Raw genomic sequence first — 110,942 nt, 5'->3', positions numbered from 1 at the left:
TGCGGGCCTGCGGATTTCCGTCGATCACCCAGCTTGGCTCGATGGGTCCGGGCTGCATCTCCAGCGCATTTGCTGAATCCGCGATGAAGGAAGGCGTCCGCGGCCGCTTGAATTCATCCGTATTGTAACGAACAGCCACGGCCGAAACCATGGTCGCAAGAAGATGCCAGCTCATTGTTCCCCCGAAGCTGCCTAGGTTCGAAGAACTGTTAGCTGCAATCGGTAAGCGTAATGTTCTCTCTATTTGGAGAATTTTACCGATCGTCAAAAATGACAGCCAGTCCCCGTCAGAAGGCATCTGGAAAATGGCGCGGCCATCGGCGCGGCACAACCACGATGACATCGTAGCGCTGGGAGAGCGTCGCAAGGTTTCCATGCCTGGCTAGCCAAAGATCGCTTGCGGCCCGTATGCGCCGCTGGCTGTCAAAGCCGACGGCATCGATGCCTGCCTGTTCGCTGCGGCGCGCCTTGACCTCGACGAAAGCCAGGACATTGCCCTTGCGCGCGACGATATCCACTTCGCCAAGCCTGGTGCGGTGGCGGATGGCCAGAATCCGATAGCCCTTCAGCAGTAGATAGAGAGCGGCCACATATTCCGACAGATGGCCACGCCGTTCCGCTTTCCTGCGGCTGGCAGATCGACCCTCGGCGGCGGACCTATGCCTCCTGCCCATCGGACCCTTTCAGGCCAAGCAGCCGCTGGTAGAGATCCTTGCGGGAAAGGCCAGTCAGCCGCGCAGCTTCCGCCGCGGCCTTTGCGGTCGGCATGGTCGCGGCAAGCTCCCGCAGCAGCACATCCACCTCCACTGCGCCGGGGACATCGTCCAGATCCGGCGGCGCAAGCAGCAGAACCACCTCGCCCTTCACCACGCGGTCGTCGCCGTAATACTCCGCCAGTTCCTCCAGCGTGCCGCGGCGGAACTCCTCGAACGTCTTGGTAAGCTCCCGGGCAACGCAGGCCTGCCGGCCTCCCCCCAGCACCGCCACCGCAGAGGCAAGCGATGCGCCGATACGGTGCGGCGATTCGAAGAAGATCAGGGTCGCGGGGACTTTGGAAAGTTCGGCCAGGCGGTCACGCCGTCCCTTTTCCTTGACGGGCAGGAAGCCAGCAAACAGGAACGTGTCCGACGGCAGGCCCGAGCCGACCAGGCCAGCAAGCGGAGCAGAAGCGCCGGGAATGGGCACGACGCGATGCCCCGCCTCGATCGCCATCTGCCCCAGCCGGTAGCCGGGATCGGAAACGAGCGGCGTTCCGGCATCCGAGACGAGCGCAACGGAGCGCCCCTCGTCCAGCGCCGCAATCAGCTTGGGTCCCGCCTCGTTCGCATTGTGCTCGTGGTAGGCATAGGGCCGGTTGACGATGCCGTAGCGGTCGAGCAGAACGCGGGTGACGCGGGTGTCCTCACAGGCCAGCACGTCCGCGCCGCCCAGGGTTTCGAGCGCCCGCAGCGTGATGTCCTGAAGATTGCCGATCGGGGTCGCGACGAGATAGAGCGCGGGCTCGATGGGGCGCGCCGGCACGAAAACATTGGCGAGGCGATAACCGCGCGGGCTCTTCGGTTCTTCTGTCATGCTCCCTTATGGTCGAGGCGATGCCATTGAGCAAGCAAAGCGCATCCGCCATTTCCATGATTGCCCCTGCCGGCAGTGGATTGCGTGGTGCAGGCCCTGTTCGCCTCTTGCTTTTGCACGGCGAATTCTGCCATTTTGCCCGTCCATGTCATTTGGCTTGTCTCAAGCCACAGAATATCAGGCAACCGGCCCGCCCGGTCTGCCAGGGTCGAAAGCGATAGCGTCCAATGCGTATTACTCTTGAGCGGTCCAACCTCCTGAAGTCGCTGAACCACGTCCATCGCGTGGTAGAGCGGCGCAACACGATCCCGATCCTGTCCAACGTGCTCCTGCGCGCATCGGGCAATAATCTCGATCTGAAGGCGACCGACCTGGACCTCGAAATCACCGAGGGCCTGCCGGCCATGGTGGAGCAGGCGGGCGCTACAACGGTGCCGGCACATCTGCTTTACGAAATCGTTCGCAAACTGCCCGACGGTTCGGAAGTGCTGCTCGCTACCAATCCCGACGGCGGCTCGATGACGGTGCAGTCCGGCCGCTCCAAGTTCTCGTTGCAATGCCTGCCGGAAGCCGACTTTCCGGATCTCACCGCCGGCAGCTTCAGCCACACCTTCAAGCTGAAGGCGACCGATCTGAAGATGCTGATCGATCGCACCCAGTTTGCGATCTCCACCGAGGAAACCCGCTATTACCTCAACGGCATCTTCTTCCACACGATCGAGGCGGACGGCGACCTGAAGCTGCGGGCAGTGGCGACGGACGGCCATCGCCTGGCGCGTGCCGATGTCAAAGCCCCTTCCGGTTCGGAGGGCATGCCGGGCATCATCGTACCACGCAAGACAGTCGGCGAGTTGCAGAAGCTGGTGGACGACGCGGAAGCCGTGGTGACGGTGGAGCTGTCCGACGCAAAGATCCGCCTGTCGATCGGCGGCATCGTCATGACCTCCAAGCTGATCGACGGCACCTTCCCGGATTACCAGCGCGTGATCCCGACCGGCAACGACAAGGAAATGCGCGTCGATTGCCAGAGCTTCACCAAGGCGGTCGATCGCGTCTCCACCATTTCCTCCGAGCGTGGCCGGGCCGTGAAGCTGTCTCTTTCCGAAGGCCAGCTGACGCTGACGGTCAACAACCCGGATTCCGGCAGCGCCACCGAAGAGGTTGCCGTCGGCTACGACCATGATCCGATGGAGATCGGCTTCAACGCCAAGTATCTTCTCGACATCACGGCACAGCTTTCGGGCGAGGACGCCGTCTTCATGCTGGCCGATGCGGGCTCGCCGACGCTGGTGCGAGACACGGCCAATGAGGGTGCGCTTTACGTCCTCATGCCGATGCGCGTATAGCCGACTCCAAAGGCGGCCACCGGCCGCCTTTCATGACCGGCGTCCTGTGTAGGATACGAGATGAGCTTCGGCCTCTACATCACCCACCCGCAGGTGCAGATCGATCCGCAGGTGCCTGTTCCGCAATGGGGCCTTTCGGCCATGGGTCGCTCAAAGGCAGAACTGGCGGCGCAATCGCCTTGGGCGAAAAGGCTCGGACGAATCGTTTCCAGCGACGAAACGAAGGCGATCGAGACGGCAGATATTCTGGCTGCCGCGTCTGGCATTCCAGTCGAAGTCGCCGAGCACATGCACGAGAACGACCGGTCCGCGACCGGCTTCCTGCCGCCGCTCGCCTTCGAGGAAGCAGCCGATTGGTTCTTTGCCCACCCGACCGAGAGCTATCAAGGTTGGGAGCGGGCCGTGGACGCTCAGTCGCGCATCGTAGCGTCAGTCTTCAAGGTTCTCGCCGATCACGATGCCGCTCTGCCGATCGCCTTCGTGGGACATGGCGGCGTCGGCACACTCCTGAAGTGCCACCTGCTCGGCCGCTCAATTTCCAGAACGGAAGACCAGCCGGGTGGCGGCGGCAATCTCTTCTGCTTCTCGCTTGCGGATCATGGCGTCTCATGCGACTGGACGCCCATCGAACACTGGAAGGGAGTTTAAGCCGATGACACCGCGTGACCGCCTGATCGTTGGCCTCGATCTTCCGACCGTGGCCGAGGCTGAAGCCATGATCGCAACGCTCGGCGACACCGTTTCCTTCTACAAGATCGGCTATCAGCTTGCCTTTGCCGGCGGGCTTGAGCTTGCAAGAGACCTGGTGCGCGACGGTGTCGATATCTTTCTCGACATGAAGCTGCTCGACATCGACAACACGGTCGCCAATGGCGTGGAGAACATCGCCAAGATGGGCGTGTCCATGCTGACGCTGCATGCCTATCCCAAGGCGATGCGGGCCGCCGTCACTGCGGCCAAGGGCTCCGACCTCTGCCTTCTGGCCGTCACTGTGCTGACCTCCATGGACGAGACCGACCTCACCGAGGCTGGCTATGAATACGATCCGCATACGCTCGTCCTGCGCCGTGCCGAACAGGCGCACCTCGCCGGCATGGGCGGCATCGTCTGTTCGGCCGAAGAAGCCGCTGCGGTGCGCAAGATCGTCGGCCCCGACATGGCCGTCGTGACGCCAGGCATTCGCCCGGCCGGAGCGGACGCCGGCGACCAGAAGAGGGTGATGACGCCGGCCGACGCCATCCGCGCGGGCGCCAGCCACCTCGTCGTCGCGCGACCGATCGTCAAGGCGCCCGATCCGAAAGCGGCGGCCGAAGCGATTCTCGCTGAAATGCAGGCCGCGCTCTAGAAATTATCCCGGACAGTATTGTGCTCGTCACTGTCGAGGATGAGGTGGTCTGTCGCGCCCACCATGCGATTGCCTGTGACGGTATTGTACTGTGCAAAATCATAGGGACTGAGGCTGCTGCCGAGCGGAATGCCCGAGCGGAACAGACAATAGAACCGCGAGCCCTGGCGGCTGCCCAGCCAGATTGCCGGACGCGCTGCCCAAAAGGCGGAATAGTGGAAGACATTGTCCGCGATCACATTGCGCTGGGGCGACTGGTGACGGATCGTGCCGCCCTCGCCGCAATTGCGATAGAGGAAAATACCGCCGGTCAGCGGGTTGTCGAAGCGGTTGCCCTCTATGCGGTTGTCGGCCGAACCATCGACTGCAATCAGCTCGCGCCTGGTGGCGTGGATATCGAAAACGTTCCCGATGATGCGGTTGCGCGCCGACTCCGCGTCCAGATAGATGACAGTCGATACGGTGCGGCCCGTAAAACGGGAGTTCTCGACAGTCATGCCCGTGACGCCGGGAGCCGCATAGAGCGGAATGTCGGCCTCCCCTTCGAAGGTTATGTTGGACAAGGTTACGTTGCGTGGTGCCGCAGCCTGAGCGCGGGCGGTATGCCCTTCGCTGAGGGAGGAGAGCCGCACCTTTTCCGCCTCTCCGTTGCGACCCAGGCCGCGGATGTTGAGATCGCCCTTGATCGTGCAATTCCGGATGCCCACTCCGACCGGCACATCCCAGCTCCCATCGGGCCTTTCGACGGAACGGATCAAGACGGTCGGAGCGTTGCGCGACGGTTTCGCCAGCACTGCGCCGCGGCAATCGACCACTGTGTCGGACGCGGCACTACCGGACAGAACAATCGATGCTGTAATCGTCTCGCCGGGATCAAGGGCTAGGTCGCAGGCTATCTCGACCTGCGACGCTCCGGGTGAAGATTGCTGGCGCAGTTGCTGGTAGATCTGCGGGTGACATGGCGCCGCATCCGCCAGCCGCGCGTCGAAGAGAGCAACGAGCAGCATCGAAGCGACGACGGCTACATATGGCCTCATATTGACTTGCCTCCGGATTTATCTGAAGTCCACGTCATTCAAACTGCCTTGAGGAGAAGACGTCATGGCCAAGGGATACTGGATCGCACGCGTCGATATTCGTGATCCTGAACGCTACAAGGATTACGTGGCTGCTGCAAAACCCGCCTTCGAGAAATATGGCGCCAATTTTCTGGCGCGCGGCGGGGCATTCACCGAACTCGAGGGCAAGGCGCGCAGCCGCAATGTGGTGATCGAGTTCCCCTCGGTACAGGCTGCCGTCGATTGCTACAACTCGCCCGAATACCAGATCGCTGCCGCAATCCGACAGGAAGTGGCGGATGCGGAGATGGTCGTGGTCGAAGGCGCCTGATAACAAAACCGGAAACGATGCGGCAGTGGAACCCTTCCACCCGCCACACGATTCGGGTAAACACGACAACACTCTTCCCATGAACCTTCGGGGCCTGCCATGACCGTCAACAACCTTCCGCCTCTCGTCACCGTGTTCGGGGGATCGGGCTTCGTGGGACGGCATGTCGTGCGCACGCTGCTGCGTCACGGCTACCGCGTCCGGGTAGCCGTCCGCCGTCCTGATCTGGCCGGATTTCTGCAGACGACCGCCTATATCGGCCAGATCTCGCTGATACAGGCCAATCTGCGCTACCGGAAGTCGATCGAGCATGCCGTTCAGGGCGCTTCGCATGTGATCAACTGCGTCGGTATTCTCTTCGAGTCCGGCCGCAATACCTATGATGCCGTGCAGGATTTCGGCGCTCGCGCAGTAGCCGAAGCGGCCCGTGCCGCCGGCGCCAGGCTTACCCATATTTCGGCGATAGGCGCAGACGTCGATTCTGCATCCAGCTATGCCCGTTCCAAGGGCCGTGCAGAGGCCGCGATTCTTTCGGTCATGCCGGACGCGGTCATCCTGCGCCCGTCGGTGATTTTCGGGCCGGAGGACAGCTTCTTCAACAAGTTCGCCGATATGGCGCGCACCTTCCCCGCCCTGCCGCTGATCGGCGGCGGCAAGACGCGGCTGCAGCCCGTTTACGTCGAAGACGTCGCGGCGGTGGTCGGCCGTTCGGTAGACGGCACGCTTCCTCCAGGCCAGATTTATGAACTCGGCGGCAGCGAAATCATGACCCTGCGTGACTGCATGGAAACCGTGCTGCGTGTGACCAATCGCGAACGTCCGCTGGTTTCACTGCCGTTCGGCATCGCCTCCATGATCGGCAGCATCGCGTCGCTGGTGCCGTTGATCCAGCCGCCGATCACGGCGGATCAGGTGGAACTGCTGAAGCGCGACAATGTCGTGTCGGACGCGGCGATCAAGGAAGGCCGCACACTGCCGGGCCTCGGCATCACGCCGACATTGCCGGCATCGGTGCTCGCTTCCTACCTGGTTCGCTACCGGCCACAGGGCCAGTTCACCAACAGCGGCAAGGCAGCCTGATCTGCTCAACCTGAGGTTTCTTCGGCGCGTCAGCTCTTCGAAAGGCTGGCGCGTTTTGCGTTTTGGGAACAGGCCCTGTGGCTCTGTGGCACAAAGGACGCAGTTGTTGATAGCCTTGCGTTAACCGGCAGTTTAGCAAAAAGCTTTATTGAATTCACCAAGCGCGGCCCATAAACCAATGCGCGAAACCGAACTTCGGCTGTGACACAGACATCCCTATTTGAAAGGCCAGTTTTCATGGGCAAGCCTATCGCCCTTTTCTTTGCGTGCGCGGCGCTGGTGATCCTTGCGGGCTCCTTTATGGCGCCTAGAACGGATGCCGCAGGCAAGCTCGATTGCGCTCCGGCTTACGGCGTCGATCCCTGCAGCACGGCCTCGATCAGGAACTGATCAACAAAAAAAAGGCGGCTCCCGGGCCGCCTTTTTCATGTCCTTGACCAGCTACAGCATGTCGCACAGAGCGCAGCTTAAAGACCGCGACCCGTTTTAGCTATTTGGCAAGCGCCGGGCGCATCTCGGTTGCCACTGGCGCTGCGTTCGCATCCTCGCCCTGCTGTGGGAGATAGCCCGACGCAACGAGCCCCAACAGCACGACGCCGATAATGATACGGTAGACGGCGAAGGCCGTGAAGCGGTTGCTCTGGATGTAGGACAGGAGCCATTTCACGGCGACAAAGGCCACGACCGTCGAGACGGCGAAGGCGATCCCCAGAGACACCCAATTCTCGTTGGCGGCGCTGCCGTCCTTGATGGTCTTCATCAGCTCGTAGCCGCTTGCCGCATACATGGTCGGGATGCCGACCAGGAAGGCGAATTCGGTTGCCGCCACGCGGCTGCCCGTACCGGCCAGCATGGCGATGAAGATCGTGGTGCCCGAACGCGACAGGCCGGGAAAAACGCCCGCCACGACCTGCGCGATGCCGACAAGGATCGCCACATACCAGGTGATGGACGTATAGGGCGGTCGCTTGGCCGCTGCCCATTCGGCAAAGATCATCCAGATGCCGCCGATGATGAGAGCCCAGGCGACCGGGGCCGCGCTTTCCGGCAGCTGGAAGCCCAGTTTCTTGACGATCAGCCCGAGCACGGCCGTGATGAGGAAGGCGACGATCAGTTTTGCGGCATAGCGGCGGTTCTTCGGATCGCGCCAGCCGAGCACCAGGCTCAGCAGACGGTTCCAGTAGATGATCGTGACGGCAAGGATCGCGCCGGCCTGAATCACGATGTTGAACATGTCCGAGCGTCGCCCCAGCCATTGTTCGGCAATGATGAGGTGACCCGTACTGGAAATGGGCAGGAATTCGGTTACTCCCTCGATGATACCCAGAAGGACCGCATTCACATATTCCATACATACTCTCCGATCTGCAACGGCGCAGAAAATGGGTTGAACAAAGCAGCAGTGCCGGCTTAATCCGCGTTCAAGGCAAGAAAACGGTTCAAAACCGGCAAAGGGTCATGAAAAATCCATGATTGGCGGGGGCTTAGGCGAGACTCCAGATCTTGATTTGCGATTGAAGCGATACTGCAATCCTATATCTTTCTTAAATCCCGGTTGGTAGGGAGTTCGATGCAGGTTCCATATCGCACAGACGCCAGCAGGCGGACCGAAACATAATGCCCACACTTTATCATCATCCCATGTCTTCCGCGTCACGCTTCGTCCGCCTCATCCTGGCGGAATACGGTTTCCACAGCGAACTTGTGGAAGAGCAGCCCTGGGAGAAGCGCCGCGAGTTCCTCACGCTCAACCCGGCTGCGACCCTGCCCGTCTATGTGGACGACAATATGCGCGTCCTGTGCGGGCCTGCGGTCCTGATGGAATTTCTGGACGAGACGCATGGGGTGCTGAAGCGCGACCGCCGGTTGCTGGCCGAGGACCCATGGCAGCGTGCGGAGATCCGCCGCCTGTGCGAATGGTTCCTTCAGAAGATGGAGCAGGACGTGACCCGGCCGCTGACGCGGGAGCGGGTCTACAAGCTGCAGATGACAACGGCACAGGGCGGCGGCGCTCCAGACTCGAAAGTCCTGCGCACGTCGCGCGCCAATATCCGCCAGCATATGAAATATCTGACATGGCTTGCGGGATCGCGTCCCTGGCTTGCTGGCGACCGGCTCAGCTATGCGGATCTTGCCGCAGCGGCTTCCGTGTCCGTGCTCGACTATATGGGCGAGATCGACTGGTCTGAAACGCCTGTCGCCAAGGACTGGTATCAGCGGCTCAAATCCCGCCCCTCTTTCCGGCCGCTGCTTTCCGAGCGCATTCGCGGCCTTACTCCGGTGTCCCATTATGCGGATCTCGACTTCTGACGCGGCACCTCGCGATGAAGACAAGACGCTTCGCCGGCGGCAGAAGCTGACGGCCTTCATCCGCGAAGAAGCAGCCGCCCAAGGGTTCGACCTCTGCCGGATTACCGGGCCACAGAGCATTCCCCAGGCGCCGGAACGGCTTGCGACCTTTCTGCAGGACGGCCATCACGGCACCATGGCTTGGATGGCGGAGACTCAAGCGCGCCGCAGCGCTCCAATGGCGCTCTGGGCGGACGTCCGCTCGATCGTCATGTTCGGCCTCAACTATGGGCCGGACGAGGACCCTCGCCCTATCCTGGACAAGCCGGACAAGGCGGCCATCTCGGTCTATGCCCGCAACCGCGACTATCACGACGTCATCAAGGGCAGGCTGAAGGAAATCGCCACCCGTTTTGCGGCGCGCGCCGGTGAGGACGTCAAGGTTTTCGTCGATACGGCGCCGGTGATGGAGAAGCCGCTGGCGGAAGCGGCGGGCCTCGGCTGGCAGGGCAAGCACACCAATCTCGTCAGCCGCACCCATGGGTCCTGGCTGTTTCTCGGCAGCCTTTTCACCACCGCGGACCTCATCGAAGACGGCCGCGAGGCCGATCATTGCGGCTCCTGCCGTGCCTGTCTGGACGCCTGTCCGACCGCGGCCTTCCCGGCACCCTACCGGCTGGATGCGCGCCGCTGCATCTCCTACCTGACCATCGAGCACAAGGGCGCGATCGACCCGGCGATCCGCCCGCTGATCGGCAACCGGATCTATGGCTGCGACGATTGTCTGGCGGCCTGTCCGTGGAACAAGTTTGCCGCCAGCGCGTCCGAGATGAAGCTCAAGGCGCGTGAGGATCTTCTGGAGCCTTCCATCGACCTCCTGCTGACGCTGGACGACGCTGCTTTTCGCAGCTTTTTCAGCGGCTCGCCCGTCAAGCGCATCGGCCGAGACAGGTTTGTCCGCAACGTCCTCATCGCTGCCGGCAATTCCGGCGAGGCGCGGCTGATCGCGCCGTGCCTTCATCTGGCCGGCGATGCTTCGCCGGTGGTGCGCGGCATGGCGGTCTGGGCCTTGAATCGGCTGATGCTGCCCGAAGAATTCAAGCGCTTTGCCGAAACTCGGCCAGCGGAAGACGATGCGGACGTGCAGGAAGAATGGCGAATGGCAGGGGCGGCATGATGAATGTGATGATTTTCGGGTGCGGCTATTCCGGCAGCGCCATTGCCAAAGCCTTCCAGGCTGAGGGTGCCCATGTTTCCGGCACGGTCAGGTCGCCGCAAAAGGCGCTCGACCTCGTTGCCCAGGACATCAAAGCCTTCATCTTCGATGGCAGCCCCTTCAGCGAAGAGCTGCTAGCGGAATTGCTGGAGGTGACCCATCTCGTCCAGTCCATTCCTCCGGGCCGCGATGGCGATCCCCTATTGCCGCTCCTGTCCGGCTGCCTGCCTGCGCTCTGCCCCAAGCTCGAATGGATCGGCTATCTTTCCACTGTCGGCGTCTATGGCGACCACGGTGGCGATTGGGTGACGGAGGAGACGCCCGGCAGCCCCATCCAGGGCCGGTCCATCGAAAGGGTGGACACGGAGCAGGCCTGGGAGGCGGAAGGCAAGACGGCAGATGTGCCGGTCGCGGTTCTGCGCCTGTCCGGCATATACGGGCCGGGACGCAATGCCTTCGTCAACCTCGCGCAGGGTAAGGCAAGGCGCATCATCAAGAAGGATCAGGTTTTCAACCGCATCCGCGTGGAAGACATTGGCGGCGCCACTCTCTTTCTCGGCGGCCAAGCGATCGGCGGGATCTATAATATCACCGATGACGAGCCGGCACCGCCCCAGGATGTCATCGCAGAAGCAGCCCGCCTGATGGGGGTCGCGCCGCCCCCCGAACAGGACTTCGAGACCGCCGACATGACGCCCATGGCTCGCTCTTTTTACGGGGCCAACAAACGCGTCTCGAACGAAAAAATCAAGGCGGCCGGCTTCCGGTTGCGGTTTCCTGACTACCGGATGTCGATCGCACAGCTGTGGTCGGAAGAGTGCTGGAGAGGATAATTTTCCCACCCGTAAAAGTCGGAATTTCCGTCCTAGTGCCACTTCACGGTAATTATTTCTTAATTCATAGGGCATGGAATCACAAAATCTGCCTGAATGAGGCAAGTTGAATCGATTTTGCGAAAATTTTTTTTCCCCACTTTTTGTGATCGGCGGCACCTTGGTTGCAACACAGAAAACGATTCCGCTTTCTGACTGATTCTTAAGGATTTCTTCCGCCGTCACTTAGCTGGCTTCACAAAAACATCGACAGCTTTGTAATCACAAATGTTACAGACTGTAACGTTCCGTGAACGGAAGTCTCACTTTTTCGCCGTTTTTCGCCCCGCTTAACCGCCTCGCACCACGGTGCAGGGACAAAACGAACGGGGACGAACCGACTTGCCAACAATTCGACGCTCGACTTTCGCCGCGGCCTCACTTGCTGTTTTCGCGCTTATCGCATCCACCCAGGCACAGGCTGCCGGCTGCGGACATGCCTCCTGGTATGCTGCCGGCTCCAAGACGGCATCCGGAGAGCGGATGAACCCATCCAACCTGACGGCCGCTCACCGCAGCCTGCCTTTCGGCACCAAGGTGCTCGTTACCAACAAACGCAACGGCCGAAGCGTCGTGGTCCGGATCAACGACCGGGGGCCGTTCATCCGCGGCCGTGTGATCGATGTTTCCAAGGCTGCCGCCCAGAATATCGGCATGGTTTCCAGCGGCACCGCCCAGGTCTGTTTTCAGGTGGTCGATGCAGGAAGCCAGAAGGTCGCCGGCAAGGGCTTGAAAAATATCGACGGCTGACGCGCGCCGTCTGCCTCTTGCCCTAACGCTCGATCGCGGTTACGACCCGCTCATGCGGGTTCAACCGGGACGGAGAACAAGATGCGACTGGGCGGACGTATAGCCGGAGCGATCGACGTACTGGCGGATATCGATGCCAGGAAGCGCCCGGTTGCCGATGCCCTGAAGGATTGGGGGCTCGCTCACCGTTTTGCCGGATCCGGCGACCGCGCCGCGATCGGCAACATCGTTTACGACGCGCTTCGCATGCGCCTCAGCCATGCCTGGGTCATGGACGACGAGAGCCCAACTGCTCTGGCTTACGCCGTCTTGATCCGCCAATGGGGATTTTCCCCCGAAACGCTCTCGGCGGATTTCGCAGACGACCGTTTTGCGCCGCCTCCTCTTACAGAGACGCAGCTGGCCGCTCTTTCCCACCGCGACATTTCAGACGCAGCGCTGCACGTGCAGGGCGACATCCCGGAATGGCTACAGCCGTCCTTCGAAGCCAATTTCGGCGAGGACTGGCTTGCCGAAGCCAAGGCGCTTTCCACGCGCCCGACGCTCGACCTTCGCGCCAATACCCTGAAAGCCAACCGGGAAAAAGTTGTCAGGGCGCTTGAGCGCGCGGGAGCGAAAGCTTCCAGCCTTGCCCGCAATGGCATCCGGATTGCAGCGGGCGAAGGCGCTTCCAGACTTCCAAACGTCACTGCCGAGATTTCGTTCCAGAAAGGCTGGTTCGAAGTGCAGGACGAAGGTTCGCAGATCGTTGCAGACCTGGTCGATCCCGGCGAACAGGATCAGGTGCTGGACTATTGCGCCGGCGGCGGCGGCAAGACGCTGGCCATGGCGGCAGCCATGCACAACAAGGGTCAGATCCACGCGTTCGACGCCGACCGCAAGCGGCTCGCGCCCATTATCGAACGCCTGCGCCGCGCCGGCACCCGCAATGTGCAGGTGCATGACGATGCGCGGCAACTCGAACCGATGAGAAGCAAGCTCGATGTTGTGCTTGTGGATGCCCCCTGCACAGGCACTGGCACATGGCGGCGCCGGCCCGACACGAAATGGCGGCTGACGCAGAAGAACCTCGATGAGCGCCTGGCCCAGCAGCAGGAGGCGCTTGGCGAAGCGGCAGCCTTCGTGAAGCCGGGCGGTACGCTGGTTTATGTCACCTGCTCCATCCTGCCGGAAGAAAACGACCGGCAGGCACAGCGTTTCTGTGCCGAGCATCCGGAATTCTCGGTCGCTTCGGTGGCCGGCCGCTGGGAGACGTTGTTCGGCAAGACCGTGGCTCAGCCGCGGATCAGCGAGGCCGGAACCGTAACTTTGACCCCTGCCAGCACTGACACGGACGGCTTTTTCTTCTGCCGCATGCAACGCCAGGTTTGAACTCATTTGACGAAGGCCAAGACCGTCCCAGCACTTTGAAATCATTCTAAACTAGATAATTTGACACCAGTTTATATTTGCGCAATGACCGTCTCCAACGATCGGCGTCAAGCCGTCGCGATAGGAGAGGGATGATGATCGGGAAATCGATTTCGAGCGCCGTGCTGGCGCTTTGGGCCGCTTCGGCGGTTCTGGTGGTCACGCCGGCGCAAGCCGCCACCACATCGGCAGCTGTGCTGAAGCATTACGCGGAACTGGCCCATGCGAAATATGAAGATGCGCTGAGGACCGCGCAAGCGCTGGACAAGGCCATCGATGCCTTGCTTGCCAAGCCCAGCGACGAGACGCTGAAAGCGGCCCGAGCCGCCTGGATCGCGGCACGCGTTCCCTACCAGCAGACGGAAGTCTACCGGTTCGGCAATCCCATCGTGGACGATTGGGAAGGCAAGGTGAACGCCTGGCCGCTCGACGAAGGCCTGATCGACTATGTCGATGCCTCCTACGGCACCGAAAGCGACGAGAACTCGCTTTACACGGCCAATGTCATTGCCAATCCGAAGATCAAGATCAGCGGCAAGACGCTCGATACGACCAAGATCACGCCGAAAGTGCTGCGCAGCCTCAACGAGGCCGGCGAGATCGAGGCGAATGTCGCGACCGGCTACCACGCTATCGAATTCCTGCTCTGGGGCCAGGATTTGCATGGCACCGGACCGGGCGCCGGAGAACGGCCTTACACCGACTATGACAAGGCCAATTGCACGCATGGCAATTGCGACCGCCGCGCCGCCTATCTGAAGACGGCGACGGACCTTCTGGTTTCCGACCTGAAGGACATGGTCAAGGCCTGGGCGCCGAACGGCAAGGCCTCTCAGCATGTGGAAGCCGATGGCAAGAAGGGCCTGACCGCCATTCTCACCGGCATGGGCTCGCTTTCCTATGGGGAACTGGCCGGCGAACGCATGAAGCTCGGCCTGCTGCTGCACGATCCGGAAGAAGAGCATGATTGCTTCTCCGACAATACCTATGCCTCGCATCTCAACGACGCGATCGGCATCAAGTCCGCCTATACGGGCGAGTACACGCGGGTCGATGGCACGAAGCTGACCGGTCCTTCGCTTTCCGAACTGGTTGTCGCCAAAGATCCGGCACTCGACACGGAGATGAAGGGCAAGCTCGATACGACGCTCCTCGCCATGAACGCCATGGCCGATCGCGCCCAGAAGGTCGAAGCCTATGACCAGATGATCGGCGACGGCAACGCGGAAGGCAATGCCGTGGTGCAGAAGGCGATCGACGGGCTGATCGACCAGTCGAAGACGATCGAGCGCGTCATCACCTCGCTCGATCTCGGCGCGGTCAAGCTCGAAGGCTCCGACAGCCTCGACAACCCTGACGCCGTTTTCAAATAAGCAAATCGAAGGCGGGCCGCAGGCAGGATGAAATTGCCGGCGGCCCGGTGACCCCATGAGAACGCACCGCTCTTTCCTGATGCTTTTGCCGGTCTTGTCCGGCGCGCTGGTGCTTGCGCCGCTGATCGCCAGCGGCGGCGATCCCCTGTTTCCAACGATGCGCACGGACCTCGACGCCAAAGACCAGAAGCGCGTGGCGACGGTTACCCGGCCGACGACGGATTTCGGCAAGGCGGAGCAGTTCGAAACCATGGCCGGCGGCGCTGCGACCAGTCGCGCCGATGTCAACGGCGACGCCTTCTCCCACTTTTCGGCCAACATCACCTTTGCCGAGGAAGAAACCTTCAAGCTCGGCAATGCGCTCTTCACCAAGCTCTGGGTTTCGGCACCCTCCTCCACGCAGGCATCGGATGGGCTCGGACCCCTGTTCAATGCGCGCGCCTGTCAAAGCTGTCACCTGAAAGACGGTCGTGGCCACCCTCCGGAAGGATCGGCGGACGCAACCTCCATCTTCCTGCGGCTGGGCCGCCCGGCACGCACCGAAGCCGAACGCAAGCAGATAGCCGACTACGAGAAGCTGAATTTTCCCGACGCGGTCTATGGCGAGCAGTTGCAGGATCTCGCAGTCCCTGGCCTGAAGGCCGAGGGGCGCATGCAGATCTCCTATCAGGAGACCCCGGTGACGCTTGCCGGCGGCGAAGTCGTGCATTTGCGCAAGCCAAGCTATTCCGTTTCCGACCTGGGCTATGGGCCGCTGGAAGGCGACGTGACGATATCGCCTCGCGTATCGCCGCCGATGATCGGCATGGGCCTTATTCAGGCCATCCACGACTCCGACATCCTGGCCAAGGCTGACCCCGACGACAAGGATGGCGATGGTATTTCCGGCAAGCCGGCGCTGGTGCGCGACCACAAGACCGGCGAGCTGAAAATCGGCCGCTTCGGCTTCAAGGCGCAGAATGCCAGCGTCCGCGACCAAAGCTCCTTGGCCTTTGCAGGCGACATGGGCATTTCCACGCCGGACAACCCTTTCGACCATGGCGATTGCACGAAGGCGGAGACCGACTGCCTTGCCATGCCGACCGGTGTGCAGGCACGCCTCGGACCCGTGGAGGCACCAGATCCGGTTCTCGGGCTGGTGACCTTCTATTCAGAAAACCTGGCCGTACCTGCCCGGCGCAATATTTCCGACAAGACCGTGCTGAAGGGCAAGGAACTCTTCTATCAGTCCGGCTGCACGGCCTGTCATACGCCCAAATTCGTAACCCGCCGCGACGCCGGCAATCCAGCGCAGGCCTTCCAACTGATCTGGCCCTATTCCGATTTCCTGCTGCATGACATGGGCGATGGTCTCGCCGACGGGCAGCAGGTGGGCGTGGCCGACGGCAACGAATGGCGCACGCAACCGCTGTGGGGCGCCGGTCTGACGCAGACCGTCAACGGGCATACCTTCTTCCTGCATGACGGGCGCGCCCGCAACCTGACCGAGGCGATCCTCTGGCATGGTGGAGAGGCACAAAAGGCACGTGATGCTTTCGCTGCGCTACCAAAAGACGATCGGGCCGCCGTCCTCAAATTCCTGGAGTCACTCTGATGCGAAAGCTGATCGCAGCCGGCATGCTGGCAGTCCTGCCGCTTACCGTTTCCTTGGCCGTTTCCTTGGTCACATCCTCGTCCGCGCAGGCGCAGGAGGCGGACGCCGCGCCTTCCGTGAAGCTGCCGGAAGCCGAGGTGACGAAGGTCATGACCGCTGCCGTCAACGGCTTCATCCGCCCGGGCTATGACGCCTTCCAAAAGTCCGCCGAAACCATGACGGGCGCCATGAAGACCCTCTGCGAAGCGCCCTCCAAGACAAGCTACGAGGCGGCCAGATCCGCGTTCCGCGACGTAGGAGTGAGCTGGGCGCGGATCGAGATCGTGCGGGTCGGTCCCGTCATCGAGCAGAACCGCTTCGAGCGCATCCTTTTTTACCCGGACCGCAAGAGCACAGGCTTGAAACAGGTCCAGGCGGCTCTGACCAAAGGAGACGAAAGCGTCACCGACCCGGTGGCGCTCGGCACCAAGAGCGTTGCCATGCAGGGGCTCGGCGCGCTCGAATACGTGCTTGCCGGAAACGGCGCAGAAGAGCTCCTGAAGACGCCCCAGAGCTTCCGCTGCCGCTATGGCGCGGCGATTGCCGGCAATATCGGCAATGTGGCCAGGCAGGTCTCGGAGATCTGGGATGCGCCGGACGGCATCGCCAAGACATGGGAGCAGCCGGGACCGGACAATCCGGCTTTCCGGACTGGCGGCGAAGCGATCACGGCGCTGCTCGGCATTCTCGTGCATGGCACCGAGGCGGTCCGAGATCAGAGGATCGAGACCTTCTACAAGGGCTCCGACAAGGTGAAATTCCCCAAGCAGGCGCTGTTCTGGCGTTCCGAAAACACCTGGGCCAGCATCAAGGGCAATCTCGAGGGCCTGTCAGCGCTGCTGGAGACCTCGAACATGGCGGAACTGCTTGCGGACAAGGATCGCCCGGTCGTCGTCCAGACGCAGAAACAGCTTCAGTCCCTGATCGCGCTGACCGGCACCATCACTCCGGATCTGGAGAAGGCCGTGGCGGACAAGGCGGAACAGAAGAAGCTCGATACCATGCTTGCAGGCACGAAGGACGTGATCGGCAAGCTGAACGACGGCTATGGCGGCGCGATCGGGCTCAGCTCCGGCTTCTCCTTCGCGGACGGCGACTGAGGCAGCGGCCATGTGGCGCGGAGACACGATCGACCGACGCGGCTTCCTGAAGGCGGCGGGCATCGGCTTTGCAGCCGCGCTCTCTCCCGGCGCCTTGATGGCGCTGGAGCGGGCCGACGCGGTCTATGCCTCCGGCTTTCGCGCGCCTGACGGTTCCTTTGGCATTGCGACCGTGACGGAGCGCGGCGAGATCGTCGATCGCATATCCCTTCCCGCCCGCGCCCATGGCATGGCCTGGAGCCCGGCAACGGGCCGTGCCGTCGCCTTTGCCCGCCGGCCCGGCACGTTCGCCATGATCTTCGATCCGTCGCGGCAGGCAGAACCTGTCGTCATCACCTCGCCGGAAGGCCGGCACTTCTACGGCCACGGGCATTTTTCGCCGGATGGCGGGCTGCTTTATGCCAGCGAGAATGATTTCGACGGCAATCGCGGCATGATCGGCATCTACGACGCCCGCGACCGGTTCCGCCGCATCGGAGAGTTCGACGCCCACGGCATCGGCACCCATGACATGACCGTGTCCGAAGACGGCAGCCTGCTGGTGATCGCCAATGGCGGAATCGAGACCCATCCGGACTTCGGCCGCACCAAGCTCAACCTCGACCGCATGGAGCCGTCGCTGGTGCTGCTCGACGCCAGAACCGGCGCGCTCGTCCAGAGGCACAGCCTGCCTCCCTCACTCAGCCCGCTTTCCACCCGCCATCTCGACATTGCCGATGGTGGGCGCATCTGGTTCGCCTGCCAGTGGGAAGGCGCCCGCAATGTGCTGCCGCCGCTTGCCGGATGGCTTTCCAAGGGTGAGGATATTGCATTTGCTTCCCTGCCAGAGGAAACGACCGTCCGGCTCGGCAATTATGTGGGTGCAATTGCCGTCAACCGCCGCGAAGGCATTGTCGGCCTCACCTCCCCCGTCACAGGCGCCGCCGTGACGCTCGATGCCAGGACCGGGCAGATGCTCAAGGAGGACACGGTGCACGAGGCGGCGGGCGTCGCTCCGGCCGCCCATGGCATCGCCGTTTCCTCCTATGACGGACGCTTCAACCAAACCCGCAGCCCTGTTGCCTGGGATCAGCACATCGTCCGTATCGGCTGATCTGGGCAATCCTCCACCCCTGCCCTATCTGGTTTCGCCATGAACCGTCGTATCCTCACTCATCTGGTCTTCATCGTCGGCGTCGTCGCCCTCGGCTCGCTGATCGGCATCTTCAACATCCCCGGCGAGTGGTATCAGTCGCTACAGAAGCCGCCCTTCAACCCGCCGAACTGGATCTTCGGCCCGGTCTGGACGGCGCTCTATGTGCTGATCGGCATGGCCGGCGCCCGCACCTGGATCACCGCCCGGACCTCTGCGCGGATGACGATCTGGTTCGTGCAGATGGTGCTGAACTTCCTCTGGTCGCCGGCTTTCTTCGGTTTCGAAAAGCCGGCGCTCGGCCTTGTCGTCATCGTGCCTCTGCTGATCGCCATCCTCGCCTTCATCCGTGCAAGCTGGCCCTTCGACCGCATTGCCGCCTGGCTATTCGTGCCCTACGCATTGTGGGTCGCCTTCGCCACGCTACTCAACACCTCCATCGTCGTCCTGAACTAGGGACGGCTCCGGCGCTTGCGGCATTGCCCTCGGCATGCCAGTTTCGGAGCGGCGAAAGGAAACGGCATGGACATGACAGATACAGGGGATTTTCGCGGGCGAATCCGCCAGAGCTTCACGCGCCAGGGCGCCATGGAGATGCTGGGGGCGGAACTCGCGCAGGTCGAGCAGGCCATGGTCGAGATCGAGATGCCCTTCGACCCCAAGCTCACCCAGCAGCATGGCTTCCTGCATGCCGGCGTCATCTCCGCTGCGCTGGAAACCACCTGCACCTACGCCGCCTATACGACGATCGCACCGGAGGAATCGGTGCTGACCATCGAGTTCAAGGTGAACCTGATGTCGCCCGGCCGCGGGGAACGCTTTCTGTTTCGCGGCGAGATCACCAAGCCCGGCTCCACCATCATCGTGGCGGACGGCCGCGGCTACGCGATCGGCGACGGACCGGCCAAGCTGATCGCCTCGATGACGAGCACGATGATGATCATTCGCGGACGGCAGGACGTGGTCGGATGAATTTCGAACTCAAGCGTCTTGGCGGCAAGGCCGTTCTGTTCGTGATGGCCGTGGATGCGGAATACGGCTCGGCGCTGCGCGCCAGCATCGTGCCGCTGATGACCGGCGTCGGCCCCGTGGAGGCCGCGGTGGTGCTGAGCCATACGCTGACCAAGCTGCAGATGGAGGGAGCGCGGCCGGATCTCGTCGTCTCGCTCGGCTCGGCCGGCTCCCGCGTTCTGGAACAGGCTGCCGTTTATCAGGTTTCCTCCGTCGCCTATCGCGATATGGACGCCTCGCCGCTCGGCTTCGAGAAGGGCCGCACGCCCTTTCTCGACCATCCCGCCATTATCGAGCTGCCGCACCGCATCCCCGGCCTTCCGGAAGCCTCGCTTTCCACCGGCGGCAATATCGTCTCCGGCTCCGCCTACGAATTCGTCGCGGCCGATATGGTGGACATGGAAACCTTCGCGGTGCTGCGCTGCTGCCAGCTTTTCGGCCTGCCGCTGATCGGGCTGCGCGGCATTTCCGATGGCGGGCAAGAGCTCCAGCATGTGGGCGACTGGACGGAATATCTGCATGTCATCGACGTGAAGCTGGCGCAGGCGATCGAGACGCTGGCCGGGGCGCTGGAATCCGGTGAAATCGCCTTCTGACGCAGTTGCACAAAAGGCCGGCTTTCTTTAAAGGCTCGTCATGACCCAGATAGCTCATCCCGACAGCATTCTCATCATCGATTTCGGCAGCCAGGTGACGCAGCTGATTGCGCGCCGCATTCGCGAAGCCGGCGTCTACTGCGAAATCCATCCCTTCCAGAATGCTGCGGCGGCCTTTACGAAGCTGCAGCCCAAGGGCGTGATCTTTTCCGGCGGCCCCGCTTCGGTAACAGCCGACGGCAGTCCCCGCGCGCCCCAGGCCGTGATGGAATCGGGCGTTCCGATCCTTGGCATCTGCTATGGCCAGCAGACGCTCTGCACGCAGCTCGGCGGCGTGGTGGAAGGCGGGCATGCGGCGGAATTCGGACGCGCCGATCTCGAAGTGAAGAAGGCAAGCCCGCTGTTCGATGGCTTCTGGGAGGTGGGCGGCCGCTATCCCGTCTGGATGAGCCATGGCGACCGGGTGACGCAACTGCCCGAAGGCTTCGAAGTGATCGCCACGTCGGAAAACGCGCCGTTTGCGATCGCTGCCGACGAGAGCCGCCACTACTACACGACGATGTTCCACCCGGAAGTGGTGCATACCCCCGATGGGGCAAAACTGCTTTCCAACTTCGTGCACAAGATCGTCGGCCTGAAGTCGGACTGGAACATGGAGGCCTATCGCGCCGAGATGATCCGCAAGATCAAGGAACAGGTGGGCTCGGAGCGGGTGATCTGCGGGCTTTCCGGCGGTGTCGATTCTTCCGTTGCGGCCGTGTTGATCCACGAAGCCATCGGCGACCAGCTGACCTGCATCTATGTCGATCATGGTCTGATGCGGCAGGGCGAGAGCGAGCAGGTGGTCGGCATGTTCCGTGACGCCTACAACATTCCGCTCGTGCATGTAGACGCCTCCGACCTGTTCCTGACCGAGCTTGCCGGCGTTTCCGACCCGGAGATCAAGCGCAAGACGATCGGCCGCCTGTTCATCGAGGTGTTCGAGACGGAAGCCGCACGGATCGCCGAGGACGGCAAGGGAGCGCCGAAATTCCTGGCGCAAGGCACGCTTTACCCTGATGTCATCGAAAGCGTCTCCTTCTCTGGCGGCCCCTCGGTTACCATCAAGAGCCACCACAATGTCGGCGGGCTGCCCGAGCGCATGAACATGAAGCTCGTCGAGCCGCTGCGCGAACTCTTCAAGGACGAGGTACGGGCACTCGGCCGTGAACTCGGCCTGCCGGAAAGCTTCATCGGCCGCCACCCCTTCCCGGGCCCCGGCCTTGCCATCCGCTGCCCCGGCGCCGTGACGCGCGAGAAGCTCGACATCCTGCGCAAGGCGGATACGATTTACCTGGAGGAGATCCGCAAGGCCGGCCTCTACGACACGATCTGGCAGGCTTTCGCCGTGCTGCTGCCGGTGCAGACCGTCGGCGTCATGGGCGACTACCGCACCTATGATTTCGTTTGCGCACTGCGCGCCGTCACCTCCGTGGACGGCATGACGGCGGACTTCTACCCTTACGACATGAACTTCCTAGGCCGCACGGCAACCCGTATCATCAACGAGGTCCGCGGCATCAACCGTGTCGTCTACGACGTGACGAGCAAACCACCCGGCACGATCGAGTGGGAATGATTCAGGCCCATCCGAACCCCGCCGAATTTACGCTGCGGTACGACGTAAGCTACTGAAAACAAATAAACCATGTCGATAGCGATCAGCAGCTATCGGTGGGTAGAGTTTAGCGCTGGCGGTCCGTCTGACGGACCTCGGCATATTGCTTAGTCGCATTTTGAAAGTACCGTCAGGCTCAATGAGGCTCGTGACGGTACTTTTTTCGTATAACCCATTGAACTCAATGGTGAATATCTGCTCTCTGAGCCCCGGACATCTCGCTTGCCCGGGCTCGAGAAGCAGCGCGAGAAGCCTCGCCTAAGGAAGCCAAGAGTTTCGCCGAGCGTTGCATGCAAGAGGCGAAGATGGCCGACAGCACTAGGGCCATTCGGCGTTCCATTTCGAGCAAGAATTGTTGCCTGTCTGGCGCAATCGTCTCCTGACCAAGTTCACTCCAGACGATCTTGAGCCCGTTGTGGCCGTATCGTTGAACGCGGCGCTCCGTTTGCCACGTTAACTGGATGATCTATTCCGGTCGACGCGCCGTCATGATGACAAAATGGGGGCCGTTTTTCGGCCCGCTCAGCCGCCATTTCAAAAAAATTTGTTTGCCAGCCAAAAGCTTGCCATCGTTTTAGCTTGTCGCTCCACCTATGATGACTAGGATTTGTGCATATAAATCAATCGATGAATTATACGGCAAACCCTATTACTCCATTGGCCGGCAAAGAAATCTATATTCCATCAAAATATTTTCGATTGGACAGCGGACGGCCGGGACGCTGGACTGCGGGAACAGACCGAAGACGCACTTTCCCTCCAACATTCCGAGGTAGCTGTGACACCTTCCGATTGCCTGAACCCCACCAGACGCAGTGTACTGATCAGCCTCGGCGCAGGCGTCGTCGCACTCACCTTGCCGCAGGGCGCGCTGGCGCAGACGCCCGCCTCCATCCTCAAATTCGGCCTTTCCACCTTCCCACCCACTCTCAAGCCGTTCGACAACACCGGCGGTGCTGCCAATACCGTCAAGCTGATGCTGTATCGCGGATTGATGGGTTACGACGCGGGCGGCAAGCTGGTCACGGAACTCGCCGAAAGCGTCACATGGAACGATCCGACCACCGCTGTCTTCAAATTGCGTCAGAACGCCGTTTTCCATGACGGCAGCCCGGTCACGGCCGCCGACGTGGCTTATTCGCTGAACGAGATCACCAAGGACAGCTCGACGGCCTACCTCAAGAGCGACATGAAGATCATTGCGGCTGTTGAGGTTGTGGACGACAAGACCGTACAGATCAAATTGAAGGCACCGTGCGCCGTTTTCCTCGACCTGTTGGCCAGCTATTGCTGCCCCGTGATTTCAAAGAAGAGTACCGATAGCGCCATCATCGGCGCCGGGCCTTTCACGCTGAAGGGCAGTGAAAAGAACGTCTATATCGAAGTCGCCCGCTTCAAGGACTTCTACATGGCGGATCAACCGAAGGTCGACGGGATCCGCTTCATCGCCTATGCCGACGAAAACCTGCGCTATGCGGCGCTCGAAGCAGGCGATGTCGATCTGATCGAATATCTTCCCTGGACCCAGTTCGACACCGTCGAAGCCTCCAAGACACTGAAGATGAAGACCACGCTGGGACCATTTATGTTCCTGCTGTTCAACGTCACCACCGGCCCCTTTGCCAATCCCAAGGTTCGCCAGGCGGTTGGTTATGCGATCGAACGGCAGGACGTCGTCGATGCCGCCTTTGCCGGACGTGGCAAGCCGCTTTATGGATTTCCAAACCCGGGAGGCTCGCAGTTCGACCTCGCTGACCCGGCGCATGAATGGAAATATGACGTCGAGAAAGCCAAGGCATTGCTCGCTGAGGCCGGTTATGCCAACGGCTTCGAATGCCGCCTGCTGGCCACGGCGACCTACGGCATGCACCAGGACACGGCATCCGTGGTGCAGGCCTATCTCGGCGCCATTGGCATCAATGCGACATTGGATCTTCCTGATTGGGGAACGCGCGTCAACGCCGGCAAGGATGGCAAGTACGATCTTGCCGTCCATGGCACCTCGGGCAATTACAACGACCCTGACGCACTCTGGTCGCTGCTCTATTCCGGCAATCCATCCTACCTGCAATCCTTCGGCTTCAAAAGCGCCCGAATCGACGGACTTCTGGAGCAGGGTCGCAACGAAGTGGACCAGGCCAAGCGCAAGGCGATCTATCAGCAACTGGCCGTCGCCTATTACGAGGAAGTGCCGCAGGTTCCCCTCAACTGGCGCATCCAAGCCTACGCGATGAAGCAGTCGGTCGAAGGATTCGAGCAGCTGCCCGGCTTCCTCAGCGGTTCATCCGCCTACGCGCTCGACGAGACGAAATTCGCATAAGGAGCGCTGCATGCTGGCCTTCATCTCTCGTCGCATGGCAGCCGCCGCTGCCATGCTGCTGGTTATCGGCACTATCATCTTTTCGCTTCTGATCATCATACCGGGAGACCCTGCCGAGCTGCTGCTATCGACAGGCGGTGGCTCGGCCTCGCCTGAAGCCATTGCCAACCTGCGTTCCAACATGGGTCTCGACCAGCCTGTTCTGGTCCAGTATGTCAGCTTCCTTTACAACACCGCACGGCTGGATTTCGGCACCTCGATCGTCGACAACGGCTCTATTTCCTCGGTCATCGCCCTGCGCCTGCCGCGAACGCTGGAAATCATCGTCGCCGGCACGATCCTGGCGCTGTTGCTGGCAATACCGGCGGGAACAGCCGCTGGATTGCGAGCGGGCGGGAAATTCGACATCGCAACGTCCGCCATCAATGCGCTGCTGACCTCCGTGCCGGGCTTCGTTCTCGGAACGCTGTTCATCTACTTCTTCGCGCAGGTCCTGGGCTGGCTGCCGGCCGGCGGGTATGTCGCACTGGCGACAAATCCTGCCCAGCATTTGCAGATGCTGATCCTGCCGTCGCTCACTGTTGGCCTGCACCTGGCAACGATCGTGTTTCGCATGACGCGCGCCAGCGTTCTGGAAATGCGTGGTCACGACTGGGTGCGCACGGCCGTCGCCAAGGGCCTTCGTCGCAAAAACGTGGTCCGCCGTCACATCCTCTACAATGCGCTCGGCCCGATCATTACCGTGGTCGGCCTGCAACTGGGCATCCTTCTCGGATCCACCGTCCTCGTCGAATTCGTCTACAACTGGCCAGGCCTCAGCGGCCTGCTGGTCTCGGCAGTCGAACAGCGTGATTACCCGACCGTTCGCGCCGTCATCCTGACCGTCGCGGCCATCTTCATCGGTATCAATCTGGTGATCGATATCCTGTCCTCGCTGCTAGATCCGAGGATCCGCCTGCAATGATGTCAGTCCGCAGTTTCCCCAAACGCATGATCGTGCCGAGCCTGCTTCTGGCTGCATTGATCATCATTCCGTTCGTCGCCCCACTGATCACTGCAGAAGACCCGGTCAAGATCGCCGTCCGTTATCGTCTGGCAGCACCCGACCTGGCCCACTGGCTAGGTCGTGACGAATTTGGTCGCGACCGGTTGGCGCGGGTGCTCTACGGCGGGCAGGTCTCGTTGACGGTCGCCTTCGCGGCGACCACCATCGCCTGTATCATCGGCACGTTTTTCGGCCTGATCGGCGCCTATTTTCGCGGCCCGTCGGAATTTGTCACAAGCCGACTGTCCGACATCGTCCTCTGTTTTCCGCCCATTCTGCTCGCCTTGCTGGTCGTCACCCTGTTCGGACCGGGTGCGGGCACTCTGGTCGCGGTGCTGTCGGTCCTCTATTTCCCGACCTTTGCGCGCATCACCTTTTCCGAAGCGCTGCGCGTCACTTCCCTCGATTTCGTCGAGGCATCGCGTGCGCTTGGCACGCCGTCGCACCGCATCGTGCTCGGAACCATCCTGCCAAACATCGCCGGCCCCCTGTCTGTGCAATATTCTCTGACGGCGGCGGCAGCCATCACCATCGAAAGCGGCCTGTCTTTCCTCGGCCTCGGCGTGGTGCCGCCCGCACCCTCCTGGGGACAGATGATCCGCGGTGCGCGCCAGTTCATGAACCAGGATCCTCTCGGCATCATGATCCCTTGCGCCGCACTGGTTCTGACCATCTATGCGATCAACTTCTTCTGCGACCGCCTGCGCGACACGCTGGACCCGAAGGGGGCTTCCAGCAGCAGCATGGATGAGGTTTCCAAGCCGCTGGCGCTGGCCGATGCACCAGCCATCCGCGACCCGAACGTGGTTGCCGTGATCAGTAACCTACGGCTTGAGACCGCGCGTTTCGGAACGCCCGCAGCCGTTGTCGAAGACGTCTCGCTGACCCTGCGCGCCAACCAGTGCACGGCATTGGTCGGCGAAAGCGGCTCAGGCAAATCGCTGTCGTCATTGGCGCTGATGGGGCTGCTTCCCGGCGCCATCCGGCAGGCTTCCGGCACGCTGCAACTGCGTCGCAAATCCGGTGAGGTTGTCGACCTGGGCTTTCTGGATGCCCGGACGCTGGAGGATATTCGCGGCAATGATATTGCCATGATCTTCCAGGAGCCAATGACATCGCTCAATCCGATCCACAAGATCAGCGACCAGATGATCGAGGCCATCCTCGCGCACAGGCCGATGTCGAAGGCCGACGCGCGCGCCCATGCCATCCAGCTCTTGAAACGCGTCGGTATGAACGATGCCGAACAGCGGATCGACAGCTACCCGGACCAGATGTCGGGCGGCATGCGCCAGCGCGTCATGATCGGCATGGCGCTTACCTGCGAGCCGCGTTTGCTGATCGCCGACGAGCCGACGACGGCGCTCGACGTCACCATTCAGGCAGAGATCATCGAACTGCTGCAAAGCCTGCGGCAGGACCAGGGAAGCGGCCTCAGCCTGCTGTTCATCAGCCACAATCTCGGCGTCGTCGCCGATATCGCGGACCGAGTCGCGGTGATGTATTCGGGCCAGATCGTCGAGGAAGGTCCAGCCGACCAGATCCTGCGCGATCCGCACCACCCTTACACGCGTGCGCTGATCGAAAGCATGCCCTCTTCGCATGAAGAATTGCACTCCACCGGAGGCGACCGGCTTCCAGCGATTTCCGGCACGCCACCCCTGCCTTCCGCCCGACCCTCCGGCTGCACGTTCCGTGATCGCTGTCCGATCGCACTGCCGGCCTGCGCCGAAATCCGGCCGGCACTCTATCCGAGCGCCGATGGCGAGCGCGCCGTCCGCTGCCTGCGGGCGCCGGAAGCGCCGGCCGGCCTGATGAACCACCAGACGGAGGCCGCATGACAGCCGCACCCCTTCTCGACGTCCGCAATCTCAAGAAGAGTTATTCAATCGGACGAAGCGGCCTTTTCTCCAAGCGCTCTTTGAAAGTGCTGCACGATGTCAGCTTCAGCGTGGCGCCGGGCGAAGTGCTTGGGCTCGTCGGCGAAAGCGGCTCGGGAAAAAGCACGATCGGCCGCGCCATCCTGCGCCTGATCGACTCCCAGAGCGACGTGATGCGCTTCGACGGGCAGGATCTGAATACCATCTCGCCCGTGCGGATGCGCAGCCTGCGCAAGGAAATGCAGATCATCTTCCAGGACCCCTATGCAAGCCTTGACCCTCGCAAGACCATCCGCGCGGTGCTTTCGGAAGCGCTGGATGCCCATGACCTGCACAAGGGTGCCGCCCGCCAGCCGCGCCTGATTGAACTCATCAAGCTGGTCGGGCTCGATCCGAGCTTCCTCGACCGGCGGCCCCACGAGTTTTCCGGCGGACAGCGGCAACGCATCGGCATTGCCCGCGCGCTTGCCGTCGAACCGAGCTTCATCGTCTGCGACGAGGCGGTGTCGGCGCTGGACGTCTCCATCCAGGCGCAGGTCCTGAACCTGCTCGCCGACCTGCGCGCCAAGACGGGCGTCTCGCTGCTGTTCATCAGCCATGACCTTTCGGTCGTGCGCTACATTTCCAATCGGGTGATGGTGCTCTATCTTGGCCGGGTGATGGAGGTCGGCCCCGCCGACAAGGTGCATTTTTCGCCCAAACATCCCTATACGGCAGCGCTGGTTTCGGCCGAGCCGAGCCTGCGCCGCGAAAGCCGCCGTATCCGGCTGACCGGCGACATCCCCTCGCCGCTCGCACTGCCCTCCGGCTGCATTTTCCGCAGCCGCTGTCCCTATGCCCAACCCGCCTGTGCCGAAACCGTCCCGCCGCTGCAAACGGTTGGCGATCAGCATCAGTCGGCCTGCCTTAGAACCGACATCCTGTAAGGAAATCAACATGCTGACTGAAAAGATCAAGATCGCCGAACTGACCAGCGAAGAGGCCCGCCAGTTCCTCAACGAAGACGCTGTCATCCTCCTGCCAATGGGCTCGCTGGAGGACCAGGGCACCCACGCGCCGATGGGCGATTACCTGGCCGCCGAAGCCGTGGCGCTCGATATAGCCCGTGCCGCCCGCGCCGAAGGTGTACCGACCTTCATCGCACCGGTCATCCCGTTTGGCGGCGCCGACTATTTCGGCTCTTCGCATGGTGGTATCGCACTCAGCCAGTCGACTTTCGTCGCCGTGTTGGACGACATGTTCGCATGCCTTGCCCGTCATGGGCTGACCAAGGTTCTGGTGATCAACGGCCATGGCGGCAATGTCGGCGCCATCAATGAAGTCTCGCTGAAATGGCGCCAGACCAATGGCATGTTCGTGGCCTCGATGTATCTGTGGCAGATCAGCTATGAGCTGCTGAAGGACATCCTCGGACCCGAAGCTGCCGCCAAGTCTTCCGGCCATGGCGGCGATCCGCTGACTTCCGTCGGCCTGCACTATTACCCGGAAATTCTGCGCATGGATCTGGCAAAGGCACCACCCAAGGGCCAGAAGGCCATGGGTGTCGACGTCGCCGGTTTCGCAGCTTTGAAATATGCCGGAGCCCGCCTGCAAGCGCCGATCGAAGCAATGGAAAGCGCGCCCCATGGAGTATGGGGTGGCGACCCGATCCATTGCTCGGCGGAAACCGGTGCAGCACTGACCGAACGTCTGGTGCAGATCGGTGCGGGCTTTATCCGCGATCACGTCTCGAAGCGCTTTGCGGCCTGATCGATTGCAGCCAGGAATGCGGCATCCGCCGATACCGCATTCTTGATCATTGTCGGTGACGATGCTGCGGCGGAGGTCGATTGAAAGGCCAGAAACTCAGGTCGCGCGAAAGCTCACATAACGCGGATGGGCCGCCGCCCATTCTTCCGCGGCCTGCCGGGCAAGCTTGAATATTTCTTCGGTCTGGGCCTTGCGCGCCCTGTTCTGGTGAACGCAGCGGATATCGAGTGGGGCCAGTTGGACCGTCGTCGGAATCTCGACCAGCATTCCAGTCGCGATTTCCGGCTCCAACGACACCAGAGGCATGGCCGAGGCGCCGTAACCGGCCTTGACCATCTCGCAGATAGTGGCAAGCGAATTGCCGGTGTGACGGGAATTGGGACGCCGCTTGGTTTCCTCTATCAGGTCCGCCACCGGTCCAAAGAGAGGTGAAGTATGGGGGTATAGAACAAGCGGCAGCTCGCGCAGATCGTCAGGCGTCAGCGGCCGGGTGATTTCACCAACGACATCCGGACGCGCCACCCAACCGACGTGGTAGAGGACGGAAAAACTATCCTCGATCTGCGGAAGTCCCGCTTCGCCCGTGACGAAAGCCATGTCGAGCGCCCCGGATTTGACCATCGGCCGCAAATCGAGATTGGCGCCGGAATAGAAATCGACAAGCGGAGGATCAGGCAGGTTTGCAACCTTGTGTCTGAGGGTGATCGCCCAGGTCTGGGTAACCATCGACACTACGCCGATCGTATAACGCCTTTTTTGTTTCGACTTGAGCCGGCTGGTCAGCGTCTCGCTGAGATTGAGAAACGTCTCGGCATATTCGGCGACTTCATAACCCTGTTCCGTCAGCGTGAAGTCTGGCTGGGCACGGTCGACGAGTGGAATGCCCAGACTGTCTTCCAAACCGGAAATTCGCGCTGAGACAGCCGGTTGCGTCAGACCGATATGATCGGCAACTCGCTGATAGCTCTTGAGACGGGTGAGCCAGTAAAAGGCTTCCAGCTGTTTGAAATTCATGATCGGAGCCTAGAGGAAAGGCATCAAAAATCCACATAAAAATTTTCTATGAAAGACACAGGAATTTTTGCTTTGACCTGCGCTTGCGTACTGCTGTGAATGGACCCACACCATATGCATGAGCCAATGAGGAAGCTCCATGAACATTGTCGTTTCCCTGCCCGCCGCAGACAAGACCGAGTGGTGGTGCCAGATGCTGCGTGATCTGATGCCGGACTGGAACGTCTACCCGATCGACAAGGTGCCGGATCCCGACGCGGTGACCTATTCCGTGCTCTGGCGGCCGGCGACGGGGGCCATGAAGCCATTCCGGAACCTGAAGGCCATCGTGTCTCTGGGTGCAGGCATCGACCATGTGCTGGCAGACGAGCAACTGCCGCTGCACGTGCCGATCATCCGCACGGTCGGCACCGACCTGACGCAGCGGATGAAGGAATACGTGGCTCTTCACGTTTTGCGCCATCATCGCGAGCTGCCCGCCATCCAGGCGAACCAGGCCCGCCAGCTTTGGGAACAGATCGTCGTTCCGCCCGCCACCCAGCGCCGCGTCGGCGTGATGGGACTGGGCAATCTCGGCGCCGCGGCCGCGGAACTCCTGAAACAGATCGGTTTCGAGGTGCGCGGCTGGTCACGGTCCGCCAAGGATCTGCCGGGTATACAATGCTATTCCGGCGCCGAGGGTTTTGGTGCTTTCCTGGAAGGCACGGAGATCCTTGTCTGCCTGCTGCCCTTGACGGAGAGCACACGCGGGATACTCAATGCCGATACGTTCAACCGTCTGAAACGCGGTGCCAGCATCGTCAATGCGGCCCGTGGTCCGCATCTCGTCGATAGCGATCTCGTCGAGGCCCTGAATTCCGGACAGATCAGCAGCGCGACCCTCGACGTCTTCCATGTCGAACCCCTGCCGGCATCGCATCCGTTCTGGCTCAACCCTAAGATTACTATCACTCCGCATGTCGCCTCGCTGATCGATGCGCCGACCGGGAGCAAGATCGTGGCGAAGAACATCCGGACCTTCCAGGAGACTGGAACCGTCACCGATCTCGCGGACGCCAAGCGCGGTTACTAACCTCATAGATTTCGTTTTGGAAATTTACACGGAATCCTCCGTTCGCCTCGTGCGTACGGAGGATTTTTTTCGAAAATGACCATTTTTCAGGCACTTAGTCCTCTGAAGCGACTAAAAAATGGCCTGATACTGGCCAAAATTTTTCTGATGTCGAAGTTAAGAAAATTCGATTGGACATTGGCGGCCCCAGATCGTTGCATCGCGTGGCAGTGGATCGTTTGAAACGCCACACCCTTCGACGCGACGGACAGCCCGGGTGAAGAAGGCTCCGGCCAATCCACGCTTCATCGTGCCGCTGCCATCCTGGCAGCCACCTCGACAACCGGGCCGCTTCACCTAACAGGAGAATGTGTTGATGATTACTCGACTGCTTCCCGCCATCATCTTCGCCGCGCTGCTCTCCACAACCGCGCAGGCCCAATCCGCCGATGTGTCGGGCGAAATCACACTCACCGCTTATTCCGGAATTTTTCAAGACAAGTACAACGATGCGGTGATCAAGCCTTTTCTGGCAAAATATCCCAATGTGAAGGTGAACTACTTCGCCTCCAACGCCTCCTCGGCCATGCTTGGCAACCTGCGCTCACAGGCCGGCGACCCGCAGACGGACGTGGTGATCTTCGACGTTTCGACCTCGCTGATCGGCGACAAGGAAGGCCTTCTTGCACCGCTGACCGCCGCAGACGTTCCGAACCTTGCCGATCTCGTACCGCAGGCGATCGTCAAGGAAGGTTACGGCCCTGCGGTCACCTTCGACAATCTCGTGGTGATCTACAATACCGAAGCGTTTCCGACACCTCCAACCTCGCTCGAAGTGCTCTGGGACAAGGCCTATGCCGGCAAGATGGCCGTGACTTCGATGCCTTCCATTCTCGGTTCGGGCCTGATGGTGATGACCTCGGCCATGCTGGGCGAGGATTATACCAAGTCGGTCAAGCAGTCCGCCGCAAAACTGGCTGAAATGGCACCCGGCGTGCAGACATTCGATCCCAAGCCTGACGCCTATACGCTGGTCATCAACGGCACCGACGTGCTGGGCACCGGCTGGAACGCCCGCGGCCAATATTATGCCGATGAATCCAAGGGCAAGCTTGGCGTCATGCTTCCCAAGGAAGGCACGATCCTGCAGATCAACACGATCAATCTCGTGCAGGGCTCCAAGAACCCGGTCGCCGCCAAGGCCTTCATCGACTATGCGCTATCGCCCGAGGCACAGGCCGCTTTCACGGAAGCAATGTTCTACGCACCCGTGAATTCCAAGGCCAAGGTCAGCGACAAGGCGATGGCCCTCACCGTTGCTGGCCAACTCGACAAGACGCTGCCGCTCGACTGGGGCTGGGCTGCCACGAAGTCGGATGAATGGAACCAGATCTGGAAACGCCAGATCATCTCGGCCGGCAAATGAACCAGCAGGACGGATCCATGACTCTCGCCTCATCGCCCGCCCATATCACGATCGACAAGCTGACCTTCGACTACGGCGGTGAACGCCCGGCCGTCGACTCCTTGTCCTTCGATATCGCCGAGGGCGAATTCATCGGGCTGCTGGGTCCGTCCGGCTGCGGAAAATCCACTACGCTGCGGATGTTTGCGGGGCTTCTCGCCCCGACATCCGGGCAGATCATCATCGGCGGCGAGAACATCGTCTCGCGTCCGCCGTGGGAACGCAATCTAGGCCTGGTGTTCCAGTCCTATGCACTGTTCCCACATATGACGGTGGCCCAGAACGTCGCCTTCGGCTTGCGGCTGCGCAAGGTCGGCAAGGACGAAAGCGCCGCACGGGTGGCCGAAGCCCTGCGTGCCGTGCGGCTTGAAGGTTTCGGCAACCGTCGTCCCGCCGAGCTATCGGGCGGACAGCAGCAACGTGTTGCCATTGCACGCGCCATCGTCATCGAGCCGGAAATCCTTTTGCTCGACGAACCCCTCTCGAACCTAGATGCGCGCCTGCGCGATGAGATGCGTTTCGAGATTCGCGACATCCAGTCCCGCACCGGCATCACGACTTTGTTCGTGACGCATGACCAGCAGGAAGCGTTGACCATGTGCGACCGGATCGCGGTGATGAACGGCGGCCGGCTCGAGCAGATCGGAACGCCGGTCGAGGTTTACGACAAGGCGGCAACGCCCTTCGTGGCCGGTTTCATCGGTCGCGCCAACAGCGTTTCGGCGACGCTCAGTCTTGGCGCGGGTGCACCGCGGCTTGAGCATGAAGGTCAGGCACTCCCTGCACCAAGCGCCGGGGAACTGCCAATGGGTGCCGCCGAGGGTGCAAAAATGTCCGCAATGGTTCGGCCACACGCCATCCAGCTTTCCAGGCCGGATGCCAGTGGATTGACGGCACGCGTCATCCGCAGCGTCTTCGTCGGGAGCGTGATCGAGGTCGAACTGGAACTGGCCGGCGGCCAGAAGCTGGTGGCCGAACTCCGGCCTGGCAGCGACGAAGCACAACTGGCACAACCGGGCGCCGAGGTAGCACTCAGCTGGCGTTCCACCGATATGCGGATCTTTGCGGCATGAACCGCTTCACGGTTCCCGGCACCAGCACGAGAATGACACCCTGGCTGCTTCTTGCTCCGGTACTGATCGTGCTGACGATCTCTTTCATCGGCCCGATCCTGTGGCTGTTCCGCATGTCGCTGAACATTTCGGACTACGGCGCCATCACCAAGGCGATCAGTCTGAAGACCTATCTCGGCATCCTTCAGGACAGCTATTACCTGGACCTGCTGCGCCGAACCCTGCAGCTGTCGATCACCTGTTCCGTCGTGGCACTGCTGCTCGCCTATCCGATGGCGCTGGCACTGTCGCGGATGACGTCGCGGTGGCGCACGCCACTGACCGTTCTCGCCGCATCGCCGCTGCTGATCTCGGCCGTGGTGCGATCTTTCGGCTGGCTCGTCACTCTCGGAGACGCCGGCCCGGTTAACCACCTTCTGCGGGTCATCGGGCTGATCAGCGAACCGCTGCGCATGGTCAACAACTATTCGGGGGTGATCATCGGTCTGTCGGAAAGCATAATGCCCTACATGTTCCTCACCATCGCGGCCGGGCTCGGCAAGCTCGACAGGCGGCTCGACGATGCGGCCATGTCGCTCGGAGCACCGCCGCAGAAGGTGTTCTGGCACGTCACCCTGCCACTCAGCCTGCCGGCGATCCTTGCGGGGCTGACGATCGGCTTCGTGCTGTGCGTCTCCTCCTTCATCACGCCATCCCTGCTGGGCGGAGGCCGGGTATTCCTGCTGGCGACCGAAGTCTACGACCTTGCGCTGGTCTCGCTCGACTGGCCGACGGCGGCCGCACTGTCCTTTCTCATGCTGGCGTTTTTTGTCCTCGCCATGGGGCTGACCGGCCTAGCGCTTCGACTGCTGACCCGGAGGGCATAAGGCATGACAAAGTTCCTTTCCTTCATCTCGCGCGCCTATGTCACGCTGGTCTTCTGCATCGTGTTCATGCCGATGGCGATCATCCTGGTGATCTCCTTCAGCGCTGACAGCTACCTGTCCTTTCCACCCTCGGGCTGGAGCCTGAAATGGTACGGAACGGTGCTTGGCAATACCAGCTTCATGCAGGGTTTCCGCAACAGCGCCATTATCGCGGTGATCGTCGCGGCGCTCAGCCTCGCCCTCGGCCTGCCGGCCGCCTATGCGCTGGTGCGGCTGGATTTTCCGGGCCGCGCGCTGATCCGCAGCCTGGTCATCGCGCCGCTGGTCCTGCCCGCCATGATGCTCGGTCTGGGCATCCTGATGGTGTTCACGCCGGCCGGCCTGGTTGCCACCTATCCCGGCCTGGTGCTGGCGCATCTGGTGATGACGCTGCCCTTCAGCATCCGCATCCTTCAGACCACGCTCAGCAATCTCGGCACGGATGTCGACGAGGCGGCCATGACGCTCGGTGCGAGGCCATTGCAGGTGTTCATGCAGATCACCCTGCCGCGGCTGACACCCGGGGTGATCGCCTCCAGCGCCATCGCGCTCATCCTGTCGTTCGACGAGATCGTGCTGTCGCTGTTCATTGTCGGACCGCGGCTGCAGACTTTGCCGGTCGCCCTCTACCGCTATGTCGACGAGCGCACCGATCCGATGGTGGCCGTGCTCGCCGTTCTGATGATCGCGCTTTCGCTTGCAATCGTCCTCGTCGTCGAGCGCAGCGTCGGTTTCGCCAAGGCCTTTGACCGCTAACTTTCACTTCACAGATTGGATCCGAACATGGCTTACAAAATCAATCCGATGCCGGCACAGATCGCCAAGCAGGATCTCGACCTTCTGGCGCAGGTCGAAACCGCCACGCTCGGTCACTGGCGGCATTTCGGTTTCCTGCACAGGCAGATCCAGCCGCTGATCCCGGGCCGCCGCGTCGTCGGCACTGCCGTCACCATCGCCATTCCCGGCCCGGATTCCACCCTGCTGCACCATCTCCTCAGCCTCATCCGACCGGGCGACTTCGTCATCGTCGACCGACTGCATGACGACCGTTATGCCTGCTGGGGCGGCGGCGTGACGGTCGGTGCCAAGGCAGCCGGTGCCGTCGGCGCCGTAGTCGACGGCCCCTGCACTGACCTTGAGGAAATCGTCCAGTCGGATTTCCCGATGTGGTGCCGCGGCATCTCGCCGATCACCACCCGCATCTACGATCTCGGCGGTGCGATCAACGTGCCGGTCTCGGTCGGCAATACCGTGGTTATGCCGGGCGATGCCGTGCTGGCCGATGAAAGCGGTGTCGTCGTTCTGCCGCCGGAAGAGGTGGCATCCGAGGCACAGAAGGCTATCGACATCCAGCTCCGCGGCAAGGCGCGCGAGGCAAGCGTTCGCGAAACCGGCATCAAGCTCGGCGATCTGTCGGGTGCGACGGCCAAAGTTCTGGCAAATCTCGTCTGATCCATGCTTTCTAGCCGGAGTATATGCTCCGGCTAGTCTTTAGCGACTGCCATACCTATCGAATTGAGAACCGACATGACCGCTTCCCGCCTGCCCTTCATCTGCGAAAAGTCCCCGGCCCGCGGTGGTGGCGGCATGGTGGTCACCAATCATCCGCTGGGCTCGGCAGCGGGTTTCGAGATACTGGCGGCAGGCGGCAATGCGGTGGATGCCGCGGTCGCATCGCTTCTGGCGCTGACAGTGGTCGAACCGATGATGGTCGGCATTGCCGGCGGCGGCCTGTCGCATATCCGAATGGCCGATGGAGCGCATGTGGTGATCGACGCGTTGTCTTTGGCGGCAGCCACCATGCACCCGGAAATCTACGAGCCGGTTTCGGACGAGCCGGCGCGCTACATGGACGCCAAGGGGCGGCGCAACATCATCGGCGCGTCCTCTGTCGCGGTTCCCGGCAACCTCGCCGGCTGGTGCGACATGCAGGCGCGTTACGGCAAGCTGCCCTTCGCCGATGTCGTCGAACCGGCGATCCGCCTGGCTACGCGCGGTTTCGCAGTCACCCATTACCTTTCCGGCGCGATTGGCGAGGCGGCCGGCGAACTGTCGCAGGATGCGGAAATCGCCAAAATTCTCATGCCGGGCGGGGCGGCGCCGGCACCCGGCGAGCGCCTTGTCATGGGCGACTATGCCGAGAGCCTGCGGCTGATCCAGCGCGAAGGCGCCTCGGCCCTGCATGGCGGTGCCCTCGGTGCGGCGCTGGCGGCGCGAATGTCGACAGGCGACGATAATGCCGGCTGGGTTACCGAGGACGACCTGCGCGCCTATCGCCCGATCGAGCGCAAGCCGATCATCGGCAGCTATCGCGGCTTCGACATTGCCGGACCGCCGCCACCAGCCTCTTCCGGCGTGCATATCACCCAGATGCTGAACATGCTGGAAGCCTATGACGTGGCCGGCATGGGTTTCGGCAGCCCTCAATCCCTGCATCTTCTCGTCGAAGTGATCCGCATCGCCTTTGCCGACCGGCGCGCTCATTCAGGTGATCCGGCTTTTGTCGACGTGCCGGTCGAGCGGCTCACCTCGAAGGCCTATGCCGCAGAATGCCGCGCCCAGATCCGTCAGGCGGCGAAACTGCCGGCACCCCATGCGCCGGGTTATGAAAGCCACGACACCACCCATATCACCGTCGCCGACCGCGACGGCAACATCGTCAGCGCCACGCATACGATCAACGGGCTGTTTGGGGCGCGGTTGGCGGTGCCGGGCACCGGCATCATTCCCAACAACTACATGAGCAATTTCGATCCGCATCCCGGCAACGCGTTGTCGGTGGTTCCGGGCAAGCGCGTGCCGACTTCGATGGCGCCGATGATCCTCATGAAGGACGGCGCGCTGGTGTTTGCGCTCGGCCTTCCGGGCGGCCTCAGGATCTTCCCCTCGGCCATGCAGGCGATCGTCAACTTGATTGACCACAAGATGAGCCTGCAGGAGGCGGTGGAAGCACCACGGATCTGGACGCAGGGCCAGGAGGTGGAAATCGAGCAGGCCTATGCGCCACAACAGGGAAAACTCGAGGAACTCGGGTACGAGGTGCGGGTTATGCCGCATATCGGCGGGGGTATGAACGCCATCGCCTTCGGCGACACAATGACGGGCGCTGCCTGCTGGCGCGCCGACGGCACCGTGGCTGCATTCGGCGGCGGCTTGGCGCGCCCCGGCGTACGATTCTGGCCGGACAAGGCGCCGGCCCAGCCGGCCCGGAGCTGATGGCGCTGGCGCACTCAGTGGCCAAGCCGGTGTCCTGGGGGATGGAAGCCCGGGCGCCGACACAAATGCAACCATATCCATCGATATCGACCGACACGCCTTCGAGACATTTTTCTGCGCGTGACATCCGGAAGAGGTGACCCATGACACAACGCTACATGCTGCTCACAGGTGCGAGCCGCGGCATTGGACATGCAACGGTAAAACTGTTTCTGGAGCGGGGCTGGCGGGTCCTGACCGTCTCGCGGCAGCCTTTTTCGGAAGAGTGCCGTTGGCCTTCGGCGCGTGAAAGTCATATCCAGGCGGATCTCGCCGACCTGACGCAAATCGACAAGCTGGTGGCAGACGTTCGCGAGCGCCTTGACGGCGCCGCGCTGCATGCGCTGGTCAACAATGCCGGCATTTCGCCGAAAGGTCCAGGTGGCGCCCGCCTCGGTGTCATCGGCTCCGATGCGCTGATATGGACGACCGTGCTCAACGTCAATCTCGTCTCGATCGCCCTGCTCGCGCGCGCCTTGCTGCCTGAACTGGAAGCCGCCAAGGGGTCGATTGTCAACGTCACGTCAATTGCCGGATCGAGGGTGCATCCGTTCGCCGGCGTTGCCTATGCCGCCTCCAAGGCAGGCCTCGCAGCCCTGACGCGCGAAATTGCCCATGAATTCGGCTCGCACGGCGTTCGTGCCAATGCCATCGCCCCGGGCGAAATCGCCACCTCGATCCTGTCTCCGGGCACCGACCTTCTGGTGGAGGCAACCGTGCCGATGAAGAGACTTGGCACGCCGCGGGAAGTCGCCGAAACCGTCCACTTCCTGTGCAGCGAGACATCCGCCTACATCAACGGCGCCGAAATACACATCAATGGTGGCCAACACGTCTGACCGCGTCCACAGATTTCCTGCAGGACCCCACTGCGGCGCGATGCGCATCGGGCCGATACGGTCCCGGTTACGCAAACGGGTCGCGATCCCCAAAAGCTAGCCAGCATCGGCTGCATGCCAACCTCTGGCCCTGTCTACCGCCCTGGAAAACCGCGTCAGCCGCGATCGCCGATCACACGGGGCAGGCGTGATGGTTTCCGAAGGCTGCGGCGTACGCAATGTTTCGCCCAGCGCAAAGGCCGCCAGTTGCGCCGTACCATAGGCTGTCAGTTCATCGATACCCGGAATGACAACCGTGCAACCCGTCGTGTCGGCGAGGAACTGGCACAGATAACGTGAGCGGCTGACGCCGCCATCCACCGAGATCCGTGTGACCGGCGCATCAGACGCCATGGCCGCCACGATTTCGCTAGCACGCAAGGCAATACCTTCGATCAGCGCCTGCTGCATGTCCTGGCGCGTTGTTGCCCCTGTCATGCCGATGAAAAGCCCGGCGGCGCTGTCATCCCAATGCGGGCTGCCGAGCCCAGCCAGCGCCGGCACGAAAGTCAAGCCGCGGTCGATAGCCGGTCCAGCCTCGAATGTGTTGAGTTCGGCCGGGTCATTTAGCAACCCGATCCGCTGCGCCCAGTCGACGGCCGCGCCGGCTGCGTGGACACCGCCGTCGGTAGCATAACTCGTCTCGCCGCCAATCGACCAGGCGACGGTAGGCAACAGGCCGTTTTGACCCCCCAGTCGAGGGTACGAGCCGGTGAGCGACAGCGCAAAGGCACCGGTGCCGAAGGTAATCTTGGTATCGCCGGCTACGCGGCAGCCATGGCCGTAAAGGGCAGCCTGTTGGTCCACCACCGACGCCGTCAGCGGCGTGCCTTTGATGGCACCGAAATCGCCGACGGTCGGCAGAATCGGCGGCAGGCACTCGATCGGAACGCCAAAAATTTGGCAGAGCCTGCTGTCCCACTGGCCGGTTGCGATATTCATCAGGGCCGTGCGCGAGGCGGTGGTGATGTCGGTTGCCGCGCGTCCGGTAAGCCGCTGCAGGAAAAACGCATCCGTGGTGCCGAGCATCAGTCTGCCGGCACGCCGCGCATCCTTGACGTCGTCATTGTTCTCCAAGAGCCAGGCCAGTTTTGCGGCGGAAAAATAGGGGCTGAGCGGAAGGCCGGACAGCGCCATGATCTCGGCTTGCACAGGGGAAAGAGCGGCGACCTGCGCCGCCGTCCGGCGGTCCTGCCAGACGATGACGGGCGAGAGCGGTCTTCCATCGATCGCATCCCAGGCAAGGCAGCTTTCACCCTGATTGGACAGACCGATCGCCGTGACTTCGCCAGCCGCAGAAAGCGCTGCACGAAGATTGGCGAGCAGTTCCTCGGGATCATGTTCGACCCGGTCCGTGCCGAAAAAATGCTGCTTATGCGTGGCGGAAAAAACGATGCTGGCCGTACCGTCTGCTGCGACCTTGAGGGCGCGCGTTGATGTGGTACCCTGATCGAGGGCGAGATAAATGCTCATGGTCGCGGCTCCAGTCGCAGTTGAAGATCGCTGCTATCGACGGCAAGGTCCAGCCCCGCAAGGGGAAAGCGGATCGGCTTCTTTGGCGCGCTATTGATGTTTTGGGTGCGCAGGACCGTGCCGCTGCCGTCCGAGAGGATCAATCGGCCGCGCGCGGCCCCGAGGGCACGTAGGTTCAGAGTCGGCGCAGTGCCCTTACCTTCTGGCGTCAGGCGCTGCGGAACCACATATTTCAGTCCTGCGCCGGCGATGATGCGACGGCCGGGAGTCTTATCGGGTTCGGCATCTTTCGCGTTCGCAAGTCCGGCGGCAATCACGCGGGCCACCCGACGCCCCTCGTCCCAGCAATGGCCGGCCGTCTCGATCGGGTGAACCATGTTGCCGGCGGCAAAAATGTTGGGGTCGGAGCTGCGGCCATGCTGGTCGATCACCGGGCCTCCGGTTCCAAGGTCGAGCGCAAGGGCGCTCGCCTCCACTAGCGCCGCCTCCGGGATGAAGCGGCCGGAAAAGATCACCCCATCACAAGCCAGCGCCGTTTCCGTGCCGCCAGCCAGGCGCAAACGCACGGATGTCACCCGCGGGCTGCCTTCGATGGCGAGCACCTGCGCATCGGTCATGACGGGCACGCCGAGCATTCGCGGCAGCGCGAAAAACGCCGGGCGGGCCTGTACCTCCTGCTCCGTCTCCACCATCGCGACGGGCCGAATGCCATGGCTGCGGCAGGTGAGGATCGCTGACAACGACACCAGTTCGCTGCCCACGATGACCGGGTGGCGAAACGGAACACGCCCCTCCTGGTAGACGAAAGCCTGCAGCGCCGCGGTATTCATCACGCCAAGCGGACGTACGCCCGGCACCAGCAACTGCGCGCGGGTCGTCTCGCGGGCGCCCGTGGCGATCAGGATGCGGGCTGCCCGGATGGTCTGGATGCCGGCGGGGGTGGCGACCGTCAGCAGGCCGTCAGGGCCTGCATGCACGACCGCATGTTTCGTCAAGATTGTCACGCCGGTCGCCGCGGCCGCAGCTACCAGGCGACGGGCATAGGTCGGTCCGGTCAAGATGCGGCCGAACTCGCGCATGCCGAAAGGAGGATGGCCGCAATGGCGGGGAATGCCACCGGCCTCCGCACCACGCTCGCAGAGTGCGACTTTTTCCACGCCACGACGTTTCAGTTCGATGGCGGCAGAGAGCCCGGCAGGGCCGCCGCCCACGATGGCGACGTCATAGGTTTCCGCGATCATCTATCGACCTCCGGTGCGATCGGTACGGACAGCCGTCCCTCCGTCAGGCTCGCAAGACGGGCCAGACAGTTGAATCCCTGACACCGCCCCATGGCGCAGCGCGTGCGCCGACGCAGCCCGCCAAAATCTCCGGGCGGCAAGGGGCTGCCAAGCGCCGCCTCTATCTCCCGGCCGGTCACCATTTCGCAATGACAGACGATGCCGTCATGCCCGGGCGTCTGCCAGTCACGCGGCAGGTGCTCGGCCAGATTGGGGAGCGTAAAGGTTTGCGGCGCTACGGTCGGTTTGCCGCTGGCAGCCTGGCTTTGTGCCCACAGCCCATGAACATGACGCGCAATACCTAACGCGGCAGTCAGGCCGGTGGAGCGTATGCCGCCGGCGCAGAAATAGCCTTTTTCCGGAAGGCTGTGGACGCGATAGTGTTTTTCCTCGGAGGCTGGTCGCAGGCCCGCATAGACGGCAGTCACCTGGGCTTGCGCCAGTGCCGGCACAAGCTCCACGGCCTTGGCGAACAGCATGTCGAGTTCCGGCCGGGTGACGTCCGGGCGCTCGCGCTCTTCCTGTTCCTCCGCCGTCGGTCCGACCAGCAGGTTGCCGAAGATCGTTCGAGTCAGCACCACACCCTTGGTGCGGGCCGTCGGCACCGGCAGCAGTATCGTTCGTAGATGCTTGGCGGCGGCCTTGTCGAACACGATGAACTGCCCCTTTCGCGGACGAATCTCGAACTGCGCCTCGCCGAGCAAGATCCGTTCGACGGTGTCGCCGTGAATACCGGAGCAGTTGACGACGCTGCGGGCGGTCACCGTGCCGGCGGGCAGCTCCAGGTGCCACAGGCGGCCATCGAGACGGGCCGACAGCAGCCCGGCATTGAACCGGAACTGGGCGCCTAATGCCTTGGCCTGCGTCGCATAGGCGAGTGGGGCCGACCAGGGATCGATGATGACCTCCCGCGGCACCAGCAACGCGGCCCGCACATGTGCCCCCAATGCCGGCTCGCGGGCCAGCACTTCGGCGCGGCTGAGAAGCCGGGCATCGGCAACGCCGTTCAAGAGCGCCTGGTCCAGCAGTTCGGGAAGCCGGCCCTCCTCGCTGTCGTCCCATGCGGCAACCATCGCACCGGTGTCGAGGATCGGCAGGTTGAAATCCTTGCGGATCTGCATGTACTCGTCGTAACCCGCTTGCACGCATTGCAGCTCGACGCTGCCGGGCGGCGCATCGAAACCGGTATGCAGGATGGCGCTGTTGGCTTTCGAAGCGCCGGACAGGATGTCGGGTGCCCGCTCGATAACGACGACGCTTGCCCCTTCCAGCGAAAAGCGGCGCGCCATAGCGCAGCCGACGATGCCTGCACCGATAATGACTGCATCCACAGGATCGCCGAAAGCCGTCAAAAGCGTACTCCGTTGCTGGCGAGCAACCGCCATATCCGACGGCGAAATGAACAGGTCTCCCTACGCTTACCGTTCCAGAGATCTTTTGACGAGCCGAAATTGTACGTTCAGGCATTTTAATGACTGAATGCGTCGTTTTACAGCCTGAACAATCATGCTAATGAAGAGCGATGCGGCTCGATTTCGAGGCCGGTGCGGCAGGCGCTGCATCGTGACGGTCAACCGCACGACGAATGGCATGCGGTCCATGGCCGCCAATTTTCTGCGCTGAGGTAACGAACGTGACGTCTCCAGCCCCCCTGCGATTGGCGGACTACAGCGCATTTGTGAAAACCCTGAAATCGAAGGGTTTCCGTGGCGAGACGACTATCGCCGCATCGGACCGCGTCGTGCTGGCAACCGACAACTCCATCTACCAGCTTCTGCCGGATGCCGTGGCCTGGCCGATGGACGAGGACGATCTCGTGCTGATCGCACGGCTGCTCGACGAGCCGCGTTTCCACGGCATTGTCCTGCGCCCACGCGGCGGCGGCACGGGCACCAACGGCCAGTCGCTCGGCAACGGCCTGGTGGTCGATTGCTCGCGCCACATGACCGGGATCATCGAGATCAACGCTGAACAAGGCTGGGTGCGGGTCCAGACCGGTGTGATCAAGGATCAGCTGAACGCGGCGCTGAAGCCGCTCGGCCTGTTCTTTGCCCCGGAACTATCGACGTCGTCACGCGCGACACTCGGCGGCATGATCTCCACCGATGCCTGCGGACAGGGTTCCTGCGTCTATGGCAAGACCTCCAACCACGTCCTCAACCTGCGTGTGGTGCTGGTCGGCGGCGAGATCCTCGAAACCCGCCGAGCGCCGCTCGACCGGACGATCAAGGGCCGTGCCGGCGAGGTTCTCGCCTGTCTCGACGACATCTCGGCCAGCCAGGCGGATTTGATCGCGGCGCGTTTTCCAAAGCTCAACCGATCGCTGACAGGGTACGACCTCGCCCATATCCGTGACGGCGACACAATCGATCCGGCGGCCGTGCTGTGCGGTTCGGAAGGCACGCTCGGGCTGATTGCCGAGGCGAGATTAAATGTCCTGCAAATCCCCAAGGCTGCGGCACTGATCCTGATCTTCTACCCCGATTTCCAGTCGGCGCTGCGGGATGCGCGCGAAGTAGCCGTACTCGGCGCCACGTCGGTCGAAACCATCGATAGCCGCGTGCTCGGCCTGGCACGCGAGGAGCCAACCTTTTCCGCTGTCGCACATCTCTTCCCGCAGGCCGGTGCACAAGGCGTCAACATCGTCGAATTTACCGACAACGATCCGGCGACGCTCGCGGCACGGGTCACGACGCTGGTGGCACAGCTCGCAAGCCTGCCCGCGCGGTTGGCGATGACGGTTGCCGATGGTCACGAGGTCGAACTGGTCTGGGGGCTGCGCAAGACGGCCGTCGGGCTGCTCGGACGCGCCATCGGCGACAAACGGCCGATCCCGTTTGTCGAGGACTGCGCCGTTCCGCCCGAAAACCTCGAGCCGTTCATTGCCGGTTTTCGGGCAATCCTCGATCGCGAGGGACTGGCTTACGGCATGTTCGGTCATGTCGATGCCGGCGTCCTGCATGTGCGGCCGGCCATCGACCTTACCGATCCCGCCCAAGAACCACTCATCCGCCGCATTACCGAAGCGGTAGAAGCACTGGCACGCAGCCATGACGGCCTTCTCTGGGGCGAGCATGGCAAGGGCGTCCGCTCGGAATTCGTGCCAGAGGTTTTTGGGCCGCTCTACCCGTCGCTGCAGCGGATCAAGGCCACCTTCGATCCGCGTAACCAGATGAACCCCGGCAAGATCGCCACGCCCGACAACGGCCCGCTGTGGAAGATCGACGAGGTGCCCCTCCGCGGCCAGAGCGACCGCACCGTCCTCACCGCCCTGCGCACTGAATACGCCTCCGCATTCGGCTGCAACGGCAATGGCGCCTGCTTCAACCGTACGCTCGACGACGTCATGTGTCCTTCCTACAAGGTCACCGGCGATCGGCGCCACTCGCCGAAAGGGCGCGTCGGGCTAGTGCGCGAATGGCTGCGGCAGGGAGGGCCGGACGGTCGCGCCGATCCGCAGTTCGAGATCGAAGTCAAGCAGGCGATCGACGGCTGTCTCAGTTGCGGCGCCTGCACCAGCCAATGTCCGGTGCGTGTCGATGTGCCCTCGATCCGGTCGCTGTTTCTCGACAGCTTTTATCGCCGCCATCGCCGGCCCCTGCGTGACGCCGCACTCACCCACATGGAAGGCTTGCTGCCGCTTGCCGCAAAATTCCGATGGGGTTTCAACCTGATGACCAACGGCCCCGGCGCCGCCTTGATGGCCGCCATCGGCCTGACGGCGCTGCCGAGCATGCCGAAACAGTCCCGCGGCCTTCGATGGCTGAGACAAGCCGATATCGCCCGGCTCGACCCGAAGGTCGATGTAGTTTTGGTGCCCGACGCGTTTACCCAGTTTTTCGAGCCGCAGGTCGTCGCGGATCTCGACGTCGTACTGGCCCGGCTGCAGAAAAAACTCTGGCTGGCACCCTACAGGCCGTCCGGCAAAGCCCGCAAGGTTCTCGGGCGACTGGCGGGATTTTCGCGCCAGGCGGAAATACAGAAAGACAGCCTCAAGGCGATAGCCGCGACCGGCGTGCCGTTGATGGGGCTCGAACCGCCGGTGACGCTCTCCTATCGCACCGACTATCCGGACGACATGCCGGCAGTGGCGCTGCCGCAGCAGATGCTCGCGCCCCTGATTGCCGCACTGCCGGCCCGGACGTCGGAGATGGCAGTGCGGCTTTTGCCTCATTGCAGCGAACGGGTTCTGGGTGCCGGGGCGACTGTCGAGTGGCGCACGATTTTCGATCGGCTCGGCATCAGGCTTGACATACCGGCCACTGGCTGCTGCGGCATGGCGGGGATGTGGGGACATGAGTCCACCAATCGCGCCAAGTCCGACGAAATCTTCGGACACAGCTGGAAGGCTGCGACGGCCCCCGGTGCCGACGCCATTCTCGCCACGGGTTTTTCCTGTCGATGTCAGACCAAACATATGACCGGCACCGAGTTGCAGCACCCGGTCTCGCTGCTGCGGCAGTTGCTGGAAGCACCTGTGGCGATGAAGGGATAAGGATGAAACCGGCAGCTAGGCGCAACGAGATTCTCCGGCTTCTCGAAGAGACCGGCGAGGTGATGGTCGAGGACCTGGCCAAGCGTTTTGGTGCGTCGCGCGAGACAGTCAGGCGTGATCTCTCGGATCTGGATGCCGGCGGCCGCATTCGCAAGTTCCACGGCGGCGCGCGAGCCATGAAGCTCAACGATACATCGCTTTACGAAAACGAATTCGACACCCGCATGAAAGAGCGAAGGGCGGAGAAGACCGCCATCGCGCGCGCAGCCGCGACCCTGTTTCCCGAGGGCTCGGTGCTGTTCATCGACACCGGCTCGACGACGATCGCCTTTGCACACGCACTCGCCAAGAAGCGCAACATGACCGTGATCACCAACTCTCCTCAGATCGCCCATATCCTGGCGCAGGCGGAGATGCGCCATCATGTCTATCTGGTCGGCGGCGAAGTTGCGGCCGAGGGACGCGAAACGCTGGGCGCGATGGCCACCGCCCAGATCGCGCAATTCAAGGCCGAGCATGTAGTCCTGACAGTCGGCACGATCACTGCGACCGCGATCATGGACTATGATCTGCGAGAAACAGAGATGGCCCGCGCGATGATTGCCCAGGCCCGGAGCATCACGGTGCTGGCGGACCACACCAAGCTGGGTCGTCCGGCCGTTTTTCAGGTGGCGGAGCTGAGCAAGGTCACACGCTTGGTCGTTGATCGCCTGCCGGACCCGGAGATGGCAGCGGCCCTTGACGCAGCCGGTGTCCATATCGTCGTGGCAGATCCCGATCCTTTGTAAAGGGTGCATCAGCCCGATCGGCCAGGCGCCGAAGCGCCCGGCCGACACGTCATCAGTTCTTCACGGTATCTTCGAGGAAGAAACGACCAAGCGGGTTTTGGTAGAAATTCTCGACGTTCTTGCGGGCGACGTTGATATACGGGCTGTAATAAAGATCGATCCAGTGGACATCGTCCTTGGCCAGTTTCTGGATCTCGACATACAGCGCTTCACGCTTCTTCGGATCGAGTTCCAGGCGGGCGGCAGCCACCAGGTCCTTCACCTTGTCGTTCTTGTAGCGGGTCATGTAGTTCATGTTGGTGTCGTGGCCGAGCACGAAGGTCGTTTTCTGGTCGGGGTCGAGGATGTCATTCGTCCAGTACATGACCGAAATGTCATAGCTGCCATCGATCAACATGTTCCAGCTCTGGCTCGGATCGACCTTCTGCAGATTGACGATGACGCCTGCCTTGGCAAGCTGCTGCTGCAACAGGACGGCGATCTGCTCATCCACTTCGTTGCCGGCATTGACCACGTAATTCAGCGACAGGTTCGATGCACCAGCATCCGCCAGCATAGCTTTCGCCTTTGCCGGATCGTAAGGGTACTGATAGTTGGCGTCATAATGATAGAGCGAGCCCTTCGGAATGTAGGAATTCGCCACCGTGCCGATACCGAAGGTCACGGTATCGACGATCGCCTTCTTGTCGAGCGCCATGTCGAGCGCCTGGCGGACTTCCTTCTTGGCAAGTGCGCCGTGCTCGTGGTTGATCAGCAGATGGTCTTCGCGGGTCGAGGTATCTGTCAGGACCGTGAGATTGGCATCCTTCTTCAATTCCTCGACGCGGGAGAAAGGCACGAAGATGGCGGTATCCAACTGTCCTGCCTGCACATTCAGCATGCGGGTATTGTCGTCAGGCACCGAGATCCACTCGACGCCATCGAGCTTCACCCGGTCCGCCTGCCAGAAATTGGGGTTCTTTTCCAGAATGACGCGATCGCCGCGGCGCCATTCCTTAACGATGAAGGCGCCCGACGATGCCGTCGGCAGTTCGGCGAAAGCATCTTCGCCGGCTTCGACTGCCTTTTTCGACAAGACCGAGACGTTCGGCAGCGCCAGCGTCGACAGGAACGGTGCCGACGGCGTCTTCAGCTTGACGGTGAGCGTCTTCGGATCGGTCGCCTCGGCAGTCTCGACGATCTTGTAGCTGTCGCTCCACAGCGAACCTTTGTTATCGCGGATGCGCAAAAGGCTGAAGGCAGCGTCTTCGGCGGTGATCGGCGAGCCATCCGAAAATTTGGCGTCGCGGATCTTGAACGTATAGGTCAGCCCGTCGCCCGAGATTGTCCAGCTTTCGGCAAGGCCCGGCTCCAGCTTGGTGCCGGTCTTGTCGACGCGGATGAGGACGTCGAAGACATTCGAGAATACCCAGTTGTCGACATTCTGTGCCGACTTGATCGGGTCGAACGTGGTTGAATCCTCGCGACGGCCGATGGTCAGAACACCGGCGGCTTCGGCGAAGCTGGCACTGAGGCTGAGGGCTGCGGCAAACGCCGCAAACCCGATCGATTTCCACTTCCTGTTCATGATGTCGTTCCCTTCTTTGTTATGGCATGCTCTTGATGGATGGAATGCTCTGAGGCACGCGCCGGGCATCGCTGAACAGCGACTTGTCCGGATTGATATCCGGGATCGCCGCGACAAGTGACGCCGTATAAGAATGGCTGGGCCGCGAAAAAACCTGTTCGGACGGCCCGTCCTCAACCACCTCGCCGCGATACATGACGATGGTGCGGGCACAGAGATTGCGGACGATCGCCAGATCATGGGCGATGAATAGCAGCGTCAGGTTCATGCGCGCCGCCAGCTCGCGGAAAAGATCGATGATCTGCGCCTGAATGGTGACGTCGAGTGCGGCGACACATTCGTCGGCGATAATCAGCTTCGGATCAACGGCAAGCGCCCGGGCAATGCCGGCTCGCTGGCACTGACCGCCGCTCATCGAGCGCGGCTTGCGGCTCGCAAATTCACGATCCAGCCCGACGAGATCGAGCAGTTCATCAATCCGCTGCGGAATATCCGCCTTGGCGATCTTCCCCTGCACCAGCAAAACCTCGCCAATCGTCTGCCCGATGGTCATTCGCGGGTTCAGCGCATTGAACGGATCCTGAAAAACCATTGCCGCCTCGCGCCTGAGCTTCTTAAGGCTCGCCTGTCTCTGCAAAGCAAGGTCGGCACCTTCAAAGCTGATATGGCCGGACGTTAGCGGCGTGAGGCCAAGCACGGCGCGGGCAAGCGTGCTCTTTCCACTGCCGGATTCCCCGACAATCCCGACCGTCTCGCCCGGCATGATCTGCAGGCTGATGCCGGATACGGCAGAGACTGTCTTGACCGCACTCCCTCTGAACAGACTTCCGCCGACCCGGAAGCGCACATGCAGGTCGTCGATCTCCAGGATCGGCTTTACCGGCGCAGCGGCGACGGCAACCTCCGCCACGGGTTCAGCGTCCGGCATCGATGGATGGCTGTGAATGAGCTTGATCGTGTAGGGGTCGCGCGGGCGGGACAGGATCTGCCGCTTCGGCCCCTCTTCCAGCAGCTTGCCGCCGCGCATGATCGCGATGCGGTCGCAGGTCTGCGCCACGATGCCGAGATCGTGGGTGATCAGGATGATCGACAGGCCACGCCTGTCGCGAAGCTCCATCAGCAATTGCAGGATCTGCGCCTGGATCGTGACGTCGAGCGCAGTCGTCGGCTCATCGGCAATCAGGATCTTCGGATTGCAGGAAAGTGCCACGGCAATCATCGCACGTTGGCGCATACCGCCGGAAAATTCGTGCGGATAGCTTTGATACTGGCAGATCGGATCGGGAAAGCCGACCTGCGACAGGATCTCGGTTGCAGCCCGACGCGCCGACTTGCCATCGAGACCCTGATGATAGCGGATGCCCTCGGCAATCTGGTCACCGATCCGCATGACAGGATCGAGATGGCTCGACGGGTTCTGGAAGATCATGCCGATCTCGCCGCCGCGAATGTTGAGCATTTCGGCATCGCTGATAGCAGTCAGGTCTTGCCCTTCGAGAAGCACAGAGCCGGCCTCGATCTTCAGCCGCGAAGACGGCAGCAGCCGCACGAGCGATCGGCAGAACAGGCTCTTGCCGGAACCGCTTTCGCCGACCAGGCCGAGGATTTCACCCTTGGCGAGATCCAGCGAGACGGCATCGAGCAGGATGCGCGTTTCATCGTCGAGATGAGCTTTGACCGTCAGGTCGCGGACAGAAAGAATGGCAGCGCTCATTCATGCACTCCCAGCAGTTCGCCGAGCGCATCGCCCAGGATGCTGAAGCCGAAGGCGAGGCAGACGATGGAGAGGCCGGGAAACAAGGTGATCCACCAGGCTGTGGTGATGAAGCTCTGGCCTTCCGCGACCATCACGCCCCATTCGGCGACAGGCGGCTGGACGCCGAGACCGAGATAACTCACAGCCGCGCCGGAAAGCAGGACCAGAACCGCATCCGACATCGAAAAGACGATCGAGCCGGCAATGGCATTGGGAAGTAGATGGCGGAACATGATCCGCATCCGGCCAAAGCCAAGGCTGACGGCGGCAACCGCATAGTCGTTGTTCTTCAACACCAGGATCTGCGCCCGGATCAACCGCGCATAGGAGACCCAGCCGACCAGCGCCATGGCGATGTAGAAGCTGGAAAGTCCCGGCCCAAGAATGGTGATGATCGACAGCATCAGCACCAGGAAGGGAAAGGCGAGGATGATGTCGACGATCCGCATGAACACCGCATCGACGATGCCGCCGAAAAAGCCCGCAACGGTGCCGACGATCGTGCCGATGACGAATGGAAAAACGACGCCGATGAATGCGATTTGGAGGTCGATGCGTGCGCCCCAGATGATGCGGGAGAGAATATCGCGACCGAAATTATCGGTGCCGAAAGGATGCGGGAGAGACGGCGCCTGCAGCCGCGCGCTGCCATCCTGCAGGATCGGATCGTAGGGTGCAATCAATGGCGCGAAGACCGCCATCAGAATGAAGAACAGCAAGATCGACGCGCCCGCGACGAGCATCGTCCGCTTGCCGAGAAATGTCCTCCAGCCGGCATGGGAAAGCGAAACGGCACGGGCGCTCACAGCTTCACCCTAGGATCGGCTGCAACGGTGGCGATATCGGCAAGGAAGTTGACCAGCACCGTTGCGCAGGCAAACACCATGGCAACGCCCTGCACCACCATGTAATCTCGCGAAAATATCGCCCGCACCAGCAATTGCCCCATGCCGGGCAGTGCAAACACGCTTTCGACGACCACCGTGCCGCCGATAAGCCAGCCGGTATTGACGGCCAGAAGATTGATCGTCGGAACCAGGGAATTGGGCAGAACATGACGCCAGAAGACGATCCGTTCCGGCATGCCGCGGGCGCGTGCCGCCGTTGCCACATCCGATTTCAGGCCCTCGATCATCGCCGCACGCAGGCTGCGCGTCAGCACCGTCGACAATGACAATGCGATGGTGAGGCTCGGCAGGATCAGATGGGAGAGCTTGTCGCCGAACGTGGCGCCATAACCGGAAACCGGCAGGAGATCGAGTTTGACGCTGAAAAGGATGATCAGCATCAGGCCGAGCCAGAAAGGCGGAAAACCGATGCCGAAGGTGGAGATGATTCGGACCGCGTGATCCGGCCCCCTGCCCGCATTGCGCGCAGCAATCGACGCCATCGGCACCGCGATTGCGATCGACAGCAGGACGCTGCAGACAACAAGCGCGAGCGTCGGCTCGATACGCGTTGCGATCAGCTTCAGCACGTCGATCTTGTAGAGGATCGATTTGCCCATCTCGCCATTGGCGAGGTTCCGGAGGAAATAGAGATATTGCAGCCAGATCGGTTCATCGAGACCGAATTGCGCACGGATATTGGCGATCGCCGTCGGCGTGGCGCGCGTGCCGAGCAGGACGCGCGCTGGGTCACCGGGGATCAGCCGTACCAGAATGAAAGTGATGATGCTGATCCCGAAAATGACCGGCAAGAACTGCAGCGGCCTCAAGAAAACGAACCTATAGCGATGCATGGCACCTCCGTCGTCTGATGCAATCGTTCATCGGTCTATGCATCAGTTCGACCCGTTGCGTGCCAGGAAATCGACAAGTGCCGGATAATAGTCCGCCGGGTTTTCGTAGAAGGGCATATGGCTCGCATTGGCGAACACCTTGATCTCGGCATTCGGGATGGCGAGCTTCATTTTCAGCGCGCAGGCCGGAGTCAGCTCATCATATTCGCCGCAGGTGATCAGCGTCGGCACCGTCATGCGCGGCAGATCCGCGATCCGGTTCCAGTCCTTTAGGTTGCCGATATAAAGGAATTCGTTCGGGCCCTGCATCGTGCCGTAGGGTCCCATATTCCAGTCGCCGAGAGACCGGTTGATCGGGGCCGGCCATTCCTGCAGGCGGCAGACATGGCGATAGTTGAGGATGGTGACGGCGGCGAGATATTCCGGATGGTCGTAAGTGCCCTGCGCCTCATGTTTCTGCATCATCGCAACCGTTTCCGGCCCGAGCGCCGCACGCAGCCGTTCCAGCTCCAAAATCAGATGCGGCATGTCGGCGACGGTATCCTCGAGGATCAGCGTCTGCAGATTTTCCGGATAGGTTAGCGCGTAGTCGATCGCCAGCCAGCCGCCCCATGAATGGCCGAGCATATGCACCTTCCCGAGCCCGAGAGCCTTGCGCACCGTTTCGGTTTCCTCGACATAGCGGCCGATCGTCCAGAGCGACGGATCGGTTGGGCGATCCGAAGCGCCGGTGCCGAGTTGATCAAAGGCGACGACTCGGTAACCCTTGTCGATCAGGCAGGAATGGGCTTCGCGCAGATAGTCACATGGCAGGCCCGGCCCGCCATTGAGGCAGAACACGGTCTCGGTGCCGGTGCCAAAGCTGTAGGCCACCACCTTATGGCCATCGACTTCAATCTCATGCCGAGCATCTGGCTTGATTTCACGCCACATTTGGCCATCCCGAGGAAATATCACTTGCTCAATATTTGAGCACAGCCGATTTTTACCGCAAACGCTATTGGGCGCCAGCTATAAGAAGTGATAGGATCGGCGCTTGTCCGGCACCGGAGCCAGCGATGATTGACGAAATCGGCACGATCAGAAGCCAGTTTACAGCGCATCAAACGCTGGACGGCCGTATCGACCAGATCTTCGAGGCGATGAAGGCGATCGGCTTCGAAGCACTGATCTACGACTACACGCCGGTGCCCTACGATCTCGACGGCGCGATCATGATCCCGTCGCTGCTGAAACTGCGCAACATATCCGACGACATGCACGATTACTGGTTCGATCGCGGTTATTTCCGCATCGACCCCGTGCAGCAGGTTGCCTTGCGCACCTCGGCGCCGTTCTTCTGGAATTACGATGCGGATGCCGACACGCTGATCCGCCGCTTCATGACCGAGGACACGGCACCCGTCGCCCGATATCTCAGCGAAAGAGACATGTCGACCGGCGTCACGGTTCCGGTCCATATGCCCCGCGGCGACTATGCAACCGTGACCGGCGTGCGCTTCGGCGGCAATCGCGAGTTCGAGCGCCATGCCCTGCGCTACATCGCCGATTTCAACCTTTTGGCCCACGTCTTCCACGAGGCGGCCTATTCACTGTTCGACGACCAGATGTTTCGCTCCGGAACGACTCGACTGACGGAGCGCGAGCGCGAATGTCTGCGTTATTCCGCAGAAGGCCTGTCCGCCAAGGAAATCTCCCGCATCATCAATCGGTCCGTGCCGACGGTGGTCATGCATCTCAATGCGGCGGCGAAGAAGCTCGGCGCCAAAAACCGCACCCAGGCCGTTGTCCGCGCCGCCCACTACCGCCTGCTCGAAGACTGGCCATCCTATAACTTGTGATAGCTGCCACGCTGCTTTCGGCCACGTTATGCTTTTCCATCGACCGCCACGAGATGGAGACGCATGTGCCTGCAATCGCTGTGAAAGAAGCTTTCATGCCCTTTCGCGAATACCGGACCTGGTATCGCGTTACAGGCTCACTCGACAGCGGCAAGCTGCCGCTGATCGTGGCGCATGGCGGCCCCGGTTGTACTCATGACTACGTCGATAGCTTCAAGGGCATCACAGAAATCGACGGCCGCCCGGTCATTCACTATGACCAGCTCGGCAACGGCAATTCGACCCGGCTGCCGGAAAAGGGCCCCGATTTCTGGACCCCTGCCCTGTTTCTCGAGGAACTCGATGCGTTGCTGAACCATCTCGGAATTCAGGATCATTACGCGTTTCTGGGACAATCCTGGGGCGGCATGCTGGGAGCCGAGCATGCGGTGCTACAACCGAGAGGACTGAAGGCGCTTGTTATCGCCAACTCGCCGGCCAACATGCATACCTGGGTTTCCGAAGCCAATCGACTTCGCCAGGAACTGCCGCAGGAAGTGCAGGACACGCTCCTGAAACACGAACAGGCCGGCACGATCACCGATCCCGAATACATCACCGCCTCGCGCGTGTTTTATGATCGCCATGTCTGCCGCGTCACGCCCTGGCCGTCGGAAGTCGCCCGTACCTTTGCCATCATGGACGAGGACAACACCGTTTACCGTAACATGAACGGCCCGACCGAATTCCATGTTATCGGCACGATGAAGGGCTGGACGATCGAGGATCGACTGCATCTCATCGACGCGCCAACCTTGCTGATTTCCGGAAGATACGACGAGGCGACACCGCTTGTGGTCAAGCCCTATGTCGACAGGGTTAAGCGCTGCGAATGGGTGTTGTTCGAGAACTCGAGCCACATGCCGCATGTCGAGGAGAAGGCTCTTTGCCTTGGAAAGGTGTCCGAGTTCCTGTCGCGACATGCTTGACATGCGAAAGCGCGGATCAAAATGCCAAGGTCAAAGGTTCCTATTTCCATCTCGATCGCTATGCCGACGATTTCGCTGAACAGCGCTTCACGCGGTGCCAGAAGGTCGTCGAGTCCAACCGACTGCCGCGTCATGCCGACGAAGCCGCGCTTAAGCTCACCCTCGATGTCTTTGCGGTAAGCCGCGACGCCTTCGGCCTTCGAATATTGGGTCGCGCGCTTCTTGAAGACGTAGCGCGCGACCCGTTCTTGGAACGATCACACGGTCGGGGATCGATTACTGCTCCTTCTTGAACAGATCCTGAAAAATCAGCGGACCCCAAGTGCGACCGCGTGCGTGCACCAGTGCGCCGCCCTCGCTGAGCTTTCCCAGTTTGACGGGTGCGAACCCGAGTTGTTTGGCCAAGGCTGCCACGGGAGCGACCGCGTCCTCGTCGTCACCGGACAGAAAGACGACCCTGTGGCCGCCCTCGACGACCGGATCGGTAGCCAGGGTGGTCGCAATCAGGTGATTGAAACCTTTCACGAGTTTGGCGCCCGTGAACGCCTTCGCGACGAAGGCGGAAGACGGGAGGCCGTCCAGCTCTTCAGGGGAAACTCCAAACGTGTTCGTCGCGTCGATGACCGTCTTGCCTTCCCAGCTCGGCAGGGCCTTCGCAACCTCGCCATGCTCCCCGAACGGGACTGCCAGGATGATTGTGTCGGCCTCGAGTGCATCCCGCAGCGACTTGGCGACAACCGTCGACCCAATCGCCCGAGCCTGCGGCACCAACGCCTCGGCAGGCCGGCGGCTCGCAACCGCCACCTCGATGTTTTTACGGGCAAAGGCGTGGGCGAGGGCCTGGCCTATCTTGCCGAATCCTATAATCGCGTAGCTCACAATACTTCTCCAATTCTTGTTGAAATTGATTGCCCGACCTCCGGCAGCGCCGGGTTAGCCCGTTTCGCCACATGGCGACCTTCGCGAGATCTTCGAGCCGCTGGAGCGCCTCTCCGCGCGCAGCACGTCAGAGTTGTGCAAGGCCGCCGTCGACGGCGACCTCGCTGGCGGTCATGAAGCTGCTGTCATCAGACGCGAGAAAGGCAGCCACTGCTCCGATCTCCGCCGGATCGGCCATGCGCTGGAGCGGTGTCATCGAGGCGAAGACCTTCTGGCCCTCCTCGCCGAGCGCTTCCTTCGCAAGTTCGGTCGCCGTCGCTCCAGGCGACAGGACATTCACGCGGATGCCCGTACCCTTCAGGTCCTCCGCCCAGGTCCGCGCGAGGTTGCGCACGGCTGCCTTGCTGGCGCTATAAGCGGTCATCCCCGGAGCACCCGTGGTGCCGGCGCTCGATCCGGTCAGGATGATCGAGCCGCCCTTGCCCATCAGCGGAAGCGCCTTCTGGACCGTGAAGATCGTACCCTTGACATTGGTGTCGAAGGTTTCGTCGATGTGCTCGGCGGTGATCTTGCCGAGCGCGAGCTGGCTTCCGGCCCCGGCATTGGCGAAGACGACATCGAGCGTACCGCGCTCGGCCTTGACGGTCTCGTAGAGGCGGTCAAGATCGGCCTCATCCGAGACAGAGCCCTTCACCCCGCGGGCGTTCGGCCCAAGCTCGGCCAAAGCCGCATCGAGCGCATCCTGTCGCCGTCCGAAGATGAAAACGAAAGCCCCCTCCTCGATGAAGCGCTTTGCCGCAGCGAGGCCGATGCCCGTCGCGCCGCCGGTGATCACGGCGGTCTTCCCACTCAGTCTGGTCATGTCCACGCATCCTTTTCTTGGTGAACCTGAAGATGGGTCCGCCGGAGCCAGACGTTGAGTGCGGAAGCGCGCACATCGGTGGTGCAAAATCGATCCGGTTGGATGACGGACTTCAATCGTGACGATCGGTGTTCGCCGTTCGGAATTGGCCATGCTCGTCGAGAACCTATGATGACGGGCCGTTCTGCTATAGGATGTGTTAGAAACGGACTCTGGCAGGCACACCCCGCGGTGCCGGATTGCACCATGATAGACTGGGATGACATTCGTTACTTCCTCGCCGTGGCCCGCGGAGGTTCGGTGCGGGCTGCCGCCGGGCGCCTTGCTGTGAACCACTCGACGGTGCTCAGACGTATCGCCCAGCTTGAGGAACGTCTCGGGGCGCAGATGTTCGAAAAGCTGCCTTCGGGGTACCGCTTGACGGCTGCGGGCGAAGAGGTGCTCGAGCTCGCGAACCAGATGGAAGCATCGTCACACCAATTGGAGACGCGCGTCTTCGGGCGTGACCAGAGCGTGCGGGGGCTTCTGCGGGTAACGTTGGCACCGCCGCTCGCAACACACCTGCTCATGCCGGACTTCGCAGATTTCGCGCGTCTTCATCCGGACATCGAGATCGAAATCGTATCATCCGGCGAACTGGCAAATCTCACCAACCGAGAGGCCGACGTGGCGATCCGCGTCGTTTACGACCGCAAAACCCTGCCGCTCAATCTTCACGGCCTGAAGGGATCGGACGTGTTCGGCGGCGTCTACATGTCCCGCGATCGACTGGCCGCATGGCGTGCAGGCGCGCCTGATCCCATCCGGTGGATCGTCATAAGCATTCACGGAATTCCGGATTGGGCCAGCGAGGGTGAGGTTCGCACCGCTGGGGTTCCGTTCAGGACCACGGATACCGAGGCGCAGATCGTTGCTGTACGGCAAGGGATCGGGATGACGACACTGCCGTGCTTCGTCGGAGATGCCGACCCCCTGCTGGTGAGGGTGCCGGGCACCGACCTGCACATGTACGGAACGCTCTGGCTTCTTACGCAAGGGGAGACGCGCAAGACGAAGCGCGTGCGGCTCTTCACGGAATTCCTATCCCACAGGCTCACTGCCTACGCTCCGCTTCTCACGGGGCTTTCCACATCGCGCGACTGACGCCAGGCAGATCGTCGGCGACTACGCCCGCCGCAATCCGAGCCGAACAAGAACAGTCGAGTGGAAAATGCGCTGCCTTGAAGGTGGAGCTGGGATAGTTTATCTTACCTCCGTCTTACCGCTGAGGCTGCTCCATGGCTGATACTCTCACAACGAAGATCTCCACCAAGGGGCAGGTCATCCTTCCCAAGGCGGTGCGCCAGCGCCGCGACTGGAATACCGGGACAAAATTGATCGTTGAGGAAACGCCGGAAGGCGTGCTTTTGAAGAAGGCGCCAATCTTTCCGCAAACAAAACCAAGCGATGTGTTTGGAATGCTGAAAGACAAATATAAGGGCGAACCTAAAACGATCGAAGAGATGGATGCCGCACTTCTTGAAGCGGTAGCCGAAGATTTCAAGCGAAGTGTCGATCCCAATTCATGATTGCGATCGATACCAACCTCATCATACGTTACCTCACCGGGGATGATACCCAGCAATCTCGACGCGCTCGTGAGCTTATCAATGGAGAGACAGTTTTCGTTCCGATAACCGTCACGTTGGAAGTGGAATGGGTGCTTCGAAGCATCTACCGCATGGGGCGAGTAGATTGTGTTGAAGCCATTCGCGGTTTTTCCGGTCTGCCGACAGTCGTTGTCGATGAAGCGGCTATCGTTGCCGAAGCGCTTGACCTCTTTGCTCAGGGCATGGATTTTGCCGACGCGCTGCATCTGCTGAAAGCGCGGCATTGCGAAAAATTCGTCACATTCGATCGTAAATTCATAAAGGCGGCTCAGGCTGCCGGTCACCATTCCGTACAGGACGCATAATCAATGCTTCGCAGACTCTATGACTGGACCATGGCGCTCAGCGCCCGCAAATCCGCGGAAGTGTGGCTGGCGGTCATTGCCTTCGTCGAAAGCTCCGTCTTCCTGGTGCCGGCCGACGTGCTTTTCCTGCCCATGTCACTCGCCAAGCCGGAACGCGCCTGGCGCTACGCGCTGATCGCCACGATATTCTCGGTGTTGGGCGGGATTGCCGGATGGTGGATCGGCTATTTCGCCTTCGATGCGATCGCAGCTCCGATCCTTGAGTTTTACGGCAAGCTTGACACGTTCAACCAGTTGAAGTCCGGCATCACGTTCGAAACCATCGTGCTGATGCTTGTCACGTCAGGCTTTGCGCATCTGCCGCCAATCAAGGTCGTGACAATCCTGTCCGGGGCCGTACATGTCGATATCTGGCTTTTCATATTGTCGGCGGCGATCACTCGCGGCGCCCGCTTCTTCCTGCTCGCCTGGCTTTTGCGCCGCTACGGGGAAGGTATTCGCCACTTCATCGAGAAGCGCCTCGGACAGATCGCCATGGCCGCCGCTGCCGTATTGATCGTCGCTTACATCGCCTACAAATATCTGGTGCATTGAACATTTCAGAAGCCGAAGCTCTGCTGGGCCGCCTGCGGCTCAGGCCGCGTAAGGCGAACGCCTTCAAGCTCCAGCATCCTTGCCTTCGATATTGCGCCGCCCGGAGCGGAGAAACCGCCGATCTTGCCGCCCGCAGCCAGAACGCGGTGGCAGGGAATGATCAGGGCCACGGGATTTCTGGCCATGGCCTGGCCGACGTCCCGTGCAGCCTCTGGCCCACGGCCTACCGCTTTGGCGAGAGCGCCATAAGTTGCCGTCTCGCCCCAGGCGAGCCGTCGGGCGGCTGCGTAAATCTGCCGGAAGAGTTCGTCCTGGGCGCCGAGATCGAGCCTGACGTGCGTGAAGTCGGTCGATTCGCCGGCAAAATAGCGTCTGACGTCTGCAACGACGCGCAGGATGTCGTCAGACGGGGCAGTTGAGATTGCTTCCGGCGAAAGCCGCTTCAAGAGCAGCCGTTCCGTCGATTCCTCACTCTGCGTCGGAAGTTGAAACCGGGAAATGCCCGCGTCATTCCACGCGAGACCGCAAAAGCCTCCAGCGGTATGGAAGACGGTATAGCGATGCGATGTCATCCCAACCTCCCGACGTCATCGTTCGAGGGGGACAGCATCTGCCGCTTTCAGCGGCGTTTCAACCCGTTTCCTGCGCTTTGCGTAACAGAGGCGCATCATCTGCCAAAAGAACTGAAGGCTTGGGAATTAGCCGATGCGTTCGAAAGCCTGGGCGTCGATGCCGAGGGTATTGAGGTCGCGGGACTGAGGGCGGCGGCCACCTTCCACTGCGGCGGAAGCGGCAATAGCGGCGCCGAAAATTGCGAAAGCCCGGCTGATGCGGTTACCACGGCTATGTTTCTGGACAGACATGATGAGCTCCTTTTCTATTCGCTAAAATATGTGGCCGAAATCCTCATTGTGCAATGCACAAGGAGGCACAGGAGGCATGCGCCCGGGACATGCGCTGATTGACTGTTGTCAATGCCTTGCCACGCCCAGCCTGTAGTTGATATCGAATCCCATCCACGGGGACGGTTGGTACATGAGCATCACGATCTACGGCATCAAGAACTGCGATACGATGAAGAAGGCCCGCAGCTGGCTGGACGACAAAGGCATTGCCTATGCCTTCCACGACTACAAGGCTTCCGGCATCGATCGTGCCCATGTGGAGACATGGGTGGAAAAAGCCGGCTGGGAGACCGTGCTCAACCGCGCCGGCACGACGTTCAAGAAGCTGGACGACGCTGACAAAGCTGATCTGACGACCGAGAAGGCGATCACGCTGATGGTTGCTCAGCCGTCCATGATCAAGCGGCCCGTGCTGGAAGCGTACGGAAAGCTGCTCGTCGGCTTCAAGCCCGAGATCTATCAGGCGCAACTGGGCTGAGGACGCACAGCAATGTCCAAGACCACGCGTGCAACGCAGGCGCTGCAGAAGGCCGGCGTTGCCTTCACCACCGTCGCTTACGACTATGACCCGAATGCGGACCGGATCGGCATGGCTGCGGCCGAGGCGATCGGCGAGGAGCCGCGTCGCGTTCTGAAGACGTTGATGGCCGAGGTGGACGGCAAGCCTGTCTGCGTGGTGGTACCGTCAGATCGCGAAGTCTCCATGAAGAAGCTTGCCGCCGCCTTCGGCGGTAAATCTGCCAATATGATGAAGCCGGCCGATGCCGAGCGCGCCACGGGCTATCATGTCGGCGGCATCAGCCCTTTCGGCCAGAAGAAGCAGGTTCCGACCGCGATCGAAGTGACCGCTCTGCAAGAGCCATATATCTTCATCAATGGCGGCCAGCGCGGCCTGCAGGTAAAGCTCGCGCCGAGTGATGCTCGCGACATTCTCAAGGCCGTGGCCGCCTCGCTCGTGGCGTGAAACTCCCTCCTGCCAGCGCTTCAATTTCGCCCCAAAGCAGCCTAAACTCCCTTCATCACCACAAACGAGTTGCAGAAAACGCTATGACCATCGTGCCGAACATCCAGACCGCCATCGATCCGCACAAGCTCGAAAAACTGGCTGAGACAGCCGTCAAGGTCGGGCTTCGGCTCGAGCAGGGGCAGGATCTGGTGATCACGGCGCCGCTGGCCGCCATCCCGCTCGTCAGGCTCATCACCAAACACGCATACATGGCCGGCGCCGGCCTGGTCTCCACCTTCTATTCCGATGAAGAGACGACGCTTGCGCGCTACCGGTATGCGCCGGATGCCAGCTTCGACAAGGCGTCCGGCTGGCTCTACGAGGGCATGGCCAAGGCATATGACAATGGCGCCGCCCGGCTTGCCATTGCCGGCGACAATCCGATGATGCTGGCCGAGCAGGACCCGGCCAAGGTGGCGCGGGCCAACAAGGCCAATTCCATTGCCTACAAGCCGGCGCTGGAGAAGATCGCCAATTTCGACACCAACTGGAACATCACCTCCTACCCCAATCCGGCCTGGGCGAAGCAGGTCTTTCCGGATCTCCCCGAAGAGGTTGCGGTGGGCAAGCTTGCCGATGCCATCTTCGCCGCCTCCCGCGTCGATGTGGCCGACCCGATTGCAGCCTGGGCCGAGCACAACGCCAACCTCAACAAGCGGTCCACCTGGCTCAACGGCCAGCGCTTTGCTTCGCTCCATTTTACAGGACCGGGCACTGATCTCACGATCGGGCTGGCGGACGAGCATGAATGGCATGGCGGCGCTTCGACCGCCAAGAACGGCATTACCTGCAACCCCAACATCCCGACGGAAGAAGTCTTCACCACGCCGCATGCGCTGCGGGTGGATGGCTATGTCTCCAGCACCAAGCCGCTCTCGCACCAGGGTACGCTGATCGACAATATCCAGGTGAAGTTCGAAGGCGGCCACATCGTGGAGGCCAAGGCTTCAAGGGGCGAAGAAGTCCTGAACAAGGTGCTGGATACGGACGAAGGCGCTCGCCGCCTCGGCGAAGTGGCGCTGGTGCCGCATTCGTCGCCGATCTCGGCAAGCGGCATCCTGTTCTACAACACCCTGTTCGATGAAAATGCCTCCTGCCACATCGCACTCGGCCAGTGCTATTCGAAATGCTTCCTGAACGGCGCTTCGCTTAGCCAGGATGACATCAAGGCCAAGGGCGGCAATTCCAGCCTCATCCATATCGACTGGATGATCGGCTCGGACAAGGTGGATATCGACGGCATCAGGCCCGACGGTTCCCGCGTGCCGGTCATGCGAAAGGGCGAGTGGGCCTAACCATCAGAAGAGCGTGCCCTGTTTCGGCGTCTCGCTGGCCGGCTCCGGTTTTGCCAGCCGTTTCTTGGCCTGAGGAATCACAGTGGGTGCATCCACCAGGTCCCCGCCCTCCCCCGTCACGGCAGCGATGCGGCCATCGGCAAATTCCACCGAGATCGCCAGCCCTTCGCGGATGCCCGCGGCGCGCGTCAGCGGGTGATCGTCTTCCCCGCGCACTACGGCAAAGCCGCGCTTCAGCACATTCTTGTAGGACAGCGACTGCAGCACCCGATCCTGCGCCGTGATGGCGGAACGGCTGCGGTTTAGCGTATGCGAGATTGCGGTGTCGGCATGCCGGCTCAAGGATCGCAGGTGCTGACGCTCCCGCTGCAGATGGCCGACCAGCCGCGCCGGCAGTGCGGCGAGCGATGCGCCCGCCCGCCCAAGCCGGTTGTGCTCCTTCAGCATCTGCCGTTCCAGGCAGCGTTCGCTGCGGTTGATCCGTTCTGCCAGCAGTTGACGCTGCTGGGCCAACCGGTTCACCAGCAATTCCAGCCGGAGGCCGGAGGCGGCGCGCTCGAAGCTCCGGCGCTTCACCACCGTCGTGCGCTCAAGGCCACGTCCCAGGCCGGCAGCGGCCTCGTCAAAGCGGCGGCGCGGCAGGGCCAGAAGTTGATCGAGCGACGGCAGGGCTCGAACGAGCGAGCGCACCACATGGCGCCGATGATCCATCTGGCGGCTGGAAGAGCCGCGCAGGCGCGCCGTGAGGCTTGCCATCTGCGCATCCAGATCCGCCTTGACCGGCACGGCCATTTCGGCTGCTCCGGTCGGCGTCGGCGCGCGCATATCGGCTGCGTGGTCGATCAGCGTCCAGTCGGTTTCATGGCCGACCGCCGAGATGAGCGGGATGCTGCTTTCCGCAGCCGCTCTCACTACGGCCTCGTCGTTGAAGCTCCAGAGATCTTCAAGGCTGCCACCCCCGCGCGCGACGATCAGCACGTCCGGTCGCTTGAAGGGACCTTCGCCCCTAAAGGCATTGAAGCCGCGGATTGCGGCCGCCACCTCGTCGCCCGATCCTTCTCCCTGCACCTTGACCGGCCAGACGAGGACATGGACCGGGAAGCGGTCAGAGATGCGGTGCAGGATGTCGCGGATGACCGCGCCCGTCGGCGAGGTGACGACGCCGATCACATGCGGCAGGAAAGGCAGCGGACGCTTGCGGTCCTGGTCGAACAGCCCTTCGGCACCCAGCCGGCGGCGGCGCTCCTCCAGCAGAGCCATCAGCGCGCCGGCCCCGGCCGGTTCCAGGTTCTCGATGACGATCTGGTATTTCGACGAGCCGGGGAAGGTGGTGATCTTGCCCGTGGCGATCACTTCCATGCCCTCTTCCGGGCGGAATTTGATCCGCGGGAACGTGCCCTTCCAGATGACGGCATCGATGCGGGCGCGGTCGTCCTTCAGGCTGAAATAGGCGTGACCGGAGGAATGCTGACCGCGATAGCCGGAAATTTCGCCGCGCACGCGCACGTGGTCGAAGGCGGTCTCCACCGTCCGCTTGATGGAGCCCGACAGTTCGGACACCGAAAACTCGGCAATATTGGTCGAAGCACTGTCTGCGAGCAAACTGGTCATGATGGCGTTGTAGAGCATTCGGCGTGGAATTTCACCCTCGCACCCTGCATGAGGATGGGGACAATTCTCGGAGCGGCATGGCTTTTGCCCCGCGACCCCAAAGTCAGATGCAGCCGGAGATCTCTCGCTTCAAGCGGGCGAAGCCATTGATGGCTTTGGCTTCTTTTCCCTTTCCGCCTGCCAGACAGCGCCGAAGTCTGGCGCCTTGTCCCGCATCTGGGCGCGTATCAGGGCATGACGAATTTCCCCGCTTCGCGCCGATGCGCGAAGATGGCCTTGCCGAACAAGGGAGAACCGAACATGTCCGATCGTTTTGCCAATACCCAGTCCTCGCTCTCCAGCCCCGCCTCCTCCGGGTTCGCCGTGACACCGAGCGACGCCGACAGCCTCTCCGAAACCAGCCGGGCTCTCTATGTGGGAATTGCTGGAAACCTTTCTGTCCGCATGTTGTCAGGCGAAGTCCTGAGCCTTGCCAATGTCCCGGCCGGCTGCCTGCTACCCCTCCGCGTCACCGCCGTGCTTGCCACCGGCACGACGGCAGGGGCGATTGCGGCTCTTGTTTGAGGCCTACGAGAAAGGCACTTGCCCACGCAAATTGGGTCCTATCTGGCAAATTGAAGCTCGGATCAACACCATTGCTTCACTATGGCACAAGGTCGCGGCGGAACGGCCTTGAGGCGGCCGAAACGGGCAAAGATTTGTTAGCACCTGATCGGTAGCCTCGGCTCAACGAAAAAAGGAAGACGGAGTATCTGAGTGCTATTCCTCACCGCGAGCTTACTGGGCCTTGCTGCCGGCTTGACGCGGTCGGCTTTCTCCGTTGCCATGGTCGCGGCTCTGCTCGTGGCCAGCTTTGCGCTTGCAACGTTCCTGTCCACCGGACCTACGGCCTATTTCAAGCTTCTGACGGCGGTCCTCGGCTATAATTGCGGTCTGGTGGGCCTGGTCACGACCCTTGCCTTCACGCGGAGCAAAAGCGAAGCCTGAACGGCGCCTTCTCTCACCGGCCCTCCGGCAACACCGTGAATATGCGGAAGCCATCCACCTCGCTGCCGACCGGCGTCAGATAGTCCGGAACTTTCCCTCGGCCTAAGCTGGCGTACAGCCCGTCCTTCTTCATGCTCATCATGGTCTGCGTTTGCGGATCGCTCTTGCAATAGGCGAGGATCGTGACGCCGGCACCGCGCAGAAACGCTTTTGCATCGGCCGGCGTGGCAAGCCCGATATGCAGTTCCGTCAGCATGCCGCCCTGGTTGCGGTGGTAAGGACCCGACAAGGCGCGGTGCGGCGTGAACCGCAATATTTCGGCGCCACTGTTGGAAGGCGCCGCAACGACACCTTTAGGCAAAGAGTTCAATCGCGCCAAAGCGTCCGCTCCGCCGCATTCCCCCTCTTCGGCCGCAGCCGGCGCCGAAATCGCGTTCAGCGCCAAAGCGCCAAAGCCCTGGCTGATCAATATGCCTGCGACGCCCCAGACCGCCGGCACGGACAAGAGCACAGTCGCCGCATAGGCAAAGCCGATCTCGACATTCCTCGGCGCGCGATGGGCGGCCCGGCGCAGATCGGAGATCAGTAGCGACAGCGGCAGAATGCTGAGCAGGTTGGCGAAGAAGGCACCGCGCACCTGCAACAGGGATACGGCCCAGACCGCTGCAATCAGCACCAGAAGCAGGAGATGCAGTTCGCGGTCGTGCCCCTGGACGATGCGGAAGATGCAGACTGCCTGGGCGAAAAGCCCGACCGCATAGAAGACACCGGCGATGCTTGGCTCGAACTGGATCTCCGCGACAAGGGAGCGCGCTTCGGATACCCCGTTCAGCCAAAGCTTCACCAGCAAGGGGTCGAGATTGCCGAGAGGATCGCCAAGGCATTGGGGGGCGATGACCTTGGCCGCGAGAAGCAGCACCCCGCCCATGAGGACCAAAAGCCCGAACCGCACCGGCCGGCCAGCATGACGGGAAAGGCTCGCCGCAAGAGACAATCCAGCGCCGCCCAGTGCCGTCAAGGAATAGAAGCCGAGCGAAAGGTTGTCGCAGGTCACTACCGCATAGGCATGGGGCGGCACGGTCGCGAGGAAGGCTGCCGTTACCGTGAGCGTGAGCGACAAGCCGAAAGCTTGCGCGGCGGCGATAAAGCTGCGGCCATGCCAAGCCCATTGCACGGCGACGCAGGCGCAGGCGACAGCTACAAAGGGCATGGTTTCGGCCCCGATCGCGACGGCCATGGCGGCGGCAAACCCTGCGAGCGCATAGCTGCGTGGCTTTGCATCACGGTCGACCAGCATGGCGGTGACCCACATGGTCAAAGCCAGCTGGACGTTGTGATGGTCGATGGATCCGGGACGGAACTTGCTGCAGGTGAAGACGAAGATCGCGCCGAGGCCAAGCGCGATGTGCATGGTTTCCACGCCGCCGATACGACGCCCTGCAAGGCCGAGCGCCCATAGGAGGGGGCCGATCAGGAGCAACGGCCAAACGGTTGCAGCAGCGCCTTCGGCCGCGCCGGTCGAAAGGAAGAGGGAGAAGAATTTGATCAGCGCCGCAATCGGCAGATCGATGAAGCGCGACCAGTGCATCAGCGTGCCGCCTTCGAGCCCGAGGCGATACTGTGCGAGGTCGAACCAGCCTTGCCCGGCCAGCAGATCCCGCACCTCCACGAGCCGCATGGAATCGTCATTGTCCGGACCGATCAGATCCCTAGCACCCGGCACGGCGAGGATGACGTAGAGAAGAGAGGTGACGAGCCAGTAGAGACAGACGGCGGGCAACAGCCGCGACAGCAGGGGCGCACGCTCCCGGCCGATCGCCGCCTCGAAACTTCCGTCTGCCGTACTTTCAGTCATCGACCAGTTTTTCACGTTACCGCAGGTGCCCGGAAACCTAGCCTTAACCTCCCCAAGAAATAGTAAAGCGGACGGCGCAGAACTTCCCGCGCCGGATTTTCGATGTACCGAGTGAAAATCATGACCACCGCGTCCATGGGCTCCGCCGCGATCGCGGTGCTGCTTCCCTGTTATAACGAAGCATCCACGATCGAATCCGTGGTGCGTGGCTTTCGCGAGGTGCTGCCGCAGGCGCGCATCTATGTCTACGACAACAATTCCACCGACGGCACGGCGCTCAAGGCCATGCTGGCGGGCGCCGAAGTGTTTCGGGAGCGGCGCCAGGGCAAGGGTCATGTGGTGCGGCGCATGTTCGCCGATATCGAGGCCGACATCTATGTCATGGCGGATGGAGACGGCACCTATTCGCCCAAAGATGCAGACGAACTGATCCGCACGCTGATGACCGAGCGATCCGACATGGTGATCGGCACCCGCCGCGGAGTGCATGCGGATGCGGGCCGCCAGGGTCATGCCGCCGGCAACCGCGTCTTCAACCTTTTGTACAGAACGATCTTCGGTCGCGACTTTACCGACATATTTTCCGGCTACCGCGCCTTTTCACGCCGCTTCGTCAAGAGCTTCCCCGCCGTATCGGGCGGCTTCGAGATCGAAACGGAAATGTCGGTCCACGCATCGCGGCTGACGCTGCCGGTGAGCGAGATCGAACTCGACTATGGTCGCCGGCCGGAAGGCTCTCATTCCAAGCTGTCCACCTATAGGGACGGGCTGAAAATCCTCTGGATGTTCGCCATGCTGATGAAGGAGACCCGGCCCTTCGCCTTTTTCGGCCTGATCAGCAGCGGTTTCATGATGGCGAGCCTGGCCTTCATGGCGCCGGTTCTGGTTGCCTATTTCGAGACGGGACTGGTGGAGCGCATGCCGACCTGGGTCTTCTCCCTGGTGTTGATGCTGATGTCCTTCCTGGTCTTTACCGCCGGCCTCATCCTCGATTCCGTATCGCGGGCCCGTAGCGAGCAGTTGCGCATCCATTATATGAGCATGCCGGCCCGCGGTGCTGGCCTCGGCGACGATCCAGTAGCAGTCGCGGGGGCGGAGCGCGAAAAAACGCCTCGGGCCAAAGCCAAAGGCGCTGCATGAAACGGCTGTTCTGGTTTCTGGCGGCAGGAAGCGGCGGCTTCCTGATCGATGCCGGGCTTACCCATTTTCTGGTCACGCTTGCCGGGTTCAGTCCGTTCGCGTCCCGCATCCCCGCCATCATGGCGGCGATGAGCTTTACGTGGCTCGTCAACCGCAACCGGACCTTCGACAAATCCCCCCATTCGCTGGCAGTCGAAGGCTTCCGCTACTGGGCGGTTGGCATCACCTCGGCGCTTCTCAATTACGCGATTTATGCCGCGCTCATGTACCGCGCACCTTTCCTGCAGCCGATCGTCGCCGTCATGGCCGGCTCGGCTGGCGCCACGCTCTACAGTTTCTTCGGCTATTCCCGCTTCGTGTTCGGGCGGTAGGCTGCCTACACTTTTTCCCAGCCTTCATGGCCGCTCGCGCGGTAGATCGCATCGATGAACTTCTGGTTCAGGAGCGAGCTTTCGAGCGTCACGATCTCGGCCGTCTCGCCTGCAGCGGCACTGGCAAAGGCTTCGGCCTGGAGGCGGTACTGGCGGCTGTCGGGGAAACGGAAGATCTGCGAGACCGTGTGCTTCTGGTTGGCGAGTTCCACTTCCTCCGCGCCCCAGCGGTCGGCATTGAAGGGCGACTTCACTTCGATAAAGCCTTCCGTGCCATGGAAGACCATGAGCTGCCGTCCGGCGAGCTGGGTCGCGACATAGAAGGTGAGATCGAAGGAGCCGAAATCCGCCTTGACGCTCGCATAGATGTCGGTTCCGAATTCCGGATCTCGCTCTACCGTCGATTGGACACGCCGCGGCTCCTGGCCGGTGGCGAAGCGCGTGGCGATGGTCGGATAGACGCCGATATCCGGCAAGGCGCCACCACCGAGTTCCGGGATGTTGCGCATATTGGACGGATCGCGGTTGAAATAGGTGAACACACCCTGCACATGCTTGAGCTGGCCGATCGCCCCTTCCTGCAGCAGCTCGCGCACCTTCAGCCAGACGGGCGCATAGGTGACCATATAGGCTTCCGCGACGAGGACCTTGTTGCGGTCGCGAGCGGCAATCAGCGCCTCGATATCCTCTGCCTTGAGCGCCAGCGGCTTTTCCACGAGCACGTGCTTGCCCGCCTCCGCAGCCTTGATGGACCATTCCACATGCTGGCTTGTCGGCAGCGGAATATAGACCGCGTCGATCGCGTCCGATTGCAGCATGTCGTCATAGGAACCGAAGGCTTCCGCAATGCCGAAACGCTCAGCCACACCTTGCGCGCGGGCAAGATCGCGGCTGGCGATACCGGTAACGACGCAGTTCTCCGCGTCCTGAATGGCCGGTATGACGGCATCCCGCGCGATCTTGGCGGTCGACAGAATTCCGAAGCGCAACATGACAGTATCCTCCATAAGCTCAGGCGGCGCACCTTATTGAGCCTGCCGGAGCGGCGCAACCACGGGCCCGAACCCCTGCTTGAAAAAGTGACCGCCTACGCAAGATAAGCACTAGCCGAAGCCAGATGCTCGGCTAATCTAGGGACCTCTTCCCCAGCCATCGGCTCATCTTAAAAAACTCGGAGACCATCATGGAGCTGCGCGCACTCGGCCGGACCGGCCTTTCCATTTCGCCCGTCGTCTTCGGCGGCAACGTGTTCGGCTGGACGGCGGACGAGAAGACGTCCTTCGATCTGCTCGATCGCTTCTTCGACGCGGGCTTCAACACGATCGACACTGCCGATGCCTATAATCGCTGGGTTCCGGGGCATGTCGGCGGAGAGTCGGAAACGATCATCGGCAAGTGGATGAAGGAACGCCGCCTTCCCCGCGACAAGGCTGTCATCGTCACCAAGGTCGGCTCCGACATGGGCCAGGGCAAGAAGGATCTGTCGGCGAAGTGGATCCTCGAAGAAGCGGACAATTCCCTGCGCCGCCTGCGGACGGACCATATCGATCTCTACCTCGCCCATTGGCCGGACCCGACGGTGACGCATGAAGAAACACTCGGCGCCTTCGCCAAGCTGAAGGAGCAGGGCAAGGTGCGGGCGATCGGCTGCTCCAATTTCGATGCCAAGATGCTGAGCGACTCCCTCGACGTGTCCGCCAAGAACGACTTCCCCCGGTACGACGTTCTGCAGCCGCCCTATAACCTCTATGACCGAAGCGAATTCGAGGGCGAGCTTGCCGATCTCTGCATCCGCGAGGAGATCGGCGTCATCAATTACTATGGCCTCGCTTCGGGCTTCCTGACCGGCAAATATCGCGACAAGGCGGATACGGAAGGAAAGGCGCGCGGTGCCAAGGCGCTCGGCTATCTGAACGACAAGGGCCTGCGCATTCTCGCCGCACTCGACGAGGTGGCCGTGGAAACCGATGCAGAGCCGGCCGCCATCGCACTGGCCTGGGCCGGCCAGCGCCCCGGCGTCACCGCGCCCATCGCCAGCGCGACCAGCGCCACCCAGCTGGAGGCCATCATCGCCGCCGGCAATCTCAAGCTTTCCGACGGGCAGATGCAGCTTCTAACCGAGGCTGGCGCCTGATTTCTTGGGCGGCGGGCCAAACATCCCCCGACGCCACTTCATTCGACAGGAGAATTTCCATGAAAATGCGCAAATTGGGCCAAGAGCTATCCGTCTCCGCCATCGGCCTCGGCTGCATGGGCATGAGCCATGCCTATGGCGGGCAAGACGAGCAGGACTCCATCAAGACCCTGCACAGAGCCGTGGAGATCGGCGTCAACTTTTTCGACACGGCGGAGGTCTATGGGCCTTTTGTCAACGAGGAACTGGTGGGCAAGGCCTTGAAGCCGCACCGGAACAAAGTGGTGATCGCCACCAAGTTCGGCTTCAGGATCGATCCGACCAAGAGCCAGACCGGCGCTATGTCCGGCCTCGATAGCCGGCCGGAGCACGTGCGCGAGGTTGCGGAAGCTTCGCTGAAGCGGCTCGGCGTCGAGGTGATCGATCTTCTATACCAGCATCGGGTCGATCCGGAGGTTCCGATCGAGGAGACGGTCGGCGCCATGGCCGAACTGGTGAAGGAAGGCAAGGTCCGCGCCCTTGGCCTTTCGGAAGCCGGAGCCGATATCATTCGCCGTGCCCATGCGGTTCATCCGATCTCAGCATTGCAGAGCGAATATTCGCTTTGGACACGGGACCCGGAAGGCGAAATCCTGGACACCTGCCGGGAACTCGGAATCGGCTTCGTCCCCTTCAGCCCGCTCGGCCGTGGTTTCCTCACCGGCAAGATCACCAGCACGGAAGAGTTTGCCGAGAACGACATGCGGCGCAACCTGCCGCGCTTCGAAGCCGACAACATGGCGGCCAATAGGGCGCTGGTCCGTCTGGTGGAAGAAATGGCCTCCGACAAAGGCGTCACGGCGGCGCAGTTGGCGCTCGCCTGGGTTCTCGCCAAGGGCGATTTCATCGTGCCCATTCCGGGTGCCCGCAGGATTACCCATCTGGAGCAGAATGCCGCAGCGGCCGATGTCACGCTGACGTCTGACGAGGTCAGCAAGCTGGACGAACTGCTCGCCCCCGACAAGGTCGCCGGCGCCCGCTATTCGGCCCAGGCTATGGCCTGGACACCGAAACGATAGCGCCAGGGCAACAAATGCCGACCATCCTTGTTCTATCTCCGAAAGGAGCCAGACCATGAGCAAGGACGACAAGATTACGGACGGTCTGAACGACCGTCCGCGCAACGAGACCATCGGCCAATCCGGTCCGGGCATTCCCGACGACAGCAGCGAGCCCATCGTCGTCGATGACGAGGCCGTCGAGCGCGCGCGACAGAGCCTGATGAAGCTCGACCAGCGCAAAGCCAAACAGCCGAAGATCGACTGACTATTTTGGCCAGATCCGCCTCTGGATATCGTTCCCGGCCATATCGACGGGAACGATCTTGGTGCAAGAACGTTTCAAGAACAAATTCCAAGGAGGCCATGATGGTTGACCAGCACAATCCAAAAACCGATCCCGATCCGGCATCCAATACCGAGAAGGACCCCGACGATTGGGTAACCGGCGACGAGCCGATGACCGGCGCGCAGGGCTCCTACCTCAAGACGCTCAGCGAGCAGGCGCATGAGCCGGAGGCCTTTGCCGAGGATCTCTCTAAGGCGGAGGCCTCAAAGCGGATCGACGCACTGCGGTCGAAGCTGAAGATGTAGCCGTCGCGGCTCCCCTATCGGGTCATAGAGGGAAATCCCGGGTACAGGTCAGCATGATCAGCCATGTGGTTGTCCATGCCGGGCCTGGTCAACGTGCCGCGCGGCTCCGCAAAGCTGGTGATCAGTCGCATCGGCTTTTCATGCCATTGCACATTTACCGCCCATAGCTTGGGAAAGAACTGCAGCGAGGCGTAAGGAAGGTGGTCGTGGATCCACCAGGCCAGTCTTTGCCAGTCGCCGGGCGCCTGGAACCGATCCCACACGCAGGGAATGACAATGCAGGCGGTGGCGCCCATCCGCCCATCGGCGTCGTGCATATCCCAGATATGGCCCGCCGCGCTGCCCTGGTTGGAGCTGCAGTTGAGTTTGTTGCGGTTGCCAAAATCGTTAACCTCCCGCGAACGGTAGGCCGAGCGGATATGCAGCCTCCCAAAACTCGCCTGCAACGGCTCCAGCAGCTCCTCGCAAAGATGTGTTCCGACTTCTATCGCGAGATCGGGGTCCTCCGGACTATTGGAGAGGCCATAAAAGCTTGCGATCTCCGAATGCAGGAAATCCCGGAAGAAGAAATTCGGCGACAGGCGCACTCGGCCGAGTTCTTCCAGCCCTTTCATCGATCCCGGCTTGCGCATGGTGATCCCGCCCCCCGTCACGGCCGACTTGAAGCCAAGAATAGCCCGCCCCATGGGGAGCAGGCTATTCTTCATGCGCTATTCCGACCACCCGATTTCAGGCGCGTAGCACGCCGCCGGTCGCTTTTTCGACATTGGCGACGATCTTGCCGGTCAGCGCCTCGAAGTCCTCGTCCGTCAGCGTCTTGTCCACCGGCTGGATCAGCACTTCGATGGCGACGGACTTCCGGGCTTCGCCAAGCGACGCGCCTTCGAAGACGTCGAAGACGTTGACGCCCGAGATCAGCTTGCGGTCGGCGCTGGAGGCCGCCTTGACGATGGCGCCGGCTTCCACATCGCTTGCGACAACAAAGGCAAAGTCGCGCTTCACCGTCTGGAAGGGCGACAGATCCAGCGGCGGCTTGGTGCGGGTCGCCTTCTTCTTCGGCTCGGGCATGGCATCGAGATAGACTTCGAAGCCGCAGAGCGCACCGGAAACGTCGAGCGCGGCCAGCGTTTTCGGGTGGAACTCGCCGAAGTAGCCGAGCACGACCTTCGGTCCCATCTTGATCGTGCCGGAGCGGCCCGGATGATACCAGCCAGGCGCACCCTTCTCGATCTGCACATTGGCCATGGGCAAGCCGCAGGCTTCGAGCACCGCCAGCGCATCCGCTTTGGCATCGAAGACGTCGACCGGCTTGCCGCCGCCCTTGGCGTTGTTGGACCAGAGGCGGCCCATGCCGTTGATGGAGGCCGTGCCACGGCGGATGCCGCCGGCCACGCGCCGCTGGCCCTCCGGCCTGTCGTTCTCATAGGTGCCCGAGACCTCGAAGATCGCCACGTCGCCGAAACCCTTGTCGGCATTGCGCTGTGCTGCCGACAGGAGGCCCGGCAGCAGCGAGGGTCGCATATCCGACATGTCGGTGGCGATCGGGTTGGCAAGCTTCAACGCCGCGCTGCCGCCGCCGAAGAGTTTTGCCTGGTCTTCGGCGATGAAGGACCAGGTGACCGCCTCCAGCATGCCACGCGAGGCAAGCGCGCGCTTGGCTATGCGGGTGCGGATCTGGAGCGTGGTCAGGATCTTGGCGTTGACACTGGAGAGCTTCTCGATCGGCTCCGGCTTGATCTGATCGACACCATGGATGCGCATGACATCTTCCACCAGATCCGCCTTGCCATCGACATCCGGCCGCCATGACGGAACGGTGACGGAAACGGTATCGCCGGAACCCTCGACGTGGAAGCCGAGCCTGGTGAGGATCTGCCGGCTTTCGTCCGTCGAGACGTCGAGACCCGTCAGCCGCTTTACTTCTGTGAAGGGGAAATCGATCACCTTCGGCTGGCGGCTTTTGTGACCGACGACCCTTGCCTCGGCGGGAGTTCCGCCACAAAGTTCGAGCACGAGTTCCGTCGTCCGGTCGAGGCCGGGGATCATGTAGTCTGGATCGACGCCGCGCTCGAAACGATAGCGGGCATCCGTGATGATGCCGAGCCCCCGGCCGGATTTGGCGATATTGATCGGGTCCCAGAGCGCCGATTCGATCAGCACATCCGTGGTGTTCTCATCGCAGCCGGAATGCTCGCCGCCCATGATGCCGCCGATCGACTCGACGCCAATGTCGTCGGCAATGACGACATTGGTTGGGTTGAGCCTGTATTCCCGCTGGTCGAGCGCCAGCACCGTCTCGCCGTCCAGCGCGCGGCGCACGGTAAGATCGCCCTTGACCTTGGCCGCGTCGAAGACGTGCATGGGGCGACCCTGGTCGAAGGTCATGTAGTTGGTGATATCGACCAGCGCGTTGATCGGGCGAAGACCGATCGCCTTCAGCCGCGCCTGCATCCAGGCGGGGCTCGGACCGTTTCCGACGCCGCGCACGAGACGAAGCGCAAAGCCGGGGCAAAGCTTTTCGTCGTCCAGATCGATCTTGAGATCGACCGAAGTCTCGCCCTGCGTGACGAAGGCGGGCTTGGCGCGCGGCTTCAGCGTGCCCAAACCGGCGGCGGCGAGGTCTCGGGCAATGCCGTGGATCGACGTGCAATCGGGACGGTTCGGCGTGAGGTTGATATCGATGACCGGATCGTCCAGCCCGGCATAGGTTGAAAACGGCGTTCCCACCGGCGCATCCTCCGGCAGGTCGATGATGCCGTCGTGATTGTCGGAGATGTCGAGCTCCTTTTCGGAGCACATCATGCCATGGCTTTCGACACCACGGATGTTGCCGACGGACAGCGTCACGTCGATACCGGGAACATATGTCCCCGGCCGGGCCAGCGCGCCGATCAGGCCGGCGCGGGCATTGGGTGCGCCGCAGACAACCTGCACCGGCTTGCCGTCACCGGTATCCACCATCAGCACCTTCAGCCGGTCAGCCTGCGGATGCTGTTCGGCCGTCAGGACCTTGGCGATGACGAAGGGCTTGTAGGCCGCCTTGTCATCGACATGCTCGACTTCGAGGCCGATCGCCGTCAGCCGCTCACAGATCTCGCCAAGCGTCGCGTCGGTCTCGAGGTGATCCTTGAGCCAGGAAAGCGTGAACTTCATTGATTTTCTCCTGAAGGTCTCGGCGCGGTCATCGTTTCCATCCGTGGCAGACCATCATCGACATGAAAGAAGGGAAGCTGCTCACGTACATAGCCGTGCACGCGCGGCGGGTAGTTTTCCGGCGCATCCATGGCACCGAGCATAAAGAATATCCGGTCGGACAACCGCTTGTCGGTATAGGCAATCGGCGCGCCGCAGGTGCCGCAGAAGCTGCGTTCGACTGGGACGGTTCCATAGGTCGCGCCAGTTTCTCCGTCGAAACGGACATCCGCGGCGTAGAAGCCGACAAAGGCCGCAACCGGCGCGCCGCTCGCCCGACGGCAATCCGAGCAATGGCAATAGCTGGCGTAGATCGGCTCGGCGTTGGCGGTGAAGCGGATGGCGCCGCAACGGCAGCCGCCGGTATGGATGATCATGTCACTCTCTTTTCAAAGAACGCAGTCGTACAAGTTGCCACCTTCAGGTGTCTTTGCCATGCGGCTTTTGCCCGTCTGCCTTCACATACTCTGTCAGCACCGCGTTGATGCGGCTCTGCCAACCTGGCCCGGTCCGGCGGAAATGCGAGACCACTTCGGCATCCAGGCGCAATCCGATCCGCTCCTTGACGGCGGCTTTCTGCGGACCGCGCTCACCCCGGGCCTTCTCGAACGCCTTAGCGATGTCGGGAAAGATGTCGCCCATCGGTTTAAAGTGCTTCAAGTCTTCCGCCGTTATTTCACGGACTTCTCCTTCCTCGTCAGTGAGAGGCTGGAGATGATCCGGAAGCTTCGGAAAAGCTTTTCTGTTCTCTGTCATTGGCCTTCCTCAGAGAAATGATCCGCATTCTGCCTTCCCGTGGCGTCCAGCACAGAACATGCAAGCGTGCGTTAATGAAGCCATAGGACAAGAAACGGGACTCGCCGTAAGGCGTGCGATTGTCTTCGATGGTCAATGCCGTATCCGTTTCCATCAACACGGCATCTGCGAAATCAATCCCTCGCTCGCGCAGGTTCTTTTGCCGCTTCTCCTCGTCCCATTCCAGATCCATACCTACCACACATATTTAATTGTGGCCACAATAAATCAACTACTCAAGCCGCCGAACAGGGTCGGCATGTCGAGCGGGCGGAAGCCGTAATGGTTCATCCAGCGGACATCGGCGTTGAAGAAATCGCGCAGGTCCGGCATGCCGTATTTCAGCATGGCGATGCGGTCCAGCCCCATGCCCCAGGCAAAGCCCTGGAATTCGTCCGGATCGAGCCCGCCGGACCGCAGCACGTTCGGATGCACCATGCCGCAGCCGAGGATTTCCATCCAGTCCGTGCCTTCGCCGAACTTCACGATCGGGCCGGAGCGATCGCACTGGATATCCACCTCGAAGCTCGGTTCGGTGAATGGGAAGAAAGACGGGCGAAAGCGCATGGTGACGCTGTCAACCTCGAAGAAGGCCTTGCAGAACTCCTCAAGAATCCAGCGCATATTGCCCACATGGCTCTTGCGGTCCACGACCAGGCCTTCGACCTGGTGGAACATGGGCGAATGGGTGGCGTCCGAATCCTGCCGGTAGGTCTTGCCCGGAATGATGATGCGGATCGGCGGGCTCGATGCTTCCATGGTGCGGATCTGCACCGGCGAGGTATGGGTGCGCAGCACCTTGCGCTCGCCGTTTTCGTCCGGCTGGAAGAAAAACGTATCGTGCATTTCGCGGGCGGGATGGCCTTCCGGAAAATTCAGCGCGGTGAAATTGTAATAGTCTGTCTCGATGTCCGGACCTTCGGCAATGGCAAAACCCATATCGCCGAAAATGGCGGTGATTTCATCGACGATCTGGCTGATCGGATGAATCCGGCCGCGCTCGGCGGGAGAGGAGCGCACCGGCAGCGAGATATCCACGGTCTCGGCCTTCAGCCGCGCCTCGATGGCGGCATCCTTCAGCACCGTCTTGCGGGTGTTGATCGCGTCCGTGATCTCGGTCTTGAGGGCGTTGATCGCAGCACCTCGGGTCTGGCGCTCTTCCGCCGACATGGAACCAAGCGTCTTCAGCAGCTCGGAGACGGAGCCCTTCTTGCCGAGCGCCGAAACGCGCACGGCCTCGATGGCGGCTTCGTCGTCGGCACCGGCAATTTCCGCCAGAAGCGAAGTTCTCAGATTTTCCAGATCGGACATGGTTGCTTCCGTGTGATGGTGGGAGAGAGATCGGCAAAGAAAAACCCGCGCCAGGCGAGACCAGCGCGGGTTTCCCAAAATCAATGCACAAAGCTTGGGAAGCGCTGGTAGCGCATGTCCATGTGAGCTCTAGCCCACATGAAAGGAACATGCGCCATCTCAGTTGGCTGAGCCAGCTTTGTGCGTTCCTGTTCGGAACGCACGCGGCTCAGCGAACCGCGCTTTCAAACTCGTTGGTGGTACCGGCGTCCTTGAGGTATTCAAGGGCCGTCTTGGCAGCGGCAACCAGCGCGCCGAAGGCTTCCGGCTCATGGATGGCCATGTCGGACAGAACCTTGCGGTCCACTTCGATTCCGGCCTTGTTGAGGCCGTCGATGAAGCGGCCATAGGTCAGGCCAGATTCGCGAACGGCAGCGTTGATACGCTGGATCCACAGAGCGCGGAAATTGCGCTTCTTGACGCGGCGGTCGCGGGTGGCGAACTGCCTGGAGCGATCGACGGCAGCCTTCGCTGCGCGGATCGTATTCTTGCGGCGGCCGTAGAAGCCCTTGGCTGCCTTCAAAGTCTTGGTGTGCTTGGCGCGGGAAGTTACGCCACGTTTTACGCGTGCCATGTCATGATCTCCTTAAACTGATCCAATTCGGCGAGGGTCTCAGAGACCGTTCGGCAGGTAGCTCTTGATAACCTTCTTGCCATCGGGTTCGGCAAGGATCATCGTTCCGCGTGCATCGCGGATGAACTTGTTGGACCGCTTGATCATGCCGTGGCGCTTGCCTGCAGCAGCTGCAACGACTTTACCCGTTGCAGTGATCTTGAACCGCTTCTTAGCGGCAGATTTCGTCTTCATCTTGGGCATTTTGCTACTCCGTATTTGTATCGAACCGGGCAGACGAAGCCCAATTCAAGCATTTAGAACGGCCACGGCATGCCCTGCCGGACCGTTCGGACGCGCGCTTATAACCGCAGCCGGTCGAAAGCGCAATGGGGAAAGACTGCATGACAGGAGGCCGGCGAAAAGCCGGCAAGGCCGCTTGGAACGCAGCGAATGCGGCGCTTATTTCGGCGCCAGCACCATCATCATCTGGCGGCCTTCGAGCTTGGGCTCGGCTTCCACCTTGGCGATTTCCTGGGTGTCGTCCTTCACCTGCAGAAGCAATTTCATGCCAAGTTCCTGGTGAGCCATTTCACGGCCACGGAACTTCAAGGTCACCTTGACCTTGTCGCCTTCGTCAAAGAAGCGGTTCATCGCCTTCATCTTCACCTCATAGTCATGGGTGTCGATGTTCGGGCGCATCTTGATTTCTTTGATTTCGACGATCTTCTGCTTCTTGCGGGCTTCGGCAGCCTTCTTCTGGTTTGCATATTTCAGCTTGCCAAGGTCGAGGATCTTGCACACCGGCGGTTCGGTGTTCGGCGAGATCTCAACGAGATCGAGGCCGGCATCCTCGGCCATCTTGAGGGCTTCCTCGGTCGGAACAATACCAAGGTTCAGGCCCTCGGCATCAATAAGCTGGACCTTCGGAATGCGGATTTCCCGGTTGGAGCGCGGCCCGTCCTTTACAGGGGCATCGGTTTTGAATGGTCTGCGGATGGTCGTATTCTCCTTGATAATTTCGGACCACAGGCATCAACGTCTCCCCGCCCAGCCTGCGGGCGAAAGCAATGTCGTGATCGCTTGGCGGAAGTCAATAGCATGCCGCGACGAATAAATCACCTGCTGTCGGCATTCCGCGAATCTGTTTTATAGGCGCGACCGTTTCAAGGAAACCACCATGAATAATGCCGTACCTGCCATAGTCGAACACCGCGTCACCGTCGGCGAGGGAACCGCCGCCCGCGAGATCGCCATTCTCCATCGTCCGGCAAAGCGAAAGGATGCGACCGCGCTGGTCTGGCTCGGCGGCTACCGCTCCGACATGACGGGAACCAAGGCGGTGACGCTCGATGCGCTTGCGGCCGAACTCGATCTCGCCGCCATCCGCTTCGACTATTCCGGCCACGGCGCTTCCGGTGGCGCCTTTCGTGACGGCACGATCTCGCGCTGGCTGGAAGAAACGATGGCGGTGCTCCAGCACATCAAGCCGAAACGGGTCGTGCTGGTCGGCTCCTCCATGGGCGGCTGGATCGCGCTTCGGCTGGTCCAGGAACTCGCCAAGCGAAAGAGGTCGCCTAAAATGGAGGCGATGATCCTGATTGCCCCTGCTCCGGACTTCACGTCCGAGCTGATCGAACCAAACCTCAGCGAGGCAGAGCTTCGATCGCTGGCCGAGAACGGTTATTTCGAAGAGCCCTCCGCCTACAGCGCCGAACCTTATATCTACACCCGGGCGCTGATCGAGGACGGTCGCCGCAACCGGGTCATGACCGGCATTATCGAGACCGGCTGCCCCGTCCACATCATCCAGGGAATGGCCGATCCGGATGTACCTTATGGCCATGCGTTGAAACTGATGGAATTCCTGCCTGCGGACGACGTGGTGCTGACCTTGATCCGCGACGGCGATCACCGGCTTTCCCGGCCTCAGGACCTCGAAAAGCTGGAAGCCATTGTGAAGGCATCAATTATCAATGACTAAAATTTGGGCTGATACTGAAATGCCGCAGTCTTAACCATATTCTGAAATGACCTCTCCTTAACAAATCCTGAACAATTGACTAACGACCCCTCTGCACCTTAACCTTTCGTTAGGACTTGAAGGGACGGGTCGAATGAAAATAGCCTTGCAGGCACGGCGTATTGCCGTGATCCTATTGAGTACCCTTGTACCTGTGAGTGCGGCTATGCCCGCACCGCGGCCCATAGCCGCTTCGATGGTAACAGGCTCGGTCACCTCGCAGCCCATCGGCCATTACGATTTCTGTCAGCGCTACGCCGCCGAATGCAATATCAAGAGCCGTTCTGCGCCGGCCCCAAGAGTGACCGACAGGGGCTGGGAGATCGTTCGCGACATCAACCGAGCCGTAAACGCCCGCTACATTCCCCGCACCGACCAGGAAATCTACGGCAAGGAAGAATTCTGGGAGTACCCGACGGTTTTCGCCGATTGCGAGGACTTCGCGTTGGAGAAGCGCAAGGAACTGATTGCCGCCGGCTTTGCCTATTCGGACCTGCTGATGACCGTCGTGCGCAAATCGGACGGCGAAGGCCATGCGGTCCTGACCCTGCGGACGGCAGATGGCGACTTCGTTCTCGACAACCTGACGGACGACGTGTTCGCCTGGTACCAGACGCCCTATACCTTCCTGAAGCGTCAGGCGACCTTCAACACCGGACGCTGGGTCACCATCGAAAACGGCCGCGACCTTCTGGTAGGCGCGCTGCGTTAAGAGATTTCAGCCTGATGATCTTTCTAGCCCGCCCCTGCTTGCAGAGGCGGGCTCTTGTTTTAGGCAAGGGCAGATCGTGCCTTGGCAACCGTTCCTACGCATTGCCGATGAGGATGCCGGCCGCCAGCACAAGACAGCCGCCGACGACGACCTGGAAGACCGCCCGCATGAAGGGCGTCTCCATGAAGCGGTTCTGGATGAAGGCGATGGCCCACAGCTCGAAGAAGACGACGACGGCGGCAACAGCCGTCGCGGTCCAGAAATGCGGGATCAAGTAGGGCAGCGCGTGGCCGAGGCCTCCGAGCGTCGTCATGATACCGCAGGCAAGGCCGCGTTTGATGGGGGAGCCGCGGCCGGAGATCTTGCCGTCGTCGTGAGCCGCTTCCGTGAAGCCCATGGAGATGCCGGCGCCGACCGAGGCGGACAGGCCGATCAGGAAGGTCGACCAGGTGTTCTGGGTGGCGAAGGCCGCCGCGAAGATCGGCGCAAGGGTCGAGACCGAACCGTCCATCAGCCCGGCCAGACCCGGCTGCACATAGGTGAGGACGAATTGCCGGCGGGCAGCCTTGTCTTCTTCCGCCTCCACCTCTTCCGGCACATGCTTTTCGGTCAGCATGCGGGCGATGTCTTCGTGTCCTTCCTCCGCCAACGCCAAATCGCCCAGAAGCTGGCGCGTCTGCGCATCCGGCACGCGCTTGGCAGCCTCGCGATAGAACCGCGCCGCCTGCTCCTCCATGGCCTGTGTTTCCGCACGCACCGTATCCAGCGACAGGTTGCCGCGCAGCCAATCCGGCTTGCGCTCGTAGAATCCGCGCACATGCTCGCGCCGGATCAGCGGAATACGCTCCCCGAAGCGCGACCGGAACATGGCGATCAGCGTATTCTTGTGCGTCTGTTCGACTTCCGCCATGTCCTCGAAGACTTTGGCCGAGGCCGGATATTGCGCCCGCAAGCCATCGGCATAGGCAAGGTAGATCCGGGCATCCTCTTCCTCGGCGCCGATCGCCAGCGCCAGGATTTCTGCCTCGCTGAGGCTGTCGAATGACCTTTTCGAATTGGGCAGCAATCGGCCGAGCATAGAATCTTCCTTATTAGAATTATTCTAAACTATCCTATCTTTGGAAGAGATCAAGCCCATTGCAGTGCAGGCCAAAGCGAGGGCATTCAAGACGTGTCGCGCAATGTTTTGCCTCGCGCGCGGCGCTTGGGCGCAACAAACCGAATTTTTCTCTTGCCGGGCTAGAAACCAAAGTCCTAAGAGCGCTTCACCACGCAGATTATCGAGGAGGCATAACCGCATGGATCGCAGACAATTCTTCCGCAAGGCAAGCACCGCCAGCCTTGGCGCAGCCGCTGCAACCGCATTGGCGGCGCCGGCCATCGCGCAGGAAAGCCCGAAGATTACCTGGCGGATGACGTCTTCCTTCACGAAGAACACCGATATCCTCTTCAGCGGCTGCACGGATATCGCCACCAGCGTCGCCGAAGCGACCGACGGCAATTTCACCATCCACACCTTCGCAGCAGGCGAAGTGGTGCCAGGCCTGCAGGCGGCGGACGCCGTGGCCAACGGCACGGTCGAGATGGCCCATACCTGCTCCTACTATTATATCGGCAAGGATCCGACGTTCGCGCTCGGCACGGCCATCCCCTTCGGCCTCAATGCCCGCCAGACCAATTCCTGGTTCTCGGTCGGCGGCGGCAACGAGCTGCTCAACGAATTCCTCACCGGCTACAATCTCTACGCATTGCCGGCCGGCAATACCGGCGCCCAGATGGGCGGCTGGTATCGCAAGGAAATCAACACCGTCGACGATCTGAAGGGCCTGAAGATGCGCATTGCCGGCCTCGCCGGCCAGGTCATGCAGAAGCTCGGCGTCACGCCGCAGCAGATCCCCGGCGGCGACGTCTATGCGGCACTCGAAAAGGGCACGATCGATGCGACCGAGTTCGTCGGTCCATATGACGACCAGAAGCTCGGCTTCGTGAAGGTCGCCAAATACTACTACTACCCTGCCTGGTGGGAAGGTGGCCCGGCTGTGCATGCCTTCTTCAACCTGGAGAAGTTCAAGGGGCTGCCGAAGAGCTATCAGCGCATCCTCAAGGATGCCTGCGCCAATGCCAATGCCAACATGCTGGCCCGCTATGACGCCAGCAATGCCAAGGCGCTTCGCCAGCTCGTCGCGGAAGGCGCTGTTCTGAAGGCCTTCAACCAGCAGATCCTCGAGGCCAGCTATAAGGCGGCGCAGGAGACCTATGCGGATCTCTCCGCCAAGAACCCGGCCTTCAAGAAGATCTATGACAGCCAGCAGGCTTTCAAGAAGGACGCCTATCTCTGGGCGCAGATCGCCGACTACACCTACGACACTTTTATGATGATCCAGCAGCGCAACGGCACGCTGTGATTTTCAAAGGCGGGCCTGGAGCAATCCAGGCCCGCCCTGGCACTCAGGGCGCCGCCACATTCTTGTCCCAGACACTTGCCTCAACTGGCCGAATAGGGCCGCAAACCCCTCTCCAGCCGCGGGTCGAGACCGATTGCAGAAAATTAAAATGCCGTTTGTTGATTGCTAATCCTGGATTTGCGCTTATATTGGAGCAATCGAAGATTGGTTGCGACCTTTGTCCACGAGCGGACGGCTCTGTCAGATTTCCTCTCAAATATCGATTTACTGGGCAAGTCATCGCCCAATCAACGAGCGCTTGAAAGGAATTCATCATGAGCACAGGCACCGTAAAGTGGTTCAACGCAACCAAGGGCTTCGGCTTTATCCAGCCTGACGACGGCGATACGGACGTTTTCGTTCACGTTTCGGCTGTAGAACGCGCTGGTATGAGTTCGCTGCAGGAAGGCCAGAAGATCTCCTACGAGATCGTTCGCGACCGCAAGTCCGGCAAGAGCTCGGCAGACAACCTCCGCGCCGTATAATCGCGTCATTCGCTTCCGCTGACCACGGATGTACTGGCAGCTGAGGCTTGAATGATGGGAAGAGGGGCGAGCGAGAGCTCGGCCTTTTTTGTTTGGACGCGGCCAGCCGGTCGAGCTAAGGATAGAGCAATGAGCCTCACTATATATGCAGTCGGCGACGCGCTCGTGTTGAGAGCCGGCTTGACGCGAACTGCCGTTGGCATCCGCACTTGCCGGGTGGTTGGTGTGCTGCCGAATGCCGATCGCGGCGAGCAGCAGTATCGGGTTCGATTCGGCAACGAGAATTTCGAGCGGCGCATCGTCGGAAGTGATATCGACCGCACGGAAACGGCGGCGAACGAACAAACGGCCGTAATCGAGTTGGAAAACGAGGGCGGGCCCTGGCTCAAGCCCATGCGCATCGGCAAATAATTATTCGAGAAAGCGGGGCTTCCCGCATGGAAAGGAAATAGCTTGCAGGTTCTGGTTAGAGATAACAACGTCGATCAGGCACTTCGGGTGCTCAAGAAGAAGATGCAGCGCGAAGGCCTCTTCCGCGAGATGAAGGCGCGCAGCGCCTATGAGAAGCCTTCGGAAAAGCGCGCCCGCGAAAAGGCCGAAGCCATTCGCCGCTCGCGCAAGCTGGCCCGAAAGAAGGCTCAGCGCGAAGGCCTGCTGCCCATGCCCAAGAAGGCCCCGATCGTAGCCCGCGCCAGATAAGTCAGGCCACAGGCCCGGATCCAAGACGGAGGAAGCCATGACTGCCACCAAGGACGAATTCTTCAATCCTGCCAAGCTTTCTGCCCGCGACAAGGCAGCCGTGACCGATCATACGGCGCGCTCCATTATCGCAGCGGAAACCAATGAGCGGGAAAAGAAGACCGAGAAATTGAGGCTGCTCCGCGAGGAGCGGGAGGCGGAGGCTAAACCTGCCGCTCCGCGCACGAAGGGCAAAAAAGCCTCCAGCTGATCATTGACACTAGGCCCGGTTCGTCCGGGCCTTTTGCTTTTCCGGAGATATCTCCGAAAGGTCTTGGGTCAGGACCTGGCCGGTTGCAGCCTCGGGATTTGGCGGCGACTGTCCAAGCCGCCCTGCGGCTGTGACTTACCATCAGTCTCATGCCGACATTCGAACAGAAAAAAAGCCTTGCACGAGACAGGGCTTGAAGACATTCTGGATTGAGGTCGCTTACAGCATCTTGCGCAAAAGTGTGTATCGGTTTTGCGCGGCATGCGATAAAACAAAGACTTAGAGCGCAGAAAGTTATCTCAAGGATAGTGACATGCGTTAGTTGCGGCCGTCGTTCGGCCGCGCCTTGCGGCCACCCTCTTCCCGGGTCGTTGCCGTTTTCGCATCCGGCTGCTGGCCGAATTTCATGCCGCCGAGATGACCGCCGGCATTGGTTCGTTCAACCTGCTGCTCGGCCTTCTTCTGGGTTTCCTGGACGTCGCTCTTGCTCATCATGGTCTCCATCTGCTGGGGTAACTGCTGAGCTAACCTTCACACTCTCGATAGGTTCCTCGGATTTGAAGGACACATCGTAGACATGCGCCTTGACGGCGGCAAAATTCGCGCTTATTTGGGAACGATCATTTCCGAATTGAGTCTCCATGGATAACAGCAGTTCACTTCGCCACGCCGTCCGCGCGCCCGGACGTCCCCGCGAGTTCGAGATCGACGATGCTCTGGACAAGGCAATCGTGGTGTTTTGCGAGCGCGGCTATCACGCCGCCTCCATTTCCGAACTGAAGGATGCGATGGGGCTTGCCGCAGGCAGCCTCTACAAGGCCTTCAAGGACAAGAAGGCGATCTTTCTTGCGGCCTTCGACCGCTACAAACAGGTGCGCAACGCCGTTCTCGACAGGGAATTGCAGAAAGGCGCCGACGGCCGCGACAAGGTTTTGCGCATGCTGGGCGTCTATGCCGAAGCATCGCTCGGCGATATGGGGCAGCGTGGTTGCCTCGTCATCGGCACCGCCGTCGAGCTCGGCGCCTATGACGCGGAAGCCGCCGAGCGGGTCCACCTCTCGATGAGCCTTACGGAAGAGCTTCTGCGCGCGCTCATCCGGGAAGGACAGGCGGACGGCTCCATTCCGCCTTCCGTGAATGCGCAGTCCACCGCCCGCCTGCTGCTCTCGCTGATCTATGGGCTGCGTGTGCTCGGCAAGACCCAGCCGGAGCCCGAACAGGCCTATTGCGTGGTCGAGACCGCGATGAAGCTTCTCGACCGATAATCATTTCTCCCTTCCTCCCAAGGAGCTCAGCATGACAGAAACCACCGCAACGGCGGATCCCATGGCCTCGACCATGTCGACCGGCATGACCTTCCTGATGGCGGCCGCCTGCGGCCTGATCGTCGCCAATCTCTATTACGCACAGCCGCTGGCAGGACCGATCGCAGCGGCCATCGGCCTGCCTGCCAGTGCCACAGGGCTCATCGTCACACTCACCCAGATCGGCTATGGGCTCGGCCTGCTGCTGATCGTTCCGCTCGGCGACCTTATGGAAAACCGCCGCCTGATCGTCATCATGATCGCGGCTGCAACTGTCTCACTTTTGGCTGCCGCCCTGTCCACGACGCCTACACCCTTCCTCATCGCCTCTCTTGCGATCGGGCTTGCCTCGACCGCCGTGCAGATGATCGTGCCGTTAGCGGCAAGCCTTGCGCCCGATGCCATGCGCGGACGGGTGGTCGGTAATGTCATGAGCGGCCTGATGATCGGCATCATGATGGCCCGCCCGATCGCCAGCTTCATCGCCCGCTTCTCTTCCTGGCACCTCGTCTTCTTCCTGTCGGCCGGCGTCATGGTGCTTGTCGGGATCACGCTTGCCTACCGCCTGCCGAAGCGCATGCCGCAGACGAGGCTTTCCTATGGCGCCCTGCTCGCCTCCATGGGCCGGCTTTACGCCACGCAACCTGTGCTGCGCCGCCGCGCCTTCTACCAGGCCTTCCAATTCGCAAGCTTCAGCCTGTTCTGGACAGTCACGCCTCTGGTTCTTGCCGGCCCGGCCTTCCAGCTCACCCAGGCAGGCATCGCCCTCTTCGCGCTGGCCGGCGTTGCCGGCGCGATCGCTTCGCCGGTTGCCGGACGGCTCGCCGACCGCGACCTCAGCCGGCCGGCGACACTGTTCGGCATCCTCGCCGTGGCTGCCGCCTATCTCATCACCCATCTCGCGCCGGAAGGATCCACCCTTGCGCTCGGGCTGATGACGGCGGCGGCGATCCTGCTCGACTTCGGCGTCACCATGACCCTGGTGATCGGCCAGCGGGCGATCTACGGCCTCGGCGCCGATCTGCGTTCGCGGCTGAACGGGCTGTTCATGGCGACCTTCTTCGTTGGCGGAGCGGTGGGATCGGCCGTGGGCGCCTGGGCCTTCGCACAGGGCGGATGGCTATTTGCGTCATCCTTCGGCCTGATGCTTCCGGTCATCGCGCTCGTTTATTTCGTGACCGAGAAGCGGTAACAAAAAAAGACAAGCAGCCTGCCTTCCGATCAGGCTGCCAGTCTTTCAGATCAGGATATTCATCATGAAAGTGTTGATGGTCGACGTCGACGGAGTGCTGGTCCATGGTCGGCCTTCCGATGGATTATCGCTGTTCACCTATCTCGAACGCGATCATGGACTGCCGCTGGATACTTTCCAGAACGAGTTTTTTAACCCTTACTGGGTTGGAATCGTGACCGGCCGCGAGCCCATCGAGCCTCGATTGAGTGAAGTCCTGAAGCGGATTGCCCCTCATCTCGAAACTGAAACGTTGCTAAAATACTGGTTCGAGAACGACTCCCTATTGGACCAGCGGCTGCTCGACCGGCTTGGCGCACTGAGACAGGATGACGTGAGGCTCTATCTCGCCACTAATCAGGAGCATCGCCGCGCCGCCTATCTGATGAACGAGATGGGCCTTGGCCGGCATTTCGACGGCATATTTTATTCAGCCGATCTTGGTCATAGAAAGCCGACGCACGACTTTTATCGGCTGGCGACCGACAGTGCAGGCGTATCTCCAAGTGAGATTGCCTTCCTTGATGATATGTTGGAAAATGTCGAGGCCGCACGGGAGTTCGGCTGGAATGCCGTTCAGTGGATGGCAGATATGGAACTTGAAACAGCGTTGACCTCGCTGACCACGCCGCACCCGAGCCGTCAGCCGATCCGCTTGTAAAACAGCGTCGTGCCGCAGAAACCGCCCTGCGGCCACAGGGCGTAATCCGGGATGACGCCGACACGCTCCCAGCCGAAGCGCGGATAGATCCGCTCCGCCTCGCTGCCGGTGGCCGTGTCCAGTACGAGAAGCGTGCGGCCACGGCGTGCGGCCTCCGCCTCTACCGCATCCATCAGCCTGCGCGACAGGCCGAGCCCACGGGCCGAGCGATGCACCAGAAGCTTCATCAGGTCGCCGCGATGCGGCTGGTTCGGCTTGGAGGCCAACCCCACCTGCACCGTGCCCACCGGTCTGCCCTCCACGTCGGCAACCGCCAGAATAATGCCGCCCCGTTCCACCTGATCGGCGATATCCTGCCAGTATGCCACCGCATCTTGCGGCGTAAACGGCAGCATGAAGCCGAGCGATGCGCCGCCATTGATGCAGTCGGACAGGATCTCGCAGAGATCGGCGATGGAGGCGCGAGCCTGGTCGGCGGTGATGATGCGGATGGTTGCGGTCATGGCTCTCTCTTCGATGATGACTGGTCGATGACTACCGGCCGCGGTCGAGAACGACCGCATACCGCGCCGGCTTGTCGGATGGGTTGTGGAAGTCGAAGGCGTCGCCGATATCCATGAACAGGCAGTCGCCGGGATGCAGCAGGTGGACTGTCTCTCCGATGATCAACTCCAGCGTTCCTTCAAACAGCCAGACATGCTGGGTCATCGACCGGCTTTCCTCACGCGGCGGGAAGCTGACCCGCGCATGCGCCGGAAACTCCACCTCGACGATATCCACCCGGCTCGGCATTCCTGGCGGTGAAACCGAGCGACGCAGGTAGCCGGTCTGCGGGTCCCGCCACAGTTTCTGGTTTGCGCGGCGGCTGAGCGGCGAGGCGTCGGCCCTGATATCGTCGGCAAAAAAGGCGGAAAGCGACAGTCCCAAAGCTTCGGACAGTCTTGCCAGAAGTGCGGCCGTCGGGCTTGCCTCAGCGCGCTCTATGCGGGAGATCATGGCACGGCTGACACCCGAGCGCTCCGCCAGTTCCTCCAGCGTCAGGCCTTGGCTCATGCGCAACGTCTTCAGCCGCGCACCTATGGCCGTGTCTATATCGTCAGGCTCGTCTTCCATTATATGAGATATATATTCTTTTATCGTGGAATCAAGCGGCACTTGATGGGACCGCGGATTTTTACAAGCCGTGGCGTTTCCGCGATAGCATCATCCGGTTCCAATCCGCTATGAGAGCCCATCCCTGCCTGTCGGGCTGCGCTCCGACACCCTCCTGCCGGAGCACCGCCATGAACGGGCACGACATGCACACCGCCTCGCCCTTCTCGATCGCCAGCATCGTCATCTCGATGACGATTGCGGCCATCGGCAGCGGCATCATGTTCGCCTATGTACCGTTCATGCTGACCCATTCCGGCGCGCCTTCCTGGGCTGCGGGGGGAGCGGTGACGGCGGTCGCCTTCGGCGGACTGGTCGGCTGCGTGGTCGGCGGTCCGCTGATCCGGCGCGTCGGCCATGCACGGCTGTTTTCCTGCTCCATGGCCATGGTCATCATTGCCGCCGTCGTGATCGCATCCGACCTGCCGCCGCTGTGGTGGATCCTGGCGCGCGGGCTCTATGGGGCGGCCGCCAATGTCAACTTCATCATCGCCCAGAGCTGGCTCAACCACGCCGCCTCCAATGAATGGCGCGGGCGGGCCATGTCGTTCTTCTACATGACCTATGTCCTGGGTCTCGGCTGCGGCGCCTGGATCTTCGGGCAGATCCCGACCGACGGCAATCTCGCGCCGCTGGCGGTGGTGTTGTTCACCTCGCTCGCCATCCTGCCGATCGGGCTGACCCGACTGCCCAACCCGCCGGCGCCGGCGCGCGTCAATGTGGATATCAAGATGGCCTGGCGCGTTTCGCCGGTCGGGCTGATCGGGGTTCTGGCCTCGGGCGGCCTCTCCATGGTGGTGCAGGGCTTCGTGCCAATCTATGCTGCCACCAACCAGGTGCCGCAGACGGAAATCGCACTGCTGATGTTCGTGATGCAGACGGGCCTGCTGTTCGTGCAATATCCGCTCGGCATGCTGTCGGACCGTATGGACCGTCGCTATGTGCTGTTGATTGCCTGCGCGATCATCGTGGCGGCGGGGTTTGCGGCCCTCTTTTCCAGCTTCTCGCATATCTACCTGCTGATGTTCGTCTTCATGGTGTTCGGCGGCTCGGTGGAAACAGTCTATTCCATCGCCAACGCCCATGCGAACGACCGCGCCGATCCGGGTGATTTCGTGCCTCTGTCCTCCACGCTGCTAGTCGCCTGGTCGACGGCCGCCACCATAGTACCGCTGGCCGTCACCATGCTGACGCCCGGTCTTGGCGACCGCACCTTCATCGTGGCGGCCATGCTCGTGGCGGTCGCCTATGCCATCTTCGTGGTTCGCCGGCTGAAGGAGCGCGGTCCGGCACCGGAGGCGGACCGGGAAAGTTTCGGCGTTCGCAGCGCGCAGTTGCCGAACGCCAGCGCGCTGACCGAGCCGGAGCCGGGCAAATAAGGGTTTTCATCCTCAACGAATGGTTATCTTTCCCCTTTGCGGCAAGGATCGGCGCTGCTATATGCGCGAGCCATGAGCACCTCTTCCCGCACGCCCCTCGACCATATCCGCAATTTCTCGATCGTCGCGCATATCGACCACGGCAAATCGACGCTGGCCGACCGGCTGATCCAGACGACGGGCGGGCTTGCCGAGCGCGACATGTCGGAACAGGTGCTGGACTCGATGGATATCGAGCGCGAGCGCGGCATCACCATCAAGGCCCAGACCGTGCGCCTGCACTACAAGGCCAATAACGGCGAGACCTATATCCTCAACCTCATCGACACGCCCGGCCATGTGGACTTCGCCTATGAGGTGTCGCGGTCGCTCAGCGCCTGCGAAGGCTCGCTGCTGGTGGTCGATGCCTCCCAGGGGGTGGAAGCTCAGACGCTTGCCAATGTCTATCAGGCGATCGACAACAACCACGAGATCGTCACCGTCCTCAACAAGATCGACCTGCCCGCCGCCGAACCGGAGCGGATCAAGGAACAGATCGAGGAAGTGATCGGCATCGACGCGTCCGAAGCCGTGCTGATCTCCGCCAAGACGGGCCTCGGCATTCCCGACGTTCTCGAGGCCATCGTCCACAAGCTGCCGCCGCCGAAGAGCGAACTTGGCGACAAGGGACCGCTCAAGGCGCTGCTGGTGGATAGCTGGTACGACACCTATCTCGGCGTCATGGTTCTGGTGCGCATCCTGGACGGCGTGCTGACCAAGGGCCAGACGATCCGGATGATGGGCACGGATGCCAAATACCAGGTGGAGCGCGTCGGTGTGCTGACCCCGAAAATGCTGGCCGTCGATAGTCTCGGCCCCGGCGAGATCGGCTTCTTCACCGGCTCGATCAAGGAAGTGGCCGATACCCGCGTCGGCGACACGATCACCGAAGACAAGAAGCCGACGGCTCATGCGCTGCCGGGCTTCAAGCCGGCCCAGCCGGTGGTGTTCTGCGGCCTATTCCCGGTCGATGCGGCCGATTTCGAGGACCTGCGTGCCGCCATGGGCAAGCTGCGCCTCAACGACGCCTCCTTCTCCTTCGAAATGGAAAGCTCGGCAGCGCTGGGCTTCGGCTTCCGCTGCGGCTTCCTCGGCCTGCTGCATCTGGAAATCATCCAGGAACGGCTGGAGCGCGAGTTTGATCTCGACCTCATCGCCACTGCGCCTTCTGTCGTCTACAAGCTGACGATGACCGACGGCTCCGAGCGCGAGCTGCACAATCCGGCCGACATGCCGGACGTGGTGAAGATCTCCGAAATCCAGGAGCCCTGGATCAAGGCGACCATCCTGACCCCCGACGATTATCTCGGCGGCATCCTGAAACTCTGCCAGGACCGGCGCGGCATCCAGACCGAGCTCACCTATGTGGGCAAGCGCGCCATGCTGACCTACGAACTGCCGCTCAATGAAGTGGTATTCGATTTCTACGACCGCCTGAAATCCATCTCCAAGGGCTATGCCTCGTTCGACTATCACCTGCATGGCTATCGCGAAGGCAATCTCGTGAAGATGTCGATCATGGTCAATGGCGAGCCGGTCGATGCACTGTCCATGCTGGTCCACCGCTCGGCTGCCGAAAAGCGCGGCCGCGACATGTGCGAGAAGCTGAAGGACCTCATTCCGCGGCACATGTTCAAGATCCCCATCCAGGCGGCGATCGGCGGCAACGTGATCGCCCGCGAGACCATCTCGGCCATGCGCAAGGACGTGACGGCCAAGTGCTATGGCGGCGACGCCACCCGCAAGCGCAAGCTGCTCGACAAGCAGAAGGAAGGCAAGAAGCGCATGCGGCAGTTCGGCAAGGTCGATATCCCGCAGGAAGCCTTCATCGCAGCCCTGAAGATGAAGGACGACTGAGGGGCTGTCTTAATCACAGCTATTACAGCTGACTGTAAAGTATTTTTTCTAAGTTAAAAGGTCGTCATATTCGTCACGATCAGTAGGCGAATCGAATTCGACGGTTTTTGAAGTAGGCAGAAGAGAAGAAAGGGCAGTTAGTGCCGCTATTACTTTTTTCGCCTCGGTTTGCGAGCATATCTGACCAGAAATGTTGATGGCGGCACCAACAAATCCAATATCGTACCCTCCCTGTGTGGGGGGGTCTTTGCGCTCTAGTTTAGGCATCGATATTGCGTTGCTATTTTCACTAACCGCCTGAACTAACGAACGTTGTTCCGACGTAGATTTCCGCAAAACGCCCACAGTATCGCGAAAACAGGCGATCACTTGGTCCAAGGCGGCCGATGAAAACCCCCGACGGATTAAGTAAGAGCGCAGATTCTCGTCGCTTGGATAATTGTTCGGCCATTTGTCTTTTATTTCGGCAAAAAGGGCCGGCTTGAAAGCAGCCTCATTCAGAGCCTGCTCTTTCTCTTCGTCCGATTCTGGAGCTATAATTTGCAACGCCAGTTCACTGACGCGCGCCTCTCCATCACCAAGACTTTCAAGAAGGCCGTACTTTCCGATGGCTGACAATGCCTTGGCCGACGCGCCATGAAGTCCGTTGAAACCTATGAGTTGAACAATGCTTTCACGGGCAATAGCATTTTTGCCTTCTGCGGCATGAATTCGCCTAATCCTATCAATTGCCGCGGGAAGGCTCATGCTAGGGTAGTTGGGGCTGCGTACGTTCGCCATTGTGTAAACCTCCTAATATCAGTTTCGGATTTACAATTACTCGGATAATAAGCCATTGCAAGCCAAAAGCTAAAAAATAAGCCACTGAGTAAAGCACGTATTGACTCCGTCTCTGCAAGCGGCTTTCATGTGCAAGCGAAGAATCGGTTTCGCAGGAAGGGAAGGGTTGAATGATGAGAAGAACTATAGCCAGCCGCACCAACGAGCACCGTCGCAGTTGGCAGTAACAAAAAGGGTCACAAAACAGATAGGGGTGCAACCCGACCTGAAATGTGACCCGTGGTGTCAGCGGACAAGCCCGTATCCGTTGGACGGAGCAACTGGGAATGCCGATATCTGAAGCACGTTACACATTCAGAATCGCATTTCCCGGTCTCCGTTTCAAGAGGGCATTCTGTCGTAAAAGGAGGTCGCTATGACCAACGACAACATGCCGAGCTATACGCTCACCTTCGATGATGCCGTCCAGATCTGGCTTCGCCACTGGAACGGCGAATTCCAGAACCGGATTGCAGCAAGCTTCGACGTCAATCCGGCTCGCGTGAACGAAGTTCTTAAGGAACGAAAGCACATTGGAAGCCGCGAAGTGGCGCTCAAGAAGCGTGCTGCTTGAGGAAATGGAGCCGGTGCGACAGCGCCGGCTTTTCTTTTTCACCGAAAGGATTTTGAAAATGACAAACAAGCGTAACCAACACGTCGTACCTCATTCCGAAGGCTGGGCCGTCAAGGGCGCAGGCTCCGGGCGAGCCACCAAGGTGGTCGAAACACAGCGCGAAGCCATCGGCGTCGCGCGGGGCATCGCCCAAAACCAGGCAACGGAAATGCTGATACATGGAGAAAACGGCCAGATCCGCGAACGTAACTCCTATGGCAGCGATCCCTTCCCGCCCAAGGGCTGAACGACTTGCAGCAGGCGCTACGGCGTCTGCTGCATCCTCGACCTGTCTTGCTGACCACCGGTTCCACACACTCCCTCATTCCTGTGCTTGTCACAGGAATCCAGCAGCGCTGCGTCGGCGGCGCGAGGGACCTCTTTTCAAGCGAATGACGTCCCTCTCCGTCGTCATCCTCGGGCTTGACCCGAGGATCCACGCGTGTGCTCGTCTGGCCCAACGTTCCTAGGCCACGCTACATCCCTCCCGTATGACGGTCCTGAGTGTAGATCCTCGGGTCAAGCCCGAGGATGACGGCGGAGAGATCGGATGATGGCAGATAGGTTGGACGCTGACGGAGAGGTCGGATGACAATCGAAAGGTCAGATGAGGGTGGCAGGAGCAGGATGGCGGAGGGAGCGGACCAAATGGGATGGGCGGGACCGCGATAGAGAGGTGCGCCGCGACATGAGATAGGCCGGGCCGTAGTGGATGTCTCTCCGCCTCGCCTCCAGCGCATTCAATGGCTTGCACGAAATGCTGCTCCCGTCATCCCCGATCTCCCACTCCGTGCCTAGAATTGCCTCGTCCCGCATCGGATACACCAGGAGGCGTTCTGGCGAGGCGGGGCCGGCGCAGGAGGAGAGACAACGTGAAGCGCTCCTCCATCCGGGTTCGCGAAACATGGTCTCCCTCCGGCGACCGGTGGCGGGAGAGATTCAGTTGGACCGACGTCTCTCCCTTGTCGTTATTATGCGCCGGGCGTGCCTATCAGGCATAAAGGTAAGGGACGTCTGCGCGGCAAAGCGTCAGATCGTTCCCTGAACCGGCGGAACGCTGCCGCCCGGCGTCAGTCCATCCACCGCTTCGGGCAGGTTCTTGGACAGCCGGCGCAGCACTTCCTCTTCAGAGAGGCCGGTTTTGGCGGCCACGTCGCGTACCACGTCCGGGCCGAGCGCCTGATGCAACTCGCTGTCATCAATCGGCTCGTTGGCGCCCGTCCCGACCCAGCTATCGGCCTTCTTTTCATGACCCGCCTGCCGGAACTGGTCGAGCAGGTCGTTCAGCCCACCGTTCAGGATCGAGCCAATACCACCACCCAAAGCACCGCCGCCTGTCGCGCCGCCACCAAGTGCACCACCGAGAAGACTGCCGAGCCCGCCGTTGCGCAGCTTTTCCATCACGTCGTCAAGACCACCGCCCGCCGGGCGGGGCGCCGCCGCGCCTTCGGTCGCAGCCTCGCCGGACGTTTGGGCCGAAGAGCCGGACCGAGTCTCGGGCGAGGCCCCAGGCGAAGTCTGCGGCCGTTCCGTGACGCCCTTCAGGATCTCGGCGATCCTGTCCCTGTTCTGGTAGCCTGCCACGGCCAGAACCGCGAGCAGTGCCTTCAATGGTCCGCGTTGCATGATTTCCTCCTTCGAGATTGTTGTTCCTACCCAACGGGAGCGGGCAAAATGGGTTCCCTGACGGCTTGCCGATGCCATGTCCGCTTTGACATTCGGCCCGTAAATGAGTAGGAGAAGCGCCATGTTCGGCCGCGGTGGTTTGCGGCCCGGCCCCTGTGCCGCCCTCCAAATCCGAAAGACAGGCAGATGACCGATTTCCCCGGCGCCGTTCCGGCGATCGCAAAGGCGTTGGAAAAACGCGGCTACGACACCCTTACCCCCGTGCAGAACGCCATGCTGGACCCGGCGCTCGCCCAGGCCGATGCGCTGGTTTCTGCCCAGACCGGCTCCGGCAAGACGGTCGCCTTCGGCATCGCCATTGCGCCGACCCTGCTTCAGGGCAGCGAGCGTCTGGACCGGGCCGGCAAGCCGCTGGCGCTGGTGATCGCCCCCACCCGCGAACTTGCCTTGCAGGTGAAGCGCGAGCTCGAATGGCTCTATGAGCAGACTGGCGCTGTGATCGCAAGCTGCGTCGGCGGCATGGATATCCGCAGCGAACGCCGGGTACTGGAGCGCGGCGCGCATATCATCGTCGGCACACCCGGCCGCCTCAGCGACCATATCCGCCGCAAGGCGCTCGACATGTCCGAGCTCAAGGTTGCAGTGCTGGACGAGGCCGACGAGATGCTTGATCTCGGTTTTCGCGAAGACCTGGAATTCATCCTCGACTCGGCGCCGTCCGAACGCCGCACGCTGATGTTTTCCGCGACCGTGCCCGCCGCCATCGCCAAGCTTGCCAAGAGCTACCAGCGCAATGCGGTTCGCGTCGCTACCCAGGCCGAGGAAAAGCAGCATGTCGATATCGAATATCGCGCGCTGGCCGTCGCTCCGTCCGACCGGGAAAACGCGATCGTCAATGTGCTGCGCTTCTACGAGGCCACCAATGCCATCGTGTTCTGCTCCACGCGCGCTGCCGTCAATCATCTGACCGCGCGGCTCAGCAACCGCAATTTCTCCGTGGTCGCGCTTTCCGGCGAACTGACGCAGAACGAGCGCACCCACGCGCTGCAGGCCATGCGCGACGGCCGCGCCCGGGTCTGCATCGCGACCGACGTCGCGGCCCGCGGCATCGACCTTCCTGGCCTCGAACTTGTCATCCATGCCGACCTGCCGACCAATTCGGATACGCTGCTTCACCGCAGCGGCCGCACCGGACGCGCCGGGCGCAAGGGCATCAGCGCGCTGATCGTGCCGCTCAATGCACGCCGCAAGGCGGAACGCCTGCTCGGCGGCGCCGGCATTGCCGCCACCTGGGCTCGTCCGCCATCGGCCGACGAGGTCATCCAGCGCGACGACGAACGCCTGCTGGCCGATCCGGTGTTTACGGAAACGCCGCCGGAAGAGGTGCAGGATCTGGTGCAGCGACTGGTTTCCACGCATGGCGCGGAGCGGCTGGCGGCCGCCTTCATCAGCCTCTACCGCAGCCACCATACGCCGCCGGAAGATCTGTTCGACGTCGCCGTGCAGGATACCCGCAAGCCGCGGGAACGGGCTGAAGGCGGCAGTGACTTTGCCGAGAGCCCACGGGCACCGCGCGGCGAGTTCGGACCGGTCGTGTGGTTCTCGCTTTCGGTGGGCCGCAAGCAGAATGCCGAGCCGCGCTGGCTGATCCCGATCATCTGCCGCAACGGCAACATCACCAAGCAGGATATTGGCGCCATCAAGATGCAGGCCGACCAGACCTTCATCGAGATTTCAGCCGGGAAGGCTGATGACTTCATGAATGCGATCGGAAAGGATAAGGTCCTGGATCGCGGCATCCGCGTCACGCGGGTGGACGGAACACCGGATCTCAGCGCACAGCCCCGTCCTGCAGCCAACCGGCCGCCGCGCGAAGGCGAGAAAGACGGCTGGAAATCCAAGGCTCCGGCCAAGAAGCGGGAAGGTTCGGACTCTTCCGCACCGGCCGGCAAGAGCAATCGGACAAACGATTCCGATCGCTTCGCGAAGAAGGGCAAGCCCGGCGCGCCCAAGAAAAAGGACAGCTGGCCGTACTGAGCCCAGCCATCCGGACATGAAAAAGGCCGCTTGCCCGAGGGAGCAAGCGGCCTTGCATTATGGCGCTACATCGCGCACTTAGGGCTGAGTAGCATTACCGCCCGTTGCAGGAGCCGGAGTGGCCGGTGCTGCATTATTGGCCGGAGCTGCCGGGGTGACCGGAGCTGGAGCCGGCGACGTCGTGCCGGCTGCCGGAGCCGTGGTGGACGAGGTCGTCGTCGTATCGGTCGTTGAGCCGCCCATCTGCGACCAGACGAAAGCGCCAACGATGACGACGGCGAGAATCGCGACCCATGCCATCCAGCCGGAGCTGCGACTAGCTACCGGCGTGGTGCGCAGGTCAGGACGGGTATCGTTCGAATTCGGATCGTAAGCCATGTTTTCTTCCTCCGTTTCACCCTGACAATGCGGGCTGCCGTAATTTTGTTCCCATAAAAAACGTCCATGATCTTCAGCGGCACGATTTCCGGGTTATCCTACAAAAGCCTGATGCCCTATCTAGGGCATGCAGGCCGAGCGTGACTTGCCTGAAGCCGCATGCGGGGTGCAGGAAAAAAGCGCGGCATGTGCCGCTCGACCATGATGGAGGCAAGCGTTGAGCAGGGAACGCATCGGGATCGTCGGCCTCGGCCGCATGGGCAGCGCCATGGCGCGGAGACTATCGGCAAGCGGCTTTACCGTAACGGGCTGGAGCCGCACCCGACCTACGTCTGAGGCAGCGGCCGAAATGGGGATAGCTGTTGCGCCGGACCTCTCGTCCTTGAGCGCGGCGAGCGATGTCCTGATCCTCGCTCTTCTGGACGAGGAGGCGGTCCACGCAGTCCTTGATGCGCTGGCCAACACCTCCATCCAGGGTCGGCTGATCGTCGATACCAGCACGGTCAGCCCGCAAGTCCTGCGGGATCGTGCGGCGCAGTTTAACGGTCTTGGCGCCTCGCTTGTCGATGCTCCTGTCTCCGGAGGTCCGGACATGGTTCTGACCGGCAAGGTCGGACTTTATATCGGCGGCAGCGAAAAGGATTACCTGCGGTTTCTTCCCGTTGCCGAGGCTCTGTCGGATCGCATTCATCATGTGGGTGGCCTGGGAGACGGAGCCGCGGCCAAGCTTGTCAACAATATGATGCTGATGGGCCTGTGGCAGAGCCTGAAGGAAGCCTTGTTGCTGGGCAAGAAGGCCGGCCTGCCATCGGCCAAGATCCTGGAGATCCTGTCGGGCAGCCCGGCCGCGAGCCCCGCCCTGAAAAGCCGCCTTCCCGTCATCCGCGGCGAAACCGATGCCGTCGGCTTTCCGGTTGCGGGCGCCATCAAGGATGCGCGGGTGGTGCGGGACCTGGCGGCTAGCCTGGACGTCACCCTGCCCGCCATCGCTGCCTCACTCGCCAGCTTCGAGGCGGCAGCATCGGCCGGCTATGCGCAGGCGGATCTTGCCACGATGGTCCGGCTGGTTGCCGAATCCGACTGAAGCACAAGAGAGCGATCACGATGAGCGACAAGCCGCATATCACCATACTTTACTGCACCCAGTGCAACTGGCTGCTGAGAGCCGGCTGGATGGCGCAGGAGCTGCTGCAGACCTTTGGTGATCAGCTTGGGCAGGTCGGGCTCATTCCCGGAACGGGCGGCGTCTTCGAAATCCGCATCGACGGCGGACTCATCTGGGAGCGCAAGCGCGACGGTGGATTTCCAGGCCCGAAGGAGTTGAAGCAGCGCGTTCGCGACGTCATCGACCCGGACCGGGATCTCGGCCATCTGGACCGCAAGTCTGCGCAAGACGACGGCAGCGGAGCGGCCTGAAGCGGCCTCTTCGAAGTTTTTTCTGCACTGACATAGAAACTTCAAAAAGCCGGTTGACAGGAGCAGGCCCCACCCGTACATCGCTCTCCGTCGCCCAGATGGCGGAATTGGTAGACGCGCCAGCTTCAGGTGCTGGTACCCGAAAGGGTGTGGAGGTTCGAGTCCTCTTCTGGGCACCATTCCGATTGATCTCTACCAGGATCAATAGCTTAGCAAGATCATGATTGTTCGACTTCAGCGCTGCTCAGGCAGCGGCTGATCGTCCATGATCCGATTTCATCTCGGCAAATCGCGCGGGTTGAGACCCGGAACCCACTGGGTGTTCGGCATTTGGGTGCCGGTATAGGTGACGCCGCTTTCGGTCTTGCATCGATAGATTCGACGCGGCTCGGTATCGCCGAACAGCGTATCGTAGCGGCCGCGGCCGATATAGACGTCGGCGATTTCGCTCGTGCATGTATAGGCGTCCGGGTCGGCCCGCTGTTCCTGCGGCACGACACCCGGCAGATCCTTGTACACGGTATCCGGCATCTTCAGCGGCGTCTGCTGCTCGGCGGCGGAAGCAGCCATCGGAACCAGCGCTGCTAGAGCCAGTGCGACCAGCATGATGACTGGAAGAATCCAGGCGCCCTTCAACATTCCATTTCTCCTGTCCGCAACCCGCGGGGACAAGATCGGAGATAAGAATTGCCTGGGGCTTATTCCATGGGCACGGCCGCAAATCGCCGTGATCTGGCGTTCATAGCGGCCGGCGGTAACCGGTCGGACGCTCGTAGAGCCAGCCGATCCGCTCGATTGCGGCGTTCAGATTTTCGCGTGCTACGCTCATTGTATGGCCATTGGCGTGAAGCAGGGTCTCGGCGTCTTCCATCATGCCCACATGGCCCTTCCAGAACACGAGGTCGCCGCGGCGCAGTTCTTCGCGCTCGATCGCCACGCCGAATTCTGCCTGCATGTCGGAATCCCGCGGCGCGCTTTTGCCCACCATCATCATCGCCAGCTGCACAAGCCCCGAGCAATCTATGCCGAAGCCGGAGCGCCCTCCCCACAGATAGGGCGTCTCGATGAAGGTCTGCGCCACGGAGACGTAATCTTCGCCAAGCGTCTCGCCGAGCGGCAGACAGTGACGCGCAATCACCGCGCCTCCATCACCCAATAGAAAGTAGCGGGTGCCGCGGGTTTCAGCCTCGCCGGTCACTCTCACCCGGCTTCCCATGGAGAGAGCCCCCATCGGAGGTTTGCGCAGTTCGGCTTCCGGATAAAGGAAGGTTCTCGGCACACAGATGCGGTGCGTCGCTTCCTGTGGCTCGCCGAGCATGGTTTCCGGCAGATACCCGACATAGCCGTCTTGGTCCGCCTGGACCCAGGCGAAACCGTCTGCCCGGTCGAACACCCTCACCGCTTCGCCGAACAGAAGCTCGGTATCGATGCCGCGGGCAAGATCGGGGGCCGGGCGCAACGGCGCGACTGGTACTGAGATTCTTGCCGGTTCGCCACGCGTGAAGCGTTCGGCATCGAACTTGCCCCTCAGGGCCTCGTCGGCGAGATCCGGGCGGAAGGCGTGCAGGCGTCGGTCGAGAATAACAGTCATTGTCGGGTTTCCGTATATGTCATCGGCGGCCGGCGGCGATGATCAGGTCGCCGAGCTTTTCCAGGAACAAGGCACCTGCCACCGTGCGCTTGATCACCACGTTGCGGCGGTCGCGCTCGTCGCGCTGACGATCCACCAGTCCCATCGCCCCCATGCTATCGAGCGCGCGGGTGATGACGGGCTTGGTGACGCCAAGCGTCGCGGCAAGCCCGCGCACCGAATGCGGCGGCGGCACGAGATAAATATGCAGCAGGATGGCCATCTGGCGCAATGTGAGATCGCGACCGTCGTGACGCACCTGCTCCAGCGATACATCGTGCCAGAGGCCCAACGCCTCCGTGGCCGTCAATTCCACCGCCATCATCATCCTCGGGCTCAAGATCCTGACTGAACTTAAACCCGAGTTCTTACCGGTTTACTTCACCGGCTCACTTCCGGGCCATGCTTTGGATGGTCCGGTAGAGCGCGCGGATGGCGAAAGCCTCGCCTCCGACCGGCGCATGGGGTTTCTCCGCCAGCACCCAGCCATAGATGTCGAAGTGAGCCCAGCTCTTCGTTGCCGTGACGAAGCGCTTGAGGAAAAGCGCTGCCGTGATGGAGCCTGCCATGCCGCCGGAGGGCGAGTTAGTGATGTCGGCCGCCTTTGAGCGGATGTCCTTGTCATAGCCCATCCACAGGGGAAGGCGCCAAAGGGGATCGGCCTCGCTCTTTGCCGCCTGCATAAATTTGGCAGACAGATCCTCGTCATCAGTGAAATAGGGGGCAAGCTCGGTTCCGACGGCAACACGCGCCGCGCCCGTCAGTGTGGCCATGTCGATCATCAGATCGGGCGGCGTCTCGTCCGCATAGGCCAACGCATCGGCGAGAACCAACCGCCCTTCAGCGTCGGTATTATCTATCTGCACGGTCAGGCCCTTGCGGCTGCGATAGATATCGCCCGGCCGGAAAGCACTGTCGGAGATGGAATTTTCGACGGCCGGCACAAGAACCTGCAGATCGATCGCAAGGCCCGCATCCATGATCATCAGCGCCAGCCCCATGACGTTTGCAGCGCCGCCCATGTCCTTCTTCATCAGGGCCATGTTGGCGGCGCCCTTGATGTCGAGGCCGCCCGTATCGAAGCAGACGCCCTTGCCGACAAGCGTAACGCGCGGATGGCCCTTCTGCCCCCAGCGCAGCTCCAGGAGCCGGGGAGCGCTCGCGCTCGCACGTCCGACCGTGTGGATGAGTGGGAAGTTGCGTTCCAGCAGATCGTTGCCGACGATGGAGGTGACAGTCGCGCCGTAATGCTCGCCCAAGCCGCGGAAGGCCGCTTCAAGCTCGGGCGGACCCATGTCGTTGGTGGGAGTATTGATGAGATCGCGCGCCAGGAAGACGGCGGCAAGCTGCCGCTCAAGCTCGGCCCGGTCGGCTCCGGAAGGAATAGCGAGGCGTACATCGCGCTGCTTTTCCGACTTGTAACGCTCGAAGCGATAGCTGCCGAGACCGAAACCGAGAGCCAGATGCCGTGCATCCAGGCCTTTTGTCTCCAGATGCCAGTCGCCGGCCGGCAGGAGCCTGGACAAGCGTCCGGTTGCGAAGGGAGCGTCGGTGGGCTCGCTGCCAAGCCCGAAGAGGGCGGCGACCACCTCTCCCGCCCCGGACCCTTGGCCTGGCACAAGCAGCAGGCTTCCAGCCTCGGCCTTATAGCCTGCGGCCTTTGCCCAGGCGAGCGCTACCGGATCGAGAAGACCATCGTCCAGATCCGCTGGCGTGACGGCATAAACGGGCCTGGTAACGGCGTGTTCGACAGCAAAGACAGAGGCGCGCGGCAGGTACTGGTAAGGGGTCATGACAGCTTCTCAAGCTTAGGGAATCGTTGGTTTTAACGGTCTGTTAGGGTTAACAGTTTATTGCTGAAGTGGAAATGCGCGATGCACCGTATGCCGGGTCGGAAGAGCCTGGCGGACCGGCCCGACCCCCAAGAGACCGCCACCCATGACCGCTTCCGCCGCTCACTTCTCGCGCTCCGGACCTCGCCTCGTTCGGGCTGCCTTCCTCTCGCTGCTCCTCGCTTCCATAGCCGGATGCGCAGCTACGAAGCGGGACGCCGTGACCACAGGCTCGATCCCGATGCGGGTCTCGTCAGGCTCGCTGGATACGATGACGGCAACACAGCTTGCCGATACGGAAAAATCGCTCGGAGCCGCCTATGTGCGCGAACCGAAGAGCCGGGATATCGGCCTGCGCTATGCCAGCATTCTCAGCATGACGGGCAAGAACAGCCAAGCGCTCGCGGTTATGCAGCAGGTCGCCATTGCCCATCCGGCAGACCGCGAGGTTCTGGCCGCCTACGGCAAGGCGCAAGCCGCGGCTGGCCAACTCGAACAGGCGCTCGCCACCATCGACCGGGCCCAGACGCCCGACCATCCCGACTGGCGGCTTTATTCGGCGCAGGGCGCCGTCCTCGACCAGATGGGCCGCACCCAGGAGGCGCGGGCGAAATATCGGCAGGCGCTGGAAGCCCAACCGGGGGAGCCGAGCGTGATGTCCAATCTGGGCATGTCCTATGTGCTTTCCGGCGACCTGAAGACCGCCGAGGGCTATATGCGCAACGCCGCCACGCAAGCCAGCGCCGACAGCCGCGTCCGCCAGAATCTTGCCCTCGTGGTCGGCTTGCAGGGCCGCTTCTCGGAAGCCGAGGATATCGCCCGCAAGGAGCTCTCGCAGCAGCAGGCGGACGCCAATGTCACCTATCTGCGCTCCATGCTTTCGCAACAGAATTCCTGGAGCAAACTGGCCGCACAGGATTCCACGCCCAAGCCTTCCACGAACTGACACCGCCACGAGCTAATTTCCGGCGCCTGTCGCATCCTTCAGTTTCTTTTCAGCTTGGGCGTCCATAGGACGGCGAACCCATGGCGGGCAAGGAACTCTCGAATCATGCGCAAGCTCTTGACGTGGATGGGCATTGCCATCGCAAGCCCGATCCTTGGGCTCGGCCTCTATCTTGCCTTCCTGCAGGTCAGCGGCAATTTCCACGAAATCCTGCCGGGACAACTCTACCGTTCTGCACAGCCGACGCCGAACGAGCTGGCCAATTACATTCAGCGCTACGGCATCAAGACGGTCATCAACCTGCGTGGGCCAAGCGAACGGAAATGGTATCGCGATGAGGTGGCAACCACTTCGAAGCTTTCCGTGCAGCATGTCGATTTCCAGATGTCCGCCACCCGCCAGCTCTCCGCGCAGGAGAGCGAGAACCTGGTCGCGCTCCTGAAGGATGCCCCAAAGCCGGTGCTGATCCACTGCCGCGCCGGTGCCGATCGGACCGGCCTTGCCTCCGTCATCTACCTGCAGCAGGTCGCCGGCGTAAACGAGGAGACGGCCGAATGGCAGCTGTCGCCGCTCTATGGCCATGTCAACCTGCCCTTCCTGCGGGCCTATGCCATGGACCGCACCTGGCTGCGGCTGGAAGAGGTTCTGGGGATCGAAGAGAGCTGACGCAATCTCGTCAGAAGCGGTCTGCGACCTGGATGCCGGCCGGCCCGAGAATGACCGCGATCAGCACGGGCAGGAAAAACAGGATCATGGGAACGGTCAACTTCGGAGGAAGGGCCGCCGCCTTCTTTTCCGCCTCGTTCATGCGCTCATCGCGCCCTTCCTGCGCGAGGACGCGGAGAGCCTGAGCGACCGGCGTGCCGTATCGTTCCGCCTGGATGAGCGATTGGGCCACGGCCTTCACCATGTCGAGCTGGGTGCGGATACCGAGGTTTTCGAACGCCGTGCGCCGGTCCTGAAGAAAGGAAAGTTCCGCTGTCGTCAGCGCCAGTTCCTCGGCAAGTTCGGGCGACTGGGTGCCTATTTCCTCGGCGGCGCGGCGCATGGCAGCTTCGACGGAGATACCTGATTCCACGCAGATCAGCATCAGGTCGAGCGCATCCGGCCAGGCCCTCTTGATCGATAGCTGGCGCTTTTTGATACGGTTAGAGACATAAATATTGGGCGCATAGAAGCCGAGATAGGCAAAACCGATTGCAGCCAGCATACGCAGCGGTAGCGGACGGGTCGCCATGTTTCCGAGCACGAAGATCCAGAACACTGCCGCAGCCAGGAAAATGAACGGCAGAAGGAAGCGCGCCACCAGGAAGATGTTGAGGGCGTTTTGCGTGCGCAGGCCGGCCGCCCGCAACCGGTTCATGGTGTTCTCGTCCACAAGCGCCTTGCGCAGGTTGAACCTGTCGACAATCTGCCGGACCGACTGGTTGTTCTGATTGCGCAGGCTTGCCTTCGACTGATCGGCGTTCATGCGCGCCCGCTCCCGCGCCCTGATGAGTTCGCGTTCGGTGGAAACCGCCTTCATGCGCTTGCCAAGGTCGCCCTTCTCGAAGAAGGGGCTGGCCAGCGTATAGAAGGTGGCAAAGACGGCGATCGCCACGAGCATGGCAAAGAGCGTGCTGGGTTCGGTCAGGGTTGCGGCAAGTTCCTTCATGACCTCTCCTCTTCAGATGTCGAAGTTGATCATGTTGCGCATGACTACAATGCCGATCGACATCCAGATGCCGGAGGCTACCAGGATGAAATGGCCCCGCGAATCGGTGAAGAGGACTGCCATGTATTGCGGCGACGTCAGGTAGACCAGCAGCGAGACGATGAAGGGCAGAGCGCCGATGATGACGGCCGAGGCCTTGGCTTCCATGGACAGAGCATTGACCTTGGCCTTCATCTTCTTGCGGTCGCGCAGCACCTTGGAGAGATTTCCCAGGGCCTCGGACAGGTTGCCGCCGGCCTGGTTCTGGATGGTGATGACGATGGAGAAGAAGTTGACTTCCGACAGCGGCATGGTCTGCATCATCCGCACGCAGGCTTCCGGTATGCTCAGGCCTACCTGCTGCGATTCGATCACTCGCCGAAACTCCGTTTTTACCGGCTCCTGACCATCGGAGGCGATCAGCCGCATCGCGTCGTTGAGCGGAAGGCCCGACTTGATGGAGCGAACTATCACGTCAAGAGCGTTCGGGAACTCCGCCAGGAATCTCTTCTGCCGCCGTTTGATCAGGAACCCGACGATCCAGCGCGGCAGGCCGAGGCCCGCCACGAAAGCGGCGCCGGTCGCGGCAAGCATGGGGATGCCTGCAATCAGCGCGACGAAGAATACGAAAAAGCCGAGTGTACCGCTGCCGATGTAGAACTTTGCAAGCGTCAGGGCCATGCCGGTCTGGCCAAGGCGCGACTTCAGGCTGCCGTCGCCCATCTTCCTGTTTTTTTCTTCCTGCTTCTTTTCGAGCTCCTTCAAGGAGTCCTGCATCGACTTGCGACGCTTCGAGAGTTCCTGGACACGGTCGCGCGCCGCCTTCACCCGCTCGCGATCGTTCTCGGCCGTCTTGATGCGGCCGAGACGGACGTCCGACTTCTTCTCCACCTCGATGCGGGTAAACAGGAAGCCGTAGCAGATCGCACCGGCAGACACGGCCGCAAGCGCGATGATCGCCACGATGTTGATGTCCAGCCCGAACATGGATTGGTTGCTCCCGAGCCTCAGCTCTTGCCGATTTCCATTGCATCGATGGCGGCGGCCAGCCGCCGTTCCTCATTGAAATAACGTGCGCGATCCCAGAAATGCGGCTTGGCGATGCCGGTAGCCACATGGCGGCCGATCAGCTTGCCGTTCGCATCCTCGCCCTCGATCTCGTAACGCATCAGATCCTGTGTCACGATCACGTCGCCTTCCATGCCGATCACCTCGGTGATCTGGATGATGCGGCGCGAGCCGTCTCGCAGACGTGCCGCCTGGATGATCACGTCGATCGAGCCGGTAATGATTTCACGCACCGTCTTGGCCGGAAGCGTGAAGCCACCCATGGCGATCATCGATTCCATACGGCTGAGGCATTCGCGCGGGGTATTGGCGTGGATCGTGCCCATGGAGCCGTCATGGCCGGTGTTCATGGCCTGCAGAAGATCGAAGACCTCCGGTCCGCGCACTTCGCCGACGATGATCCGTTCCGGGCGCATACGCAGGCAGTTCTTGACGAGATCGCGCATGGTAATCTCGCCCTCGCCCTCAATGTTTGGCGGACGTGTTTCCAGGCGAACCACATGCGGCTGCTGAAGCTGCAGTTCGGCCGTGTCCTCGCAGGTGATGACGCGCTCGTCGAGATCGATATACCGCGTCAGGCAGTTGAGAAGCGTCGTCTTGCCCGAGCCCGTACCGCCGGAAATGACGACATTGCAGCGAACGCGGCCGATGATCTGCAGGAGGACCGCACCTTCCGGCGTGATCGCGCCGAACTTGACCAGCTGCTCAAGCGTCAGCTTGTCTTTCTTGAACTTGCGGATGGTGAGCGCCGGCCCGTCGAGCGCGAGCGGTGGTGCGATGACGTTGACGCGGGAGCCATCGGGCAGGCGCGCATCGCAGATCGGCGAGGATTCGTCGACCCGGCGGCCGACCTGGCTGACGATCCGCTGGCAGATGGACAGAAGCTGGGCGTTGTCGCGGAAGCGGATTTCCGATTCGATCGTCTTACCGGCCACTTCGATGAAGGTCTGGCCGGCGCCGTTGACCATGATGTCGGCAATATCGTCGCGGGCCAGCAGCGGTTCGAGCGGGCCATAGCCGAGGACGTCGTTGCAGATGTCCTCGAGCAGTTCCTCCTGCTCGGAGATGGACATTGCGAAGTTCTTGATGGTGATGATGTCGTTGACGATGTCGCGGATTTCCTCGCGCGCACTTTCGCCATCGAGCTTTGCCAATTGCGACAGGTCGATCGTATCGATCAATGCCGAGAAGACCTGGCTCTTGGTGTCGTAATACTGCTCCGTGCGCTGGGCTCGCTTGCGGCCAGCGGCAGCCGGCGCGATCGGCGGCGGCGTCATGGGCTGGCGGTTGGTCGCCATGTCACGCAGGGGTTCGGCAAAGACTTCCGGAGCGGTCGGCTTCGCCGCCGTGGTGCCCGGTTGGGACAAGGCAGCCGGGGGTGGGGCAGCAATGCCTCCGCCGCGTCCAAATCCTTCGTTTCCGCGTTTACCAAACATGCTCAATTCCAGTCCTGATCGGCCTTGGCCTTACTTGCGTCCCAGCATGCCGAGCATTTTGCCGAGGCCGCCCTTCTTGACCTTCTTGAGCGCCACCCTGCCGGTGACGATATGGGCGATCTGCGCAAACGTTTCGGCGGCGGCCGATTTTGCATCGATCTCGGAGATCATCCGGCCGCTATTGGCGGCATTGCCGAAAAGCTGGGCATCGAAAGGCAGGATCGCGATCGGCTCGATCTCCAGCGGCTCTATGAAATCCGAAGGTGCAATTTCCGGGCGCTTCGGCATGCCGACCTGGTTGAGGATCAGATGCGGCGGACGGTCGTTGGGCCGAAGCTTCTTCAGCGCATCGATCATGTTCTTGGTGTTGCGCAGGTTGGCAAGGTCCGGGACCGCGCAGATGACCACTTCATCGACATCCGCCAGCACCGAGCGCGTCCATTCCGTCCAGACATGCGGCAGGTCGAGAACGGCAACCGGGGCGCTGCGCTGCAAGATCTCGATGATCGGCAGGAATGCACCGCTTTCGAAGTCATAGGCGCGGTCGAGCATGGAGGGCGCGGCAAGCAGTGACAAGTGCTGCGAACATTTCGTCAGCAGACGGTCGAGGAATACTTCATCCAGCCGCTCCGGGGCAAAGACGGCTTCGGCAATACCCTGGGCCGGATCCTGGTCGAAATCGATATTGGCGGTGCCGAATGGCAGGTCCAGATCGGCCAGGATGGTTTCCGTGGCAAAAAGCGTCGAGATGCCGAAGGCACAGTTATGCGCGATGGTGGAAGAACCGACACCGCCCTTGGCGCCGATGACCGCAATCGACCGGCCAAGCGGCTCCGCATCCGGATCGACGAAGATGGAGGAAATCGAGGCAAGAAGGTCCGCCATCGGAACGGGACCGACGAGGTACTCCGAAATACCGTTGCGGATCAGCTCGCGATAGAGCGCGATGTCGTTGTAGCGGCCGATAACGATCACCCTGGTCGAAGGGTCGCAGACCTCCGCCAGGGGTGCCAGTTCGCTCAGCATGTTCTTCGGCTCGGCATCCGTTTCGAGGATGATGAGGTTGGGTGTCGGCGTGGACCCGAACATGTTTGCGGCCGCGGCAACATTGCCGCTGGTCACGCGCAGGTTGACTTTGGCCAGGCGGCGATCGCGCGCCACGCGCTCCATCACCCTCTGCATCGCCTCGCTTTCGCAGAAGGCATGAATAGAGATGCGTGGCAAAGGGCGCAGCGATTCCATCTCGACAACCTGGTCGGCCTCTTCGCCAAAGGCCTCGCCATTGCCGGACATGCGGATGTCGTAAGTGATCGCGCTCATCGCCTGAACTCGTTAATTGCTGTTGATCGTGATCGTCGTGCCGCTTTTTTCGCCGCGGTAGTCGCTGATGACCTGCCCACGCTGTGCCGCATCGATCGGCGTCATGGCCCGGGGGGCAATCAGATCCGAAGGATTGGCGATCTGGGCAGCCAGGTTGTTCTGGCTGGCACAGCCGAAATTGTACCAGTTCCTGTTTGCCGTCGTGTTGTCGGAAAGGTCCTCAGGCCAGTTGCCGCACTGGCTGGTCATGGCCTTGGTCGTCACATAGGACAGCCGGATCGGGGCTGCGTCGCCATTGGGCATGGCAGCATAGCTGCTCATCAGGATGCGCTGCGAGCTTATGCCGGTCTGGGTCAGCGTGCGGCGGACATCGCCGGCAAGCCTTGAGGCGGCACCCGCATTGTAGGAGCCATGCGGCACCTGCACCTGGATGACGCCGGCCGGCGAGGCGACGAATTTCTGCGCGAAGCCGCGCACCATGTCCTTCAGCCCTATGGAAAGCCGCACATCGCCGGATGCGACGGGCACGTCGAGGGTGCTTTCGCCCTCGGCCAGCACGATCGGATGGCGGGTGCGGTAATCGTCCGGTATGGCGCCGGTGGTCATTTGGCTGCCGCAGGAAGCCAGCATGCCGGCGCATGCGGCGACGAGGGCGAGCGTCGCCATGGTTCTGGGCATGAGGCGGTGCTTGTCCTGCTGCATGGGAGGGCTGCCTTCGCGAATGGTGGTTGGCTTGGTAACGGTGCTCATCGCCCTCTCCTCACTTGTAGATGAAGCCGACGGCGCCGTGATATTGCCCGGTTGCGACGGACTCCTTGCGGCCGTAGATCTTGTTGACGCGATTGAGGAAGAAGGTTGCGCCATCGTTCTCCGGATTGAAGTTGTCGTCCGGACGGGCGATTTCGCTGCGGGCCACGGGGCGCACGAGGTAGGGTGTCGCGATGATCACCAGTTCCGTCTCGTTGCGCACGAAATCCTTGCTGCGGAAGAGCGTGCCGAAGACCGGAACCTTGGAAATGCCCGGAAGTCCGGACATGGCCTGGCGAACATTATCCTGCACGAGACCGGCGATGACGATGGAGCCGCCGGAGGGCAGTTCGACCGTGGTCGAAGCTTCGCGCTTGCGGATCGACAGGTAAGTGCTGCCCGGAATTTGCGTGCTGCTGCCATTGCCGGTGACCACCGACCCTTCCGATGTGGGCTCGGAAACATTGGTCTCGATATTGAGGCTGATGCGCCCGGCAGAAAGCACTACCGGCTTGAAATTCAGCTGGATGCCGTAATCGACCGAGCTGACGGTGCGGGTCACGGACGGCCTTCCGGTATCCTCGTCGAATTGCACTTCCTGCTCCGCCGGAAGCCGGTATTCGCCGCCCACGTAGAACTTGGCCTGCTGGCCGGAGATGGCGGTGAGGCTAGGCTCCGCAAGGGTCCGCATCACGCCCGCCTGCTCCATCGCATTCATATAGCTGGCGATGCTCGTTGCGCCGATGGACCCGGCCAGGCTGCCGGTTCCGAACGCGCCGATGGCATTGCCGAGGTTCGCCGGGTTGGAGAAGGAAAGAGCACCCTTGCTGCCGCTGATCGAGCCATTGAAGCCGAGCTGCTTCATGACCTGGCGGCTGACTTCTGCGACCGTCACCTTCAGCGTCACCTGATCCTCGCCTTCGATCGTCAACAGGTTGACGATCTGAGAAGTCTGGCGGTTTTCGGCGAAAATATCGGCATCGCCATTGTTGCCCTGGGCGGTAATATTGCGGGTCGTCGCCTCGCCGCCCTTCAGGAAGGCCTTGGCCAGTTTCTCGGCCTGGGTCGAATCCTGGGGTGTCCGCACCGTGCCGGACAGGACGATGTTATCCGAGATGATCTCGACCTTGATATCGGACTCAGGCAGAAACCGCCGCAGATTGTCCTGCAGGCCGGAAATGTCGCGCTCGATCTGCACGTCGAGGCTGACGATCTCCTCGCCATTGGCACCGAAGACGAAGATATTGGTCTGTCCGACCGTTTTGCCGAAGAGGTAGATGCGTCGCGATGTACGCGTCACGGCGTCTGCCATGCCGGGATCGGCCACCAGGATGTCATGCGCATCTGCCGGCAGATCGACCACCAGGGCCTTGTTGAGCCCGAGATTGAGGCGCTTCTTGACGCCTGGACCGCCCTCGGTGATGCGGATCAGGCTGGCATCGCCCGCCATGGCGTCGGAGACGCCCGTACCCAATGGCGAGATCGGCCCGGGCACGCCCGAGATGGCGAGGCAGAAACCCATGCCGAGCGCGGCAAAGCTGCGAAATCTCATATTAAGACTGATCACCTGGCCGCTCCGTTCACTTCGCCTGCAGTGTCGTCGTGCCCTTGACGATCGATCCTGATTTGATGACTTGGACTTCTCCCTTGCCGCCGCCGTGAAGCAGATAGTCCGCCGATACCGTGTCCGGCTCCTGCGCGTCGGCCACGGAGCGC

116 protein-coding genes, 1 tRNA gene and 1 pseudogene (2 of these 118 running past the window's edge) are annotated in these 110,942 nt (G+C 61.5%); 70 read left to right on the top strand and 48 right to left on the bottom strand.

Translation table 11 applies throughout. The annotated features are described in order from the left end of the window. The 3 genes from EPK99_RS13945 to rsmI form a co-directional block, all read right to left on the bottom strand. Positions 1–175: the 5' end (the start) of a cupin domain-containing protein gene (locus EPK99_RS13945; RefSeq protein ID WP_128443691.1), read on the bottom strand. 329 nt of this gene lie to the left of the window's left edge; 175 of the gene's 504 nt are visible here — the first part of the coding sequence; its start codon is at positions 173–175; its stop codon lies beyond the left edge, outside the window. A 112-nt stretch (positions 176–287) separates the two neighbouring features. After that, complete coding sequence (locus EPK99_RS13940) at positions 288–674, bottom strand: YraN family protein (RefSeq protein ID WP_128443690.1); 387 nt, start codon at positions 672–674, stop codon at positions 288–290. Further along, positions 658–1,572, bottom strand: coding sequence for a 16S rRNA (cytidine(1402)-2'-O)-methyltransferase (gene rsmI / locus EPK99_RS13935; protein WP_128443689.1), 915 nt, complete (start codon positions 1,570–1,572; stop codon positions 658–660). Before rsmI ends, EPK99_RS13940 begins: the two co-directional genes overlap by 17 nt. 227 nt (positions 1,573–1,799) lie before the next feature. Between rsmI and dnaN the strand changes: the two genes are divergently transcribed. From dnaN to pyrF, 3 genes are read left to right on the top strand one after another with little or no spacing between them, the layout of a single operon-like run. Next, positions 1,800–2,918 (top strand): DNA polymerase III subunit beta, encoded by a 1,119-nt coding sequence (dnaN, locus tag EPK99_RS13930; protein ID WP_128443688.1) that lies wholly within the window; start codon positions 1,800–1,802, stop codon positions 2,916–2,918. Positions 2,919–2,978: 60 nt separating this feature from the next. Then, complete coding sequence (locus EPK99_RS13925) at positions 2,979–3,566, top strand: histidine phosphatase family protein (protein ID WP_128443687.1); 588 nt, start codon at positions 2,979–2,981, stop codon at positions 3,564–3,566. A gap of 4 nt (positions 3,567–3,570) precedes the next feature. Beyond that, on the top strand, positions 3,571–4,263 hold the full coding sequence (gene pyrF / locus EPK99_RS13920; protein ID WP_128443686.1) for an orotidine-5'-phosphate decarboxylase: 693 nt from the start codon (positions 3,571–3,573) through the stop codon (positions 4,261–4,263). Here pyrF and EPK99_RS13915 read toward each other — a convergent pair. Continuing rightward, on the bottom strand, positions 4,260–5,300 hold the full coding sequence (locus tag EPK99_RS13915) for a right-handed parallel beta-helix repeat-containing protein (protein WP_128443685.1): 1,041 nt from the start codon (positions 5,298–5,300) through the stop codon (positions 4,260–4,262). The two genes, pyrF and EPK99_RS13915, sit on opposite strands and share 4 nt — an antisense overlap. Before the next feature lie 64 nt (positions 5,301–5,364). Between EPK99_RS13915 and EPK99_RS13910 the strand changes: the two genes are divergently transcribed. Then, on the top strand, positions 5,365–5,652 hold the full coding sequence (locus EPK99_RS13910; protein WP_128443684.1) for a DUF1330 domain-containing protein: 288 nt from the start codon (positions 5,365–5,367) through the stop codon (positions 5,650–5,652). Between the two features lie 99 nt (positions 5,653–5,751). Continuing rightward, entirely contained in the window at positions 5,752–6,732 is a 981-nt protein-coding gene (locus EPK99_RS13905) for a complex I NDUFA9 subunit family protein (RefSeq protein WP_128443683.1), read from the top strand. A gap of 559 nt (positions 6,733–7,291) precedes the next feature. On the opposite strand, the pseudogene EPK99_RS13900 reads toward EPK99_RS13905, so the two are convergent. Further along, a pseudogene (locus EPK99_RS13900) lies at positions 7,292–8,083 on the bottom strand (undecaprenyl-diphosphate phosphatase); the annotation flags it as partial. 266 nt (positions 8,084–8,349) lie between these two features. On the opposite strand from EPK99_RS13900, the gene EPK99_RS13895 reads away from it, so the two are divergent. The 18 genes from EPK99_RS13895 to EPK99_RS13805 all read left to right on the top strand — a co-directional run bounded on the left by EPK99_RS13895 (position 8,350) and on the right by EPK99_RS13805 (position 28,765). Next, positions 8,350–9,042, top strand: a complete 693-nt coding sequence (locus tag EPK99_RS13895) for a glutathione S-transferase family protein (protein ID WP_128443681.1) — start codon at positions 8,350–8,352, stop codon at positions 9,040–9,042. Then, positions 9,023–10,198 carry a tRNA epoxyqueuosine(34) reductase QueG gene (queG, locus tag EPK99_RS13890; RefSeq protein WP_128443680.1) on the top strand — a complete coding sequence of 392 codons (1,176 nt, stop codon included), beginning with the start codon at positions 9,023–9,025 and terminating at the stop codon, positions 10,196–10,198. Before EPK99_RS13895 ends, queG begins: the two co-directional genes overlap by 20 nt. Continuing rightward, positions 10,198–11,070, top strand: a complete 873-nt coding sequence (locus EPK99_RS13885; protein ID WP_128443679.1) for an SDR family oxidoreductase — start codon at positions 10,198–10,200, stop codon at positions 11,068–11,070. Before queG ends, EPK99_RS13885 begins: the two co-directional genes overlap by 1 nt. A gap of 381 nt (positions 11,071–11,451) precedes the next feature. Then, positions 11,452–11,859: a septal ring lytic transglycosylase RlpA family protein gene (locus EPK99_RS13880; RefSeq protein ID WP_128443678.1), complete on the top strand. Its 408-nt coding sequence runs from the start codon at positions 11,452–11,454 to the stop codon at positions 11,857–11,859. 81 nt (positions 11,860–11,940) lie between these two features. Then, a complete protein-coding gene (locus tag EPK99_RS13875; protein WP_128443677.1) occupies positions 11,941–13,230 on the top strand; it encodes an RsmB/NOP family class I SAM-dependent RNA methyltransferase in 1,290 nt (429 codons plus the stop codon). 134 nt (positions 13,231–13,364) lie between these two features. After that, positions 13,365–14,642 carry an imelysin family protein gene (locus tag EPK99_RS13870; protein ID WP_128443676.1) on the top strand — a complete coding sequence of 426 codons (1,278 nt, stop codon included), beginning with the start codon at positions 13,365–13,367 and terminating at the stop codon, positions 14,640–14,642. Positions 14,643–14,697: 55 nt separating this feature from the next. After that, complete coding sequence (locus tag EPK99_RS13865; protein ID WP_128443675.1) at positions 14,698–16,236, top strand: di-heme oxidoreductase family protein; 1,539 nt, start codon at positions 14,698–14,700, stop codon at positions 16,234–16,236. Between the two features lie 23 nt (positions 16,237–16,259). Then, positions 16,260–17,375, top strand: a complete 1,116-nt coding sequence (locus EPK99_RS13860) for an imelysin family protein (protein WP_425374209.1) — start codon at positions 16,260–16,262, stop codon at positions 17,373–17,375. A 10-nt stretch (positions 17,376–17,385) separates the two neighbouring features. Continuing rightward, positions 17,386–18,468: a DUF1513 domain-containing protein gene (locus EPK99_RS13855; protein ID WP_128443673.1), complete on the top strand. Its 1,083-nt coding sequence runs from the start codon at positions 17,386–17,388 to the stop codon at positions 18,466–18,468. Positions 18,469–18,507: 39 nt separating this feature from the next. Continuing rightward, on the top strand, positions 18,508–18,963 hold the full coding sequence (locus EPK99_RS13850) for a TspO/MBR family protein (protein WP_128443672.1): 456 nt from the start codon (positions 18,508–18,510) through the stop codon (positions 18,961–18,963). Between the two features lie 66 nt (positions 18,964–19,029). Beyond that, positions 19,030–19,479: a PaaI family thioesterase gene (locus EPK99_RS13845; protein ID WP_128443671.1), complete on the top strand. Its 450-nt coding sequence runs from the start codon at positions 19,030–19,032 to the stop codon at positions 19,477–19,479. Further along, positions 19,476–20,114, top strand: coding sequence for a 5'-methylthioadenosine/S-adenosylhomocysteine nucleosidase (locus tag EPK99_RS13840; RefSeq protein WP_128443670.1), 639 nt, complete (start codon positions 19,476–19,478; stop codon positions 20,112–20,114). The genes EPK99_RS13845 and EPK99_RS13840 overlap by 4 nt, the downstream gene beginning before the upstream one ends. A 40-nt stretch (positions 20,115–20,154) precedes the next feature. Beyond that, complete coding sequence (guaA, locus tag EPK99_RS13835) at positions 20,155–21,732, top strand: glutamine-hydrolyzing GMP synthase (RefSeq protein ID WP_128443669.1); 1,578 nt, start codon at positions 20,155–20,157, stop codon at positions 21,730–21,732. Between the two features lie 817 nt (positions 21,733–22,549). Beyond that, positions 22,550–24,091: an ABC transporter substrate-binding protein gene (locus EPK99_RS13825; protein WP_128443668.1), complete on the top strand. Its 1,542-nt coding sequence runs from the start codon at positions 22,550–22,552 to the stop codon at positions 24,089–24,091. A gap of 10 nt (positions 24,092–24,101) precedes the next feature. Continuing rightward, positions 24,102–25,055 carry an ABC transporter permease gene (locus EPK99_RS13820; RefSeq protein ID WP_128443667.1) on the top strand — a complete coding sequence of 318 codons (954 nt, stop codon included), beginning with the start codon at positions 24,102–24,104 and terminating at the stop codon, positions 25,053–25,055. Then, entirely contained in the window at positions 25,052–26,977 is a 1,926-nt protein-coding gene (locus EPK99_RS13815; RefSeq protein WP_128443666.1) for a dipeptide/oligopeptide/nickel ABC transporter permease/ATP-binding protein, read from the top strand. The genes EPK99_RS13820 and EPK99_RS13815 overlap by 4 nt, the downstream gene beginning before the upstream one ends. Continuing rightward, complete coding sequence (locus tag EPK99_RS13810) at positions 26,974–27,942, top strand: ABC transporter ATP-binding protein (RefSeq protein ID WP_128443665.1); 969 nt, start codon at positions 26,974–26,976, stop codon at positions 27,940–27,942. Before EPK99_RS13815 ends, EPK99_RS13810 begins: the two co-directional genes overlap by 4 nt. A gap of 10 nt (positions 27,943–27,952) precedes the next feature. Beyond that, positions 27,953–28,765: a creatininase family protein gene (locus tag EPK99_RS13805; RefSeq protein ID WP_128443664.1), complete on the top strand. Its 813-nt coding sequence runs from the start codon at positions 27,953–27,955 to the stop codon at positions 28,763–28,765. Between the two features lie 96 nt (positions 28,766–28,861). Here EPK99_RS13805 and EPK99_RS13800 read toward each other — a convergent pair whose 3' ends face one another. Next, a complete protein-coding gene (locus tag EPK99_RS13800; protein WP_128443663.1) occupies positions 28,862–29,779 on the bottom strand; it encodes a LysR family transcriptional regulator in 918 nt (305 codons plus the stop codon). A gap of 139 nt (positions 29,780–29,918) precedes the next feature. Here EPK99_RS13800 and EPK99_RS13795 point away from each other — a divergent pair, with 139 nt between their 5' ends. From EPK99_RS13795 to EPK99_RS13760, 8 genes are all read left to right on the top strand, one after another. After that, positions 29,919–30,851, top strand: a complete 933-nt coding sequence (locus tag EPK99_RS13795; RefSeq protein WP_128443662.1) for a 2-hydroxyacid dehydrogenase — start codon at positions 29,919–29,921, stop codon at positions 30,849–30,851. A gap of 355 nt (positions 30,852–31,206) precedes the next feature. Beyond that, positions 31,207–32,256: an ABC transporter substrate-binding protein gene (locus EPK99_RS13790; RefSeq protein ID WP_128443661.1), complete on the top strand. Its 1,050-nt coding sequence runs from the start codon at positions 31,207–31,209 to the stop codon at positions 32,254–32,256. Positions 32,257–32,273: 17 nt separating this feature from the next. Next, the gene (locus EPK99_RS13785; protein WP_128443660.1) at positions 32,274–33,368 is read left to right on the top strand and encodes an ABC transporter ATP-binding protein; all 1,095 of its coding nucleotides are present in this window, start codon (positions 32,274–32,276) and stop codon (positions 33,366–33,368) included. Further along, the gene (locus tag EPK99_RS13780; protein WP_128443659.1) at positions 33,365–34,234 is read left to right on the top strand and encodes an ABC transporter permease; all 870 of its coding nucleotides are present in this window, start codon (positions 33,365–33,367) and stop codon (positions 34,232–34,234) included. The genes EPK99_RS13785 and EPK99_RS13780 overlap by 4 nt, the downstream gene beginning before the upstream one ends. A 3-nt stretch (positions 34,235–34,237) precedes the next feature. Then, complete coding sequence (locus tag EPK99_RS13775) at positions 34,238–35,029, top strand: ABC transporter permease (RefSeq protein WP_128443658.1); 792 nt, start codon at positions 34,238–34,240, stop codon at positions 35,027–35,029. A gap of 27 nt (positions 35,030–35,056) precedes the next feature. After that, positions 35,057–35,725 carry an RraA family protein gene (locus tag EPK99_RS13770; RefSeq protein WP_128443657.1) on the top strand — a complete coding sequence of 223 codons (669 nt, stop codon included), beginning with the start codon at positions 35,057–35,059 and terminating at the stop codon, positions 35,723–35,725. 75 nt (positions 35,726–35,800) lie between these two features. Continuing rightward, positions 35,801–37,489 carry a gamma-glutamyltransferase gene (gene ggt, locus EPK99_RS13765; protein WP_128443656.1) on the top strand — a complete coding sequence of 563 codons (1,689 nt, stop codon included), beginning with the start codon at positions 35,801–35,803 and terminating at the stop codon, positions 37,487–37,489. Positions 37,490–37,632: 143 nt separating this feature from the next. Further along, positions 37,633–38,367, top strand: a complete 735-nt coding sequence (locus EPK99_RS13760) for an SDR family NAD(P)-dependent oxidoreductase (protein ID WP_128443655.1) — start codon at positions 37,633–37,635, stop codon at positions 38,365–38,367. Between the two features lie 96 nt (positions 38,368–38,463). On the opposite strand, the gene EPK99_RS13755 is transcribed toward EPK99_RS13760, so the two are convergent. Genes EPK99_RS13755 through EPK99_RS13745 form a run of 3 tightly spaced genes read right to left on the bottom strand, consistent with a single transcriptional unit; the run spans position 38,464 to position 42,544 of the window. After that, positions 38,464–39,879, bottom strand: coding sequence for an FGGY family carbohydrate kinase (locus tag EPK99_RS13755; protein WP_128443654.1), 1,416 nt, complete (start codon positions 39,877–39,879; stop codon positions 38,464–38,466). Further along, positions 39,876–41,120 carry an NAD(P)/FAD-dependent oxidoreductase gene (locus EPK99_RS13750; protein WP_205909098.1) on the bottom strand — a complete coding sequence of 415 codons (1,245 nt, stop codon included), beginning with the start codon at positions 41,118–41,120 and terminating at the stop codon, positions 39,876–39,878. The genes EPK99_RS13755 and EPK99_RS13750 overlap by 4 nt, the downstream gene beginning before the upstream one ends. Next, positions 41,117–42,544: an NAD(P)/FAD-dependent oxidoreductase gene (locus EPK99_RS13745; RefSeq protein WP_128443653.1), complete on the bottom strand. Its 1,428-nt coding sequence runs from the start codon at positions 42,542–42,544 to the stop codon at positions 41,117–41,119. The genes EPK99_RS13750 and EPK99_RS13745 overlap by 4 nt, the downstream gene beginning before the upstream one ends. 248 nt (positions 42,545–42,792) lie before the next feature. Between EPK99_RS13745 and EPK99_RS13740 the strand changes: the two genes are divergently transcribed. Further along, positions 42,793–45,654 (top strand): FAD-binding and (Fe-S)-binding domain-containing protein, encoded by a 2,862-nt coding sequence (locus tag EPK99_RS13740; RefSeq protein ID WP_245582423.1) that lies wholly within the window; start codon positions 42,793–42,795, stop codon positions 45,652–45,654. 2 nt (positions 45,655–45,656) lie between these two features. Continuing rightward, a complete protein-coding gene (locus EPK99_RS13735) occupies positions 45,657–46,442 on the top strand; it encodes a DeoR/GlpR family DNA-binding transcription regulator (RefSeq protein ID WP_128443651.1) in 786 nt (261 codons plus the stop codon). A gap of 52 nt (positions 46,443–46,494) precedes the next feature. Here the strand turns inward: EPK99_RS13735 and EPK99_RS13730 are convergent, their stop codons facing one another. Genes EPK99_RS13730 through EPK99_RS13710 form a run of 5 tightly spaced genes read right to left on the bottom strand, consistent with a single transcriptional unit; the run spans position 46,495 to position 52,439 of the window. Beyond that, positions 46,495–48,009, bottom strand: a complete 1,515-nt coding sequence (locus tag EPK99_RS13730) for an ABC transporter substrate-binding protein (protein ID WP_128443650.1) — start codon at positions 48,007–48,009, stop codon at positions 46,495–46,497. A 19-nt stretch (positions 48,010–48,028) separates the two neighbouring features. Next, positions 48,029–49,723: a dipeptide ABC transporter ATP-binding protein gene (locus EPK99_RS13725; RefSeq protein WP_128443649.1), complete on the bottom strand. Its 1,695-nt coding sequence runs from the start codon at positions 49,721–49,723 to the stop codon at positions 48,029–48,031. Then, positions 49,720–50,571 (bottom strand): ABC transporter permease, encoded by an 852-nt coding sequence (locus EPK99_RS13720; protein WP_128443648.1) that lies wholly within the window; start codon positions 50,569–50,571, stop codon positions 49,720–49,722. Before EPK99_RS13720 ends, EPK99_RS13725 begins: the two co-directional genes overlap by 4 nt. Next, complete coding sequence (locus EPK99_RS13715; RefSeq protein WP_128443647.1) at positions 50,568–51,506, bottom strand: ABC transporter permease; 939 nt, start codon at positions 51,504–51,506, stop codon at positions 50,568–50,570. Before EPK99_RS13715 ends, EPK99_RS13720 begins: the two co-directional genes overlap by 4 nt. A 42-nt stretch (positions 51,507–51,548) precedes the next feature. Further along, entirely contained in the window at positions 51,549–52,439 is an 891-nt protein-coding gene (locus tag EPK99_RS13710) for a proline iminopeptidase-family hydrolase (RefSeq protein WP_128443646.1), read from the bottom strand. Positions 52,440–52,564: 125 nt separating this feature from the next. On the opposite strand from EPK99_RS13710, the gene EPK99_RS13705 reads away from it, so the two are divergent. Beyond that, complete coding sequence (locus EPK99_RS13705; RefSeq protein ID WP_128443645.1) at positions 52,565–53,347, top strand: LuxR family transcriptional regulator; 783 nt, start codon at positions 52,565–52,567, stop codon at positions 53,345–53,347. A gap of 53 nt (positions 53,348–53,400) precedes the next feature. Beyond that, positions 53,401–54,315, top strand: a complete 915-nt coding sequence (locus tag EPK99_RS13700) for a proline iminopeptidase-family hydrolase (protein WP_164901797.1) — start codon at positions 53,401–53,403, stop codon at positions 54,313–54,315. 276 nt (positions 54,316–54,591) lie between these two features. On the opposite strand, the gene EPK99_RS13690 is transcribed toward EPK99_RS13700, so the two are convergent. Then, a complete protein-coding gene (locus tag EPK99_RS13690; RefSeq protein ID WP_128443643.1) occupies positions 54,592–55,194 on the bottom strand; it encodes an NADPH-dependent F420 reductase in 603 nt (200 codons plus the stop codon). Between the two features lie 127 nt (positions 55,195–55,321). Next, complete coding sequence (locus EPK99_RS13685) at positions 55,322–56,056, bottom strand: SDR family NAD(P)-dependent oxidoreductase (protein WP_128443642.1); 735 nt, start codon at positions 56,054–56,056, stop codon at positions 55,322–55,324. Between the two features lie 246 nt (positions 56,057–56,302). Between EPK99_RS13685 and EPK99_RS13680 the strand changes: the two genes are divergently transcribed. The 4 genes from EPK99_RS13680 (at position 56,303) to EPK99_RS13665 (ending at position 58,604) form a co-directional block, all read left to right on the top strand. Then, positions 56,303–57,199: a LysR family transcriptional regulator gene (locus tag EPK99_RS13680; protein ID WP_128443641.1), complete on the top strand. Its 897-nt coding sequence runs from the start codon at positions 56,303–56,305 to the stop codon at positions 57,197–57,199. A 134-nt stretch (positions 57,200–57,333) separates the two neighbouring features. Beyond that, complete coding sequence (locus tag EPK99_RS13675; protein ID WP_128443640.1) at positions 57,334–57,624, top strand: AbrB/MazE/SpoVT family DNA-binding domain-containing protein; 291 nt, start codon at positions 57,334–57,336, stop codon at positions 57,622–57,624. Continuing rightward, positions 57,621–58,010 carry a type II toxin-antitoxin system VapC family toxin gene (locus EPK99_RS13670; RefSeq protein WP_128443639.1) on the top strand — a complete coding sequence of 130 codons (390 nt, stop codon included), beginning with the start codon at positions 57,621–57,623 and terminating at the stop codon, positions 58,008–58,010. The genes EPK99_RS13675 and EPK99_RS13670 overlap by 4 nt, the downstream gene beginning before the upstream one ends. Before the next feature lie 3 nt (positions 58,011–58,013). After that, positions 58,014–58,604 carry a YqaA family protein gene (locus tag EPK99_RS13665; RefSeq protein ID WP_128443638.1) on the top strand — a complete coding sequence of 197 codons (591 nt, stop codon included), beginning with the start codon at positions 58,014–58,016 and terminating at the stop codon, positions 58,602–58,604. Positions 58,605–58,609: 5 nt separating this feature from the next. Here the strand turns inward: EPK99_RS13665 and EPK99_RS13660 are convergent, their stop codons facing one another. Continuing rightward, a complete protein-coding gene (locus EPK99_RS13660; protein ID WP_128443637.1) occupies positions 58,610–59,176 on the bottom strand; it encodes a methylated-DNA--[protein]-cysteine S-methyltransferase in 567 nt (188 codons plus the stop codon). A gap of 126 nt (positions 59,177–59,302) precedes the next feature. Then, complete coding sequence (locus EPK99_RS25315; protein WP_164901776.1) at positions 59,303–59,467, bottom strand: hypothetical protein; 165 nt, start codon at positions 59,465–59,467, stop codon at positions 59,303–59,305. 172 nt (positions 59,468–59,639) lie between these two features. Here EPK99_RS25315 and EPK99_RS13655 point away from each other — a divergent pair, with 172 nt between their 5' ends. The 3 genes from EPK99_RS13655 (at position 59,640) to EPK99_RS13645 (ending at position 61,810) form a co-directional block, all read left to right on the top strand. Continuing rightward, positions 59,640–59,987, top strand: a complete 348-nt coding sequence (locus tag EPK99_RS13655; RefSeq protein WP_128443636.1) for an ArsC family reductase — start codon at positions 59,640–59,642, stop codon at positions 59,985–59,987. A 12-nt stretch (positions 59,988–59,999) separates the two neighbouring features. Next, positions 60,000–60,473 (top strand): Cys-tRNA(Pro) deacylase, encoded by a 474-nt coding sequence (gene ybaK, locus EPK99_RS13650; protein WP_128443635.1) that lies wholly within the window; start codon positions 60,000–60,002, stop codon positions 60,471–60,473. Between the two features lie 83 nt (positions 60,474–60,556). Beyond that, positions 60,557–61,810, top strand: coding sequence for an aminopeptidase (locus tag EPK99_RS13645; RefSeq protein WP_128443634.1), 1,254 nt, complete (start codon positions 60,557–60,559; stop codon positions 61,808–61,810). A gap of 3 nt (positions 61,811–61,813) precedes the next feature. Here EPK99_RS13645 and xseA read toward each other — a convergent pair whose 3' ends face one another. Then, on the bottom strand, positions 61,814–63,421 hold the full coding sequence (gene xseA / locus EPK99_RS13640; protein ID WP_128443633.1) for an exodeoxyribonuclease VII large subunit: 1,608 nt from the start codon (positions 63,419–63,421) through the stop codon (positions 61,814–61,816). Between the two features lie 300 nt (positions 63,422–63,721). Here xseA and EPK99_RS13635 point away from each other — a divergent pair, with 300 nt between their 5' ends. After that, positions 63,722–63,985 (top strand): spike base protein, RCAP_Rcc01079 family, encoded by a 264-nt coding sequence (locus EPK99_RS13635; RefSeq protein ID WP_128443632.1) that lies wholly within the window; start codon positions 63,722–63,724, stop codon positions 63,983–63,985. 192 nt (positions 63,986–64,177) lie between these two features. Further along, positions 64,178–64,408 carry a hypothetical protein gene (locus EPK99_RS13630; RefSeq protein ID WP_128443631.1) on the top strand — a complete coding sequence of 77 codons (231 nt, stop codon included), beginning with the start codon at positions 64,178–64,180 and terminating at the stop codon, positions 64,406–64,408. Positions 64,409–64,421: 13 nt separating this feature from the next. Here EPK99_RS13630 and EPK99_RS13625 read toward each other — a convergent pair whose 3' ends face one another. Then, positions 64,422–66,263: a hypothetical protein gene (locus tag EPK99_RS13625; protein ID WP_128443630.1), complete on the bottom strand. Its 1,842-nt coding sequence runs from the start codon at positions 66,261–66,263 to the stop codon at positions 64,422–64,424. Positions 66,264–66,383: 120 nt separating this feature from the next. Between EPK99_RS13625 and EPK99_RS13620 the strand changes: the two genes are divergently transcribed. Together EPK99_RS13620 and EPK99_RS13615 are read left to right on the top strand one after the other, a co-directional pair. Further along, positions 66,384–67,403 (top strand): glycosyltransferase, encoded by a 1,020-nt coding sequence (locus EPK99_RS13620; protein ID WP_128443629.1) that lies wholly within the window; start codon positions 66,384–66,386, stop codon positions 67,401–67,403. Then, entirely contained in the window at positions 67,400–67,774 is a 375-nt protein-coding gene (locus EPK99_RS13615) for a GtrA family protein (protein ID WP_128443628.1), read from the top strand. Before EPK99_RS13620 ends, EPK99_RS13615 begins: the two co-directional genes overlap by 4 nt. Positions 67,775–67,779: 5 nt before the next feature. Here EPK99_RS13615 and EPK99_RS13610 read toward each other — a convergent pair whose 3' ends face one another. Then, positions 67,780–68,766, bottom strand: coding sequence for a Gfo/Idh/MocA family protein (locus EPK99_RS13610; protein ID WP_128443627.1), 987 nt, complete (start codon positions 68,764–68,766; stop codon positions 67,780–67,782). 191 nt (positions 68,767–68,957) lie between these two features. Here EPK99_RS13610 and EPK99_RS13605 point away from each other — a divergent pair, with 191 nt between their 5' ends. The 4 genes from EPK99_RS13605 (at position 68,958) to EPK99_RS13590 (ending at position 71,539) form a co-directional block, all read left to right on the top strand. Next, a complete protein-coding gene (locus tag EPK99_RS13605) occupies positions 68,958–69,908 on the top strand; it encodes an aldo/keto reductase (RefSeq protein WP_128443626.1) in 951 nt (316 codons plus the stop codon). 59 nt (positions 69,909–69,967) lie between these two features. Continuing rightward, positions 69,968–70,966, top strand: coding sequence for an aldo/keto reductase (locus EPK99_RS13600; RefSeq protein WP_128443625.1), 999 nt, complete (start codon positions 69,968–69,970; stop codon positions 70,964–70,966). Positions 70,967–71,021: 55 nt separating this feature from the next. Further along, positions 71,022–71,213 (top strand): hypothetical protein, encoded by a 192-nt coding sequence (locus EPK99_RS13595; protein WP_128443624.1) that lies wholly within the window; start codon positions 71,022–71,024, stop codon positions 71,211–71,213. 101 nt (positions 71,214–71,314) lie between these two features. Further along, positions 71,315–71,539 (top strand): DUF3072 domain-containing protein, encoded by a 225-nt coding sequence (locus EPK99_RS13590; RefSeq protein WP_245582422.1) that lies wholly within the window; start codon positions 71,315–71,317, stop codon positions 71,537–71,539. A gap of 14 nt (positions 71,540–71,553) precedes the next feature. On the opposite strand, the gene EPK99_RS13585 is transcribed toward EPK99_RS13590, so the two are convergent. The 9 genes from EPK99_RS13585 to infC form a co-directional block, all read right to left on the bottom strand. Next, positions 71,554–72,171: a hypothetical protein gene (locus EPK99_RS13585; RefSeq protein ID WP_128443622.1), complete on the bottom strand. Its 618-nt coding sequence runs from the start codon at positions 72,169–72,171 to the stop codon at positions 71,554–71,556. Between the two features lie 97 nt (positions 72,172–72,268). Continuing rightward, positions 72,269–74,692 (bottom strand): phenylalanine--tRNA ligase subunit beta, encoded by a 2,424-nt coding sequence (gene pheT, locus EPK99_RS13580; protein WP_128443621.1) that lies wholly within the window; start codon positions 74,690–74,692, stop codon positions 72,269–72,271. Further along, entirely contained in the window at positions 74,689–75,108 is a 420-nt protein-coding gene (locus EPK99_RS13575) for a GFA family protein (RefSeq protein ID WP_128443620.1), read from the bottom strand. Before EPK99_RS13575 ends, pheT begins: the two co-directional genes overlap by 4 nt. 43 nt (positions 75,109–75,151) lie before the next feature. Then, positions 75,152–75,487 (bottom strand): BrnA antitoxin family protein, encoded by a 336-nt coding sequence (locus EPK99_RS13570; protein ID WP_128443619.1) that lies wholly within the window; start codon positions 75,485–75,487, stop codon positions 75,152–75,154. Then, positions 75,429–75,719: a BrnT family toxin gene (locus EPK99_RS13565; RefSeq protein WP_128443618.1), complete on the bottom strand. Its 291-nt coding sequence runs from the start codon at positions 75,717–75,719 to the stop codon at positions 75,429–75,431. Before EPK99_RS13565 ends, EPK99_RS13570 begins: the two co-directional genes overlap by 59 nt. A gap of 35 nt (positions 75,720–75,754) precedes the next feature. Beyond that, positions 75,755–76,837 (bottom strand): phenylalanine--tRNA ligase subunit alpha, encoded by a 1,083-nt coding sequence (gene pheS, locus EPK99_RS13560; RefSeq protein WP_128443617.1) that lies wholly within the window; start codon positions 76,835–76,837, stop codon positions 75,755–75,757. A gap of 208 nt (positions 76,838–77,045) precedes the next feature. Then, positions 77,046–77,450, bottom strand: a complete 405-nt coding sequence (rplT, locus tag EPK99_RS13555) for a 50S ribosomal protein L20 (protein WP_128443616.1) — start codon at positions 77,448–77,450, stop codon at positions 77,046–77,048. Between the two features lie 39 nt (positions 77,451–77,489). Continuing rightward, positions 77,490–77,693 (bottom strand): 50S ribosomal protein L35, encoded by a 204-nt coding sequence (rpmI, locus tag EPK99_RS13550; protein ID WP_037159489.1) that lies wholly within the window; start codon positions 77,691–77,693, stop codon positions 77,490–77,492. A 198-nt stretch (positions 77,694–77,891) separates the two neighbouring features. Further along, positions 77,892–78,428, bottom strand: a complete 537-nt coding sequence (gene infC / locus EPK99_RS13545) for a translation initiation factor IF-3 (protein ID WP_128443615.1) — start codon at positions 78,426–78,428, stop codon at positions 77,892–77,894. A gap of 181 nt (positions 78,429–78,609) precedes the next feature. On the opposite strand from infC, the gene EPK99_RS13540 reads away from it, so the two are divergent. Both EPK99_RS13540 and EPK99_RS13535 read left to right on the top strand, forming a co-directional pair. Next, positions 78,610–79,413 carry an alpha/beta hydrolase gene (locus EPK99_RS13540; protein ID WP_128443614.1) on the top strand — a complete coding sequence of 268 codons (804 nt, stop codon included), beginning with the start codon at positions 78,610–78,612 and terminating at the stop codon, positions 79,411–79,413. Between the two features lie 205 nt (positions 79,414–79,618). Beyond that, entirely contained in the window at positions 79,619–80,164 is a 546-nt protein-coding gene (locus EPK99_RS13535; protein ID WP_245582457.1) for a transglutaminase-like cysteine peptidase, read from the top strand. A gap of 94 nt (positions 80,165–80,258) precedes the next feature. Here EPK99_RS13535 and mbfA read toward each other — a convergent pair whose 3' ends face one another. Then, a complete protein-coding gene (mbfA, locus tag EPK99_RS13530) occupies positions 80,259–81,242 on the bottom strand; it encodes an iron exporter MbfA (protein WP_128443612.1) in 984 nt (327 codons plus the stop codon). Between the two features lie 220 nt (positions 81,243–81,462). Here mbfA and EPK99_RS13525 point away from each other — a divergent pair, with 220 nt between their 5' ends. The 5 genes from EPK99_RS13525 to EPK99_RS13505 all read left to right on the top strand — a co-directional run bounded on the left by EPK99_RS13525 (position 81,463) and on the right by EPK99_RS13505 (position 84,042). After that, the gene (locus tag EPK99_RS13525) at positions 81,463–82,569 is read left to right on the top strand and encodes a TRAP transporter substrate-binding protein (protein WP_128443611.1); all 1,107 of its coding nucleotides are present in this window, start codon (positions 81,463–81,465) and stop codon (positions 82,567–82,569) included. 314 nt (positions 82,570–82,883) lie between these two features. Then, positions 82,884–83,093 (top strand): cold-shock protein, encoded by a 210-nt coding sequence (locus tag EPK99_RS13520; RefSeq protein ID WP_128443610.1) that lies wholly within the window; start codon positions 82,884–82,886, stop codon positions 83,091–83,093. Positions 83,094–83,222: 129 nt separating this feature from the next. Next, a complete protein-coding gene (locus tag EPK99_RS13515) occupies positions 83,223–83,504 on the top strand; it encodes a cold-shock protein (protein ID WP_128443609.1) in 282 nt (93 codons plus the stop codon). A 42-nt stretch (positions 83,505–83,546) separates the two neighbouring features. Then, entirely contained in the window at positions 83,547–83,792 is a 246-nt protein-coding gene (gene rpsU, locus EPK99_RS13510) for a 30S ribosomal protein S21 (RefSeq protein WP_128443608.1), read from the top strand. Between the two features lie 37 nt (positions 83,793–83,829). Further along, positions 83,830–84,042 carry a hypothetical protein gene (locus EPK99_RS13505; RefSeq protein ID WP_128443607.1) on the top strand — a complete coding sequence of 71 codons (213 nt, stop codon included), beginning with the start codon at positions 83,830–83,832 and terminating at the stop codon, positions 84,040–84,042. 318 nt (positions 84,043–84,360) lie between these two features. Here EPK99_RS13505 and EPK99_RS25310 read toward each other — a convergent pair whose 3' ends face one another. Continuing rightward, entirely contained in the window at positions 84,361–84,534 is a 174-nt protein-coding gene (locus EPK99_RS25310) for a hypothetical protein (RefSeq protein ID WP_164901775.1), read from the bottom strand. A gap of 149 nt (positions 84,535–84,683) precedes the next feature. On the opposite strand from EPK99_RS25310, the gene EPK99_RS13500 reads away from it, so the two are divergent. The 3 genes from EPK99_RS13500 (at position 84,684) to EPK99_RS13490 (ending at position 87,238) form a co-directional block, all read left to right on the top strand. Continuing rightward, positions 84,684–85,307: a TetR/AcrR family transcriptional regulator gene (locus EPK99_RS13500; protein WP_128443606.1), complete on the top strand. Its 624-nt coding sequence runs from the start codon at positions 84,684–84,686 to the stop codon at positions 85,305–85,307. 31 nt (positions 85,308–85,338) lie between these two features. Then, positions 85,339–86,538 (top strand): MFS transporter, encoded by a 1,200-nt coding sequence (locus EPK99_RS13495; RefSeq protein WP_128443605.1) that lies wholly within the window; start codon positions 85,339–85,341, stop codon positions 86,536–86,538. 64 nt (positions 86,539–86,602) lie between these two features. Beyond that, a complete protein-coding gene (locus EPK99_RS13490) occupies positions 86,603–87,238 on the top strand; it encodes an HAD-IA family hydrolase (protein ID WP_128443604.1) in 636 nt (211 codons plus the stop codon). On the opposite strand, the gene EPK99_RS13485 is transcribed toward EPK99_RS13490, so the two are convergent. Continuing rightward, positions 87,220–87,741, bottom strand: coding sequence for a GNAT family N-acetyltransferase (locus tag EPK99_RS13485; RefSeq protein ID WP_128443603.1), 522 nt, complete (start codon positions 87,739–87,741; stop codon positions 87,220–87,222). The genes EPK99_RS13490 and EPK99_RS13485 overlap by 19 nt on opposite strands. 31 nt (positions 87,742–87,772) lie before the next feature. After that, entirely contained in the window at positions 87,773–88,351 is a 579-nt protein-coding gene (locus EPK99_RS13480; RefSeq protein ID WP_128443602.1) for a helix-turn-helix domain-containing protein, read from the bottom strand. Between the two features lie 170 nt (positions 88,352–88,521). On the opposite strand from EPK99_RS13480, the gene EPK99_RS13475 reads away from it, so the two are divergent. Next, positions 88,522–89,769, top strand: coding sequence for an MFS transporter (locus tag EPK99_RS13475; protein ID WP_425374202.1), 1,248 nt, complete (start codon positions 88,522–88,524; stop codon positions 89,767–89,769). 72 nt (positions 89,770–89,841) lie between these two features. Next, on the top strand, positions 89,842–91,665 hold the full coding sequence (gene lepA / locus EPK99_RS13470; protein WP_128443601.1) for a translation elongation factor 4: 1,824 nt from the start codon (positions 89,842–89,844) through the stop codon (positions 91,663–91,665). Between the two features lie 48 nt (positions 91,666–91,713). On the opposite strand, the gene EPK99_RS13465 is transcribed toward lepA, so the two are convergent. Beyond that, on the bottom strand, positions 91,714–92,445 hold the full coding sequence (locus EPK99_RS13465; protein ID WP_128443600.1) for a hypothetical protein: 732 nt from the start codon (positions 92,443–92,445) through the stop codon (positions 91,714–91,716). A gap of 415 nt (positions 92,446–92,860) precedes the next feature. Between EPK99_RS13465 and EPK99_RS13460 the strand changes: the two genes are divergently transcribed. Both EPK99_RS13460 and EPK99_RS13455 read left to right on the top strand, forming a co-directional pair. Beyond that, positions 92,861–93,058: a hypothetical protein gene (locus tag EPK99_RS13460; protein ID WP_128443599.1), complete on the top strand. Its 198-nt coding sequence runs from the start codon at positions 92,861–92,863 to the stop codon at positions 93,056–93,058. A 58-nt stretch (positions 93,059–93,116) separates the two neighbouring features. Then, a complete protein-coding gene (locus EPK99_RS13455; RefSeq protein WP_128443598.1) occupies positions 93,117–93,344 on the top strand; it encodes a DUF2188 domain-containing protein in 228 nt (75 codons plus the stop codon). A 782-nt stretch (positions 93,345–94,126) separates the two neighbouring features. On the opposite strand, the gene EPK99_RS13450 is transcribed toward EPK99_RS13455, so the two are convergent. Continuing rightward, positions 94,127–94,723, bottom strand: a complete 597-nt coding sequence (locus tag EPK99_RS13450) for a YidB family protein (protein ID WP_128443597.1) — start codon at positions 94,721–94,723, stop codon at positions 94,127–94,129. Positions 94,724–94,909: 186 nt separating this feature from the next. Here EPK99_RS13450 and EPK99_RS13445 point away from each other — a divergent pair, with 186 nt between their 5' ends. Then, positions 94,910–96,760, top strand: coding sequence for a DEAD/DEAH box helicase (locus tag EPK99_RS13445; protein ID WP_128443596.1), 1,851 nt, complete (start codon positions 94,910–94,912; stop codon positions 96,758–96,760). 78 nt (positions 96,761–96,838) lie between these two features. Here the strand turns inward: EPK99_RS13445 and EPK99_RS13440 are convergent, their stop codons facing one another. After that, on the bottom strand, positions 96,839–97,138 hold the full coding sequence (locus tag EPK99_RS13440) for a hypothetical protein (protein WP_128443595.1): 300 nt from the start codon (positions 97,136–97,138) through the stop codon (positions 96,839–96,841). A 217-nt stretch (positions 97,139–97,355) separates the two neighbouring features. Between EPK99_RS13440 and EPK99_RS13435 the strand changes: the two genes are divergently transcribed. From EPK99_RS13435 to EPK99_RS13425, 3 genes are all read left to right on the top strand, one after another. Then, on the top strand, positions 97,356–98,222 hold the full coding sequence (locus tag EPK99_RS13435; RefSeq protein ID WP_245582420.1) for an NAD(P)-dependent oxidoreductase: 867 nt from the start codon (positions 97,356–97,358) through the stop codon (positions 98,220–98,222). Between the two features lie 20 nt (positions 98,223–98,242). Further along, on the top strand, positions 98,243–98,554 hold the full coding sequence (locus EPK99_RS13430; protein WP_128443594.1) for an Rdx family protein: 312 nt from the start codon (positions 98,243–98,245) through the stop codon (positions 98,552–98,554). Between the two features lie 92 nt (positions 98,555–98,646). Then, positions 98,647–98,733, top strand: a tRNA-Leu gene (locus tag EPK99_RS13425). 97 nt (positions 98,734–98,830) lie between these two features. Here EPK99_RS13425 and EPK99_RS13420 read toward each other — a convergent pair. From EPK99_RS13420 to EPK99_RS13405, 4 genes are all read right to left on the bottom strand, one after another. Beyond that, a complete protein-coding gene (locus EPK99_RS13420; protein ID WP_128443593.1) occupies positions 98,831–99,193 on the bottom strand; it encodes a hypothetical protein in 363 nt (120 codons plus the stop codon). A 100-nt stretch (positions 99,194–99,293) separates the two neighbouring features. Next, a complete protein-coding gene (locus tag EPK99_RS13415) occupies positions 99,294–100,145 on the bottom strand; it encodes a C40 family peptidase (protein ID WP_128443592.1) in 852 nt (283 codons plus the stop codon). Between the two features lie 19 nt (positions 100,146–100,164). Next, complete coding sequence (locus tag EPK99_RS13410; RefSeq protein WP_128444227.1) at positions 100,165–100,506, bottom strand: MarR family transcriptional regulator; 342 nt, start codon at positions 100,504–100,506, stop codon at positions 100,165–100,167. Between the two features lie 67 nt (positions 100,507–100,573). Then, positions 100,574–101,977, bottom strand: a complete 1,404-nt coding sequence (locus EPK99_RS13405) for a leucyl aminopeptidase family protein (protein ID WP_128443591.1) — start codon at positions 101,975–101,977, stop codon at positions 100,574–100,576. 145 nt (positions 101,978–102,122) lie between these two features. Between EPK99_RS13405 and EPK99_RS13400 the strand changes: the two genes are divergently transcribed. Both EPK99_RS13400 and EPK99_RS13395 read left to right on the top strand, forming a co-directional pair. Beyond that, on the top strand, positions 102,123–102,962 hold the full coding sequence (locus tag EPK99_RS13400; protein WP_128443590.1) for a tetratricopeptide repeat protein: 840 nt from the start codon (positions 102,123–102,125) through the stop codon (positions 102,960–102,962). 105 nt (positions 102,963–103,067) lie between these two features. After that, a complete protein-coding gene (locus EPK99_RS13395) occupies positions 103,068–103,628 on the top strand; it encodes a dual specificity protein phosphatase family protein (RefSeq protein ID WP_128443589.1) in 561 nt (186 codons plus the stop codon). A 10-nt stretch (positions 103,629–103,638) separates the two neighbouring features. Here EPK99_RS13395 and EPK99_RS13390 read toward each other — a convergent pair whose 3' ends face one another. The 7 genes in view from EPK99_RS13390 to cpaB are tightly spaced (at most 58 nt apart) and all read right to left on the bottom strand, a layout consistent with a single transcriptional unit that may run on beyond the window. Then, positions 103,639–104,616, bottom strand: coding sequence for a type II secretion system F family protein (locus tag EPK99_RS13390; protein WP_128443588.1), 978 nt, complete (start codon positions 104,614–104,616; stop codon positions 103,639–103,641). Positions 104,617–104,628: 12 nt separating this feature from the next. Continuing rightward, positions 104,629–105,642 (bottom strand): type II secretion system F family protein, encoded by a 1,014-nt coding sequence (locus EPK99_RS13385; RefSeq protein WP_128443587.1) that lies wholly within the window; start codon positions 105,640–105,642, stop codon positions 104,629–104,631. Positions 105,643–105,662: 20 nt separating this feature from the next. After that, positions 105,663–107,159, bottom strand: coding sequence for a TadA family conjugal transfer-associated ATPase (locus EPK99_RS13380; protein WP_128443586.1), 1,497 nt, complete (start codon positions 107,157–107,159; stop codon positions 105,663–105,665). 30 nt (positions 107,160–107,189) lie between these two features. Next, on the bottom strand, positions 107,190–108,479 hold the full coding sequence (locus EPK99_RS13375; RefSeq protein WP_128443585.1) for a CpaE/TadZ family protein: 1,290 nt from the start codon (positions 108,477–108,479) through the stop codon (positions 107,190–107,192). 12 nt (positions 108,480–108,491) lie between these two features. Then, positions 108,492–109,181 (bottom strand): CpaD family pilus assembly protein, encoded by a 690-nt coding sequence (locus EPK99_RS13370; protein ID WP_128444226.1) that lies wholly within the window; start codon positions 109,179–109,181, stop codon positions 108,492–108,494. 58 nt (positions 109,182–109,239) lie between these two features. Then, positions 109,240–110,778 carry a type II and III secretion system protein family protein gene (locus EPK99_RS13365; RefSeq protein WP_128444225.1) on the bottom strand — a complete coding sequence of 513 codons (1,539 nt, stop codon included), beginning with the start codon at positions 110,776–110,778 and terminating at the stop codon, positions 109,240–109,242. A 28-nt stretch (positions 110,779–110,806) separates the two neighbouring features. Further along, positions 110,807–110,942, bottom strand: the 3' end of a protein-coding gene (gene cpaB / locus EPK99_RS13360; RefSeq protein ID WP_128443584.1) for a Flp pilus assembly protein CpaB. 671 nt of this gene lie beyond the right edge of the window; 136 of the gene's 807 nt are visible here — the last part of the coding sequence; the start codon falls outside the window, past its right edge — the gene reads right to left on this strand; the stop codon is at positions 110,807–110,809.

The sequence above is a fragment of the Neorhizobium lilium genome (assembly GCF_004053875.1).
GTDB classification, from domain to species: domain Bacteria; phylum Pseudomonadota; class Alphaproteobacteria; order Rhizobiales; family Rhizobiaceae; genus Neorhizobium; species Neorhizobium lilii.
This window is presented reverse-complemented; position numbering and strand designations above follow the sequence as displayed.

Coding starts and splice junctions, on each gene's coding strand:
- EPK99_RS13440 (WP_128443595.1), bottom strand. CDS start 97,138: ATGGCTTACGATCCGAATTCGAACGATACCCGTCCTGACCTGCGCACC.
- EPK99_RS13670 (WP_128443639.1), top strand. CDS start 57,621: ATGATTGCGATCGATACCAACCTCATCATACGTTACCTCACCGGGGAT.
- EPK99_RS13645 (WP_128443634.1), top strand. CDS start 60,557: ATGACCATCGTGCCGAACATCCAGACCGCCATCGATCCGCACAAGCTC.
- EPK99_RS13465 (WP_128443600.1), bottom strand. CDS start 92,445: ATGGCGAACGTACGCAGCCCCAACTACCCTAGCATGAGCCTTCCCGCG.
- EPK99_RS13395 (WP_128443589.1), top strand. CDS start 103,068: ATGCGCAAGCTCTTGACGTGGATGGGCATTGCCATCGCAAGCCCGATC.
- EPK99_RS13815 (WP_128443666.1), top strand. CDS start 25,052: ATGATGTCAGTCCGCAGTTTCCCCAAACGCATGATCGTGCCGAGCCTG.
- EPK99_RS13595 (WP_128443624.1), top strand. CDS start 71,022: ATGAGCAAGGACGACAAGATTACGGACGGTCTGAACGACCGTCCGCGC.
- EPK99_RS13535 (WP_245582457.1), top strand. CDS start 79,619: ATGCCCGCACCGCGGCCCATAGCCGCTTCGATGGTAACAGGCTCGGTC.
- EPK99_RS13490 (WP_128443604.1), top strand. CDS start 86,603: ATGAAAGTGTTGATGGTCGACGTCGACGGAGTGCTGGTCCATGGTCGG.
- EPK99_RS13710 (WP_128443646.1), bottom strand. CDS start 52,439: ATGTGGCGTGAAATCAAGCCAGATGCTCGGCATGAGATTGAAGTCGAT.
- EPK99_RS13725 (WP_128443649.1), bottom strand. CDS start 49,723: ATGAGCGCTGCCATTCTTTCTGTCCGCGACCTGACGGTCAAAGCTCAT.
- EPK99_RS13735 (WP_128443651.1), top strand. CDS start 45,657: ATGAAACCGGCAGCTAGGCGCAACGAGATTCTCCGGCTTCTCGAAGAG.
- EPK99_RS25315 (WP_164901776.1), bottom strand. CDS start 59,467: ATGTCTGTCCAGAAACATAGCCGTGGTAACCGCATCAGCCGGGCTTTC.
- EPK99_RS13460 (WP_128443599.1), top strand. CDS start 92,861: ATGACCAACGACAACATGCCGAGCTATACGCTCACCTTCGATGATGCC.
- EPK99_RS13685 (WP_128443642.1), bottom strand. CDS start 56,056: ATGACCAGACTGAGTGGGAAGACCGCCGTGATCACCGGCGGCGCGACG.
- EPK99_RS13575 (WP_128443620.1), bottom strand. CDS start 75,108: ATGATCATCCATACCGGCGGCTGCCGTTGCGGCGCCATCCGCTTCACC.
- EPK99_RS13770 (WP_128443657.1), top strand. CDS start 35,057: ATGGCTTACAAAATCAATCCGATGCCGGCACAGATCGCCAAGCAGGAT.
- EPK99_RS13715 (WP_128443647.1), bottom strand. CDS start 51,506: ATGCATCGCTATAGGTTCGTTTTCTTGAGGCCGCTGCAGTTCTTGCCG.
- mbfA (WP_128443612.1), bottom strand. CDS start 81,242: ATGCTCGGCCGATTGCTGCCCAATTCGAAAAGGTCATTCGACAGCCTC.
- xseA (WP_128443633.1), bottom strand. CDS start 63,421: ATGACCAGTTTGCTCGCAGACAGTGCTTCGACCAATATTGCCGAGTTT.
- EPK99_RS13420 (WP_128443593.1), bottom strand. CDS start 99,193: ATGTTGAAGGGCGCCTGGATTCTTCCAGTCATCATGCTGGTCGCACTG.
- EPK99_RS13450 (WP_128443597.1), bottom strand. CDS start 94,723: ATGCAACGCGGACCATTGAAGGCACTGCTCGCGGTTCTGGCCGTGGCA.
- EPK99_RS13625 (WP_128443630.1), bottom strand. CDS start 66,263: ATGACTGAAAGTACGGCAGACGGAAGTTTCGAGGCGGCGATCGGCCGG.
- EPK99_RS13905 (WP_128443683.1), top strand. CDS start 5,752: ATGACCGTCAACAACCTTCCGCCTCTCGTCACCGTGTTCGGGGGATCG.
- EPK99_RS13385 (WP_128443587.1), bottom strand. CDS start 105,642: ATGTTCGGGCTGGACATCAACATCGTGGCGATCATCGCGCTTGCGGCC.
- EPK99_RS13500 (WP_128443606.1), top strand. CDS start 84,684: ATGGATAACAGCAGTTCACTTCGCCACGCCGTCCGCGCGCCCGGACGT.
- EPK99_RS13410 (WP_128444227.1), bottom strand. CDS start 100,506: ATGGCGGTGGAATTGACGGCCACGGAGGCGTTGGGCCTCTGGCACGAT.
- queG (WP_128443680.1), top strand. CDS start 9,023: ATGCGGATCTCGACTTCTGACGCGGCACCTCGCGATGAAGACAAGACG.
- EPK99_RS13885 (WP_128443679.1), top strand. CDS start 10,198: ATGAATGTGATGATTTTCGGGTGCGGCTATTCCGGCAGCGCCATTGCC.
- pheS (WP_128443617.1), bottom strand. CDS start 76,837: ATGTCCGATCTGGAAAATCTGAGAACTTCGCTTCTGGCGGAAATTGCC.
- EPK99_RS13475 (WP_425374202.1), top strand. CDS start 88,522: ATGAACGGGCACGACATGCACACCGCCTCGCCCTTCTCGATCGCCAGC.
- EPK99_RS13570 (WP_128443619.1), bottom strand. CDS start 75,487: ATGACAGAGAACAGAAAAGCTTTTCCGAAGCTTCCGGATCATCTCCAG.
- EPK99_RS13400 (WP_128443590.1), top strand. CDS start 102,123: ATGACCGCTTCCGCCGCTCACTTCTCGCGCTCCGGACCTCGCCTCGTT.
- EPK99_RS13505 (WP_128443607.1), top strand. CDS start 83,830: ATGACTGCCACCAAGGACGAATTCTTCAATCCTGCCAAGCTTTCTGCC.
- EPK99_RS13805 (WP_128443664.1), top strand. CDS start 27,953: ATGCTGACTGAAAAGATCAAGATCGCCGAACTGACCAGCGAAGAGGCC.
- EPK99_RS13705 (WP_128443645.1), top strand. CDS start 52,565: ATGATTGACGAAATCGGCACGATCAGAAGCCAGTTTACAGCGCATCAA.
- rsmI (WP_128443689.1), bottom strand. CDS start 1,572: ATGACAGAAGAACCGAAGAGCCCGCGCGGTTATCGCCTCGCCAATGTT.
- EPK99_RS13390 (WP_128443588.1), bottom strand. CDS start 104,616: ATGAAGGAACTTGCCGCAACCCTGACCGAACCCAGCACGCTCTTTGCC.
- EPK99_RS13925 (WP_128443687.1), top strand. CDS start 2,979: ATGAGCTTCGGCCTCTACATCACCCACCCGCAGGTGCAGATCGATCCG.
- EPK99_RS13540 (WP_128443614.1), top strand. CDS start 78,610: ATGAATAATGCCGTACCTGCCATAGTCGAACACCGCGTCACCGTCGGC.
- ggt (WP_128443656.1), top strand. CDS start 35,801: ATGACCGCTTCCCGCCTGCCCTTCATCTGCGAAAAGTCCCCGGCCCGC.
- EPK99_RS13910 (WP_128443684.1), top strand. CDS start 5,365: ATGGCCAAGGGATACTGGATCGCACGCGTCGATATTCGTGATCCTGAA.
- EPK99_RS13940 (WP_128443690.1), bottom strand. CDS start 674: ATGGGCAGGAGGCATAGGTCCGCCGCCGAGGGTCGATCTGCCAGCCGC.
- EPK99_RS13585 (WP_128443622.1), bottom strand. CDS start 72,171: ATGCGCAAGCCGGGATCGATGAAAGGGCTGGAAGAACTCGGCCGAGTG.
- EPK99_RS13820 (WP_128443667.1), top strand. CDS start 24,102: ATGCTGGCCTTCATCTCTCGTCGCATGGCAGCCGCCGCTGCCATGCTG.
- EPK99_RS13875 (WP_128443677.1), top strand. CDS start 11,941: ATGCGACTGGGCGGACGTATAGCCGGAGCGATCGACGTACTGGCGGAT.
- EPK99_RS13525 (WP_128443611.1), top strand. CDS start 81,463: ATGGATCGCAGACAATTCTTCCGCAAGGCAAGCACCGCCAGCCTTGGC.
- EPK99_RS13655 (WP_128443636.1), top strand. CDS start 59,640: ATGAGCATCACGATCTACGGCATCAAGAACTGCGATACGATGAAGAAG.
- EPK99_RS13600 (WP_128443625.1), top strand. CDS start 69,968: ATGAAAATGCGCAAATTGGGCCAAGAGCTATCCGTCTCCGCCATCGGC.
- EPK99_RS13750 (WP_205909098.1), bottom strand. CDS start 41,120: ATGATCGCGGAAACCTATGACGTCGCCATCGTGGGCGGCGGCCCTGCC.
- EPK99_RS13790 (WP_128443661.1), top strand. CDS start 31,207: ATGATTACTCGACTGCTTCCCGCCATCATCTTCGCCGCGCTGCTCTCC.
- EPK99_RS13840 (WP_128443670.1), top strand. CDS start 19,476: ATGAATTTCGAACTCAAGCGTCTTGGCGGCAAGGCCGTTCTGTTCGTG.
- EPK99_RS13415 (WP_128443592.1), bottom strand. CDS start 100,145: ATGACTGTTATTCTCGACCGACGCCTGCACGCCTTCCGCCCGGATCTC.
- EPK99_RS13615 (WP_128443628.1), top strand. CDS start 67,400: ATGAAACGGCTGTTCTGGTTTCTGGCGGCAGGAAGCGGCGGCTTCCTG.
- EPK99_RS13795 (WP_128443662.1), top strand. CDS start 29,919: ATGAACATTGTCGTTTCCCTGCCCGCCGCAGACAAGACCGAGTGGTGG.
- EPK99_RS13610 (WP_128443627.1), bottom strand. CDS start 68,766: ATGTTGCGCTTCGGAATTCTGTCGACCGCCAAGATCGCGCGGGATGCC.
- EPK99_RS13860 (WP_425374209.1), top strand. CDS start 16,260: ATGCTGGCAGTCCTGCCGCTTACCGTTTCCTTGGCCGTTTCCTTGGTC.
- EPK99_RS13480 (WP_128443602.1), bottom strand. CDS start 88,351: ATGGAAGACGAGCCTGACGATATAGACACGGCCATAGGTGCGCGGCTG.
- EPK99_RS13365 (WP_128444225.1), bottom strand. CDS start 110,778: ATGAGATTTCGCAGCTTTGCCGCGCTCGGCATGGGTTTCTGCCTCGCC.
- EPK99_RS13745 (WP_128443653.1), bottom strand. CDS start 42,544: ATGGCGGTTGCTCGCCAGCAACGGAGTACGCTTTTGACGGCTTTCGGC.
- EPK99_RS25310 (WP_164901775.1), bottom strand. CDS start 84,534: ATGAGCAAGAGCGACGTCCAGGAAACCCAGAAGAAGGCCGAGCAGCAG.
- EPK99_RS13675 (WP_128443640.1), top strand. CDS start 57,334: ATGGCTGATACTCTCACAACGAAGATCTCCACCAAGGGGCAGGTCATC.
- EPK99_RS13405 (WP_128443591.1), bottom strand. CDS start 101,977: ATGACCCCTTACCAGTACCTGCCGCGCGCCTCTGTCTTTGCTGTCGAA.
- EPK99_RS13485 (WP_128443603.1), bottom strand. CDS start 87,741: ATGACCGCAACCATCCGCATCATCACCGCCGACCAGGCTCGCGCCTCC.
- EPK99_RS13700 (WP_164901797.1), top strand. CDS start 53,401: ATGGAGACGCATGTGCCTGCAATCGCTGTGAAAGAAGCTTTCATGCCC.
- EPK99_RS13430 (WP_128443594.1), top strand. CDS start 98,243: ATGAGCGACAAGCCGCATATCACCATACTTTACTGCACCCAGTGCAAC.
- rplT (WP_128443616.1), bottom strand. CDS start 77,450: ATGGCACGCGTAAAACGTGGCGTAACTTCCCGCGCCAAGCACACCAAG.
- EPK99_RS13760 (WP_128443655.1), top strand. CDS start 37,633: ATGACACAACGCTACATGCTGCTCACAGGTGCGAGCCGCGGCATTGGA.
- EPK99_RS13375 (WP_128443585.1), bottom strand. CDS start 108,479: ATGAGCGCGATCACTTACGACATCCGCATGTCCGGCAATGGCGAGGCC.
- pheT (WP_128443621.1), bottom strand. CDS start 74,692: ATGAAGTTCACGCTTTCCTGGCTCAAGGATCACCTCGAGACCGACGCG.
- guaA (WP_128443669.1), top strand. CDS start 20,155: ATGACCCAGATAGCTCATCCCGACAGCATTCTCATCATCGATTTCGGC.
- EPK99_RS13590 (WP_245582422.1), top strand. CDS start 71,315: ATGGTTGACCAGCACAATCCAAAAACCGATCCCGATCCGGCATCCAAT.
- lepA (WP_128443601.1), top strand. CDS start 89,842: ATGAGCACCTCTTCCCGCACGCCCCTCGACCATATCCGCAATTTCTCG.
- EPK99_RS13800 (WP_128443663.1), bottom strand. CDS start 29,779: ATGAATTTCAAACAGCTGGAAGCCTTTTACTGGCTCACCCGTCTCAAG.
- EPK99_RS13605 (WP_128443626.1), top strand. CDS start 68,958: ATGGAGCTGCGCGCACTCGGCCGGACCGGCCTTTCCATTTCGCCCGTC.
- EPK99_RS13515 (WP_128443609.1), top strand. CDS start 83,223: ATGAGCCTCACTATATATGCAGTCGGCGACGCGCTCGTGTTGAGAGCC.
- EPK99_RS13850 (WP_128443672.1), top strand. CDS start 18,508: ATGAACCGTCGTATCCTCACTCATCTGGTCTTCATCGTCGGCGTCGTC.
- EPK99_RS13680 (WP_128443641.1), top strand. CDS start 56,303: ATGATAGACTGGGATGACATTCGTTACTTCCTCGCCGTGGCCCGCGGA.
- EPK99_RS13370 (WP_128444226.1), bottom strand. CDS start 109,181: ATGCAGCAGGACAAGCACCGCCTCATGCCCAGAACCATGGCGACGCTC.
- EPK99_RS13565 (WP_128443618.1), bottom strand. CDS start 75,719: ATGGATCTGGAATGGGACGAGGAGAAGCGGCAAAAGAACCTGCGCGAG.
- EPK99_RS13870 (WP_128443676.1), top strand. CDS start 13,365: ATGATCGGGAAATCGATTTCGAGCGCCGTGCTGGCGCTTTGGGCCGCT.
- EPK99_RS13665 (WP_128443638.1), top strand. CDS start 58,014: ATGCTTCGCAGACTCTATGACTGGACCATGGCGCTCAGCGCCCGCAAA.
- EPK99_RS13455 (WP_128443598.1), top strand. CDS start 93,117: ATGACAAACAAGCGTAACCAACACGTCGTACCTCATTCCGAAGGCTGG.
- EPK99_RS13915 (WP_128443685.1), bottom strand. CDS start 5,300: ATGAGGCCATATGTAGCCGTCGTCGCTTCGATGCTGCTCGTTGCTCTC.
- dnaN (WP_128443688.1), top strand. CDS start 1,800: ATGCGTATTACTCTTGAGCGGTCCAACCTCCTGAAGTCGCTGAACCAC.
- EPK99_RS13865 (WP_128443675.1), top strand. CDS start 14,698: ATGAGAACGCACCGCTCTTTCCTGATGCTTTTGCCGGTCTTGTCCGGC.
- rpmI (WP_037159489.1), bottom strand. CDS start 77,693: ATGCCCAAGATGAAGACGAAATCTGCCGCTAAGAAGCGGTTCAAGATC.
- EPK99_RS13775 (WP_128443658.1), top strand. CDS start 34,238: ATGACAAAGTTCCTTTCCTTCATCTCGCGCGCCTATGTCACGCTGGTC.
- EPK99_RS13730 (WP_128443650.1), bottom strand. CDS start 48,009: ATGAACAGGAAGTGGAAATCGATCGGGTTTGCGGCGTTTGCCGCAGCC.
- EPK99_RS13785 (WP_128443660.1), top strand. CDS start 32,274: ATGACTCTCGCCTCATCGCCCGCCCATATCACGATCGACAAGCTGACC.
- EPK99_RS13895 (WP_128443681.1), top strand. CDS start 8,350: ATGCCCACACTTTATCATCATCCCATGTCTTCCGCGTCACGCTTCGTC.
- pyrF (WP_128443686.1), top strand. CDS start 3,571: ATGACACCGCGTGACCGCCTGATCGTTGGCCTCGATCTTCCGACCGTG.
- EPK99_RS13380 (WP_128443586.1), bottom strand. CDS start 107,159: ATGTTTGGTAAACGCGGAAACGAAGGATTTGGACGCGGCGGAGGCATT.
- EPK99_RS13755 (WP_128443654.1), bottom strand. CDS start 39,879: ATGAGCATTTATCTCGCCCTCGATCAGGGTACCACATCAACGCGCGCC.
- EPK99_RS13810 (WP_128443665.1), top strand. CDS start 26,974: ATGACAGCCGCACCCCTTCTCGACGTCCGCAATCTCAAGAAGAGTTAT.
- EPK99_RS13495 (WP_128443605.1), top strand. CDS start 85,339: ATGACAGAAACCACCGCAACGGCGGATCCCATGGCCTCGACCATGTCG.
- EPK99_RS13520 (WP_128443610.1), top strand. CDS start 82,884: ATGAGCACAGGCACCGTAAAGTGGTTCAACGCAACCAAGGGCTTCGGC.
- EPK99_RS13635 (WP_128443632.1), top strand. CDS start 63,722: ATGTCCGATCGTTTTGCCAATACCCAGTCCTCGCTCTCCAGCCCCGCC.
- EPK99_RS13620 (WP_128443629.1), top strand. CDS start 66,384: ATGACCACCGCGTCCATGGGCTCCGCCGCGATCGCGGTGCTGCTTCCC.
- ybaK (WP_128443635.1), top strand. CDS start 60,000: ATGTCCAAGACCACGCGTGCAACGCAGGCGCTGCAGAAGGCCGGCGTT.
- EPK99_RS13845 (WP_128443671.1), top strand. CDS start 19,030: ATGGACATGACAGATACAGGGGATTTTCGCGGGCGAATCCGCCAGAGC.
- EPK99_RS13855 (WP_128443673.1), top strand. CDS start 17,386: ATGTGGCGCGGAGACACGATCGACCGACGCGGCTTCCTGAAGGCGGCG.
- EPK99_RS13445 (WP_128443596.1), top strand. CDS start 94,910: ATGACCGATTTCCCCGGCGCCGTTCCGGCGATCGCAAAGGCGTTGGAA.
- EPK99_RS13660 (WP_128443637.1), bottom strand. CDS start 59,176: ATGACATCGCATCGCTATACCGTCTTCCATACCGCTGGAGGCTTTTGC.
- EPK99_RS13780 (WP_128443659.1), top strand. CDS start 33,365: ATGAACCGCTTCACGGTTCCCGGCACCAGCACGAGAATGACACCCTGG.